General features: G+C 43.1%; 80 protein-coding genes and 1 pseudogene. 34 read left to right on the top strand and 47 right to left on the bottom strand.

All coding sequences use genetic code 11. The annotated features are described in order from the left end of the window. Nucleotides 1-521: 521 nt before the first annotated feature. The 4 genes from FTT75_RS04060 to ftsY all read right to left on the bottom strand — a co-directional run bounded on the left by FTT75_RS04060 (nt 522) and on the right by ftsY (nt 4,130). Nucleotides 522-1,175, bottom strand: coding sequence for a DUF2057 domain-containing protein (locus FTT75_RS04060; protein WP_074383185.1), 654 nt, complete (start codon nt 1,173-1,175; stop codon nt 522-524). Between the two features lie 200 nt (nt 1,176-1,375). Beyond that, nucleotides 1,376-1,969, bottom strand: a complete 594-nt coding sequence (locus FTT75_RS04055; RefSeq protein WP_005097059.1) for a nitroreductase family protein — start codon at nt 1,967-1,969, stop codon at nt 1,376-1,378. A gap of 191 nt (nt 1,970-2,160) precedes the next feature. Then, nucleotides 2,161-2,850 (bottom strand): nitroreductase family protein, encoded by a 690-nt coding sequence (locus FTT75_RS04050; protein WP_005097060.1) that lies wholly within the window; start codon nt 2,848-2,850, stop codon nt 2,161-2,163. Between the two features lie 173 nt (nt 2,851-3,023). Then, nucleotides 3,024-4,130, bottom strand: a complete 1,107-nt coding sequence (gene ftsY / locus FTT75_RS04045) for a signal recognition particle-docking protein FtsY (protein ID WP_180185930.1) — start codon at nt 4,128-4,130, stop codon at nt 3,024-3,026. 179 nt (nt 4,131-4,309) lie between these two features. Between ftsY and FTT75_RS04040 the strand changes: the two genes are divergently transcribed. After that, nucleotides 4,310-5,704 carry a pitrilysin family protein gene (locus tag FTT75_RS04040; RefSeq protein ID WP_180076432.1) on the top strand — a complete coding sequence of 465 codons (1,395 nt, stop codon included), beginning with the start codon at nt 4,310-4,312 and terminating at the stop codon, nt 5,702-5,704. Between the two features lie 11 nt (nt 5,705-5,715). Next, complete coding sequence (locus FTT75_RS04035; protein WP_180185929.1) at nt 5,716-7,293, top strand: pitrilysin family protein; 1,578 nt, start codon at nt 5,716-5,718, stop codon at nt 7,291-7,293. Here the strand turns inward: FTT75_RS04035 and FTT75_RS04030 are convergent. Both FTT75_RS04030 and FTT75_RS04025 read right to left on the bottom strand, forming a co-directional pair. After that, nucleotides 7,217-7,540, bottom strand: coding sequence for a hypothetical protein (locus FTT75_RS04030; RefSeq protein WP_005170656.1), 324 nt, complete (start codon nt 7,538-7,540; stop codon nt 7,217-7,219). The genes FTT75_RS04035 and FTT75_RS04030 overlap by 77 nt on opposite strands. 97 nt (nt 7,541-7,637) lie before the next feature. Next, nucleotides 7,638-7,997 (bottom strand): hypothetical protein, encoded by a 360-nt coding sequence (locus tag FTT75_RS04025; protein ID WP_035337940.1) that lies wholly within the window; start codon nt 7,995-7,997, stop codon nt 7,638-7,640. 224 nt (nt 7,998-8,221) lie between these two features. On the opposite strand from FTT75_RS04025, the gene FTT75_RS04020 reads away from it, so the two are divergent. From FTT75_RS04020 to FTT75_RS04010, 3 genes are all read left to right on the top strand, one after another. Then, the gene (locus tag FTT75_RS04020; protein WP_005097069.1) at nt 8,222-8,455 is read left to right on the top strand and encodes a hypothetical protein; all 234 of its coding nucleotides are present in this window, start codon (nt 8,222-8,224) and stop codon (nt 8,453-8,455) included. A gap of 151 nt (nt 8,456-8,606) precedes the next feature. Next, a complete protein-coding gene (locus FTT75_RS04015) occupies nt 8,607-8,987 on the top strand; it encodes a DUF2750 domain-containing protein (protein WP_005170652.1) in 381 nt (126 codons plus the stop codon). Nucleotides 8,988-9,091: 104 nt separating this feature from the next. Continuing rightward, nucleotides 9,092-9,523, top strand: coding sequence for a CBS domain-containing protein (locus tag FTT75_RS04010; RefSeq protein WP_005170650.1), 432 nt, complete (start codon nt 9,092-9,094; stop codon nt 9,521-9,523). A 126-nt stretch (nt 9,524-9,649) separates the two neighbouring features. Here the strand turns inward: FTT75_RS04010 and trpB are convergent, their stop codons facing one another. The 9 genes from trpB to FTT75_RS03965 all read right to left on the bottom strand — a co-directional run bounded on the left by trpB (nt 9,650) and on the right by FTT75_RS03965 (nt 17,353). Then, entirely contained in the window at nt 9,650-10,858 is a 1,209-nt protein-coding gene (gene trpB, locus FTT75_RS04005) for a tryptophan synthase subunit beta (protein ID WP_005170649.1), read from the bottom strand. A gap of 103 nt (nt 10,859-10,961) precedes the next feature. Further along, the gene (locus tag FTT75_RS04000) at nt 10,962-12,149 is read right to left on the bottom strand and encodes a VWA domain-containing protein (protein WP_100357027.1); all 1,188 of its coding nucleotides are present in this window, start codon (nt 12,147-12,149) and stop codon (nt 10,962-10,964) included. 13 nt (nt 12,150-12,162) lie between these two features. Next, nucleotides 12,163-13,014, bottom strand: a complete 852-nt coding sequence (locus FTT75_RS03995; protein WP_005170644.1) for a MoxR family ATPase — start codon at nt 13,012-13,014, stop codon at nt 12,163-12,165. A 21-nt stretch (nt 13,015-13,035) separates the two neighbouring features. Then, on the bottom strand, nt 13,036-13,419 hold the full coding sequence (locus FTT75_RS03990; RefSeq protein ID WP_005170643.1) for a hypothetical protein: 384 nt from the start codon (nt 13,417-13,419) through the stop codon (nt 13,036-13,038). A gap of 21 nt (nt 13,420-13,440) precedes the next feature. Further along, nucleotides 13,441-13,746, bottom strand: a complete 306-nt coding sequence (locus FTT75_RS03985; protein WP_005097076.1) for a YcgL domain-containing protein — start codon at nt 13,744-13,746, stop codon at nt 13,441-13,443. 130 nt (nt 13,747-13,876) lie between these two features. Further along, nucleotides 13,877-15,019 (bottom strand): HRDC domain-containing protein, encoded by a 1,143-nt coding sequence (locus FTT75_RS03980; RefSeq protein WP_180076435.1) that lies wholly within the window; start codon nt 15,017-15,019, stop codon nt 13,877-13,879. A gap of 178 nt (nt 15,020-15,197) precedes the next feature. After that, nucleotides 15,198-15,794, bottom strand: a complete 597-nt coding sequence (gene recR, locus FTT75_RS03975) for a recombination mediator RecR (RefSeq protein ID WP_004278698.1) — start codon at nt 15,792-15,794, stop codon at nt 15,198-15,200. A 13-nt stretch (nt 15,795-15,807) separates the two neighbouring features. Beyond that, entirely contained in the window at nt 15,808-16,137 is a 330-nt protein-coding gene (locus tag FTT75_RS03970) for a YbaB/EbfC family nucleoid-associated protein (RefSeq protein ID WP_004731251.1), read from the bottom strand. A gap of 28 nt (nt 16,138-16,165) precedes the next feature. Beyond that, a complete protein-coding gene (locus tag FTT75_RS03965) occupies nt 16,166-17,353 on the bottom strand; it encodes an O-succinylhomoserine sulfhydrylase (protein ID WP_100355326.1) in 1,188 nt (395 codons plus the stop codon). Between the two features lie 142 nt (nt 17,354-17,495). Between FTT75_RS03965 and FTT75_RS03960 the strand changes: the two genes are divergently transcribed. The 10 genes from FTT75_RS03960 (at nt 17,496) to FTT75_RS03915 (ending at nt 25,525) form a co-directional block, all read left to right on the top strand. Next, complete coding sequence (locus FTT75_RS03960) at nt 17,496-18,593, top strand: alpha/beta fold hydrolase (protein ID WP_180185928.1); 1,098 nt, start codon at nt 17,496-17,498, stop codon at nt 18,591-18,593. A 62-nt stretch (nt 18,594-18,655) separates the two neighbouring features. Further along, nucleotides 18,656-19,528 (top strand): NAD(P)-dependent oxidoreductase, encoded by an 873-nt coding sequence (locus FTT75_RS03955; RefSeq protein ID WP_100329572.1) that lies wholly within the window; start codon nt 18,656-18,658, stop codon nt 19,526-19,528. A gap of 86 nt (nt 19,529-19,614) precedes the next feature. Next, nucleotides 19,615-19,884: a YARHG domain-containing protein gene (locus tag FTT75_RS03950; protein WP_005170626.1), complete on the top strand. Its 270-nt coding sequence runs from the start codon at nt 19,615-19,617 to the stop codon at nt 19,882-19,884. 31 nt (nt 19,885-19,915) lie between these two features. Beyond that, complete coding sequence (locus tag FTT75_RS03945; RefSeq protein ID WP_005170623.1) at nt 19,916-20,329, top strand: HIT family protein; 414 nt, start codon at nt 19,916-19,918, stop codon at nt 20,327-20,329. A 304-nt stretch (nt 20,330-20,633) separates the two neighbouring features. Continuing rightward, a complete protein-coding gene (locus FTT75_RS03940) occupies nt 20,634-21,731 on the top strand; it encodes a porin (protein ID WP_180185927.1) in 1,098 nt (365 codons plus the stop codon). Nucleotides 21,732-22,175: 444 nt separating this feature from the next. Then, nucleotides 22,176-22,367: a cytochrome oxidase putative small subunit CydP gene (cydP, locus tag FTT75_RS03935; protein ID WP_004645265.1), complete on the top strand. Its 192-nt coding sequence runs from the start codon at nt 22,176-22,178 to the stop codon at nt 22,365-22,367. Beyond that, a complete protein-coding gene (locus tag FTT75_RS03930) occupies nt 22,367-23,950 on the top strand; it encodes a cytochrome ubiquinol oxidase subunit I (RefSeq protein ID WP_074383198.1) in 1,584 nt (527 codons plus the stop codon). Before cydP ends, FTT75_RS03930 begins: the two co-directional genes overlap by 1 nt. Continuing rightward, a complete protein-coding gene (gene cydB / locus FTT75_RS03925; RefSeq protein ID WP_074383199.1) occupies nt 23,947-25,092 on the top strand; it encodes a cytochrome d ubiquinol oxidase subunit II in 1,146 nt (381 codons plus the stop codon). The genes FTT75_RS03930 and cydB overlap by 4 nt, the downstream gene beginning before the upstream one ends. Nucleotides 25,093-25,117: 25 nt before the next feature. Continuing rightward, nucleotides 25,118-25,219: a cytochrome bd-I oxidase subunit CydX gene (gene cydX, locus FTT75_RS03920; protein ID WP_004278713.1), complete on the top strand. Its 102-nt coding sequence runs from the start codon at nt 25,118-25,120 to the stop codon at nt 25,217-25,219. A gap of 3 nt (nt 25,220-25,222) precedes the next feature. Continuing rightward, on the top strand, nt 25,223-25,525 hold the full coding sequence (locus FTT75_RS03915; protein WP_180185926.1) for a cyd operon YbgE family protein: 303 nt from the start codon (nt 25,223-25,225) through the stop codon (nt 25,523-25,525). Between the two features lie 198 nt (nt 25,526-25,723). Here the strand turns inward: FTT75_RS03915 and rodA are convergent, their stop codons facing one another. The 6 genes from rodA to FTT75_RS03885 form a co-directional block, all read right to left on the bottom strand. Then, nucleotides 25,724-26,863: a rod shape-determining protein RodA gene (gene rodA / locus FTT75_RS03910; RefSeq protein WP_180185925.1), complete on the bottom strand. Its 1,140-nt coding sequence runs from the start codon at nt 26,861-26,863 to the stop codon at nt 25,724-25,726. A gap of 111 nt (nt 26,864-26,974) precedes the next feature. Beyond that, nucleotides 26,975-27,688 (bottom strand): 2-C-methyl-D-erythritol 4-phosphate cytidylyltransferase, encoded by a 714-nt coding sequence (gene ispD, locus FTT75_RS03905; RefSeq protein ID WP_180185924.1) that lies wholly within the window; start codon nt 27,686-27,688, stop codon nt 26,975-26,977. Continuing rightward, nucleotides 27,657-28,049 carry a septum formation initiator family protein gene (locus tag FTT75_RS03900; RefSeq protein WP_005097092.1) on the bottom strand — a complete coding sequence of 131 codons (393 nt, stop codon included), beginning with the start codon at nt 28,047-28,049 and terminating at the stop codon, nt 27,657-27,659. Before FTT75_RS03900 ends, ispD begins: the two co-directional genes overlap by 32 nt. Before the next feature lie 7 nt (nt 28,050-28,056). Then, nucleotides 28,057-29,346, bottom strand: coding sequence for a phosphopyruvate hydratase (eno, locus tag FTT75_RS03895; RefSeq protein ID WP_005097093.1), 1,290 nt, complete (start codon nt 29,344-29,346; stop codon nt 28,057-28,059). Nucleotides 29,347-29,405: 59 nt separating this feature from the next. Further along, nucleotides 29,406-30,263: a 3-deoxy-8-phosphooctulonate synthase gene (gene kdsA, locus FTT75_RS03890; RefSeq protein ID WP_005106657.1), complete on the bottom strand. Its 858-nt coding sequence runs from the start codon at nt 30,261-30,263 to the stop codon at nt 29,406-29,408. 31 nt (nt 30,264-30,294) lie between these two features. Then, the gene (locus FTT75_RS03885; RefSeq protein WP_005097095.1) at nt 30,295-31,935 is read right to left on the bottom strand and encodes a CTP synthase; all 1,641 of its coding nucleotides are present in this window, start codon (nt 31,933-31,935) and stop codon (nt 30,295-30,297) included. Nucleotides 31,936-32,161: 226 nt separating this feature from the next. Between FTT75_RS03885 and FTT75_RS03880 the strand changes: the two genes are divergently transcribed. Beyond that, nucleotides 32,162-32,596, top strand: a complete 435-nt coding sequence (locus FTT75_RS03880; RefSeq protein WP_005097096.1) for a hypothetical protein — start codon at nt 32,162-32,164, stop codon at nt 32,594-32,596. A gap of 56 nt (nt 32,597-32,652) precedes the next feature. Here the strand turns inward: FTT75_RS03880 and FTT75_RS03875 are convergent, their stop codons facing one another. The 3 genes from FTT75_RS03875 to FTT75_RS03865 form a co-directional block, all read right to left on the bottom strand. Further along, nucleotides 32,653-33,765, bottom strand: coding sequence for a YheT family hydrolase (locus tag FTT75_RS03875; protein WP_005097097.1), 1,113 nt, complete (start codon nt 33,763-33,765; stop codon nt 32,653-32,655). A 69-nt stretch (nt 33,766-33,834) separates the two neighbouring features. After that, nucleotides 33,835-34,245 carry a nuclear transport factor 2 family protein gene (locus tag FTT75_RS03870; protein WP_005097098.1) on the bottom strand — a complete coding sequence of 137 codons (411 nt, stop codon included), beginning with the start codon at nt 34,243-34,245 and terminating at the stop codon, nt 33,835-33,837. 146 nt (nt 34,246-34,391) lie between these two features. After that, nucleotides 34,392-36,416, bottom strand: coding sequence for an NADPH-dependent 2,4-dienoyl-CoA reductase (locus FTT75_RS03865; RefSeq protein WP_005097099.1), 2,025 nt, complete (start codon nt 36,414-36,416; stop codon nt 34,392-34,394). Nucleotides 36,417-36,580: 164 nt separating this feature from the next. Here FTT75_RS03865 and FTT75_RS03860 point away from each other — a divergent pair, with 164 nt between their 5' ends. The 3 genes from FTT75_RS03860 to FTT75_RS03850 are packed head-to-tail and all read left to right on the top strand — an operon-like array spanning nt 36,581 to nt 38,797. Further along, nucleotides 36,581-37,117: a PadR family transcriptional regulator gene (locus FTT75_RS03860; protein WP_005097101.1), complete on the top strand. Its 537-nt coding sequence runs from the start codon at nt 36,581-36,583 to the stop codon at nt 37,115-37,117. A 30-nt stretch (nt 37,118-37,147) separates the two neighbouring features. Further along, nucleotides 37,148-38,080: an alpha/beta fold hydrolase gene (locus FTT75_RS03855; RefSeq protein ID WP_180040127.1), complete on the top strand. Its 933-nt coding sequence runs from the start codon at nt 37,148-37,150 to the stop codon at nt 38,078-38,080. Nucleotides 38,081-38,098: 18 nt separating this feature from the next. Next, entirely contained in the window at nt 38,099-38,797 is a 699-nt protein-coding gene (locus tag FTT75_RS03850) for an NAD-dependent deacylase (RefSeq protein ID WP_180185923.1), read from the top strand. A gap of 159 nt (nt 38,798-38,956) precedes the next feature. Here the strand turns inward: FTT75_RS03850 and FTT75_RS03845 are convergent, their stop codons facing one another. Continuing rightward, nucleotides 38,957-39,865, bottom strand: a complete 909-nt coding sequence (locus tag FTT75_RS03845) for a polysaccharide deacetylase family protein (protein ID WP_180185922.1) — start codon at nt 39,863-39,865, stop codon at nt 38,957-38,959. 312 nt (nt 39,866-40,177) lie between these two features. On the opposite strand from FTT75_RS03845, the gene FTT75_RS03840 reads away from it, so the two are divergent. Then, nucleotides 40,178-41,077, top strand: a complete 900-nt coding sequence (locus tag FTT75_RS03840; protein WP_005097107.1) for a LysR substrate-binding domain-containing protein — start codon at nt 40,178-40,180, stop codon at nt 41,075-41,077. Nucleotides 41,078-41,309: 232 nt separating this feature from the next. Here the strand turns inward: FTT75_RS03840 and map are convergent, their stop codons facing one another. Then, the gene (gene map / locus FTT75_RS03835) at nt 41,310-42,104 is read right to left on the bottom strand and encodes a type I methionyl aminopeptidase (RefSeq protein WP_074383204.1); all 795 of its coding nucleotides are present in this window, start codon (nt 42,102-42,104) and stop codon (nt 41,310-41,312) included. A gap of 350 nt (nt 42,105-42,454) precedes the next feature. Here map and brnQ point away from each other — a divergent pair, with 350 nt between their 5' ends. Next, nucleotides 42,455-43,741: a branched-chain amino acid transport system II carrier protein gene (brnQ, locus tag FTT75_RS03830; protein WP_180185921.1), complete on the top strand. Its 1,287-nt coding sequence runs from the start codon at nt 42,455-42,457 to the stop codon at nt 43,739-43,741. 583 nt (nt 43,742-44,324) lie between these two features. Next, on the top strand, nt 44,325-44,543 hold the full coding sequence (locus tag FTT75_RS03825) for a hypothetical protein (protein ID WP_005097112.1): 219 nt from the start codon (nt 44,325-44,327) through the stop codon (nt 44,541-44,543). Between the two features lie 82 nt (nt 44,544-44,625). Here FTT75_RS03825 and FTT75_RS03820 read toward each other — a convergent pair whose 3' ends face one another. Continuing rightward, nucleotides 44,626-45,084 (bottom strand): hypothetical protein, encoded by a 459-nt coding sequence (locus tag FTT75_RS03820; RefSeq protein WP_005097113.1) that lies wholly within the window; start codon nt 45,082-45,084, stop codon nt 44,626-44,628. Nucleotides 45,085-45,201: 117 nt separating this feature from the next. Here FTT75_RS03820 and FTT75_RS03815 point away from each other — a divergent pair, with 117 nt between their 5' ends. Then, nucleotides 45,202-46,065 (top strand): alpha/beta fold hydrolase, encoded by an 864-nt coding sequence (locus FTT75_RS03815; protein WP_100355333.1) that lies wholly within the window; start codon nt 45,202-45,204, stop codon nt 46,063-46,065. Between the two features lie 152 nt (nt 46,066-46,217). On the opposite strand, the gene gltS is transcribed toward FTT75_RS03815, so the two are convergent. The 6 genes from gltS to FTT75_RS03785 form a co-directional block, all read right to left on the bottom strand. Then, on the bottom strand, nt 46,218-47,441 hold the full coding sequence (gene gltS, locus FTT75_RS03810; RefSeq protein WP_005097189.1) for a sodium/glutamate symporter: 1,224 nt from the start codon (nt 47,439-47,441) through the stop codon (nt 46,218-46,220). A 124-nt stretch (nt 47,442-47,565) separates the two neighbouring features. Then, nucleotides 47,566-47,787, bottom strand: a complete 222-nt coding sequence (locus tag FTT75_RS03805; RefSeq protein WP_074383208.1) for a hypothetical protein — start codon at nt 47,785-47,787, stop codon at nt 47,566-47,568. 462 nt (nt 47,788-48,249) lie between these two features. Then, entirely contained in the window at nt 48,250-50,889 is a 2,640-nt protein-coding gene (locus tag FTT75_RS03800; RefSeq protein WP_074383209.1) for a bifunctional aconitate hydratase 2/2-methylisocitrate dehydratase, read from the bottom strand. 297 nt (nt 50,890-51,186) lie between these two features. Then, nucleotides 51,187-51,456 (bottom strand): hypothetical protein, encoded by a 270-nt coding sequence (locus FTT75_RS03795; protein WP_005097192.1) that lies wholly within the window; start codon nt 51,454-51,456, stop codon nt 51,187-51,189. A 217-nt stretch (nt 51,457-51,673) separates the two neighbouring features. Further along, nucleotides 51,674-52,033 (bottom strand): hypothetical protein, encoded by a 360-nt coding sequence (locus tag FTT75_RS03790; protein ID WP_005097193.1) that lies wholly within the window; start codon nt 52,031-52,033, stop codon nt 51,674-51,676. Nucleotides 52,034-52,147: 114 nt separating this feature from the next. After that, a complete protein-coding gene (locus FTT75_RS03785; protein ID WP_005170565.1) occupies nt 52,148-52,582 on the bottom strand; it encodes an I78 family peptidase inhibitor in 435 nt (144 codons plus the stop codon). Nucleotides 52,583-52,932: 350 nt separating this feature from the next. Here FTT75_RS03785 and xseA point away from each other — a divergent pair, with 350 nt between their 5' ends. Continuing rightward, nucleotides 52,933-54,204, top strand: coding sequence for an exodeoxyribonuclease VII large subunit (xseA, locus tag FTT75_RS03780; protein WP_180185920.1), 1,272 nt, complete (start codon nt 52,933-52,935; stop codon nt 54,202-54,204). Continuing rightward, nucleotides 54,194-54,388, top strand: coding sequence for an exodeoxyribonuclease VII small subunit (gene xseB / locus FTT75_RS03775; RefSeq protein ID WP_005170556.1), 195 nt, complete (start codon nt 54,194-54,196; stop codon nt 54,386-54,388). The genes xseA and xseB overlap by 11 nt, the downstream gene beginning before the upstream one ends. A gap of 88 nt (nt 54,389-54,476) precedes the next feature. Here xseB and FTT75_RS03770 read toward each other — a convergent pair whose 3' ends face one another. The 4 genes from FTT75_RS03770 to FTT75_RS03755 all read right to left on the bottom strand — a co-directional run bounded on the left by FTT75_RS03770 (nt 54,477) and on the right by FTT75_RS03755 (nt 62,846). Next, nucleotides 54,477-54,680, bottom strand: coding sequence for a hypothetical protein (locus FTT75_RS03770; RefSeq protein WP_005097198.1), 204 nt, complete (start codon nt 54,678-54,680; stop codon nt 54,477-54,479). Between the two features lie 313 nt (nt 54,681-54,993). Further along, a complete protein-coding gene (locus tag FTT75_RS03765; RefSeq protein ID WP_005097200.1) occupies nt 54,994-55,194 on the bottom strand; it encodes a hypothetical protein in 201 nt (66 codons plus the stop codon). Between the two features lie 335 nt (nt 55,195-55,529). Continuing rightward, nucleotides 55,530-60,053 carry a translocation/assembly module TamB domain-containing protein gene (locus FTT75_RS03760; protein ID WP_180185919.1) on the bottom strand — a complete coding sequence of 1,508 codons (4,524 nt, stop codon included), beginning with the start codon at nt 60,051-60,053 and terminating at the stop codon, nt 55,530-55,532. A gap of 36 nt (nt 60,054-60,089) precedes the next feature. Beyond that, nucleotides 60,090-62,846, bottom strand: coding sequence for an autotransporter assembly complex family protein (locus FTT75_RS03755; protein ID WP_180185918.1), 2,757 nt, complete (start codon nt 62,844-62,846; stop codon nt 60,090-60,092). A 174-nt stretch (nt 62,847-63,020) separates the two neighbouring features. Between FTT75_RS03755 and FTT75_RS03750 the strand changes: the two genes are divergently transcribed. Then, nucleotides 63,021-64,340 carry an MFS transporter gene (locus FTT75_RS03750; protein WP_180040138.1) on the top strand — a complete coding sequence of 440 codons (1,320 nt, stop codon included), beginning with the start codon at nt 63,021-63,023 and terminating at the stop codon, nt 64,338-64,340. Between the two features lie 3 nt (nt 64,341-64,343). After that, on the top strand, nt 64,344-64,979 hold the full coding sequence (gene coq7 / locus FTT75_RS03745) for a 2-polyprenyl-3-methyl-6-methoxy-1,4-benzoquinone monooxygenase (RefSeq protein WP_100355338.1): 636 nt from the start codon (nt 64,344-64,346) through the stop codon (nt 64,977-64,979). Between the two features lie 142 nt (nt 64,980-65,121). On the opposite strand, the gene FTT75_RS03740 is transcribed toward coq7, so the two are convergent. After that, on the bottom strand, nt 65,122-65,823 hold the full coding sequence (locus FTT75_RS03740; RefSeq protein WP_180185917.1) for a DUF1003 domain-containing protein: 702 nt from the start codon (nt 65,821-65,823) through the stop codon (nt 65,122-65,124). Between the two features lie 277 nt (nt 65,824-66,100). Between FTT75_RS03740 and FTT75_RS03735 the strand changes: the two genes are divergently transcribed. Beyond that, nucleotides 66,101-66,802 carry a VIT family protein gene (locus FTT75_RS03735; protein WP_005097209.1) on the top strand — a complete coding sequence of 234 codons (702 nt, stop codon included), beginning with the start codon at nt 66,101-66,103 and terminating at the stop codon, nt 66,800-66,802. Nucleotides 66,803-67,406: 604 nt separating this feature from the next. Here FTT75_RS03735 and FTT75_RS03730 read toward each other — a convergent pair. The 4 genes from FTT75_RS03730 to FTT75_RS03715 all read right to left on the bottom strand — a co-directional run bounded on the left by FTT75_RS03730 (nt 67,407) and on the right by FTT75_RS03715 (nt 70,438). Then, nucleotides 67,407-67,844: a 2-amino-4-hydroxy-6-hydroxymethyldihydropteridine diphosphokinase gene (locus FTT75_RS03730; RefSeq protein WP_005263244.1), complete on the bottom strand. Its 438-nt coding sequence runs from the start codon at nt 67,842-67,844 to the stop codon at nt 67,407-67,409. Beyond that, nucleotides 67,801-68,181, bottom strand: coding sequence for a dihydroneopterin aldolase (gene folB / locus FTT75_RS03725; RefSeq protein WP_034439422.1), 381 nt, complete (start codon nt 68,179-68,181; stop codon nt 67,801-67,803). Before folB ends, FTT75_RS03730 begins: the two co-directional genes overlap by 44 nt. A 129-nt stretch (nt 68,182-68,310) precedes the next feature. Further along, on the bottom strand, nt 68,311-69,609 hold the full coding sequence (locus FTT75_RS03720) for an AarF/ABC1/UbiB kinase family protein (protein WP_005097212.1): 1,299 nt from the start codon (nt 69,607-69,609) through the stop codon (nt 68,311-68,313). A gap of 58 nt (nt 69,610-69,667) precedes the next feature. Continuing rightward, nucleotides 69,668-70,438: a HesA/MoeB/ThiF family protein gene (locus FTT75_RS03715; protein ID WP_034608477.1), complete on the bottom strand. Its 771-nt coding sequence runs from the start codon at nt 70,436-70,438 to the stop codon at nt 69,668-69,670. Nucleotides 70,439-70,919: 481 nt separating this feature from the next. Here FTT75_RS03715 and FTT75_RS03710 point away from each other — a divergent pair. Beyond that, a pseudogene (locus tag FTT75_RS03710) lies at nt 70,920-71,448 on the top strand (pyridoxamine 5'-phosphate oxidase family protein). 255 nt (nt 71,449-71,703) lie between these two features. Here FTT75_RS03710 and FTT75_RS03705 read toward each other — a convergent pair. From FTT75_RS03705 to FTT75_RS03695, 3 genes are all read right to left on the bottom strand, one after another. Then, nucleotides 71,704-73,350 (bottom strand): AMP-binding protein, encoded by a 1,647-nt coding sequence (locus tag FTT75_RS03705; protein ID WP_180185916.1) that lies wholly within the window; start codon nt 73,348-73,350, stop codon nt 71,704-71,706. Nucleotides 73,351-73,617: 267 nt separating this feature from the next. Continuing rightward, nucleotides 73,618-74,754, bottom strand: coding sequence for an acyl-CoA dehydrogenase family protein (locus FTT75_RS03700; protein WP_100355343.1), 1,137 nt, complete (start codon nt 74,752-74,754; stop codon nt 73,618-73,620). 247 nt (nt 74,755-75,001) lie between these two features. Next, nucleotides 75,002-75,772: a 3-hydroxyacyl-CoA dehydrogenase gene (locus tag FTT75_RS03695; protein ID WP_005097220.1), complete on the bottom strand. Its 771-nt coding sequence runs from the start codon at nt 75,770-75,772 to the stop codon at nt 75,002-75,004. A gap of 137 nt (nt 75,773-75,909) precedes the next feature. Here FTT75_RS03695 and FTT75_RS03690 point away from each other — a divergent pair, with 137 nt between their 5' ends. Then, a complete protein-coding gene (locus tag FTT75_RS03690) occupies nt 75,910-76,932 on the top strand; it encodes an AraC family transcriptional regulator (protein ID WP_180001141.1) in 1,023 nt (340 codons plus the stop codon). Between the two features lie 227 nt (nt 76,933-77,159). Then, the gene (locus FTT75_RS03685) at nt 77,160-77,513 is read left to right on the top strand and encodes a hypothetical protein (RefSeq protein WP_005170516.1); all 354 of its coding nucleotides are present in this window, start codon (nt 77,160-77,162) and stop codon (nt 77,511-77,513) included. Between the two features lie 172 nt (nt 77,514-77,685). Here FTT75_RS03685 and prmC read toward each other — a convergent pair whose 3' ends face one another. Both prmC and prfA read right to left on the bottom strand, forming a co-directional pair. Then, nucleotides 77,686-78,504 (bottom strand): peptide chain release factor N(5)-glutamine methyltransferase, encoded by an 819-nt coding sequence (prmC, locus tag FTT75_RS03680; protein WP_180185915.1) that lies wholly within the window; start codon nt 78,502-78,504, stop codon nt 77,686-77,688. Then, complete coding sequence (gene prfA, locus FTT75_RS03675) at nt 78,504-79,592, bottom strand: peptide chain release factor 1 (RefSeq protein ID WP_005097224.1); 1,089 nt, start codon at nt 79,590-79,592, stop codon at nt 78,504-78,506. Before prfA ends, prmC begins: the two co-directional genes overlap by 1 nt. Before the next feature lie 346 nt (nt 79,593-79,938). Here prfA and FTT75_RS03670 point away from each other — a divergent pair, with 346 nt between their 5' ends. The 3 genes from FTT75_RS03670 to FTT75_RS03660 all read left to right on the top strand — a co-directional run bounded on the left by FTT75_RS03670 (nt 79,939) and on the right by FTT75_RS03660 (nt 82,216). Further along, nucleotides 79,939-80,370, top strand: coding sequence for a glycine zipper 2TM domain-containing protein (locus tag FTT75_RS03670; RefSeq protein WP_005097225.1), 432 nt, complete (start codon nt 79,939-79,941; stop codon nt 80,368-80,370). Nucleotides 80,371-80,603: 233 nt separating this feature from the next. Continuing rightward, the gene (locus FTT75_RS03665) at nt 80,604-81,056 is read left to right on the top strand and encodes a hypothetical protein (RefSeq protein WP_005097226.1); all 453 of its coding nucleotides are present in this window, start codon (nt 80,604-80,606) and stop codon (nt 81,054-81,056) included. 155 nt (nt 81,057-81,211) lie between these two features. Further along, nucleotides 81,212-82,216, top strand: coding sequence for an LLM class flavin-dependent oxidoreductase (locus FTT75_RS03660; RefSeq protein WP_159138315.1), 1,005 nt, complete (start codon nt 81,212-81,214; stop codon nt 82,214-82,216). The last annotated feature ends 65 nt before the right edge of the window (nt 82,217-82,281 follow it).

Raw genomic sequence — 82,281 nt, 5'->3', positions numbered from 1 at the left:
CCTGCCGCCAGCGTTCAATCTGAGCCATGATCAAACTCTTCAGTTTAAAATCAGTAGTGCCTAAAGGACACCAATCTTGGCTCATCAATTTTCTGACAAATATTTCTCAAATAAACTTCGAGTCATTTCTACCATCAATCAATGAAAATAATTTCGATTGATCAACCAGTAAAAATCCACACAAGTTGTTCTTCATAATCTCTTAATGATCTTCTTGCTCTTCGTCAGAAACAAGCTACCAGGCAACTCACACAACAACCTAACTTAATCAGCTAAGTTCGTTTTGCTGTATCGCCTTGATGCAGCGTATTCTATACACTTTAGAAACAAGCGCAAGGGCTTTTCTCAAAAAGATTCAAAAAAGTGACTTGTACGTTTATTTTTTAATCTAAAATGTTATTTTTAGCCTTTTCTGAGAGATTTTCCAGATTTTTTGCATTAAAAGTATAACCAAATATAAATCTCTGCACTCTACCTATTAAAAAAGCATCAATACCATTTGATCCTTCATACTTTATCTTTTAATTCGTCTGTTCAGCCAACCAAGTCATAAATTTTTGACGTTCAGCTTTGGAGGCCTTTTGCCATAATTGAATGAGTTGTTGATCATTCTGCCCGACGAATTGAGTTTGAGGAGTGGCGACCGTAGCTACACTAGCTGCCTGAGCATATACAGGTGCTGGTTGATTAAGTGATGTTGCTGACTTGCTACTCATCTCGACTGTTTTGGTCAATACATTATTTGCAAACCATGTTCTCGCTGCATCTTTAGCGCCCGCTTGCTGAACAAGCAGCTGATTTTTTGCATCATATAAGCCAATGATGGGCTGATCCTGGTACTTTTTAGCTTCGTCAAAATTCTGAGGTGCATTAATTAACGCTAAACGATAGGTTTCACCATCTTTAAGCTCTGGAGTTTTTACAGTAAGCACTCCCGACTTTAAAATGTCATGTGAATTATCAGAGTGCTGAAAAAACTCATTATAGCGGACGCTGATATTATTCATTCCAGCATCCAGTTTATAAGTTGAATTAGAACGTAATAGACTTGATTTTATTTCCTGATTATTTACCGCAACGATCTTAATTTCTTCAGGTACTGTAATAGTCACCGCTGAAAAAACCGAGGTACTAAACAACAGTGCCGCTACAGTTGCCGCAATACGAAAATCCATATCATCTACTCATTTCAAGTTAATTATTAAAGTTGAGCTGCACTATGCCGCGTCGAAATGACAATTTTATGACAAAAACTTCTCTTATTTCACCTGAACTTTTAGCATTTATTTGACTGGCAATTTTAAATTATCTGCTATTTAGCCAGTACAAATAAAAAAAGAAGCACAAAAGCACTTCTTTTTAGCTGAAACCCGATTTATGCAAAGGTTTTAAAACGCTCCGCATCATCCATAAAGGTTTTTTCGCCCGCAGGTGCTTCAATAGAACCAAAAACTAATTGTGCGCGAAGCTTCCAGTGCGATGGGACTTCAAAAGTTTGTGCAACTTCTTCATCAATAATTGGATTGTAATGCTGCAACGAGGCACCGATATTTTTCTCTGCCAAAGCTGTCCAGGTTGCAAACTGCGCAATGGCTGAAGAATGCTCTGACCAGACCGGGAAGTTATCGGCATAGAGTGCAAACTGTTCTTGCATCGATTTCACCACATTCTGGTCTTCATAAAACAATGCGGTGCCATAACCTGCTGCAAAACCATTAATTTTATTATTGGTTGCTTCAAATGCATCTGTCGAAACAAGATCACGCAAGGTTTCACGCACAATATGCCAGAAAGTATCATGTGATTGACCAAATAAAATTACCACACGAGAAGTTTGCGAGTTAAAAGATGATGGGCTGTGTTTAACTGCATCTTTAATGAGATTTTCAATTTCAGCCTGCTCCAGGCTCACATTTTTCCCAATGGTATAAATGCTTCGGCGCTGTTTGATTTGATCTAAAAATGCCATAAATTCACCTCTATGTATTTTGATTATTAAAAACTGATAAAGTCATACTACGTGTTTTGAGCACTTAAAACAGGTGCATTCCCATAACAATGTGTTTTATTTATAGAACAATCAGACTTAGATCTGAATAGAATATTTGTATTAGATTTCATTCGCAGCATCCATGCTGCTATACCGTCCTTCATCGGTTTTTAACCCAATACTTTAAAAAAGTGCTGATCTTGCTGTTCTAATTTTTCTTTTGCTGCCTGCTCAATCGAGCCAAAGCAAAGTTGGGCACGTAACAACCAGCTCTTTTCAATGTCAAAATGCTCGGCGACTAAAGTGTCGATCTGCGGATTATAATGCTGTAAAGATGCACCTAAACCCGAATCTGCCAGTGCAGTCCATACGGCAAATTGCGCCATTCCTGATGTCTGTTCAGACCAGATCGGGAAATCTTCTGCATTGAGCGGCATTTTCTTTTGTAGTTGCTGAATCACGGCTTGATCTTCGTAAAATAAAATCGTGCCATATGCCGCGGCACACTGATTTAACTTGATCTCTGCACCTTCGTAAATATGTGTGGGCACATGCTGGCGTTGAACCTGTTTGACAAGTTCCCAAAACTTATAATGAGAATCCGCAAATAACACTACAATCCGCGTACTTTGGGAATTATAGGCTGAAGGACAACTGCGAACTGCTGCCTGAAGCATTTCACTCAGATACGCCTGACTATAATGTACCCGCTTGCCAAGTTCATAAATACTACGGCGCTTTTTCAACTGATCAACAAAAGTCAGTTTCAAATCATCATCAGGTTTGTTTTTTTTCGAAAATTTAAAGTCCTTGGTTATATCACTTGTTAATACCTGACCAATTTTATTTAGCAATGCCATTTCTTCCCCCCACAAAACCCAGCTAAAACAGCTCGAATAATCCCATACAAGTATAATGGCTTTATTACGGTAGATAGATCTGGTTCATATTTTCTAGCTGATTTTTAAAGCATTCAAACCCCTCAAAAACAACAAACTCCGCACTTAGCGGAGTTTGTGTGAATTATCACGCATTATTTATTTTCAGTTTCAAACAATGCAGCAACAAAAGATTTGGCAGAGAAAGGACGCAAGTCATCAATTTTCTCACCCACACCAATAAAGCGAATCGGCACATGAGTACGACTGGCAATATTAAACAGCACACCACCTTTAGCAGTCCCATCGAGCTTGGTAATGGTCAAACCGGTTAGGCCTACCGCCTCATCAAACATTTCGACCTGGTTAATGGCATTCTGACCTGTTCCGGCATCGACAACCAACATCACTTCATGTGGTGCAGTTGCATCAATTTTCTGCATGACACGTTTTACTTTGGTCAACTCTTGCATCAAATGACCTTTGTTATGCAAACGACCAGCTGTATCAGCAATTAATACATCTACGCCTTTGGCACGCGCACTTTCAAAAGCATCGAAAATCACTGAAGCCGAGTCTGCACCATTGCCTTGAGCCACGACCGCAATATTATTACGCTCACCCCAGATCTGTAGCTGCTCCGTTGCAGCTGCACGGAAAGTATCACCTGCCGCCAGCATGACAGTCTTGCCTTCACCTTGCAGACGTTTGGCCAGTTTGCCAATCGTGGTGGTTTTACCTACACCATTTACACCGACCACTAAAATCACATAAGGCGATTTATTCGGATCAATGTGTAGCGATTTTACCCGGGGTGCCAATAAAGCCACCAGTTCTTCCTGAAGCGCCTTATACAGTGAATGCGAGTAGATCAAGTCACCACGTTCGGTACGCTCAGTCAGGTTAGCAATGATGGTCTTGGTGGCTTCCACACCAATATCGGCCACCAGCAGCTGCTCTTCGACTTCTTCTAATAATTCATCATCAATTTCTTTACCACCGATCAGGATATTGACCATCCCATCGGCAAGGTTTTTACGGGTTTTGGTTAAACCCTCTTTCATACGGCTAAAGAAGCCACCTTTCGCCGCAGAATCTTCATTTTCAGTTTCTGTTACGACAGGTGCAGAAACTACAGCTGCTTCGCTTGGCGTTTCTACGATAGGCACATTGACCGCAGGTAAGCTCGGTAATGTGACATCATCATCTCCGATATCAGCATCAATCAAAAATTTGTTTTGCCCATTAGATTGCTGTTGCATGCCGAATCCTTGAAAAGCATTGCGTTAAAAACCCAGATTCTACCATAACTTGCCTGCTTTGCAGCTAGCAATGCAAATGCTGGACAAACATACCAAAAAGCTACAGCTCTTGGTTGCTTTCATCTCCGCATTTATTAAAAATAACCCTAAATACAAATGCCTATTTTTTGGGAGATCTAGTGTCCGCTACCTTTTTGACTGTCTCCTCTTTTTCCAGAATGATTAAACAAACGCTTTATCCACTTGGTGTCCTATTGCTGGGATTAAGTATTAATCAGGCCCAAGCCCAGACTCGTAGTGAATTATCACGCACCACTTTTGAAACCACTTTAAGTAATGGATTAAAAGTCATTATTCGGGAAGACCATCGTGCGCCCATGGTGATGACCCAGATCTGGTACAAAGTCGGCAGCAGTGATGAATCTGGCAATATTCTGGGGGTCTCGCATGCACTTGAACACATGATGTTCAAAGGTACGCATAAAGTTCCAAATGACGAATTTACCCGTCTGAGCCGGATTTATGGCGGTAGCATCAATGCCGCCACCTTTACCAATTACACCAATTATTATCAGCTCTATCCTAAGGCCTATTTCCCTATGGCACTGGAACTTGAATCTGACCGCATGAGCAATTTATTACTGCGGCAGCAGGACTTTGCGCCAGAAATTAAAGTGGTGATGGAAGAACGGCGCCAGCGTACCGATGACAACCCGCGCGCTCAGGCCTTTGAACGCTTTAAATGGATCAGTTATCCGACCAGCCATTATCGCCAACCGGTGATTGGACATATGAAAACCCTGAACAATATTCAGTTAAATGATATCAAAAAATGGTATCGGGACTGGTATAGCCCCAATAATGCCATTCTGGTAATTGTTGGAAATGTGGAATCGGAAGCGGCTTTAGCGCAAGTGCAAAAATATTTTGGAGATATTCCCGCGCGTCCAACACCGCCACGTAATGATGTGCTGGAGTTTGAACGCTTAGGCTATCGGCATATGGAAATTAACAGTAATGTTCAGGTGCCCAATCTGTACATGACCTGGAATGTGAAATCCCTCGGCACTGCCAAAAACCCCCAAGATGCGTATGCCTTGACCATTATTCGTAGCCTTTTGGACAGCGGCATTTCTTCACGCCTGCAAGACCGTCTGGTGCGTGATCGTAAAATTCTGACCTCTGTCAGCGCTTCTTATGATCCTTATAATCGTGGTGACAGCCTGTTTGGCATTTCTGCCTTACCTGCGCCAGGCGTATCTTTGCAAGAGTCACAACAAGCGATTCAGGATGAAGTGGATTTACTCAAAACCACCGCCATGACCCAACAGGAAGTAGATCGTATCAGCACCCGCTTTATCTCCAGTTTGATTTATAGTCAGGATGATATTGCCGGCCAGGCCAAAATGATTGGCAATCTGGAAGTCAATGGACTGAGTTATCGGCTGATGGATGAACTACCCAAGCATTTTGAAAGTGTCAGCGTTCAGGATATCCAGCGTGTCGCCAATGCCTATTTCGTCCGAGACAATCTCAGCACACTTTATCTCTCACCTGAACAAAAAGCCCAATAATGGGGATTGCAATGCGTCATCATCTTCGCCCTTTTTTACTTATTTTTATTTTAAGTTTTGCTTCTGCTGTTCATGCAGAAAATTATCTGGACCCTCAACCCGATCAAAACGATAATCCGAGTCAGTTACAGTCTATCCCTCTGTTGCAAAGCCTGAAAAATCTCAATCCGCAGCGTGAATTTCAGGCACCGTATATTCACGACCTGAACAATCGCTATCAGGTACGTACGCTATTTGTTGAAACCCAAGATCTTCCAATGGTGGATATCCAGCTGACCTTTAATGCCGGCTCGGCGCGTGATCAAGAAATTACTAAAGGACTCTATGGCCTGTCCAGCATGGCAGCCAGGCTGATGCGTGAAGGCACAGACAGATATAGTGCGAATCAGGTGGCGGCAATTTTTGACCAAGCCGGCGCACAATTTAGCGTACAGGCCTATCGAGACATGTTTGTGGTTCGGCTGCGTACGCTTTCAGATCCAAATAAATTGGAACCGGCACTCGGAATGATGATGGAAGTTCTAAAGAATGCGTCATTTAAACCCGCCAGTATTAATCTGGCTTTAAGCAATACCCAAGTGGGACAAAAGCAATTACAGGAAAATCCAAGCCGGCTGATGGATATTCGTTTTTATCGTACTCTATATGGTCAGCATCCTTATGCAGAACCAATCAGTGGCACCCAAGGCAGTACCAAGAAAATTAATGCCGAATTATTAAAACAATTCCGTGATCAGTTTCTGGTGGCGCAAAATATGAATATTGCTATTACCGGTAAACTCAGCCCCAAACAGGCGCTGGAACTGTCAGAACGGATTGCCGGCAATTTAACTCAAGGTCAAAAAGCAGCTGCATTACCACAGCCTGAAATTAAATCTGGTTTTGAAGTGGTGCATTTACCCTATAACTCGTCTCAGGCGCATATCACTTTTGGACATATAGGGCCATCACGCTTTACTGAAGACCGACTGGCCCTAGAAGTCGCCAACCGCATGTTTGGCGGGAGTGGATTTAATGCGGTACTCATGCAGGAACTGCGGGTCAAACGTGGTTTTAGCTACGGCGCTTATAGCTCATTCAGCTTTAGTCAGGCACCCGGAGTATTCAGCTTTAAATATTCTACACGGCAGGATCAGCTACTAGAGAGTATTCAGGTTGCACATCAGGCATTTATCAATTTTGTCAGCCAACCGATTGACACTCAACGTCTGGAAGAAACCAAAGCAGGCATGCTGCGCGCCTTCCCTAACAATTACAGCAGCAATGCCACCATTAATGCCCAGTTAGGCAATATGGGCTTTTATAGGGAGCAAAATGATTATTTATCCAGTTATCCGAAACGTCTGGCCAGAATTAGCGCAAAGGATGTGCAAAATGCAATACGCAAACATTTACATCCAGACCGCCTAACGCTTGTCGTGGTCAATAAAGAACTGGATAAAGATGCCTTGAAAATGCGCTTGGAGCAGAATTTAATGGATGCCAATTTCAATTTGCCAGCAAACCCTGTGCCTAAGGCATCTCCACCGAGAGCGGTGGCAGCTGACGCGCCCGCAGAGACTCCTGCTGATAGGCCTGCATCAATTTAAGATACTGCCCACGACGGATGTGCTGCTGCTCTAACAGAGCCAGTGCCAGATCCTGAGTTTGGGGCAAATTTTGCTGTTCAGAAAGTTGCCGAATCTGGGTGATTTGAGAGATGTTAAGCGGACGATAGAGAGCCAATGCGGCTAAAAATAAAATTACCACAACCATAAAAATGACAACAATATTATAAATCTGTTCCAGCTTGATTCTGCTGAACCATTGAATTAACTTTTCTGTATCTATAGACATACACTACCTCAAGTTAAAGGTAGTGTATGGTTAGGTTTATATAAGTTCAAGTCAGTAGCGCCATATTTAGCAGGGCTAAAACCCACGACTCTGCGGATTAGCTCATCATTCTGCTCAGAATAGTTGAATACAGCACCAATGCTACAATCACCAATACCAGTGCAACAGCAAATTTACTTAACCCCGCTTCTGCTTCAGGGGGATGCAGGCGATCTTCATCTGCAATTCGAACCAACTCGCCATTATAGAGTTTATAGAACTGCTCACGCTGATTGACATCCAGAGCACGGGTAAAGTCATACACCTCTTTACGTTGTGCCAGCCCATAATTACCCAGATGCGTATATTTACTAAATATAGCGTCATCCAGTTTTTTGCGATGCAAATGTGCAAGTTCCAGGATTTGCCCAGCAGTTGGTGGCATATCAAAGTTCACACCATCTAAAGTTCTTGTCATCATGGCTTTCTCCTTATTGTTTGATCTCTATTTACAATTTATCTTAATAATATTTATAAGTGTGTATAGTTTAGTCATGTAAACTATAACTAAAGTAAACGAATAAAATCGAATAGTTGACTTTTCCATTATTTTGTAATATTAGTTTAACAATACTAAGTTATATTTGTATTTAGACTGATTAGTCTGTCCTGTAATCATAATTAAAATTAAGGAGTTTTTATATGATACAACAACTCTCTCAACACGATCTGGAACATCTGTATGCAGATGCCGTGAATACCATCCAATCCCAAATGAACTTTGTGGATGCGGTAAAACAGCTTGAAGATGCAGCTCGTGCAGGTCATGGTAAAGCGGCGCTTTTTTTAGCAGAACTTTATTATCAAGGCTTCCGTGTAGAACGGGATTCACTCAAAGCGCAGTACTGGCAAAACATGGCCACCCTGCAAGCATGATGAAACGTCACCTAGGTGGCGTTTTTTTCCGCTCTTTTTTCGATAAATAGCAATAAATACATATTCTCTTACGAAATCTTGCAAAGCTGAAACAGTAATTTCATACAAAGTTCCTAGAATAGAGCCAGACACTTAATTGCACTTTATTCTAATGAAACCACGAAAAATTATTCAAATTGATCCGATCTGTAAAGAGTCTCTTTTCAAGATCACCATGCTGAAATCCCTAAGGAATTGTGGCGAGCTATGGGGCGCATATCATCAAGGCTGGGCCATGATGCGCGATCAGGAAGACTGTATTTTTCCCTTTTGGCTGAATCCACTGGATGCCAAAAACTACGCCAAGCAGCATTGGCCGGATTATATCCCGCGTAAAATCAACTCTGAAGATTTTGAAAATGCATTATTGCCGACCCTGTCACGACTGAATGTTACGCCAGCCCTGTGTAATACCAATGGCACCAGACTCAAACTGACTGCTGCACAAATGCGTCATCTATTTTTTTCTGAACAAAGACTGCACATTGCTTAAATAACATGTTATTTATAAAGACTAAAACCTAAACACTTAGAGATGTTCAGGTTGAATGCATACTCTAGGATTAATAATAAATTGACCAGTAAGGATGATTAAGCATGACCAATGTGGCACAGGTGCTCAATGAAAAAATGCATCAAGCTATTTATACCATCCGTCCAGATTCTACAGTTCTAGAAGCCATCACCTTGATGGCCGACAAAGGAATCGGGGCGCTTGTGGTAACCCATGAAGACAATGTAGTCGGTATTCTGTCAGAGCGAGATTACACCCGTAAAATTGCCCTGATGCAAAGAACCTCATTCGACACCACGGTTAACGAGATCATGACCTCTAAAGTGATTACCGTAACCACATCTACCACCGTAGAAGACTGTTTATCGCTGATGACTGAACGTCACCTGCGGCACTTACCAGTAGTGGAGAATGAAAAACTGATCGGTTTGATTTCAATCGGAGATCTGGTCAAGGCAGCAATGGATGATCAACGCAAACTCATTGAACAGCTGCAGCAGTATATTTCAGGTTAAAAGCATCTCTGGCTTTCTCTCCAATATTTGAAGCGCATTTAAATAACTGAAGATCAAGCTTCGATTGAATGTATAAAAAATCCCGGTATATAACCGGGATTTTTTATACTCGTGTTTTGGATAAAATCAGTTTAGACCTAATTTTTCTGCCACATAATCCGAGTCTTTATCACCACGACCAGAAAGATTGACCACGATCTTGACTTCTTTTGGCAATTTGCCTGCTTCACGAATTGCCCAGGCCACTGCATGTGAACTTTCTAAAGCCGGCACAATACCTTCTACACGCGACAAGGTCATGAAAGCATCCAGACATTCCTGATCGGTGGCGGTGGTGTACTCGACCCGGCCCAAATCCTTAAGCAGACTATGTTGCGGCCCCACACCAGGATAATCCAGGCCAGAAGCAATCGAATGTACCGGTAAAGGTTCACCCTGCTCATCTTCCAGCACATAGCAGGCCATACCATGCAATTGACTTGGTTTACCCAGTGTTAAGGTCGCCGAATGCATATCGGTGTCCAGGCCATGACCTCCCGGCTCTACGCCCACCAGCTTTACTTCCGGTTCATTTAAAAACGCGGTAAATGCACCCACTGCATTGGAACCACCGCCAACACAGGCCACCACATAGTCCGGGTTTGCACCAAAACGGTCATTACTTTGCACTTTGATTTCATCACCGATAATGGACTGGAAATCACGTACCATCATTGGAAATGGATGCGGCCCCACCACCGAACCAATGGCATAGATATAATTTTTCGGGTCTTTCAAGTATTCTTCAAATGCACTATCAACTGCATCTTTCAGGGTTGCTGTACCACGCGTCACAGAGATCAGGCGCGCACCCAGAATCTTCATTTTTACGACGTTTGGATGCTCTTTTTCAATATCCACCTGACCCATGTGAATTTCACATGGAATCCCAACCAAGGCACAGGCAGTTGCCAATGCGACGCCGTGCTGACCCGCACCAGTTTCTGCAATGACTTTGGTCTTGCCCATGTATTTGGCCAGCAAAGCCTCACCCAGACAATGATTGATCTTGTGTGCACCTGTATGATTTAAATCTTCACGTTTCAGATAAATCTGTGCACCGCCTAACTGATCTGACAGACGCTTGGCATGAAATAAAGGACTTGGACGACCCACATAGTTGGCAAACAGGTCTTTAAGCTCGTTCTGGAATTCTGGAGTATGGCGGATTTCCTGATAAGCGACATTGATATCGTCCATCGCCTGTTTTAGATCGGGCGGAATAAACTGACCGCCATATTGACCAAAAAAGCCGTCCTCATTGGGTAAAGCAATACCATTAATTTGATGAGCCATAATAATTCCTGAACTTTGGAATGTACAACAAATGACTTTATCCTAAAATAATGTGGTTAACCCACTCATAATTATAGATAAAGCCACTAACAGAAAAATAAAATTAACGCGCGAGATATTTGGTCATATCTTCAATGCCTTTCAAAGTCATTGGAAACATATGATCTTCAAAGATTTGCTTAATTAAACCAATGCTATGCGTGTAATGCCAATAGTTTTCTTCTTCGGGATTCAGCCATGCGGTTTTATCAAAATGCTGTCGCAGACGCTGTAGCCAGACCTGTCCTGCTTCATCATTCATATATTCAACCGAGCCGCCGACCGAGGTGATTTCATAAGGCGCCATACTGGCATCACCGACCACAATTACCCGATAATCGCGACCATAGGTATTGAGTAAATCCCAGGTATTCATGCGTGAACTGGAACGACGGATATTGTCTTTCCAGACATAGTCATACAGGCAGTTATGGAAATAAAAATAATCCAGGGTTTTAAATTCGGTTTTGGCTGCGCTAAACAGTTTTTCACACTGGGCAATATGTGAGTCCATGGAACCGCCGACATCAAACAGCATCAGCACCTTAATGCGGTTACGGCGCTCAGGCACCAGCTGTACGTCTAAAATACCCTGCTTGGCGGTTTCACGAATCGTGCCATCGATATCCAGCTCTTCGGCTGCACCCTGACGCGCGAATTTACGCAAACGGCGCAGTGCCATTTGCATCTGACGACTTCCCAGAATCTGCTCATCATCGAGGTTGCGATATTGACGCTGCTCCCAGACTTTCACCGCAGAGCGTTTCCGTCCCGGCCCACCAATACGCACCCCTTCCGGATGATCGCCATAGGCACCGAAAGGCGAAGTGCCGCCGGTACCAATCATCTTGTTGCCACCCTGATGTTTTTTATGCTGTTCGCGCAAGCGCTCTTCCAGCATTTTCATCAGCTCTTCTAATGATCCGGCTTTTTTCAGCTCTTCGCGCTGTTCAGGAGTCAAATGCTTTTCAAGCAGTTCAAGATCGAACCAGTCTTTGGGCAGCTTATGCACCTGATTCAGCAGTTCATCCAGATCAAAGGTCGCGATACCATCAAAATAGTCTTTCATGGCGCGATCGAATTTGTCGAAATAGCGCTCATCCTTAACCATTACAGTTTTGGCCAGCTGATAGAACTCATCCTGATCGGCAAAGACCAGTCCAGCCGCAACCGCCTGATTCAAATCGATCAGCTCACGGGTTGAGACCGGTACGCCGTATTTGCGTAAGGTATAAAACAGTCGCACAAACATGCGTGTTTCTCCCTTAACGACGTGACATAAAGGCTAGACGTTCAAGCAACTGTACATCTTGCTCATTTTTGATCAAGGCGCCGTACAAGGGTGGAATCGCTTTGGATTTATCAGTATTGCGCAAAATATCTTCCGGCATGTCGTCAGCCATGAGCAGGCTGAGCCAGTCAATCAGCTCAGATGTTGATGGTGGTTTTTTCACACCCGGAATCTGGCGCAATTTAAAGAAAACCTGCAAGGCTTCATTGACCAATGTGGCAGAGATATTCTCGAAATGTACATCGATGATTTCGCGCATGGTCGCTTCATCCGGAAATTCGATATAGTGGAAGAAACAACGGCGCAGGAATGCATCGGGCAATTCTTTTTCATTATTTGAGGTAATGATGACGATTGGACGCTGGGTTGCGGTAATGGTTTCCCCGGTCTCGTACACATAGAACGACATTTTATCGAGTTCATGTAGCAAGTCATTCGGAAACTCGATGTCTGCCTTATCAATTTCATCAATCAGCAAGACACAACGTTCTTCGCTGGTAAATGCTTCCCACAGTTTACCCGGCTTGATGTAGTTCTTGATGTCATAGACACGGTCATCACCAAGCTGACTATCACGCAGGCGCGACACCGCATCGTATTCATACAGGCCTTGCTGTGCCTTGGTGGTGGACTTGATATGCCAGGTGATCAGTCTTAGGCCCAGACTTTCTGCTACCTGCTCAGCCAATAAAGTTTTCCCTGTACCAGGCTCACCTTTGACCAATAACGGCTTTTGTAAACTACGGGCAGCTTTAACCGCCAACTTTAAACTGTCAGTCGCAATGTACTGAGCTGTACCTGAAAATTGTTGATGATCAGCAGACATGATTTAACCTTATTTTTTTACTTACAACGGTGAACTTTTCTTGTGAACACGAAGATTGCCCTTGTTCGACACATAGGTCGACCAGCAATAGCCAATCACAGATCCAATCCCAATGACAAATAAAATAAGTGACGCATTAATCCAAATCAGAGCTTGCTCTTTGGTCAACACACCAAACAGCAAGCCAAAGATTGCAGGTGCGATAGAGGCATTCGGCCCCTCGGATACCGTCGGTGTCAATAGAATGGCAAAGCCTAAAATCCACAAAAAACCACCCAGTGGCTTAGGCAGGCGCCTGGTTACGCCATACCAGCACCATAAAGCAATCAGGCTGCCCAGCAGATAAACCGCAACAGCAATGCTCTGTTCAGGAATTGAGTCTAAGACAGCAACATAACCATTCATTTCACAACTCCTGAATTAACATTAAGCGCCACGCAATCCTTCTGGAGCGACTGCATTCGGATCAATCAAGCCTTCTGGCGGCATTTGCAAAAAGAAACCACGTGTAGCAATAGAATCCATCACATGCAATACATTGGCACGTGCCAGTTTACGCGATTCGCTCAGTTCAAGATGCATGACAAAAGTCGCACGTCCAAATGCGGCTTGTACGGGCTCAGACAATACGCTGAGTGGCTCGAATGTTTCAGCTTCGCTTTCATCCGCAGGACGCGCCACATACAGATACATTTCACTTTTTTTGCTGGATTTGTAGATAGACACTTGCATGTTTCAAACGACTTTTCTGGAAAAACATCCGCAAGGATACATCAAAAAAAAGACAGAAACATTAGCCACGTCTCATGCATCAGTCGTGATTTTGTATAATTGCTCTATCTTTAACCAATCCTGCAAGCGATCACTCGCTGACTTTCATCTGGGTCGATAAATAAGATTCATCCTGATGCAGCACCTGAATCAGTGGCTGGGTTAACAGTTCATAGCGCCAGCCCAGCAGATAATCCGGCAGATCCTGCTCATCCTTATGAAAGACCACATGCTGATACAAGGCATTCAGCCATTTTTTACGCATCAGCACTTCTTTTGGAATTGAGGTTTCATCGACTACATTTTGAATGATGTTATCGATCTTTTCGCCGATATCTTTGGAGGAATGACGGATTGGACGCGCCAGACGTAACGGCCAGCTTTCCGGTTCCGGCAAGAATTTCAGCAGATCCAGAATGGTTTTACCATGTTCACGAACCACATTTGAACGGATATCTTTGACTTGACTCAGCTGGAAGTTATTGCGCGGGAACTTCTCGACCAGATCAATCATACTGACATTCTTTAAGATAAAACTACGTGGCTGATTCAGTGCTTTGGCAATCTGATCGCGCCAGACCATCAATTGCTGTAATTGCATCAGCTGACGGCGTGAATGCCGGTAATTGCCGACATCCTGATATAACAAGGCTGTTGGTGTATCTTCGCCAATTTCCTGGGTCAGGAAACGACAGTCTTGCAGAGCGAAATCGAGCAGGTATTTCGTATCCAGATCCTGCTTGATCTTCTCGGACAGTTGCACCAGATAATGCACATCATTGGCCGCATAAAGTAACTGTTCTGAGCTTAATGGACGTGCCAGCCAGTTCGAACGGGTCTGGTCTTTTTCGATATCCACTTCCAGCATCTGCTTCAACGCATTCTGATAACTAACTTGCAGACCATGCCCCAGGAAAGACATGCCCACCTGGGTATCAAACACATTGGTCAGCGATTTCTTTTGGGTATAGTGATAAAGCAGATCTATATCTTCGCTACAAGCATGAAAAATATTCTGCTGGGCGTTAAAAACTTTATTGAAGAACTCAGTCAGATCCAGGGTGGTTCCATCCAGCAAATAGACCTTGTTGTCTACATTGATCTGAAACACACCCAGTTTCGGCCACAAAGTATCGACCTTGATAAATTCGGTATCCAGCCCGTAAACAGAACTCTGATCCATCAGGTTCAGCACAGGGTATAAATCGTTTTGATGTTGAATAAATTGAAACATAAAGACTGAGTCTAAAATTAGATTCTCGATAGATCCATATTAACTGATCTATAGAATTTTTGTATAAAAAATAACGCTAATTCTGCTCTATCTAGCAAAAATACCCCTTATTTATTAGGCTCTGGATTTTAAATAATATCTTTTTTATATTAAAACTAACAAGATTTTTAAGTCTATCTTACTTCATGCGCATCCGGTTATGTACGGCCTGACTCAAGGTATGACTATCGACATATTCCAGTTCACCACCCTGTGGTACACCTTGGGCAATTCGAGTCATCTGGATCGGCAAATGCTTGCTGGCTTCCACCAGATAATGTGCCGTGGCCTGACCTTCTACCGTCGCATTAGTAGCGAGAATGACTTCCTTCACCTGACCATTGGCCAAACGGTGCAACAAATACGGAATGCCAATTTCTTCAGGACCAATCCCATCGAGCGGTGACAAATGCCCGCCCAGTACATGGTATTTCCCTCTAAAGCTGCCACTTTGCTCAATCGCCATAACATCTGCAGGTGATTCCACCACACAGAGCAATTCATCATCACGATCTAGCGACGTACAGATATTGCACACTTCATCTTCAGTCAATGAATGACAGACTGAGCATTCATGAATGTAGTTGGTCGCCTCAGTCAACGCATGCGCCAGACCAATTGCACCTTCACGATTTTTCATGATCATATGCAATGCCATACGTTGAGCCGATTTCGGCCCAACGCTTGGCAAAATGCGTAATGCTTGAACCAGTTGATCAAAACGATCACTAAACATTGCGCATTCTTCCTTAGAACATACCTGCCAGACCCGGTGGTAAACCCATACCCGAGTTTGCTGCTTTCATTCTTTCATCAGAGACCAATTCTGCCTGACGTGCTGCATCATTCATTGCAGCTGCAATCAGGTCTTCAATCATGTCTGGATCATCCTGAAGTAATTCAGGGTTGATTTCGATACGCTTCACTACATTGCGGCAAGTCATAGTGACTTTGACCAAACCACCGCCCGCTTCGGCATGCACTTCAGTTTGTGCCAGCTCTTCTTTGGCTTTTTTTACATTGTTTTCAACTTCTTTTTGCATGCGCTGAGCTTGCTGCATCAACATATTAATGTTCATAAATATCTCCGAACATAAATTTATAAAATTAGATAAGATCTAAACCACGAGTAATATCACGAATAATATCACCAATCTCTTCTAAACCAACAGAAACACGAATTAAACCTTCGCGAATACCTGCTGCTTCTTTGGCTTCAGGCGATAATTTACCGTGTGTAGTGGTTGCCGGATGGGTAATGGTTGATTTCGCATCCCCCAGGTTACCGGTGATCGAGATAAACCGGGTATTGTCAATGACTGTCCAAGCGGCTTCACGACCGCCTTTCACCTCAAAAGACACAATGCCACCAAAACCCGTCTGCTGTTTCACTGCCAGCGCATGACCGATATGCGCAGGCAGACCGGCATAATAAACCTTCTCTACCTTTGGATGCTGATCCAGAAATTCAGCCAGTTGCTGCGCACTTGCTGAATGCTCACGCATACGTAAACGTAACGTTTCCAAGCCTTTCAGGAATACCCATGCATTAAACGGACTCATTGAAGGACCTGTGGTACGCACATAACCAAAGATTTCTTCCAGCAGTTTATGGTTTCCAACCACAGCTCCACCTAAGGCACGGCCCTGACCATCCAGATATTTAGTCGCAGAATACACCACCAGGTCTGCACCAAATTTGAGGGGTTGTTGTAACACTGGTGTACAGAAGCTATTGTCGATTGCCAGTAAAGCATCATTGGCATGGGCAATATCAGCCAATGCCTGAATGTCAGCCACTTCTGCAAGCGGGTTTGATGGAGATTCAACAAACAGTAATTTGGTTTCAGGCTGGATGGCATTTTTCCATGCATCAAGATCGGTCAAATCTACAAAATCGACACTAACCCCAAATTTTGCGACATATTTTTCAAATAGCGAAACAGTCGAACCAAAGACTGCACGTGAGCAGATGACGTGATCACCTGCTTTCAAAAAAGCCATGGTCACTGCCATAATGGCAGCCATACCTGAACTGGTAGCAACGGCGCGCTCTGCACCTTCGAGTGCCGCCAGACGTTTTTCAAACATGGCAACGGTTGGGTTGGTAAAGCGAGAATAGATATTGCCCGGTTCCTGACCTGAAAATTTCGCAGCAGCTTCGGCGGCATTTTCATAAACAAATGACGATGTTAGAAAAATGGGTTCAGCATGCTCACCCTCAAAGCTACGGGTATGACCTATACGGATGGCTAAAGTTTCTAATTGATATGAAATATCGTCTTGCTGGCTCATCGCTCTACCTCAGCCCTAAGGCTGCCTTTTGTAAAAAATTGCCAACATTTTGAGCGCCTATGCTATTTCAGGTCAAGGCATAATAAGCAATTATTGCTTAGACTTCGATCAATCCTTCCCCGGATACGGATATTTTATTTACATGATTCAGTTAAAACAAAACTTTCAGCGCCAGCAAAAAAAATTGAAACATTTCAGTGCCCGGATGTTTAATGCCTCCTCTCTGATTCTGTCGCAAAAAACGCCTTTTGAATATATTGCCAGCACCGAGTTTTGCAAGATTCGCTATTACGCCTCACCCGATAAGAAATACAAGGAGCCATTGGTATTTGTCGCCCCTCTCGCCATCAATATGGATATCTATGATCTGTATCCCTATCGTTCGCTGGTCAAGCATTTTCAGCATAGCGGTTTTGATGTCTATCTGGTGGAATGGAAACGTTTTAACTTTAGACATCGTCATTTAAACTTTTTGTCTTTTATTGATGCAGCCATTCCTCAATCTATTGAAACCATCTGCAAGCATTCGGACAGTCAGTTCATTTCCCTACACGGCTGGAGTATGGCTGGGGTATTTGTCACGCTTTATACCGCCTTGCATTCGCCTGAACATGTCAAAAATTTGATGGTCGTTGGCAGCCCCATCGACAGTTATGCATCAGGACGGGTCGGCAAACTGTTTTCGACCACCAATAAACTGATTTCTAAAAATAAAAATCTGCAACAGGCCATTCATCAGGGTCATATTCCAAAGCAATATATTCATACGCCCGGCATTGTAAATGCCTTGGGCTTTAAGTTACTGGATCCGATCGGCTGGCTGAAAAGCCAGAAGCAGTTTTTGCTGAATCTGGATCATGTCGAAAATGTCTATGAACATGCCACCATGGGAAATTTTCTGAATAAGATGATTGATTATCCGGGCGGGATTAATCAGGACATGGTCTTACATCTGTGGCTGCAAAATCCTTTAAAACAAGGTTCAATCACCTTAAATGGTCGTACTGTTGACCTTAAGAATATCAGCTGCTCGCTGTTGGTCGGTGCCGGCCAAACCGATCAGATTGTCACAGAACAGTCAGCTAAGCCTTTGATAGAATTGACAAGTAGCCAGGATAAGACGTTTACTCTGATTCCGGGTGGTCATCTGGGCCTGATGTCCAACCAGAAAACAGCCAATACGTTCTGGCCCAAAATGATGACCTGGCTGGCGCAGCGCTCTACACGTCTTGATGCTTAGCGCATCTGCGTCAGCATCGCCAAAAAACATTAAAATTTATTTACATATTCAGAGGATACAGCATGATTCAGTCAGTAGCATTTATCGGCTTAGGTGCCATGGGTTATCGTATGGCAGCACATTTACCCAAGCAGTTTGATACCGTCTATGTCTGGAACCGCAATTTTGACAAAGCAGAGCAACATGCTGCTGAATATGGCACCCAAGCCGTTACGCTAGAACAGGCCGTTCAGGCAGATATTATCTTTTCATGTTTGCCGACCAGTGCCGATGTAGCACAACTTCTGGAAAATTTGTCGCTTAAATCCGGCTCAGTCTGGGTCGACTGTACTAGTGGTGTACCGGATTCCGCGCAAAAACTGGCAGCACAACTGGCTGAACGTGGGGCGATCTTTCTGGATGCACCGGTCAGCGGTCAAACCATTGGCGCTGAAAATGGCACCTTGACAGTGATGGTAGGCGGCGATGTCCAAGGTTTTGAAAAAGCCCTTCCTGCGATGCAGGCTTTTGGCACACTGATTAAGCATGTCGGTGAATCTGGCGCAGGTTTTGCAGTGAAAGCTGTGAATAATATGTTAATGGCTGTAAACCTGTGTGCGGTCGCAGAAGGCTTTACTACGCTGAAAGCACATGGAGTCAACCTGAATGAAGCACTGGATTGTATTAATGCTTCAAGTGGTAAAAGCATGGTGACCGAAACCGTATTGCCGCAGCGTATTTTAAATCGCAGTTTTCCTGTAACCTTTGCCCTGCCACTCTTAGCCAAAGATACCGGCATCGCAATCGATCTGGCGCGTGAGGCTAAACTGTCTGCGCCTGTGCTATCATTAACCCAGAATCTAATTCAGGCGGCCAGTGATCTATCGGATAAAAACAGTGATTTTTCCAGTGCCGTGAAAATGTATGAATCATGGAGTAATATTACCATCGAGTAATATCTCGCCATTGAATAATGATAACAAAACCTCATATTGTGACTAGTAGGCAGGCACATATAGTGGATAACCCAGAGGAAACTCGCATGAAGAAATTTTCTGTTGCAGCATTAATTGGCTTAGCAACTTTGTTCGGGGCTTCAACATCGGTTCTTGCATCTGAACAGGAATGCAAAAAATTGAAAAATGATCATGACGTGATTTATGCGTCTAAAGGATTCTGTTTTAAAGATCCAGAAGCAAAAGCGAAGTTCGGCAATGACAATTGCTATACAACCAAGCCAAAATTCTCGGAAAAAGAGCAACAGCGTCTTGACGTGATCAAAGATCGTCAGAAAGAATTGAACTGTAAATAATTCAATTCAATAACGCTCAAGGAATGTACTTATGACTTATGATGATCAGAATATTTTTGCACGAATTCTACGCGGTGAACTTCCTGCGATTAAAGTGTATGAAGATGACCAGGTTCTTGCATTTATGGACATCATGCCGCAAGCAGATGGTCATACTCTGGTCGTTCCGAAAGCACCAGCCATCACTTTACTAGATCTAGATCCTGAAGCTGCGGCCTATACGATTCAAATTGTACAGAAGGTTGCGAAAGCAATTGAAAAAGGTTTGGGCGTTGACGGCATTGTCCTGATGCAATTATCAGGTGCTGCTGCTGGCCAGACTGTACCGCATATTCATTTTCATCTAGTGCCGACTTCTCTGCACAACTTGGGTAAACATGCTGCCCAGATGGGTGATCAGGAAAAAATTAAAGCGCTGGCTGAAAAAATCAAAGCTGCACTTTAAGTTTAACTGAATAAAAAAAATGGAGCTTCGGCTCCATTTTTTTATTCTACTTAAAGCATAAAACTTTAGAAAAAAAAGCGAATCATTAAGATAATAGCAACCAAATTATCTTTAAATACAAAAAAATGAATGTGTAATATTACAAAACTTACAAAATACAACATTTAACAGATTTGAAATATTTCCTTAATCTTACTGTCTTATTTGTAATCGATACTTGGCACCAATAGAGCGGTACATGTTTTAACACATGACTGAAACTTGTTTTAAGACGATGAATAAAAAGTCTTTATTGGAGCAACACATGAAAAAAACGTTATCTGCATTAGCAATTGGGGCAACAATTTTAACACCAGTCATGGCAGCTGCTGCTGACGTTAAAATTTATGGTCGTGCACACGTTTCTTTAGATTATCTTGATGATGGCAAAGATTATAATGAAGTCGCTCTATCTTCAAACTCCTCCCGTCTGGGCTTTAAAGTTGATCATCAAATTAATGAAGATCTAAATGTATTCGCGCAGATTGAACAACAGGTCAACTTTTCAAGTGGCTCAGACGACAGTGAAGATTCTGTAGACTTTGCAACACGTGATACTTTTCTTGGGGTGAAAGGCAACTTTGGTCAGGTTAAAGTCGGGCGTTTTGACAGTCCATTTAAAGCCGCACGTGGCCCGGCAAACTTCTTTGGTGACCAGGTGGGTGACATTCGTACATTAACACGTGCTTACAATCACCGCTTTGATGAACGTAACCCGAATACGATTGAATATAAAACACCTAAATTTGCTGGCGGCTTCACTGCAACCGCAGCTTTATCGTTACATGATGGCACAATGATTGATACTCGCCCACCTGTTAATGATGAAGATCAAACAAAGGTTAATGAAAAGTCTCAAGCCTATGACTTGGGTTTAAATTATAATGCGGGTCACTGGAATGTCGCGGCTGCTTATGAGCATTATGCAGAAGATGTGAGTCGCGGTGAACGAGATGGTATCCGTTTAGCAGCAGCTTATAAGTTAACACCTGAACTTAATGTGGGCGCACTTTACCAGTTTACCGCACTCGATAATGGCAGTGGCACCAATGCAGATGCCAATGTTTTCGGTGTAGGCGCGGAATATAAGCTGACCGATAAAAATACCTTACGCGGTCACGTGTTCCACCGTGACATCGATACAACTGATGCTAACTCTACCCTGCTTGCACTGGGCTTAGAGCATCGCCTGGATAAACAGTTCCGTGTTTATGGCAACCTGGCAGCTATGCTCAATGACGATAATGCCGACCTGACACCATGGTCACAAGCCCGTAGTAACAAGGCAGGTTCAGCCCAAGGTGTAAAGGCAACTGGTGAAACTGTAATGGGCTTATCTGTAGGTATGCGTTACGACTTCTAAGCTTTACCCTCCTCCAAAAGCTTAAAAAGAACATGCTTCATGCATGTTCTTTTTTTTTGCGTGTTTTTATTGAAAAAATAGTAAAAAGATTGCGATACAAAGCTACAACCCCCTTCTAACAACAGGCTTACACAGTTTGACTGATTTATCCTTATATTTTAAAACCAAGCATTTCTATCAGATTAAAAAATATAAAACCACACAAATCAGAATAAAAATAATTTACATTTAAATAGATAAATATAACTGTTTTAGTCGGATTTAAAATCTGAAAATTTACAAAAAATAATAAAAAATATTTAGAATATTTTTTGTTTAATTCAATTATATTTCATTTATTTTCAATATCTTATAAATATATTCTTATTTAAACTGTATCGTCTATTTATTTTTTAGTTACAATAGATTAATAATATACAACAAGTCACAGACAGGCTTAGTCGAATGAGCTTAGTTCCCAAAAATCTAAACCAGAGAGTAGTTAGAGAAATAACTGCCATTTTAATTATCAAAGTTATTTTACTGATGATCATTAAAAACATCTGGTTTGATGCACCTACGATTCCTAAAAATTTTGACAACCAAGTCGCCGAGCGTATCGCCGGCAATCCTTCCCAAATCCAGGAGACACGTTGATGATTTCTGAAAGCGTGGTCGATCTCTCGCGGTTCCAGTTCGCTATGACCGCGATGTATCACTTTATTTTTGTTCCGCTGACTTTAGGTCTGGCTTTTCTGCTTGCCATCATGGAAACCACCTATGTGATTTCCGGCAAAGAAATCTACAAAGACATGACCAAATTCTGGGGAAAACTGTTTGGTATTAACTTTGCCTTAGGGGTAACCACAGGTCTGACCATGGAGTTCCAGTTCGGAACTAACTGGGCTTATTACTCGCACTATGTCGGTGATATTTTTGGTGCACCACTGGCAATTGAAGGTTTAATGGCCTTCTTCCTTGAATCGACCTTTATTGGCTTGTTCTTCTTTGGCTGGGATCGCCTGTCCAAAGTGCAACATCTGGCAGTTACCTGGCTGGTAGCTTTAGGTTCGAACATGTCTGCGCTGTGGATTCTGATCGCCAATGGCTGGATGCAAAACCCGGTTGGTTCTGTATTCAACTACGAAACCATGCGTATGGAAATGGTGGACTTTGCCGCACTGATCTTTAACCCGGTTGCTCAGGTAAAATTCGTACATACAGTGTCTGCAGGTTATGTCACAGGTGCTATTTTTGTACTGGCCATTTCAAGTTATTACATGCTGAAAAAACGTGACTTGCCGTTTGCACGCCGTTCTTTTGCCATTGCAGCCATCTTCGGGCTTGCGTCTACACTTTCAGTGATTTTACTGGGTGATGAATCAGGTTATGAGCTGGGCGATGTCCAAAAAACCAAACTTGCGGCGATTGAAGCAGAATGGGATACGCATCCTGCACCAGCAGCATTCACCTTATTTGGGATTCCAAATGCAGAAACCCAAACCACTGACTATGCGATCAAGATTCCTTATGTGATGGGTCTGATTGCAACCCGCTCCACCACTGAACAAGTGACTGGAATTAAAGATCTGATTGCTCAGCACGAACAGCGGATCCGTAACGGTATGGTGGCGTATGAACAGTTAGAGCTGCTCCGTGCAGGAGATAAATCACCTGAGCTTAAAGCGGCTTTTGATGAATCACAAAAAGACCTCGGTTATGGCTTGCTGCTGAAAAAATACACACCAAATGTTGTTGATGCCTCTGATGAGCAAATCAAAGCAGCGGCTAAAGACACTATTCCACACGTACCAAGTCTGTTCTGGGCCTTCCGTGCCATGGTCGGTTCTGGCTTCTTGATGCTGCTTCTCTTTGTTCTGGCTACCTTTGCGGTTGCGAAACGCAATGCTGAAAACAAACCTTGGTTATTAAAATTTGCCTTATTTGCACTGCCTTTACCTTGGGTGGCTGCACAAACTGGCTGGTATGTAGCAGAAGTCGGTCGTCAGCCTTGGACGATTGGTGAAGTCTTACCAACTCATCTTTCAGCCTCCAGCTTAAGTACTGGCGATGTATGGGGTTCAATCCTGGCATTGGCAGCCTTCTACACGGTGTTATTGATTATCGAGATGTATCTGATGATCAAATTCTCACGCCTTGGTCCAAGTTCCCTGCATACCGGTAAATACCACTTTGAAAAGCTTGCAGCAGAAAAGGCAAATGGGGAGACTCAAGCATGATCGAATATGAATTACTCAAAATAATTTGGTGGGTGCTGGTCGGCGTATTGCTGATTGGCTTCGCCCTCACCGATGGCTTCGATATGGGCTCTATGGCGATCATGCCATTTGTGGGCAAAAATGATAACGAGCGCCGTGCTGCAATCAATACCATTGCCCCGCATTGGGATGGTAACCAGGTCTGGTTCATTACTGCCGGGGGGGCTTTATTTGCTGCCTGGCCAATGGTTTATGCAACAGCCTTCTCTGGCATGTACTGGGCATTATTACTGGTACTGTTTGCCTTATTCTTACGTCCGGTCGGCTTCGATTACCGCTCTAAACTGGAAAATACCAAATGGCGTACTTCCTGGGACTGGGGCTTGGCGATTGGTGGTGCAGTTCCGGCATTAGTCTTTGGTGTAGCGTTTGGTAATATGTTCCTCGGTGTGCCTTTTACCCTGGATGAAACCGTACGTTCTACCTACACAGGAAGTTTCTTTGCCCTGCTGAATCCATTTGCGATTGTGTGTGGTCTGGTCAGTTTATCGATGTTATGCGCACATGGTGGTGCATGGCTGATGCTGCGTACTGATGGCGACCTGCGTCAACGTTCTGCCAAAGCGACACAAATCATGGGTCTGGTCTACTTGGCGACTTTCCTTGCTGCGGGTGCATGGTTGTATTTTGGAAACATCCAGGGTTATAGCCTGGTGATGCCTTTTGACACCAATGGTGTTGCCAACCCATTAGCAAAAGAAGTACTGACCAATGCCAATCCGGGCTGGATGAACAACTATTCAACTTATCCAATTACAATGGCAGCTCCAATTGCCGGCATTCTAGGGGGATTAATCATTGTACTGGCTGCAGGTAAAAACAAGGCTGGCTTGAGCTTCCTGGGTTCTTCTCTGGCAGTCGTCGGTGCAATCTTGACTGCCGGTTTTGCCCTGTTCCCGTTCCTGATGCCATCCAGCTTAAATCCGACTGTCAGTCTGACGATGTGGGATGCGGTATCCAGTAAAAACACCTTAACTGTCATGACAGTTGCAGCTTGTATTTTTGTTCCATTGATCCTGATCTATACCACTTGGTGTTATTACAAGATGTGGGGCGTGATTACCAACAAACATATTGAAGACAATTCACACAGCCTGTATTAAGGCTGTGCACTAAGGAGACAAAATTATGTGGTATTTTGCCTGGATTCTGGGTGTACTGATGGCGTGTTTTGCCAGTGTGATTGCTGCAATTTATATGGAACAACACCAAGACCTGGATGAGGAATAAAATATGACCGAAGCTGCGCTTGAGAAAACCGTTGTAGACAAGAAACCAAACAAATTTGCGATGATGATTTCCTGCATGCTGGCTTTTCCTCTCGCCGCAGTGTTATTGGTTCATCCCTCTGCAATGCTGGATGCCAACGGTGAATATAGCCATAGTGCCATGATGTATATCATGATTGGTATTTCTGGAGGCTTTGTACATGGTGTCGGTTTCGTACCTCGCCACTGGTTCTGGAAATGGCTATTTAGTCCATTTTTGGCTTGGCCTTTGATGATCTGGGGCTATTACACCTGGTTTTTCAGTTAAGTTTTAAGACGAAAGAAGCCCTCGATTGAGGGCTTCTTTATATCGTTTATCCATTTCTGCTTTTTGTTGTACGCTTATATCACTCTGCATTTGGAAGCAATTTCCACATTGAGCATGAATGTAATGAAGATACTTTTCTTTACCCGCATGTCTTAACAATATTTGTAAAACCGGAACACATCCGACTTTTAGAATAATTTATCGATGGGTATGAATCGACATCACAATTCCCATACCTGCGAGCATAGAAATCACCGCCGTTCCGCCATAACTCATGAGCGGCAATGGGTCTCCAGTCACCGGCAAGATACCACTCACCATGCCCGAGTTTAAAAATACAAAGAAGAAAAAGGTCAGTCCAATAGCTCCGGCATATAAACGTCCAAAATTATGAAAACTGTTTAAGCCAATCATCAAACAACGAATAATAATGGCAGTAAATAAACTGAACAGCAGAAAAACACCAATAAAACCGAATTCTTCGGCATAGGTCGACATAATAAAGTCGGTATGATGCTCGGGCAGATAACCCAAATGCGATTGTGTCCCTTCAGTATAACCTTTGCCTGTGGAACCACCTGAACCAATGGCGATTTTGGACTGAATGATATTCCAGCCTGCACCCAATGCATCCGACTCCGGATCAAACATCGTGGTAATACGTTTCTTTTGATACTCTTGTAGTACGAACATCCATAAAACTGGTGCTGCCACAGCCAGTGCTGCTGCCGCACCAATAATCAGACGCCACGACATCCCGCTTAAAAACAAGACAAAAACACCCGGAATCACCAAACCAATATTCAAGTCAGGTTGGAGTGCAACCAAAACAAATGGTATAGCCAGTAAAATTAATGCACCGACAATATGTACAAATTTGGGAGGAAATGGCTTACGTGCAAAATACCAGGCCATCATCAAAGGCATGGCAAATTTCATCACCTCACTCGGTTGCATACTCCCAATACCAGGCAAAGTAATCCAACGCGTTGCACCCAGGCGTTTTTCACCAATCACAAACACCAAGAGCAGCATGAATATGCCAAAGGCATACAGGTAGGGACTGATCGCCTGATAGACTTTCGGTGGAATCTGCGCACAGATAAACAGCAGCACAAAACCAATCCCGAAACTGATTGCCTGACGAACAACCATCCCGGAGTCTTCAGAGGTCGCGCTATACACCACCATCAAACCCAGGATTGCATTGAGAACCAGAAAGCACAACAACCAGGGATCAAGGTGCAACTTGGTCCACCGGGAGGAATCTTGCGGGTTAATACTACGTCCATCACGCAAAGAATGACGTAAAAACCGATACTGCTGTGAAGGTATCATTGGCCAAAAGGTGAAAAAGAATGATGGCAAAATTATAAGTGAAAGCTATAGGGAATAGATCGCTATAGCCAGATTTATTCTGCTTTTATTCAAATTTTATCGAATATATTTTTAAGCCTGAGCTTGTAAAATCAGCTTGGCCAGTTCCAGATCATCTGGATAGGTAATTTTAATATTATCGGAACGTCCTTGCACCACACTCACCTGCTCACCGATATGTTCCAGTGCGCTGGCTTCATCGGTAATGTTAGCACCATCCTGCAAAGCCTGTTCAATCGCCCGTTTTAATGTGCCCAGCTTGGCCATTTGCGGCGTTTGTGCCTGCCAGAGCATGGAGCGATCCACCGTTTCCTCAATATCAGAACCGGTGACTACACGCTTAAGTGTATCTCGTACCGGAATCGCCAGAATCGCAGCCCGATCCTGTGCAATTGCCGTATTGACCAACTGTTGAAGACAATCCAGACTGACACAAGGGCGTGCCGCATCATGCACCATGACCCAGTCATCTTCAGAGGCCATTGCAGATAAATAATTTAATGCATTCAGCACCGAATTCACTCGCTCTGCGCCGCCCAAACAAAAATGTGCTTTTTCCAGATTGGAAAATGGCAGCATTTTTGCGACATTGTCCTGTGTACCAATCGCTAATACATAACCAGTCAAAGGCAATTGATTCAGACGTGCAACGGTATGTTCAAGAACAGTTCGTTGTTGAAGCGTCTGATATTGCTTGAGTTCTGTTTTAGAAAAACGGCTACCTGAACCTGCAGCAGGAAGAATGACCCATAATTTACGGGGTATTTGTTGGCTCAGGTGACTCATTGGTTCGCAGATCTACTTTAGAATTTGGATTAAGATAGATGGGTTTATATTGAGTACTGATCGTGCTCATTTGAATAAAAGTTTCACGTGGCTTAATCAGGCCAAGATCTAAACGCGCATGTTCTTCGATGGCTTCAATACCATTCTTTAAATCGTAGACTTCTGCCGCCAGAACGCGATTACGTTCTTTCAGCTCATCATTCAATTCCATTTGCTGCTGGATTTTCTGGGTCAGCTGCTGATGATCATGATAACCACCTTCACCAAACCAGTATAAATATTGAAACCCTGCGATCAAAATGATCGCAAGGCCCAACAGTACTTTACTCGCAGTCGAGTCGAATACATTTAACATTGACATAAGTCGCTTAGTTCAAACCTTTAAACTCAGCTTTACCGCGATATGCAGCATTAGTCAATTCTTCAATACGAAGTAACTGATTATATTTCGCTACACGGTCAGAACGGCAAAGTGAACCGGTTTTGATTTGACCTGCTGCTGTACCTACTGCAAGATCCGCAATGGTTGAATCTTCAGTTTCACCTGAACGGTGTGAAATCACAGTAGAGTAACCATTTTCTTTGGCAAGATAGATCGCATCTAAAGTTTCAGTCAAGGTACCGATCTGGTTATATTTGATCAGGATCGAGTTACCTACTTTTTCGTTGATACCACGTTGCAGGATTTTAGGATTCGTTACGAACAGGTCATCACCTACCAACTGGATCTTGTCGCCAAGAATCGAAGTCAGGTAAGACCAGCCTTCCCAATCCGACTCATCCAAACCATCTTCAATTGAAATAATTGGGTATTGGTTTACAAGGCCAGCCAAATAGTCAGAGAACTGGTTGCTGGTGAACGCTTTGTTGCCTTCGCCCGCAAGAATGTACTGACCATTTTTGTAGAATTCTGAAGATGCACAATCCAGCGCCAGCATAATGTCAGAACCTGCTTTGTAGCCAGTTTGACCAATTGCTTCAAGAATAACCGTGATTGCTTCTTCGTTAGAACGAAGGTTTGGTGCGAAACCACCTTCATCACCCACAGCAGTGTTTAAACCTTTTTTGTTTAAAACTGATTTTAAAGAATGGAAGATTTCAGCGCCAGCGCGTAAAGCTTCAGAGAATGAAGTGAAGCCCACTGGCTCAATCATGAATTCTTGAATATCAACGTTATTGTCTGCATGTGAACCACCATTGATGATGTTCATCATTGGTACAGGCATGGTCAAAATCGAGTTGTTGCGAAGGTCTGCAATATATTGAAAAAGAGGAATTTTCTTTTCATCAGCAGCAGCGCGTGCAGCAGCCAAAGATACAGCTAAAGTTGCGTTTGCACCCAGTTTTTCTTTGTTTTCAGTACCGTCTAAAGCAATCATCGTGTTATCGATGTCTTTTTGTTCGAATACAGATTTACCAAGCAAAGCATCACGGATTAAGGTGTTTACATTATTTACCGCAGTTTTAACACCTTTACCTAAGTAACGTGCTTTATCGCCATCACGAAGTTCTAAAGCTTCACGAGAACCAGTTGAAGCACCAGATGGTGCACATGCACGGCCAACTACGCCAGATGCTAAGATTACGTCTGCTTCGATGGTAGGGTTACCACGAGAGTCCAAAATTTCACGTGCACGAATGTCAACGATTTGGCTCATGAACTATTCCTCAGTTGATTAATATGAGCTGCCTTTAGGGCAGCGCAAGAGTGATAAACTCAGTGTGTATCTAACTTTTCGAAACCTTTGACCAAGGTATCCAATTCTTTTAGCTGTGCCAAGAAAGGCTCAAGTTGAGACATGCGCAATGCACATGGGCCATCACACTTGGCTTTCTCTGGATCAGGATGTGCTTCCAGGAACAAACCTGCAAGACCGGTTGCCATACCTGCACGCGCCAATGTGGTAATCTGGGCGCGGCGTCCGCCAGCAGAATCGGCACGGCCACCTGGAGTTTGCAAGGCATGCGTCACATCAAAGAACACAGGCACATTCATTTCTTTCATGATATCGAAGCCCAGCATGTCTACAACCAGATTGTTATAGCCAAATGCTGAACCACGCTCACAAATGATCAGTTTGTCATTTCCTGCTTCCAGACACTTATGCAAAATATGACGCATTTCGTGTGGTGCAAGGAATTGTGCTTTTTTGATGTTGATGATGGCATCGGTTTTTGCCATGGCTTCCACCAGATCCGTCTGACGACTCAAGAAAGCCGGCAGCTGGATAATGTCCGCCACTTCTGCAACAGGCGCCGCCTGGTACGGCTCGTGTACATCAGTGATGATTGGCACATTAAAATGTTTTTTAATGTCAGCTAACCACTCGAGACCTTTGTCGAGGCCTGGGCCACGGAACGAGTTCAAGCTTGAACGGTTGGCTTTATCAAAGCTGGCCTTGAACACATAGGGAATACCCAAACGTGTACAAATATCGACATAAGTCTCAGCGATCTCAAAAGCCAAGTCTTTAGATTCAAGTACATTCATTCCGCCGAATAATACAAATGGCAAATGATTTGCCATTTGTATATCACCCAAACGTACAATTTCTTGTGGTTTTAATTGCGACATTTAAACTTCCTAGTTGTGTCCTACACACCGATTATTGAGTTTTTTGGTACTGCTTTTTCGCAGCATCAATGAAACCGGCAAATAATGGATGACCTTCACGTGGTGAGCTGGTAAATTCCGGGTGGAATTGTACCGCAATAAACCAAGGATGTTGAGGAATTTCAACTGTTTCTACCAGATGCTGTACCGGTGAATAACCAGAAATCTTCATGCCTTTTTCTTCAAGCAATGGGATATAACGGTTGTTCATTTCGTAACGGTGACGGTGACGCTCAATGATTTCTTCAGAACCATAGATTTCAGCTGTTTTTGTGCCTGCAACCAGTTCAGATTTTTGAGCCCCTAGACGCATGGTGCCACCCAAATCAGAGTCAGCAGAACGTTGCTGAACTTCACCGCGCTCATCTAACCATTCAGTGATCAAGCCAATCAATGGAGATTTGGTCGAACGGTTAAATTCAGTCGACGTTGCATCGCTAATGCCCACAACATTACGTGCATATTCGATTACAGCCAACTGCATACCTAAGCAAATACCAAGGAAAGGTACACCGTTTTCACGTGCGAATTGAATCGCCTGCATTTTGCCTTCAGTACCACGTTCACCAAAACCACCTGGAACCAGAATCGCATCGGCATCTTTCAATACTTCGTTCACGTCCTGGCTTTCAAGTTCTTCTGCATTGACATAGTCAATTTGGACTTTAACGCGGTTTTTCACCCCGGCATGTAAAAGTGCTTCGTTCACAGATTTATACGCATCTGGAAGTTCTACATATTTACCGACCATCGCTACACGAACGGTGTATTCTGGGTTCAATAATGCTTCTACCACGTTATCCCAATCGGTTAAATCCGCTTCAGGAAGGTCGTTATAACCAAAACGTTCGCAGATTAAATCATCAACATTCTGTTCGTAGAATGTACGTGGAATCTGATAGATCGAACGTGCATCTTTACATACCACAACGGCACGTGCTTCAACGTTGGTAAATAATGCAATTTTACGGATAGTATCTGCATCTACATCGTACTCGGTACGGCAGATGAGAATGTCTGGCTGAATACCAATCGACAGAAGTTCTTTAACAGAGTGCTGTGTTGGTTTGGTTTTTAATTCTGCTGCAGACTTAATGTATGGGAGTAACGTTAAGTGCATTAACATGGTACGTTTATGACCAAGTTCAACCATTAGCTGACGTACAGATTCCATGAATGGGAGAGATTCAATGTCACCTACTGTACCGCCGATCTCTACAATCGCAACATCATAGCCTTCGCCTGCACGCAGGACACGCTCTTTGATATTGTCAGTAATGTGTGGAATAACTTGCACAGTACCACCCAGATAGTCACCACGGCGTTCTTTGTTCAGAACATCTTGGTAAACACGACCTGATGTGAAGTTATTCAGTTTGGTCATTTTCGCACGACGCAAGAAACGTTCGTAGTAACCCAAATCTAAGTCTGTTTCAGCACCGTCTTCTGTAACAAAAACTTCACCATGTTGGAATGGGCTCATCGTCCCTGGATCGACATTAATGTATGGATCCATTTTTACCATGGTCACTTTTAAACCACGAGCTTCTAAAAGTGCAGCAACAGAAGCAGCTGAAATACCTTTACCTAGTGATGAAACTACACCACCAGTAACGAAAATAAAATGGGTCATTGGGTTTCTCGTACAATCGAGCCTAAATCGGCCTGCAATGTTGCGCAATTTTACTTTACCTTGTACCTAGAAAGCAAAGTCAATCCGCATCAATTCAAAGAACAATAAACAATTGACTATTCTAACAGCAATTCCAATAAAAAATTACTGTAAGTTCATATGATTTCTATCTTGTAATTTGCTGCTATAATAGTGTAATCCCCTCCACACTTTTCTGTTTGATGCAATGATGATGAAGAAATTTTTACTCTGTACCGTAATCCTGACTGGCCTGAGCTTGACTGCGTGTGTAAAAAAAGAAGCACCTAAAGAAGAAGAACAAGTTGAGGTTAATCCAGCACCTGAAGTTGTAACGCCTGAACCAGCACAATTTGAACCGCTTGAGCCGGTAGAAGAAGCGGTAATTGAAGAAGTTCCAGAGACAACTGTAGAAATTCAACGTGAACAGACAGCTAACACGACGACTGAAATTCGTCGTGAAGTGAAGAAGCCTGAACCTGTTGAAGCTACACCAGCTCCAACAAGAACGCCGTCAGAAAACAATCCAGCTCCAGAGCCTTCAAAACCTGCAGCAACGCCTAAATCAAACTCTGATTCAAACAAATCTGAAGAAGACGCTGTAGCTGATGCCATTGCAGCAGCGATGCCAGCGCTTGATTAATCAAGAGAATTCATCAAAAAAACCCAGCTTTTGCTGGGTTTTTTTATTACTCTTTTTTAAGCAGATGTCGGTGCAGAATTACGAGACAAGTGCATCAAATAGTCTGCCATTAATCGCGTAGCCCACGATTCTGTTTGCATCAGACCTTGATAAAATCCGCAATGACTGCCTTTTTTGGTGGTAATCACCATGATATTCGACATTGCCCGAATTTTTTCTTTATAAGGTTCCAGATTCTGGATATGACACACCGGATCATCTTCCGCATTTAAAATCATTAATGGAACTTTAATGTTTTCAAATACATAAATTGGATTCGTGGCCTTACTATAACTCTCATAGTCTGAAAAACCGGCCAGTTGATAATAACGCTGTTCAAACTCCGATAAGTCTTTTACCTCCAGCAATTGCTTCCAGGAAGGATAAATTTGCCAGGTTTCCTGATAAGGATGAATAAAGCGTTTGATTAGTTTTTTGGCCATGACTTTGCTATAAAACGGATGTACATGGGCAAATCCGGTTTCGGTGTTATAGCCTGGACATAAGGCAAAAGCCGCTTTTAACGGTGTTTGTGATCCCTCTTCTCCGAGATAACGCACCAGCAAGCCTGTACCCGCAGAAGATCCGACCCCATACAGCTCAGACTGAGGAAATCTATCCTGTATATACAGCAGTTGTTCACGTAGATCTTGGGTCGAGCCGAACAGGTTCATTTTAGCTACAGGCATGGGCAGGTCTGCATGCCCACGGCGCAAACACAAGGCCACTCGCCAACCGGTATGTTTATGCAGATCCTGTACCAGTTCACGCATCGACTCTGGAGAGCCGGTGATGGTATGTAATAAGACAATGGTCGGTGTATTTGCTGGCAAATCCAGCCCATACCAGGCAATACCGGTAATCCCGCCATCCGACATTTTTAGCTGTTCAAGTACATCATATTTAAGTTTAATCGTATGTTTTTTAATAAGATCCAAATATAGAATATGTGCGTGTGCATTGGCTAACCACGGCGTAGGACGATATTTTTGTTGCAGCTGCGGTAAGCGTTCAATGAGTCCTGAAAAAACACCATTTGGATGGTAATACAGGGTCGGTTCATCTGCGCCACTGAAGCGATCCAGATATTCACTGGACAGCTGACCCAATTTTTTAAGCAACATTTTCATCTGTCATCCTCTCTAGTTCGACTAGCTGTGATTTACAAACTTCATGCCGACTTGAATCAATAATTCGAATTAAGTTTTAACTTGGAATGACTGCATCCGTTGGCCCATTTGTACCGCTAAGGCTTCAAGTCCAGACTTAGGCCTGATCATCACTTCAAAATCAATGATCTGACCTTCTTCATTAAACTGAATCATGTCAACTCCCTTGAGTTTTTTATCGCTTACCTGAGCAGAAAACTCAAGTACGACATTGTTACCATCTTCACTTATAAATTCACGGTGATAAGTGAAGTTTTCAAAGACTTGGATCACATTGCTCAGAATAAAAAAGACCACCTGTTTGCCAGGATAAGGATGAAAAGCCACAGGGGAGCGAAATACAACATCCTCAGCAAGTAACTCATTCAAGATTGACATATCGCGGGTTGCTAACATCTCGTGCCAACGATCAATGGATTTTTTTGTAGTTTCGATGCTCATTTGAGGTTCCTTTTTTGTTTTGATATTTTAAATACAGAGCGCTCCCCCTTTATTAAAGGTGAGAAGTACTGCTTCACAAGGGAGATTCTTTCTTATAAATCCTCTCCTTTAATAAAGGAGAGGAAAAAAAGCAGGTTTTAATATTTTTAGATCACCGCTGCCAATTCAGCCCCCTGACGAATGGCACGTTTAGCATCTAACTCACCCGCTTCTTTGGCGCCACCAATCAGGTGTACACTTTTACCAGCAGATTTTAACTCATCAAACATGGCGGTATAAGATTCCTGACCAGCACAAATAATGACATTATCCACTTCCAACACCATTTGCTTATCATTGACGGTGATATGCAAGCCCTGATCATCAATCCTGTCATAGCTGGCACCCGCAATCATTTTCACGTCACGATGTTTAAGCCCTGTGCGGTGAATCCAGCCCGTGGTTTTACCCAGACTAGAACCCACAGAAGCAGCTTTTCGTTGCAATAAATAAATTTCACGGGATGATTTTTCCAGAACGGGAGTTTTTAAACCACCGACCTGATCATATTTGGTATCGATGCCCCATTCATCATAGAATTTTTCTGGATTGATACTGCCACTTTCCCCTTCATGGCTCAGAAGTTCCGCGGTATCAAAACCAATACCCCCCGCACCAATAATCGCCACACGCTGTCCCACAGCTTTACGCTCTTTTAACACCTCGAGATAAGATAAGACTTTTGGATGATCAATCCCCGGAATATCCAGTTGACGCGGGGTTACCCCTGTTGCCACGACAATCTCATCAAATGCTGACGCTTCAAGTTCTGCAAAACTGGCAGTATGATTTAACTTTAACTTGATGCGTGGCTGCAACTCGATTTGACGTTTAAAGTAGCGCAAGGTTTCATAAAATTCTTCCTTGCCCGGAATGGTTTTGGCAATATTAAATTGTCCCCCAATCTGTGCAGCCGCATCAAATACCGTGACCTGATGACCACGATTCGCTGCATAGACTGCAAAACTTAAACCGGCAGGACCTGCCCCAATCACGGCAATATTTTTCGCTTCGCCAACGTCTTTGAAGATGAGTTCGGTTTCATAACAGGCCCGTGGATTGACCAGACAGGTGGCAATTTTCATCGAGAAAATATGATCCAGACAGGCCTGATTACAACCGATACACGTATTGATCTCATCGCTACGACCCTGTTCAGCTTTAAGCACAAACTCAGAGTCAGCCAGCATTGGACGCGCCATGGAAATCATATCGGCATCACCAGAAGCCAGTACATACTCAGCCATCTCAGGTGTATTGATGCGGTTAGAAGTAATGAGAGGAACTTTTACCAGACCTTTGAGCTTGCGGGTAACCCAGGTAAAGGCTGCACGAGGAACCTTGGTGGCAATTGTCGGAATACGTGCTTCATGCCAGCCGATGCCGGTATTGATAATCGTGGCACCGGCTTTTTCAATGGCTTTAGCCAGTTGTACCACTTCATCTAAAGTTGAGCCACCTTCCACCAGATCCAGCATAGACAGACGATAGATAATAATAAAGTTTTCACCGACCATTTCACGGGTACGGCGCACGATCTCGATCGGGAAACGAATGCGGTTTTCATAGCTGCCGCCCCATTCATCATCACGATGATTGGTTCGCGCTGCAATAAACTCGTTAATCAAATAACCTTCCGACCCCATAATTTCTACGCCATCATAACCGGCATACTGTGCCAGCTTGGCACAATTGGCGAAGTCATCAATAGTTTGCTGAACCTCAGCTGAACTCAAAGCATGCGGCTTGACCGGGTTAATGGGTGCCTGAATCGGAGAGGGTGCAACATTTTCTGCCTGATAGGAATAACGGCCCGTGTGCAAAATTTGCAGGGCAATTTTCCCGCCTGCATCATGCACCGCTTGGGTAATCACTTTATGCTTTTCAGCTTCTTCGACACTGTCAAGCTTGGAGCCGCCCTGAAACGTCACCCCATGATCATTGGGTGAAATACCACCCGTCACGATTAAGGCCACGCCACCTTTGGCACGCTCTGCATAAAAAGCTGCCATCCGCTCATATCCGCCGGGTGCTTCTTCAAGCCCCACGTGCATTGACCCCATCAGCACCCGGTTTTTGAGTGTGGTAAACCCTAAATCAAGCGGGGCAAGTAAATTCGGATATTTAGACATTTCAACTCCTTAGCGTGCTGATGTGCTGGCTATTTTTATTCAGCTGATCAGATATTGCATTTATCGATCAGAATTATGCAACTTGTTGCACTAATATATAAATCAGAATTGATTTTTATGCAACATGTTGCATAATAATCCCGAGTCATTTTTTTGAGACGTTTATGTCTTTATCGCATGTGCTACTGACCAGCCTGATTGAAAAACCCAGTACCGGAATAGAACTGGCGCGGCGCTTTGACCGCTCAATGGGATTCTTCTGGAATGCGACCCACCAGCAAATCTATCGAGAGCTAAATGCCATGTCAAAACAGGGTTGGATTTCAACACTCGAAGAAGAAGATGCACATTCACGTAAAAAAACCTATCAGGTTGAACTGCCCGGTCGTGAAGAATTGGCTCACTGGATGATACAGCAAAGCCCACCGGCACAGTTGCGCGAAGAATTGATGGTACGCTTACGTGCTGAAGCGCAGCTTGGTGGCAACAACACATTAGCGGAACTGGAACGGCATTTAGTCCTGCACAAAGAAAAACTCAACACCTATCAGCAAATTTTTGCCAAAGACTTTGCCCAAGCTAATGAAAATGATCGCACCCTGTATATTCATAAAATGATTTTACAACTCGGCATTGATCAAGAACTTGGCTGGATTCACTGGCTGGAAACCGTTATTCCGCGACTCAAACAGTTTAAATAAACGATCGGGATAAAAATAAGGAGAATATTCATGCCCTTTTATCGCATGCCAGACGGCGAACAGCTGTTTGTACGTGAATACGGTCAGGGTCAACCGGTTTTAGTGTTGTCTGGTCTGGGCATGTTGAGCTGGCAATGGGCGGCCTTTTTATATCCGCATAAAAACAGGTTTCGTTTTATTATTCCAGAATGGCGTGGTTTCGGTGCATCCAAAGACTGTAAAATTCCAGCAAATCTGGATGCAATTAACTGTCATTGGCAGGATGTGCGCTCAGTGGTAGATCAGCTCAAGTTCGATCGAGTCATAGTCATTGCCTACTCTATGGGGGCAACCACACTTATGCATGGTCTGCACTCTGATCATTTCGCTAAACGGATCACGGCTTATTTGCATATTGATCAGACACCCAAAATACCGGTAGATGATACTTGGGCTTTTGGTCTGTTTGGACCAAAACATGACGAATTTAGGGAGATTTTGCAGCAACTGTCTGTTCTCCTCGCTGCACATCCGCAAATTCAATTTATTCGCGATCTAGATCAAACAGTACGCCAACAGATTGGCGCATTATGGCTGCGCTTTATCCAGCTGCAAAACAGTCATCCCTATAGTCTTAAAGCATTTGAGTTTTTACTGCATCAACCTCGCTTTCAAAGTTTATTACTGCCATCCAGCCGTGTGGACTACATGGCCTGGTATATCAACAATTATCTGTATCATCGAGAAGATTACCGTGAAGCATTAACCAAACTTCAATGTCCGGTGACTTTCTTTAGCGGCGCGCAATCCCGGCTCTATCCTTTTGAAGGACAGCGCCTGATTGCAGAAAGCCTGCCTCAAGCCAAACAGGTGATTTTTAAAAAATCCGGTCATACGCCCTTGCTGACTGAACCGCTAAAATTTTCCAGAGAACTCGGTGTCTTCTTGAAAGAGAATTCACAATCGAGTACTTCGGCAGTTTAAATATTCAGGAGAAAAATAATGAAAAAACTGGTGGTCTTTTCAGGTGCGGGTATGAGCGCAGAAAGTGGCATCAATACCTTCCGTGACAGCGATGGTCTTTGGGAACAGTATCGGATTGAAGATGTCGCCACTCCGCAGGCCTGGGCCAGAGATCCGCAACTGGTACAGCGCTTTTACAATGCACGCCGAAAAAATATTCTGGAGGCAGAGCCAAATACTGCACATCTGCTGATTGCGCAACTGCAACAAGATTATGATGTGCATGTCATTACCCAGAATATCGATGATCTGCATGAACGTGCCGGCAGCAGCAAAGTGATTCATCTTCATGGCAATATCCGACTGGCCAAAACCTCAGGTCCAGATGCACAAAGTACGACCGAATTCTATCCGGTTGAAGAAACTGATTTAGATTTAAACAAGCACTTTTGCACAGCAGGTTATCCACTGCGTCCACACGTGGTCTGGTTTGGCGAAGCCGTTCCTGCCTATGCAGAAGCCCAAAATTGTGTACAAGATGCCGATATTTTTGTGGTGATTGGCACCAGTCTGCAAGTTTATCCAGTGGCGGGATTGATTCATGACATTCCGGTATCTTGCCAGGCCTATTATATTGACCCCAAAGCAGACCAACAACAATTGCCGGTACAATTTCACAAGATCACCCAAACGGCCACTCACGGTATGCAACAGTTGATCCAGCTCCTAGAAAAATAATTTCATCACAAGACATATGCTGTGTCATGTTCAATGATGATTATTCAGGTATTTAGAAAACGTAGCGACACTTAATCATATTGGTTACAGCCTAAATACATCTAACTCTTACTGTCTATAGCATACACCTCGTGATTTTCTAAAGTGAAATAACCGTATCTAAGGCGCCACACTTAAACCAAATTTCTTCAAATTTGGATATTCATATGGGGCATCTTCAGCTGGATAACGTAATGACTCGAGCCCATAAATTTGTGCAATATTCCATAAAATACTTTCACCCGCAGGTAGAGTTTGTGGCTGAATTTTATAAATTGAATCCTGATAAGCGCTATCACTATCAACAAATTTCCAGCCCTGTTGCTTAAACGAGTCAATAATGTCTTCTAGCCAAGCCGCATTAATGGCTCTTACATGAAGTAAAAGCACATGCTTGGGTGAACGTCCTAATGTTTGTTGTGCTAAATTATCGTAATACTGTGCTCGATCAAGCAAATGAAACAGATAAGCTTGTTTTAATTTATTCAGGCTTTCTTGATCTTGTGCTTGCTGATACTGCAAAAACAGTTGATTGTAATACCAATCACTCGCATCGATGCTAACAGCTCCCGATTGATAATGATGGGTTATCAGCCATTGTCGTACTCCTTCCCTTTTTTCTAGCGTATTTCCCTCTTTAAGAAATGGAAATCGGTAACGTGGTACAAATCCGGGTAATGTAGAAAATATTTGATGTCCTTGCTCTATGTCTTTTAAATAATTTTTCAAGCTAATCTCATCTTTATTTAGGTTAAGATGTAAATTTCCATGATTGCCTATTCGATGCCCCTGTTTCCCCCATTCTGAAATCATCTGCAACCCTTTTTCTGTGCCAATTTTACTGACGCTTGGATAGACAATAGCCAAAATTCGCTTTTGTTTTAGGGTATTTAGAATGTCATTATTGATATGACAAGCATCTGGGTTATTGGCTGGGTCTAGTCCATCATCGAAACTGAGGGCGATCTGTTGAGCAAAAGCCACATGAGAAACACAGAGACATAGGCTTAAGACAATTTTTTTAATCATAAATGAGTGCTAGAGCTTAGAAAATAAATACCTTTTAACCTAGCATAATTATTCAAACTGATTGAACTTTACATCGACGGCTAATACGAAATTTATTTATTATCTAAGCTTATATATTGAATGGCAATTTTTTTAATGAATCACCACTTAGCTGTGGTGTAATGAGATTCCAGACATTATAAATGAGCGCCTATGTATCACATTATCGAGTGTGTTGGCTTTTAAATTTTAGTAACTTCAATATTTTTTTAATTGACAGAACGTAACAATCAATTTTTAATCAGCAGATTGTTGCATAAATGGAATTTTGGAATGCTGACTGATCTTGATGATTTTTACTGCTTTGCACAGGTGGTGGAACATGGCGGCTTTAGCGCAGCCGAACGTGCAACAGACATCCCTAAATCCAAGCTTAGCCGTCGTGTCCATAACTTGGAAGAACGTCTAGGTGTCCGCCTGATTCAACGCAGCTCGCGTCATTTTGCGGTCACCGATATTGGCATGAACGTTTACCGCCATGCACAAGTCATGTTAAATGCAGCACAGGCAGCACATGATCTGGTCGATCATCTTAGTACCGAACCGCGTGGTACGATTAAAGTCAGTTTGCCGGTTTTAATTGCCCAGAATGAAATCGCCAAAATCCTGCCAAACTTCCTCAAGCAATATCCAGAAATTAAAGTTCAGATGATGATCACCAATCGCCGGGTCGATATCATTAATGAAGGCTGTGATCTGGCACTGCGGGTACGCTCCAATCTGGATGACGATCCGAATCTGGTCATCCGTCAGTTTGAAAAAATTGAACAGCATCTGTTTGCAAGTCAAGGTTATCTCAATCAGTTTGGTGAGCTAAAAACCCCCGAGCAACTGGCTGAACATAAGATTCTGACTATGGCAGAAGATCATACCGAACAATTTCTGACCTTACAAAACGAGCAGCAAGAACAAAAGAAAATTCGGGTCAGTCCAACTGTATTGGGTTCAGACCTCAATATGTTGGCGCAACTTGCGGCTTCAAGCTGCGGGGTGACCTTATTGCCAGATAACGTGGTAGAGCAGTATGTGGCACGTGGCGAACTGGTACGGGTTTTACCTGACTGGAAAGCACCGCATGGTATTTTTCATGCGGTTTATCCCTCACGTCGCGGTCTGCTGCCTGCAGTCCGGGTATTTATTGACTATCTGGTCGCAGAATTAAACCATAGCTAATAAAAATATGGACAAAAAAATAGCTCATTCTTGGGGAAAAATGAGCTAGAGAAACAGGTCACTACAGCACAGTGAATAAAAAAGGAAACTTTGTAACTGACTCTCAGTCTAACCAGACTTCTATTTTCAGACCATTGTTTTGCTGTAGTGTTTTGTATATTTTTGTCAGCAAAAACGATGAACTTGTAAATTTGGCAAGTCAAAAGTTTTTAACAGAAATCCCGTCAAAATTTTAAATTTCCGGATAATCACCCGTGCCTTCAGGCCATGGAGAGAGTAATTCAAATCCGGTTTCGGTCACATAAACCATATGTTCCCATTGTGCAGACCACGATTTATCCGTGGTAACCACAGTCCAGCCATCTTTTAGTTCTTTGACACGAGCTTTACCCATATTTACCATCGGCTCAATGGTAAAGACCATACCCGGCACCAGCTTGATGCCTTGACCCGGCTGTCCATAATGCAGAATATTCGGTTGTTCGTGATAAACCTTGCCGATGCCATGACCGCAATACTCACGCACAATCGAATAGCCTTCACGCTGTGCAACGGTTTGAATTGCATAACCAATATCGCCTAAGGTAGCTCCCGGCTTCACTGCATGAATCCCGGCCAGCATCGCTGCATAGGTGGTATTGACCAGACGTCTGGCTTCTGGAGATGGCGTTCCCACATAATACATCCGGCTGGTATCACCGAAATAACCATCTTTGATGATCGCCACATCAATATTGATAATATCACCATCCTGCAACACGGTTTTTGAGGATGGAATACCGTGACAGACTACTTCATTCGGCGAAATGCAGGTGGTCTTGGTATAACCATAATAGCCAATATTGGCCGGTGTTACTTTTAGAGTATTGATAATAAAATCATGACAGAGATCATCCAGATATTCGGTCGTGACACCTGGCTTGACATGCTCCCCGATCATCGCTAAAACTTCTGCGGCCAAACGCCCAGATATCCGCAATTTTTCTACATCTTGCTCAGTTTTAAGACTAATCGCTGGAGCTCGCATATATCTATCCTCACTATGAATATCTGAATTATAGTCCCTTTTTTGTTACATATGTCACAGTTAGTGGATTTCATCACCGCAATTTTTCTGGAAATCAGAATTTCAACTGTTGCTTATTCATACAAACAATAATCTGAGAATTTTAAAGAAAATTCAGATCAATCCATACAGTGGGCTTAGATCATCTATTTTTTAGCTGATTATCAATCAGATATTTCTACCAAAATTTGAATGAATGGTTATCTGAGCAGCAAAATCAATAGATTCAAGGTCTGCAGCCTTAAAATAAACTCCAAAAAGCTGGACATATACACTAAAATCGCTTTCTTTTGGTCGATTGATCTCCCTTTATGACAAGTCTGCGTACCCGGGATATTGTCGCCCTAGGTTTTATGACCTTTGCACTGTTTATTGGTGCGGGCAACATTATCTTCCCTCCGATTGTGGCTCAACAAGCCGGTGAACATGTATGGCTCGCTGCTTTAGGTTTCCTTATTACTGCAGTCGGCTTACCTGTAATCACCATTATTGCGTTGTCGCGTGTTGAAGGTTCTATTCAGGCACTCAGTTCCCCACTTGGTAAAGCAGCCAGTATTTTACTGACTGTGGTGTGTTACTTAGCTGTTGGCCCTTTATTTGCGACACCACGTACCGCAACCGTTTCCTATGAGATCGGTTTTTCATCTTACTTTGGCAATGAATCTGGCAGCCTGCTCATTTACAGCATCATCTATTTTGCTGTAGTGACCATCGTGTCTTTATATCCGAACAAGATTCTGGATACCGTCGGCTATTTCCTGTCGCCACTTAAAATTATTTCTTTGATCATTTTGGGTGTAGCAGCCGTAATGATTCCTGCCAGCAATCCACCGGCAGCGATCAATAATTACGTTACCAGTCCGGTGACTGAAGGCATCGTCAATGGTTATTTGACCATGGACACTTTAGGTGCTTTGGTTTTCGGGATCGTGATTGTAAAAGCGATTACTTCACGTGGTGTAACCGATAAAAAACTGATTACCAAATATGCGGTGAATGCCGGCATTATTTCCGGTATTGGTTTAACACTGGTGTATTTAAGTCTGTTTAAACTCGGACTCGGTAGCCACGAAATTGCACCGAATGCAGCCAATGGTGCCATTATCCTGCATGCCTATGTACAACATGCCTTTGGTGATATGGGTGCTTATTTCCTGTCTGGCATGATTTTTATTGCCTGTATGGTGACTGCGATTGGCCTGACCTGCGCCTGTGCCGAATATTTCTCCAGTTTGACTAAAATTCCATACAAGATTTTTGTATTTATTCTGGTCGGTTTCTCACTGATTATTTCAAATCTGGGTTTAACCAAACTGATTGCCGTTTCGGTGCCCGTATTGAGCGCGATTTATCCACCTGCAATTAATGTGATTTTATTGAGCTTCTGCGCTAGCTTCTTCAAAAAACTGTCTCATGTGATTGCACCAGTGACGCTAGTGGCCTTTATCTTCGGTATTTTTGATGGAATAAAAGTTGCTGGTTTTGAATTGCCTGCCGTACTACAAAATTTGCCGCTCTCAGAACAGAATCTGGCCTGGTTTATTCCATCCATGATTGTATTGCTAATTGCAGCTGTGATTGACCGTATTAGAAACTAATCTTTCTAGGCTGTCTGATAAAGATCGTATTTTTACCCAAAATCTGGTTTTAGCGTGATCAATAATTGTCAGGTTTTACCCAAACGGACTTTTATTGTTTCTTACAGACAATATCAAATCATCCTGTGTGTCTATTTACTCGTGCTTTTTCCAGAAAGTGTGATTCATAATTAGGCTCGAATGATCCTATTTTTAATATAAATATAAATAATTTTTTGAATTTTAGCTTTTAGATACATGTTGTTGCTGACTTAAACCATCTTGCCCTCTGACTTATACACAGTCTTACATTCTATTGATTAACACTACATATCTTTGGCGTAGAATTTGCATTTTCTATCTGCTCACATCAAACAATTGCTAGCTATTGTTTTCATGACGATATGGAGGTGTAATCTGAATATATAATGCTTTACTAATCAATTGATTATGTATTTTTACGACTAAAGAAGGCCATTTTGACCCTGAAAGTGCAGCCCGATGGTTGCAAAGGCTGATATTAAACAGTACAACTGTATGTTCAATTCTGACTAACTTAATCTGCTTTAGTCTTCAATAACATAAATAAATGGGAGGGATGGAGATGTTATCATTACATTTCAACAAGCAAGTCTTCATTGACGCTCTTAAAGCCAACGACACCAATCTGGTGACATTTATATGCACTACTTTTGCACTTATGCTGACTTTAACCGTCCATTGCTTAATTCAAGGTAATTTAAAACTTGAATACTTTGGTTATGCGCTGATCGTCTCAGCTGCTTTCTTCCTATGGGCTGCCATAGACCAGAAATACCGATAATCAAATTTTAAATTAGCCCAGATGGATGATGTGGCCAGTCATCCATCTGGTAAAAAAACCAAAATATTACTTTTAAGAATAATTAAAATAGCCCACCAAATGCGCCATAGAGTAAAATCCCCGTTCCTCCAAGTTCTGCAATAATTAATCCCAGCATTGCCAAGCTCATCAGACTGCCAGGTAGATGAAACCGACCCAGTTGATGCGGTTGCTTAAACTGATTGGTGGTATCTTGCAGGAAACCATGCAGCATATAAGCTGCAATCGAAAAACTAAAAAATACGATATTCACCAGTACGCAGATCAAATTCATGGCACTGGATAAATCGGAATAATATGCCAGAACTGCCAGAATTAGCGTCGCTGGTGCATATAGCAGACTGCTACGATGGGCAATATCGACATAATAATGTGCGCGTGACTGTGGTGATTGACGGATCTGCCAATACTTCCAGACCCCGGTAAACATCCCAATCCACAAGAATATTCCACTAAAAATAATGGCGATTTTAACGGCCAGTGCAAGTTCCATTGATAGCATAAGCTCATTCCATATCTATTATTTTACTGACTTTTAAGTCATGCTTTGCGCAAGCATCCCTTCAAAAACTGTATAAAGTTAAAGCTTCATCAGGAAGCTAAAATCATAGTGTATCGTATGTCTGAATTTGAAACATTGACTCTACAGTGCCAGGATGGCTATCACTTAAGTGCACGCTTTTATGCGGCTTCTTCAGAATCTGAAAAACGTCCGGTATTGGTCTGTCCTGCCACAGGTATTACCCAACAGTTTTATCATCATTTCTGCATCTGGTTGCAAGCTCAGGGCTATGCGGTACTGGTCTTTGACTTTCGGGGAATTGGTGAGTCACTCGCAGGCCCTTTAAAACAGTCCAAAGCGAGCATTGTGCAATGGGGTCAACTGGATATTCCCGCCGCGATTGATGCTTTATTAGCACGTACTCATGCAGAAAAAGTGATTTTGCTGGGGCATAGTGCTGGTGGTCAGCTTCTGGGGATCGTACCAAATTATGACAAAGTTGCAAAAGTGGTGGCTGTTGCTGGCTCAACCGGACATGTCAAAGGACTTAAAGGTAAAACCAAACTGCTGGCGCCGGTCATGTTCAATCTCATTTTCCCACTGGCCCGTATGAGCAAAGGATATGCTCCGACTCAAGCCATTGGCATGGGCGAAAATCTGCCTAAAGATGTGGCGCGTGAATGGGCACAGTTCTGTAGCAAACCGGGCTATGTCATGAATGCAATGGGTAAAACCCTATTACCACGCTCAGATTTTCATGCTCAAATCACCTGCCCGATTATTTCGATCTGGTCATCGGATGATGAAATTGCAACAGAAGCAAATGTAAAAGATTTACTGCGTTTATACCCCAATGCAGATACTCAGATGATTGAGCTTCAACCTAAAAGATATGCGCATAAAGCCATTGGCCATATGCTGATGTTTAAAAAATCACATCAAAACTTATGGCCGGTGATTGAACAACAATTGACGGTTTAAATCAGATTTAGATGGTTATTTGCAAGCTGCTATGTTCTAATACACGCAGTTTGAGATGAGCCTCTTACAGTATATGGGCTTGACCTATATACGACTAGCCCCTAACCATGGGGCTTTTTATTGCATGTATGATTTTAAAAACGTATTAACATTTAGCCGAAAAATGCAATGATGCTTTGGATCACCACAGCATTCACAATATCAATAAAAAATGCACCACACAGCGGTACAATTAAAAAAGCTTTATGTGATGGACCATAGCTATTGGTCACCGCCTGAATATTGGCAATCGCTGTCGGTGTTGCCCCCATACCAAAACCACAATGCCCTGCCACTAATACTGCTGCATCGTAATTTTTGCCCATGATTCTAAAGGTCACAATTGCGGTAAATAAAATCAATACCGCTGTCTGCGCCAATAAAATGGTAATGAGCGGACCTGCCAAATCGGCCAGTAACCAGAGTTGCAGTGATAGTAAAGCCATAGATAAATACAGGGATAAAGACGCATTGCCAAATACATCGATTGCACGGTCGAAGATATCGACTTTCAGCACATGCTCCAAGACATTACGCACAATCACACCTGTGCCTAAAGCCCATACAAAAGTGGGCAATTCAAACCATCTTCCCTGGCTGAAGTCTGTCATCTGATTGGCGACAAAAATACACAGGGCAAACATCCCCAAAGTCGACACGGCATTACTGGATGTAATCAATCGGGTTTTCTTTGGATACTCAAAGGGTGCGGTGTTAATGTGCGATTCGAGCTGCTGTTCATTAGTCTCTTGCGCTACTGTTTCAGCCAGTTGGTTGCGTTTAATCAGGAACTTGGCAACTGGACCGCCCACAAGTCCACCAATAATCAAGCCAAAGGTAGCACTTGCCATACCAAGGACAACTGCTCCCTGGATCGCATATTGAGTTTCCAGAACCTCGCCCCAGGCACCGGCGGTACCATGACCACCCGTTAAGGTGACGGAACCGACAATCAAGCCAATCAGTGGATCAAGTCCAAGCGCTGTGGCTAAACTCATACCGACAGCATTTTGCACGACTACAAATAAAATGACACAGACCAAGAAGGTCAGGAGCGATTTTCCACCTTCTTTCAGTTTCAAAAAGTCTGCACTTAAGCCAACAGAAGTAAAGAACATCAGCATCAGGATGGTTTGAATTTGTGCGTCAAATGTGGCACTGATATTAAACAATTTATAGAGAATAAAGGCCGTAATCGCTGCGACTAAACCACCGATTACAGGTTCAGGTAAGTTATAGTTCCTAAAGAAGCTAATTTTACTAACAAGATACCGCCCAATAAAAAGAAAAAAAACAGCAATTACTAGAGTGCCAAAGGCATCTATTTCATAAGTCATAACATTCCCTATTGGCTTTGTTTTCATACAGTTTTGGGAAAGAGAGATGAAAAATCAATCATAGAAATGTAATGCAAGTTATTGTTTCTAATAATTGTTTAATTTATAGCCCGAATAGACGCAATTAACGTGATGGAATATCATAAACCCAGTTGCGCGCTTGCTGATCTGTGGTTGTCTCACACACATAGTAATCGTGATTCCACGCGTCTTGATGGAAGATTTCTTTCTTCGCATAAATGACTTTCTTTGAGTTTTCGACACACTCAAAGTTGTCACCTTGGTCTTTGACTTGAGTTCCATTAAGAAAACCGCCAATACAGAGGAATCGGGATTGTTTAGGCATGTTTTAGGTCAACTTGCTAAATCATTTTTCAATGTGGGGATTAAACGATTTATTGGATAAAGTGTAAAGCATTACCAATAAAAGTTTTTCAATATTGGACATACTCAAAAATTTAATTCTGAAGTTGTGAAAAGATACAGAATTTCATGCTGCAAAATTTAAATTAGATGTCAACTCCCACCCTTTCTGTGTCAATTCAAATATTTCCCCCTTATTACCAATATCACGTATTAATTTTTTATTTATTAATGACTCTAAGGCCTCATCATATTTAAAAAATTCTCTATTATTTTCCATACCTAATTTTTGAGTTCTAATTTTAATTTCTTATTTTCATAAAAAAAATAAGGGCTGAAAAATCAGCCCTTATTTTATACCGCTTATTACTTAATTAACAAAGCAAATCATAGATTTGCTCTTGCGCTAGGGAAAAGCCTTTCGGCTTTTCTTAATCCTAGCTCATTAAGTCAATTGAGCAGCAGCAATTTTCTTCGTATCAACATTCGCAGCAGCGTTAGTATATTCGCTCATCTTGTCGAAGCTTAAGTATTGATAGATGTCAGCTGACATACTATCAATTTGAGCTGCATATTGTTGGTATTCTTCTGGAGTTGGTAATTTACCCAATACAGCAGCAACAGATGCAAGTTCAGCAGAAGCCAAGTAAACGTTAGCCCCCTGACCTAAACGGTTCGGGAAGTTACGTGTAGACGTCGATACACAAGTTGTGTTCGGAGCTACACGTGCCTGGTTACCCATACATAATGAACAACCTGGCATTTCAGTACGCGCACCAGCTTTACCATAAATATTATAGAAACCTTCTTCCATCAACTGATGTTCGTCCATACGCGTTGGCGGAGCAATCCACAAACGAGTTGACAATGCACCACCTGGAACTTTCTCTAACAATTTACCAGTCGCACGGAAGTGACCAATGTTTGTCATACAAGAACCAACGAATACTTCGTCAATTTTCACGCCTTGAACGTCAGAAAGAAGTTTTGCATCATCTGGATCGTTCGGGCAGCAAAGAACAGGTTCTTTAATGTCAGCTAGATCGATTTCATACACTTTCGTGTATTCAGCATCCGCATCCGCTTTAAGCAGTGATGGATTCGCTAACCATTTTTCCATGTTCTCAACACGACGAGCCATTGTACGCGCATCGCCATAACCTTCAGAAATCATCCACTTAAGCATAGTGATGTTTGAACGAAGGTATTCAGCAACTTTCTCTTCAGAAAGCGTGATCGAACAACCAGCAGCTGAACGTTCAGCAGAAGCATCAGACAATTCGAATGCTTGCTCAACAGTCAGGTCAGTTTCCATTTCTGTCAAATCGATCTCAAGGATACGACCAGAGAAGATGTTTTTCTTACCTTTCTTCTCTACAGTTAAGTCACCCGCTTGAATTGCGTAGTAAGGAATTGCATGTACCAGGTCACGTAGTGTGATACCAGGCTGCATTTTACCTTTGAACTTCACAAGTACAGATTCAGGCATATCAAGTGGCATAACACCAGTTGCTGCAGCAAAAGCTACCAGACCAGAACCCGCCGGGAACGAAATACCGATTGGGAAACGAGTATGCGAGTCACCACCAGTACCCACAGTATCCGGAAGAAGCATACGGTTTAACCAAGAGTGGATAATACCGTCACCTGGACGTAAAGACACACCACCACGGTTCATGATGAAATCAGGAAGCGAGTGTTGCATTTGAACGTCAACTGGCTTTGGATACGCAGCGGTATGACAGAAAGACTGCATAACAAGGTCAGCAGAGAAACCTAGGCAAGCCAAGTCTTTCAATTCGTCACGCGTCATTGGACCAGTGGTATCTTGCGAACCAACAGTGGTCATCTTAGGTTCACAGTAAGTACCTGGAAGTACGCCTTGACCTTCAGGAAGACCACAAGCGCGACCAACCATTTTCTGTGCTTGAGTGAAGCCTTTGCCAGTTGCAGCAGGTTGAACCGGAGTACGGAACAACGTAGATACTGGAAGACCTAAAGCTTCACGTGCTTTAGTGGTCAAACCACGACCAACGATCAGGTTAATACGACCGCCAGCACGAACTTCGTCTAGAAGTACAGGTGTTTTAAGATCAGCTTCAGCAATTACAGCACCGTCTTTAGATGCAGAAACTTTCGCAGCAGCATGATCGATTTTAAGAACGATTTCATCGCCCATGTTCATGTTGCCAACATCGATCTCGATCGGTAATGCACCCGCATCTTCCATCGTGTTGAAGAAAATTGGCGCAATTTTAGAACCTAGGCAGTAACCACCGTCTTTTTTGTTCGGGATATGAGCAATGTCATCACCAAAGAACCAAAGCACAGAGTTGGTTGCAGATTTACGAGATGAACCTGTACCAACAACGTCACCTACGTAAGCAACTTGGTTGCCTTTCGCGATCAATTCTTTGATTTGGTTTAATGGACCAACTTCACCAGGAACTTCCGGGTTGATTCCGTCACGTACGTTTTTCAACATTGCATTTGCGTGCAATGGAATGTCCGGGCGGCTCCAAGCATCTTGTGCAGGTGACAAGTCATCAGTGTTGGTTTCGCCAGTGACTTTGAAAACTGTCAGTTTGATTTCTTCAGGAACGTCTGGACGTGAAGTAAACCATTCAGCATCAGCCCAAGACTGCATAACAGCTTGTGCATTTGCATTACCCGCTTTTGCTTTATCAGCGACATCGTGGAATGCATCAAATACAAGAAGCGTTTTCTTAAGCGCTTCAGCAGCAAGCTCAGAAAGTTCAGCGTTGTCTAAAAGTTCAACTAAAGGCGCTACGTTATAACCACCAAGCATAGTACCTAGCAAGTAAACCGCACGTTCTTTAGAAATAAGTGGAGAGGTTGCTTCGCCTTTTGCCAATGCAGCCAAGAACGCAGCTTTTACATATGCAGCTTGGTCAACACCTGCTGGTACACGGTTTTCAAGCAAATCTACCAAGTATGCTTCTTCACCAGCTGGCGGGTTAACTAGTAGTTCAACTAATGCAGCGGTTTGGGCATCGTCAAGGGGCTTCGGTGGGACTCCGAGTGCGGCACGTTCTTCAACGTGTTGGCGGTAAGCTTCTAGCACAGTGTTATTCCTCTTTTTTAAAAAATTACTTATGAATTCCTGCTTATTCCAAGCTTCACAAATAATATGGACTCCGAAATTTTACTAAATTTCCAGTTAAAAGTTAATGCAACTCAAGTGTTTCTTTGTGATGCTCGTTATTTTATAACTAAATGATGCTCTTAATGATTATTCAATAATCACTTTTAGATCAGATCTCAAGAAACAAGCCTATGAGCAGGCCCTTTTAACTGAATTTAATGCATAAAAAAGGCAACCATGATGTTGCCTGATTTGAAGTTAAAAAGATACTCCACCTTAGTGTACAGTGGTCGAGTTTAAATATTGCTGATATGAATCCCGGCAGCCTTTGAATTTCACCACGCATTCATCTTCACACATCGTGCTGTGATTATTGCTGGCAAATGAAATATCCACCTGATACAGCTTTTTTTCTTGTTCTAGCACCTTCTTTAAAAATACTTTGTCGCCTACGCTCAGGACATAGCGACTACCAGCAATAATGACTACACCATGTTCATCTTCTAAGAGCAGATCAGAATGATGTAAATATCTGACGACTTGCATATTGTGTTACTCCTCGGGTAATTGGAGTTAAATTCATTATTCAATATAAAGATAAGTATTTCTATATTTTAGATTTAGAAATTGTCACAAAGTGTACATTTCGCTTAGGCTATTTTTATTATTCATTAGATGTTTTTTTGTCTTTTATTCGGGTTGATAGTTTTTTTTAAAGAGATGCTGCATTATGCCCGATTCAGCCATTAAAAAAAACCGTTCCCTAGAACGGTTTGTAATCTGGTAATTCATCATGCGGCGTGGCAATACATTTTTCAGTAAACTCAGCGCGGACTTTTTCACGGGCTGCTTTTACATCTGCCTTAATCTCTTCGGCTGGAAGTGCGTAGACTTCATCAATAATGTTCAGAATAAAACCTTTGGTGGTTTCATCATCGATCTTGAGGGCATGCTCGATTGCTTTCTCTTTCTCAATCGCATTCTGACGATCCAGCATAATGGTTCGCGCGGCATTTCCCACACTTCGACAATAACCTTGCCACTGCTCTTCAGGGGTTAAGGGTTTCTTCTCGGCACAACCGGCCAGAGCCAGCATAAACGATAAAGCCAATAACTTTTTCATGAGTTTCTCCTTCCGAGGGGCAATATAAAAGATCGGGGAAGATTTGTCATTTAAAATGCCAGTATGACTCTAAATTTAAAAAAGCCCATCAATGGGCTTTTGTTTTTTAAATGATTAACCGCATGAAGCCTGAAGAATTTTTTTGCTGGCAGGATCTACAGTTACTGTCACACGCTCTTCACGATAATCCATGGTGACTGCTTGGCCCGGCTCGACCATACGTACAATCTGCGCCTGGGTTTTCTGTTTGATTTGCGCTTCAGTCAGGTTGGACTGACCAACCAATGTCATCGCCTGATCGGCAATACATTTAGGCTGGTTCATATGCAGCAACTCCCATTCTTCTACCACCTGTCCATTCTTTAAATGACAATATCCAACCTGGCCATTACTTTCATTACGTATTTCAAGCTTGCCACCCTGATTGACACAATAAGTGCTCGCCGGATTTGGCATACCTATTTTAGGCGCTTCCGTTTCTGATTGTGGTGTAGTGGTACAGGCGCTTAAAGCAACCGCCAGCAAACCGAACAGCATTGTTTTTTTCATGAGCGTGTATTCTTCTTCAATAATTCTGCACTAATTTAGCATATTTCCATACCTTTTCTAGGCACAAGTCTGTGTACATTGTTAATCAAACACCTTCAATAAAGTTTAAGAATAAAAGTATTGCTAAATTCAGTATTGCTATCTTGCCAACTATTTGATTGCTGAAGCTAGAGATGCGTGGAATCTGTTTAAATTGAGACGAATACTAATTTAGCGTTCTCAATTAAGTGATTCTTCATTCCATTATCAACACAATGTCATTACATAAAGTTTAAATAACTGCATTTTTAGATTTGTGATCTTTGCCAGATTGATTTACTATTTGATTGAATTTTAAACTTTCTACTGGCATGACAGACGATCTCCAACTCTCCCTCAAGGAATATCTTGCGACAGTTCAGGAAGTGGTCAAACTCACTTTCGATACGCCGGTATGGGTCAAAGCTGAGATTCGTAACCTTAGTATCAAAGCAGGTCATTATTATCTGGAACTGGCAGAAAAAGAGGCTGATAGCGATCAGGTCATTGCCAGTTGCCGAGCCACCATCTGGAAATTTAGCGCCCAGAAAATTGTCACTCAATTTGAACGTGAAAGCGGGATTGAATTAAGTCGTGATCTCAAAGTTCTGATTAAAGTCAAAGCCAATTTTGATCCACAATATGGTTTTTCTTTAAATATCGTCGAGATTGACTCGGGTTATACCTTGGGTGATATTGCCCGGCGTTATCAGCAGATTATTGACAGGCTAAGCGCTGAAGGGCTGATTCAGCGTAATAGAAACCTGCCCAGCCCTTTTGATTTGAACCGAATTTTAGTGATTGCTCCCGAAAACGCAGCAGGTCTCGGAGATTTCAGAAAAGATGCCGATGCACTACATCGTGCGCAAGTTTGCAAGTTTATCTATCACACTGCGACTTTTCAGGGAAATTCTGCCCCGCAAAGCATTATGCAGAGTCTGGCACAAGCTCTGAAACAATGGGCGAAAACCTATGACACTGCGCCAGATTTAATCGTCATTATTCGGGGTGGCGGAGCAGTCAATGATCTGGCTTATTTAAATGATTATGATCTGGCTGCCCTGCTCTGTAAACGCTCGGTTCCGATTTGGGTGGGCATCGGACATGAAAAAGACCACACCATTCTGGATGAGATTGCGCATCGCTCCTTTGATACTCCGAGTAAAGTCATCGCCGGAATTCGTAATCATATAGTCGAACTCACACAAGATGTCTTGAATTATTTACAGCGGATTCAGCGTTTATCTCAACAGCAAATTCAGGCCTACCAAAATCAGAATGATCAATTCTTAAAACTCATTCAAAGTCTGGCCAACAGCCAAATTATGGATGCCCTGCAACGTCTGCAACAGATCAAGGCCAATACCTCCAGTCTGGCTCAGCAACATACCCAACTAATCAATCAGCAGCTAGATGCCCTGATGCGGGAAACGCTATTGCAAAACCCACGACATGTTTTATCGAAAGGTTATGCCATCGTACGTCAGCAAGAACATGTGGTGGGTTCTATCAACCAGATTCAGCCCAGCGATCCGGTTCAGGTAGAACTGCAGGATGGCATTTTTTCAGCACAACTTATACAGGTACTTCCCCATGACTCATGATACTTTAAGCTTCCAGCAAGGCTATGACATCTTGAAAAAGAATGCGGAATTGCTCGAATCTCAGCAAGAACCGGACATTGATAATCTGATGAAAATCGTGGAAGAATCCATGAGCGCCTATAAAGCCTGCAAGGCACGTGTTGAAGCGGTGCAAAGTGCGCTAAATGACACATTTAAAGATTAGTGATTGAATGACTCTAGTTGAGTAGCTCAGGCTATTTAAGCATCTTTATATCATAAAAAACCCTCAAAAAATGAGGGCTTTTTTCAATTTAATTTACGCTATGAATATCCAGTTCCTCATTACTTGCCAATACGACAGAGGCTAAAATTGGCACCCCCAGAATAAAGGGTACAGCGAAGATCCATAAAACCACAGTCACTTCTGGATCAAAGAAAAATTGAATCGAAAGCGCAGTCAAAATAAGTACAGCGAATAGAATCATTGCAAAACGGATTATAAATTTAGTTGCCATGCGAACATACTCTGATGAGTGAAATTGTACTTTCAATATACACCTAATTTTATTAAGGCTTTATTGATTTTCAATTTATTATGATCTGATTTGATTGATTTTTTATATTTTAGCGCTGATTTATTGCTTCATTCATTTTTCTTAAGGATGTAACAGAAACATAATTTCAGCCATATTTCACAACTTTTTTGCAGCCCATTGCGCTTAAATTCTGATATTCATTGCTTCTACAGGTGTATACCCAAAGCACTGTACTTCATGACAAAGAAAATCACGAACATAAAAAGCCCAATATTGAATTGGACTTTTTTCTTTACTCTTCAACTTCTATGGGATTACCATCTTCAGGGCGAATATGCCGCGTGCCATCATCTGCAGGATCAACACTTGAACCATCTTTGGTAATCGTGTTGTACAGCTCATCCTCTTTCTTATCATCGATAAACTCTTCATCTTCGAAATCTTGAGGCTCATTGTCATCATCGAAGTTTAACGGCTTTTCTTCATCTATCATGGCGATCCATCACTTCTATAACCCAGAAAATATCATGCTCAAACATTTGATCGTTTCATTCAAGGGTCAAGCATGATCATTTGTGTAACCGGGTCTATATTGCGGTTTTCAAGCCAGATACATATCAATAGATACTAGCGTTCTTTGATAAGTCATTTTTTAATCATTATAAATAAAATACCCTCATCCTCTTGCGAAGCAGTGCTTCTCATCCCAGAAGGATGAGGGTATTTTCAGCATCTATTTAAATATGAATAAATTGAACATTTTTTGATCAATTAAAGATATCTAATGAAATCTAGCAATCATTTAAAAATATTTATCTGTCCTTATGATTAGAAACGCCAGTTATAGAACAAGTCAATTGCACGTTCTAAGGACTGACTCGCTTCCAAGTAAAGACGCTGATTCACCTGATAACGTAAAGTCAGCTTGTTCACCGGGGTAAACACCCCAACACCATAACGAAGATATAAATCAGGGGTAATATAGCCGGTCACCGACACCTGGGTATCATCCCCTGTTCCTTGTGCATCTAGTGCCAAACCACTCAAGCCAAACGTCCGTCCAATCTGGTTGGTGAGCGCGCGGGTTCCACCCAGGCCCAGACTGATACCTGCTGCGGCAATGGTATTATTCACATCAGATCTGAATCCTTCAGCCTGACTTAAACCGGATGCACCTTCGTTGATACGACCAGTAATCAAGGCATTTAAAGCTTCCTGCTCTGACAAGCCAGCATCATTATAAATCTGAATATTTGGACTTGAAGCAGTGCCCGTCACCCGTACCCCGACCGTACTTCCCTGAACCGACTTATTGGCATCAACATCCAGCGTCGGATTGGTCAACTCACCATTAAAACGGGCAATGGCACGGTTCAGATCCAGACTCTGACCATAAGCTTCGATTTTCACCCGCTGTGATACCCCGATCGCACCATTGGCACGCATCGCAGTTTCCAGACCCCGCTGTGACAGATTGACCCGGCCCAATAGCGGAATACGGCTATCAAAGCCCTGGAATATCACTTGATTACCCAGAGAAACCGCCACATCAGCCCGAATATCCCAAGGACGGGCAGATTTGAGAATAGCCAGCTGGTCATCACCTTCACGCACCACACGTACATCTGAAGAAAGTCCAACCACAGGTTCTGAGGCTTCAGGCATAGAAATTAGTGCACGTGGCACATCAACCGTACCACTTAGACTCAGCTTTTTATTGAATGGATACATGTCCAAGGTTAAATCGGGCGTAACCACGGCAGTAATTAAAGGTGCCTGACGAATCAGCAGATTTTCACCTTGCAGTTTTAACTGTACTCGCGGATCACCTTTCCAGTCGACTGAACCGGTCAATTTACCCACGCCACGACCACTGTTAAATGCACCATTAATACTGGCAGAATTCTGACGTATCGATGAATACAACTGCACATTGGTCAGATTCACCGGCAAGGAGATCATGCTGATCGAAGCATCTTTGACTCGAACCTCACCTTCCAGCAAAGGATCAGTTAAGGTTCCACTCACTTTTCCGGCATAGGACAAGGTGCCATCCAGATTACGGATGTCCTGAATAAAGGGTTTAAAGACTTTAAGCTGCACCTGATTAAAGGCAATTTCGCCACGCATCGGTTTACTGTCCCGATATGGATCAATAATGACATTGGCATACCCTGTCCCGATATCCGGAGTTTTTACATCCAGTCGAACTTGCAAGCCTTCTGCGACACTTTTTGCCACCAGACCCACTTCATCATATTTTAGGGTAGAACCTAAATAATCCGGGTCTTCCGAAGATAAGCCGACCACACCACTTCGGGTGACCAAACGCGCATCAATTTTTGGTTTAGCACCTTGCGCCCAGGCTGCCTTGGCATAACCATTCACTTTACCGGTCAATGCCAGTCCTTCAGGCAGGAATGCACTGAAATCATCCAGATCCAGGTTTTGGGTCACAAAGGATACGCTGCCACGGGTTTTATTGACCCGAATCGGTTGATCAAAACACAACTGGCTTTGCTGACTCATCCAGCAATGTGTACCGACAAACAGATCAGACTGGGCCGCATTATAAATCACTGCCGCATTTTGACGCTGTACCAAATGAGCACGCAAAGAGTCAAAATCACCTTTTTGAATCTGACCCAGCCAGTTATTTTGTGCATTAAAGCCACCGGCCAGCTGCACAAAGAATTTTGACAGTTTATTTTCTGCCTGAACTTTAAGGATATGCGCCGCACGAGTACCGGCAAGTGATATTTCCCCGCGTACAATTTCCCGTGAACCGCTACGCAAGCGATCCATTGTGGCAGTTAATAAGGTTGCTGTGGTCTGCGAGGTCGGCAACTGTCCGCGGACACGAATTTTTTGCACACTCATCAGGTTTTTAAAGGCAAAATTATCAATCGAAAGATTTGCCGAAGCCTGCAAACGTGGCTGCGCCTGCATATTGATATAGCCCTGCGCACGACCTCTTAAGCCCGGATATAACTCATACAATGCTGGTGCGTTGACTTTGAGTTGCAGATTCTGCGCATTGCCAGTGGCCTGAATCTGGTTGCTGGCATAAGACAGGAACAGGTTATTGGCTTCAAACTGCTCTGGAACAAAACCACGCTGATTTGAATTAATAATGACTGATAAATTACCTGTGCCTCGTACCGGCTTGTTATTTAACATACCGGCCAGATTCAAACGCTGGATCTGAATGCGTTTTAAGGCATCTGACCAAACCCCTTGGGTTTTTACATTGCCCGACAACTCGCCTTTCAGGTTGGCATTAAAATATTGCGGCTTAAAGCGGATTAATGAAGCGTTAATATCCCAGTCAATACCATTTGCCAGATTCACCAGACCATTGGCATTAATCTTGCCAGCGATACCATCATGACGCAATTCATTGACTCTCAATACTTCTGGTGTACCTGAAACACGCAGTTTCAGGATTCCCTGACTGGCTTGCAACTGACTGGCATTTAAAGCCCCATCATAATTGACTGCATAGCCTCTAAAACCACCGCCGGCTTTTTCATTATGGAATAATAAAGCAATGGTACTGTTACCGGTCAGACGTACTGTTTCGTTCTGTTCTGCCAGGCGCCCAGTCAGGTCTACATTAGACAGTTTAATAATCTGCTGATTGGGTTGTGCATAGCCATTGGCCTTGATCTGGCCATTTAAACGGTCTATCGGTGAAGCCGCAGCCAGACTTCGGGTATTTAAGTCCTTGGCGTTTAATAATGCAGTCCATTTCAACTGGCGTTTTTCTTGTGGCAGTTCAATTCGCGCATGACCGCTTAAGCTACCTGCCTGTGCATTGGCGCTATAATTGAAGCTCGGCACATTTAGAATATTATTTTTCAGATCCAGTTTGGCCTGATACATGCCTGCCGGCAGAAGACCTTGTTCGTGCTGTTCGACTTTGGTTGCCACATGAATATTCTGCTGGCCTTCGACCAGTGCCAGTTTCACATCGCCAGACTGACTGCTGAGCCAGCCGACATAGGGTACGGCGCGGTCGATATTTTGCCAGGCAACATCCAGAAGAATCGGTTGTGCTTTATTGTCTTTAACCGGATTCTGATCCAGTTTGATATTCCAAGTTTCATAACGGTCAAAATCTACCAGCGCCGTCAGATGCAGGCCATTTTCCAGATTGCCTTTTGAGGCAATATTGCCATCCAGGCTAGGTGGTAAAAAGTCTTGTACGACTTGCGGGATACGTTCATGCTTAGGATCAATTCCGTTTAATCGTCCGTTCAGATCCCAGCTTACCTGTTCGTTCCAGCCCACTGTCCCGGCAAGGCTAACCGCACCTTTCATCAGCTGGCCATTCAGATCGGTAATATTGAGCTGATTGACCAGATCGGTATACATCACCGCGTTATACTGGCCTTGTGGAATATTTTCACCGATCAGGTCGGTACGGACGTTCAAGTCCAGACGATCGATATCTCCATTGAACTCGGCAATCCCGTCTTTCGTAAACAGTTTCTGCTCAGTCAGAATCGGCCAGTTATAATCCTTAAATTTTAACTCGCCACGCATCGGCACCTGGGGCCGCATTGGATGTACGATGGCCCAACCGGTTAATAAATCGGGTGTATTGGTCGCTACGCCTGCCTGAATCGTATCCAGCGTGCCACGCGCCCGAACCTGAATATCATGAATATTCAAGCTGTCTCTTAAAGAAGGCAGATTGACGATTGCGCGGGCATCCAGTGGATATTTGCCTTCAAACTGCATTTTACCCGTCGCTTCACGCACCGAGAGATAACCCATATCCATGCGGGAATCTTCAAAGTTTAATTCGGTACCAGACCAGAGCGCATCATTTAATTCGATATTATAAAAATCAACTGCCGTGGTTTGGGTTTTAATCACCAGATGATCAAGGAGCAGATGATCGACGCGCAGCACAAAAGGCAAACGGATGGCATTGAACTTGAAAGGTTCGCTGCTAGACGGAGTTTTATTAATAATTTGCAGGTTACGGACATCTGCTTCATTCAGATGAATTTCTTTTTTGATGATCGCCCGCCAGCCCAGTTTTACATCAGCACGATCAATTTTGACATCGACCGGTTTCAGGCTGACCAGCACATTTTTAAGAATAATTCCACGCCATAAATTTCCGCCTTCATATTCATAATGAATAATTTGCTGGCGTTGTAATACCTGATCTAGCAGGAACTTACTGCCCTGATTGGTCGAAAACAGCAGCGCCAGCACAGAGAGCAGGAAAATGAGTGAGAAAAGTACCGACAACAGGATACTTCTCAATATACGGCGCTTTTTCGGCACAACGCTATCTTGTGGTTGTTGTTCTGGCTGTGGTTGGTTCTCGACCATGATCTACTCAAATAACTATTTTTAAAAAATGATGTTTTATAACTGCGAACCAATAAAGAAATGCAGACGAATTGGGTGATTGTCATCAGACAATCCAGTCGCCACATCGATACGAATCGGTCCAATCGGTGAGGCCCAACGTATCCCCACACCCGCACCATATTCGGTCGGATTACTGAACTCTTTATTATAAGCATTTCCGGCATCTGCAAAAACCGCAGCACGCCAGCCTTCCCTAAACTGATAGTTATACTCTAAGGAAGCAACCCCTAAGGCCTGACCACCGACTTTAAAGCCTTCAATTTCCGGAGAAAGACTCTTGTAATCAAAACCACGAATGCTCTGGTCACCACCGGTGAAATATCTCAGGTTATACGGCACTTTGGCAAAATCTTCAGTGAAGATATAACCGGCATCGGCACGTCCAACAAACTGATGATCTGCATTTTCACCCAATGAATAGATAAAACGCCAGCCTGCATTTACAATCGCCATATCTGCATCAGACAATAACGCCTCACTACCCAGCTCGACTTTGTAGGTCTGTTTGAAACCCTTGGTCGGATTGACCCGACGATCGGTATCGGTACGTGAAACTTCATAACCGACCAGTAACGACTGCTGTTCATCTTCGGTATTAAAGCGAAACGCTTCCGGAATCTGGTTAAAATCAACAGAACCATTCTGCTTCAAGCGATCCAGACGGTAACGCGCTCCAAAAGTACGCTGCCAGTTACCCAGCGGGTTTTTAATAATCCGGTCTACACCCAGCACTGCCGATTCAATTTGCAGACCTTCACCTTGAGCCACGCCATCACGTTCTTCGCGCTCATAACCACCGACAATACTGACATAATCATTCAGCGGATGGTGATAAGGAATGTTATAACGACCATCGATGGACTGCCGGATACCGGACAACTCGAGGTTGGCATCAAAAGAATGTCCGCGCTTATTTACAATGGCGCGGCGGTACTGACCACGTAGACGGATATTGGTATCTGTTCCATAACCCAGACCCAGTTCAGCACTGTTTAAACGGTCTGCATTTAAAGTCACAATCACTGGAACTTTCTTCTCTTCCCGCGCTTGTGCCTTTAAACGCTCCTGCTCATTTTCTTTGGTCTGCTGCTCGACCCGCAAGCTTCTTAAATTTGGATTTTCCTGATCGCGGCTACCGGCAAACTGGTCTTCATCGACGACATTTTGAGTGACTTCTTTAGCAGATGCCACTGAGCGATCAGGCTGTGTCGCAGTCGCCTGATCTTCAGAAAGTTTCTGTTCTTCTATCAGGCTTTGAATATCCGGTGCCAGCTCCAGCTCCCTGTCAACCGGATCAGGGCGAATTGCGTCCACCAGGGTATAGTTAAAATAGCGCGAGTTGGTCAGGTTATTGGCCAGGCTATTCACTCGCCAGAAGGTATAGTCTGCACCATCTTTCCAGGTGACCAGACTTTCGAGTACATCACGATCCAGCGGAAATTCCTTTTCAGGATCACTCATTCTAAACTCGACATTGCCCAGCTTGTAACGCTCGCCTGTCTCGAAACGTAGATTTACATCGGCCGTATTTTGTGGCTGTGCAATCTTGACATCATGCAAGCGCCAGTATGAATCAAAATAACCGTTGTTATTGGCGGCAGTATTAATCCGTTGTTTGGTCTGTTCATAATTGCCGTGATTGAAAATATCGCCCTCTTCCTGCTCAGGCAAAAGACTGATGACCTGGAATTGCGGCTGTTCCGCACCCGCTCCGCTAAATTCCAGATTTTGTGTAGTGATCAGCACAGGTTCATTCGGGGTGACAAAAACCCGAACGCGACTATCAGAGATTTTTTCAAACCTGAACTGGGCATTGTAATAACCGACTGCCTGTGCCGCCTGTCGGGACAAGGTTCGCAGTTGTGGCAAAGCGGAATTAAAGTCGCCAAAAGACTCCTGGGTAAAACTGGACAGTTTGGCTTTGATATTATTTCTTAAATTCAGATAGCCTTCAGGCTCAGCTCTACGATTCAGCATACCATTGCTTTGCGCAATACCTTCGCCGTTCATAATCACCACATCCGCACTAATTCGCGGAACTCTCGCGGTCATGATCTGACGTGGCGGACGGATTTTATAAAATAGTCGTTTAAAAATATTGGGACGTTTCTCATCTTCAGCAACAAGTGGCCCCGTTACTTCTGGCAAAGTCATGCCAGCTTCATTATTTTGTACAATAATCTGGCTGTCTGCCTGAATCGATTGCATCAACTGGTCGACATTTACAGGTGCCTGATTGATTTCAAGTAACTCTTGCTGACTGATATCTGCTACGACTGTTTCAACGGTCTGGGTATTGCGATAATTTTGTGCTTCCTGCTTGGCTTGCTCGGCCTCACGATAAATTTCATTCGCCATGTTCTGGTCAATGGACTGGATCGGCAGCTCTTCCAGATCATCGAACTGGATCGGTGTAAATACGTCCAGACCGGAGCCTGCATTTTGCTGTTGCTCCAGCATCAACATGCTGTCGACAGATGCTTCCGGCTGTATCGCTTCTTCAATTTTTTCGGTGGCTTCATTTTCAGATGTGACCAGTCCCTGTCGCATCGCTTCTTTGGACAGTTCATCTACCATTTCTGCCTGAGAAATGGCCACAGGTGTTTCAGGCTGTTCGGTTTGTGCCATGCTCTGATGGGATAACATCATAAAAAAAATGCTCATACACAGCTGTGCCCCACTCTGAAGTGGTATAAGCGACCCCATACTGCGATGAAGCATCGTTTTTTTAAATTTTTTCTTTGCAGGCATGGCAAACTCGAAACGAATACATTCTTTAATTGATTATTTGACCGAAAAATATAAGCTAAAGAGCTTAATTGATTGGTTTTTACCTTTACATGGCTGAAAGTATCTTACATGATTTTTCTCAATGTTTACGCATAACTGACATTTCTTAATAAAACTTAATGTAGCACGCTCTATATGAACAAAAATGAACATTTGTTAGCTTCTCGGCGCTTTTTACCGATGTTTCTGACGCAGTTTTTTGGTGCATTAAACGATAATGTATTTAAACAAGCGTTACTCCTGGTCATCACCTACGGCTGGATTCAGCAACAATCGGCCAGCATCAGCACCTTGAATAATCTGGCTGCTTTGCTGTTTATCCTGCCTTATTTTATTTTTTCAGCCACCGCCGGACAAATTGCCGATAAATACGAACGTTCACAGCTGATTCGCTATTTAAAGATTCTGGAAATTGTGATTATGTTGTTGGGAACGGTGGGTTTCCTGCTTGGCAATCTCTGGATTCTGTTATTTGCCTTGTTCCTGATGGGAACCCAGTCCACCTTCTTTGGCCCAATCAAATATGCCATTTTACCGGAAGTGCTAAAACCCAATGAGCTGATGTCTGGCAATGCCCTGTTTCAGTCCGGAACATCGCTGGCAATTTTATTCGGTATGATTCTGGGTGGTGCGGTCATTGCTGCATCTTCTGGTAATCTGATCTGGATCAGTTTAACAGTCGTTGTGATCGCCCTGATTGGTTATGGATCGAGTCGTTATATTCTCAAACAGAATATCCCTGCGCCAGAACTGCAAATTGACTGGAATTTTTTCCGTACCAGCTTGCAAACATTAAAATATGCCCAGGGTTTGCCATTAGTCTTTACCATTTTATTGGGCAACTCATGGTACTGGTTTTACGGCGCAACCTATCTGACTCAAATCCCTCAACTGACCTTGCAAAATCTGCATGCCTCTGAAAATGTTGCCAGCCTGCTCTTAACTTTCTTTTCTGTCGGAATCGGGCTAGGTTCATATTTATGCCGTAAAATTGGCGGCAGCAAGGTCAATATCAAGATGGTGCCTTTTGGCGCAATCGGTCTGGTGATCTTTGCCCTATATCTGGCCGCGAGTCTGGCCTTTGTTCCAGCACGTACCGGTGAATTAATCGGTCTGGCTGATGTGTTTCAGCAAGGCTGGAGTTATTACCATGTGATGCTGGCAGTGACCTTACTCGGGATTAGTGGCGGTTTTTATATCGTACCGCTTTATGCCATGATGCAGGCGCATTCTCCCCGCTCACATCGTGCGCGTGTGGTTGCAGCAAATAACATTCTGAATGCCGTTTTCATGGTATCTTCTGCTATATTTTCGATTATTATTTTAAGTGTTTTAGAGCTTGATCTTAAAATACTTTTTTGTATTACCGCAGTGTTAAGCGGCCTGTTTACCCTATGGCTGCTTTTCCGACTCAAACCCATGATCAAAACCGCGAAAACACCCTTGGAGGATTAATTCATGCGTCAATATACAGGTGTCGACAAGCTGATTCATTCTTTTGATCAGGCATTACGCAGTCTCGTCCCGGGCACGACATCGGCACAACGTGAAAATCCAGCCCAACCGGTAGAAACACAATTGACGGTGAGCGATGCCCGTCATGTGGCAGGTTTGATGCGGGTCAATCATAGTGGTGAAGTGTGTGCACAGGCGCTCTATCATGGTCAGGCCATGACGGCAAAACTTCCGAATGTGCGTCGTGAAATGGAACAGGCGGCAGTTGAAGAACAGGATCATCTGGCCTGGTGTGAAGACCGCTTGAAAGAACTGGATAGCCATACCAGTCTGCTCAATCCGGTCTGGTACGGCCTGTCCTTTGGTATGGGCGCGCTGGCCGGAATTGCCGGTGATAAATACAGTCTGGGTTTTGTCGCAGAAACTGAACGTCAGGTGAGCATGCATTTGCAGCATCATATCAGTCAGTTGCCGCCGCAAGATGAGCGTTCTCGGCGCATTCTGGAACAGATGAATGAAGATGAGCTGCATCATCGGGATACAGCGTTGAAGGCAGGCGGTGTAGATCTGCCTGCTCCGGTCAAAATCACCATGACAGCTATTTCCAAACTCATGACCAAGACCAGTTATTTTATTTAAAAAGATCGATCCGATCTCAGCCCACGCATTGTGGGCTTTTTAATGTGTCTCAAATTTTGATCTAAATTTATTCGCTAAAGATATGCGATCATCCTTTATTTACAATCCATATAAAATATGAGAAATACCACAGCTTTTCATTTCAATACTTCTTGCTCATTTCCGAGAGTAAATTCAGCTGGATTTCCTGTATTTGCGCCAGCCTTTCCCATTGATGCATTAATAGATGATCGAGTTTTTCATGTAAATGCTGGATTTCCAGTTCGGCTTTTAAATTGATCTGATAATCATTTTGAGAACGTAGATGGTCTTTTGCCTCTTGTCTATTCTGACTCATCATAATGACCGGTGCCTGAATTGCCGCGAGACAGGACAGAATTAAATTTAACAGGATAAAGGGATAAGGATCGGCAGGTTGAGTTACCAAAACAACCGTATTAATCGTAATCCACAGACCCAGAAAAATTGCAAAGCAAATTAAGAATGTCCAGCTTCCACCAAAAGTTGCAACTTTATCGGCCAGCCTTTCACCCAAGGTCCACTTTTGCTCTAATTCCGTTTCCACATTTTTGGTGATCAGTTCATGCTGATGCATGCTATGAATCACTTCGACCTCAAGATCTGTGACCTCACCCTTTTCCAAACTTAATAATGAATGTACATACTGCATGCGATAGCGGGTTAGATCTGTCTGACAAATATAATCTTGCGGCGTCCAGACTGGAATATCCTTGCCAATCTCTTCAGTAATGACTTTTCTGACCGTTCCCATCGGAGTAAGATCTTTCAGAAGAAAGTGCTTGCCGCACACCAAACATTTATGGCTCTCATTTTTTTCTTTCATGATAATTCTCTTTTTAAACCAGCTCACTCAGCTATAATTTTTATATAATTGTTTTTATTAAATAAGTTTGATCCCTTGGATATCAATTATATATCAAGTCCGTCTGGTCTTTTGAATAAATGAATTTCACCTCGGTTTTATTTTGGATTGATAAAATACTTAACCAAGCGCACTATGATCTGATCATTCAAGGTAATTTTCAGATCGATTCAATCCTACTATCTATACATGACTTAAATTTACTATAATCATAATGATAATAAAAAAGGGCTTCATTGTGCGCCATTCATACCATCTTGAAAAACATTATATCGAACGTGCGGGCTGGCTTCGTGCAGCTGTACTGGGGGCAAATGACGGGATTATTTCGGTCACCAGTCTGGTGGTGGGTATCGCAGCCAGTGGAGCATCCACTGAAATTTTATTGGTGACCTGTGTTGCCGGATTGATTTCTGGCGCCGCATCAATGGCGGCCGGTGAATATATTTCAGTAAAATCCCAGCAAGATATTGAAACCAATGATCTACTCATGGAAGAGCGCGAACTGCAACGCCATCCCACCCATGAATTAAATGAACTCAAAACGATTTATATACAACGAGGTCTGGAACCCGCTTTGGCACAACAGGTCGCTGAACAGCTGACCGACCATAATGCCTTGGATGCCCATGCCCGGGATGAAATTGGTATTTCAGCACATACCTCGGCTCAGCCCTTTCTCGCTGCATTTTCTTCGGCTATGGCATTTACGGTAGGTTCATTATTTCCTTTAATTTCAATCATGATTCTACCGGAACACTATCTGGATAAAGGCGTCATGCTGATTGGCGTTTTAAGTTTGGGGATGATGGGTGCACTGGCGAGCTATGCCGGTGGAGTAAGTGTCTGGAGAGGTGCAGTCCGGGTGATGCTCTGGGGAATTATCGCCATGTTATTCAGTGCGTGGATCGGATCATTATTTAATGTGTCTGTTGCCTAAATATGGGTTTATTTTTTAGTTAAATACAGAATAGGATTGAGCGGTTCTTCTATTAACATCACTGAAAAATGTTTTTTCGAAAAACTAACGGCTCTAACAAAACTTGAGTTTAATTAATATATGTTCGGTCTTAATTTAGATGCTTAAAACCTAAGATCTATGCCTGAGAGGTATTGTTATGGAAACTACGATCATTCTTGCCATCTTGGCGATCATTATCGTATTGCTGATCATTTTTTATAACAAGAAAAAGTGAAATAGCGATGATTCATTTCTTGCTACTTTGAGGTTTTTTATCGAGCTTAAAATAAATTCCAGAGCTTTAAATCAATCAAATATTAATTCCCTGTCGGAAAACCATGAAATCCCCATTGGATCACATAAAGGATCCCAAGGATTAAAATCACCGAAACCACAATTTCCAATATTTTCATTTTTAAATGATTCCTAAACTCTGCCTGAGCTATCTTATCTGAATTTTTCTTTTCATATAAAAACAAAAAACTGCATCATAAAAAAGCCTGATCTTGTTTGATCAGGCTGGTTAATTATTCTTATATTCTTACTGGATAAATTGTATTAGCAGAAAATTAGGTGATTCGATTTAAATCAGCTGTTCAACTGTTGGAAAGCTATGTGATCCGTGCTCGAACATTGCATCCTTCCAGATATCAAACATCGGCACTTTCACATCCAGAGCCAAAGGTAATTTTTTTTCATTAAACTGCATATGTTGAAAATCTGATCCCCAGGCAATCAGATCCACATCTAAGCTAATCTGATGCGATGGGCGTACTCGGCCTGATGCCTGTTCCAGTTGTTTGAGCAGCTCAATCAGCACATCACTGGACAGCGAACTTCGCAATAAACATGCTGCATTCCAGTAATCGGCGCCTATGCCATCGCGGCAAGGAATCCTATAAACAGGAGAAAACTGTACTTCTCCCCATTCGGAAATACGTTGCTGTGCAGCTTGAAAATGTTGCTGAGGATGACAATTACTCGCTAATGCTAGGGCGAAAATCGTTTCGGTGGCGTTCAAGACGTATCCCTACAGAATTGGCTTGCGCGATAATGGCAGGCTTACGGATCGTAATATTAATCGATTCAATTGCTGTAAAGGTAGTAAAAAGTGCATTCAACACCAACTTTGCTGCATGTTCAATCAATTCAGGCTTGGCCTCTTGAATGACTTTGCTGGAAATCTCACAAATTTCTGCATAATTCAGCGTATCTGCAAGTGCATCTGAATTTGATGCCTGTTCTAAATCGGTTTGAATGGTCAAATCCAGCATTAGAGGCTGAATAATTTGACGCTCCCAGTTAAAGCAGCCCACGACTGTCTCAACCTTTAAACCTTCAATAATAATGGCGTCCATTGGATTGCTCGAGAATTTAATACTGACCACATCCCTCTCAAGCTCCTCTTTAAAGGGAGGAGCTTTTAAAGTCCCCCTTTAAAAAAGGGGGATTTAGGGGGATTTTTCCAAGTCTAGATGGGTTTAAGATTAATGCTTTAACAGTAAATTCGGATCAATGTCCTGAATCATTTGCAAACGCTGATCGGCATAGATATCGGTATATGGTGCCAAAATTCGCATAAAACGGTCGAAATACAGCATTTGCTTAAACAGCAAAGCAAAGTCGCGCGGGAAGCGGATGCCGTGACGTTCACCCACAGCCACCATATCCATCATGATATCGTTCAGATCAGCCGGATTTGATGTTAACAGCTCCTGAGGGTCTGCCATCAATACGCCACTGAATAAACGCTCAAGATCCGCTGCCAGAACTTTGGTATCAATCTGCACAGCAGTCATACCCATTTTCAGCATGTTCTGTGCCATCAACTCATAATTGGTATGTTGCAATGAATCCATAAATGCCATACATGCCGTCCATACCTCAGGTTTGAGCTGGCCAACAATGCCAAAATCGATAAAACCGACACGGCCATCTTCGAGCAGCATCAGGTTGCCTGCATGCAGATCGGCATGGAAACTGTTACACATCATCAGGCTGCCAAACCAGGTGTTCATTGCGGTAATGAGTACTTGAGATGGATCTTTGGATACTTTTTTGACCACTTCAAAATCGGTCAATGGCACACCATACAAGCGTTGCATGGTCAGCACACGACGGGTCGAATACTGATGATAAACCTTAGGTGCAGTCGCTGCCTTATTATTGGTGATATTCAGATAATTGACAAAATCATCCAGATTCTGGGCTTCTTCGATAAAATCAACTTCACGTACCATCCGGGTTTTGATTTCATCAACAATATCGGCCAGCGAAGCGAATTTGACTTTGGGCACGGCTTTTTCCAGCACTTTGGTCGCCCAGTGCAGTACATTTAAATCGGTGTATAAAATAGTTTCCACACCCGGTTTTTGTACCTTAATCACGACATCTTCGCCAGACACCAGCTTGGCCGCATGCACCTGTGCAATAGACGCAGAGGCCAATGGCGTTTCATCAATCGAGGCAAAGATCTCATCCAGATTACGCCCTTCAAATTCAGAGGCCAACACTTGCTGGATATAACTGAACGGCAAGCGTGGAGTCTGATCCAGACAGCCCTGAAATTCTTCTACATATTCACGCGGAAATAGAGACGGCGTACTGGCAATAAACTGCCCCAGCTTGATATAAGTTGAACCCAGAGATTCAAAAGTCTCCCGCATGAGTTTGGCATTGCTTGGCTTTTCAGTAGCATATTTAAAGCCCGCCTTTGCCGCAACGACCGCTGTTTCTCCCATGCGGGCAACTGAACGTATTCCATCTAACCAGATATTGTTTTTCATAATGTCTTAGGAAAAATTAATTACATGCAGTGTAGCAAAAAAATATTAATTTGCAGGCTTATCTTGCCTGACAGATCGGACAATCTGTATCTTTTTCGAAAGCGAGAATCCGCTGCTTAAAACTCAATCCATCCCATAACAGCAGTTTTTGTCTGAGTGGCATCAATCCCAAACCCAGATATAACAAGGCATGATGGGCTTGCAAGCTGGCCATCACGTTAGGCGTGGTCGCCAGTACTCCGGAATCTGCACAGCGCAGACTTTCATCGGCCTGATTCTCGGGTGGGAATAGGCAGGCATAGCAGGCCGAATCCCCTTCGAGCATAAAAAGTTGCCCTTGCAGGCCAATCGCCGAGGCACTCAACAAAGGTACATTCAGTTCTACACAGCGCTGATTAACCAGATAACGTGTCGCAAACTGGTCGCAACCATCCAGCACCAAGTCCTGATGCCGAATCACACTGACTGCATTTTCAGCCGTTAAGGCCTGATTAATATATTCAACCTGTACGTTTGGATTAATTTGGCCCAGTCGTTTCGCCAGAATTTCTGCTTTGTAAAGTCCAAGATCCTGCGGTGTAAATGCAAGTTGTCGCTGTAAATTGCTCATCTCGATCGTATCTGGATCGATTAGGGTAATTTTTCCTACACCGGCACGTGCCAAAAGCTCTGCCAGTGCACAGCCAATTCCACCACAACCAACAATGCAGACATTAGAAAATTTTAACCGTTCTTGAGCATCAATATCCCAGTCATCTAAGAGAATCTGACGGCTATACAGATGCAATTCAGCATCGGTGAGTTCGAATTCTGGGGATATGGCATCCATATTAAATGTAGACAACGTCTTTCCTTGTTTCGAAAATTTTTAACAATGATCGCAAAATTGGCTTTACTGATGTTTCTAAAGGCTAAAAATTTTTGGAAGATCAATCTCACAGTCAATTCACAGCACATCAATAAATGGTTTGGCCATCGCTGAGCCAAATAGCATATCAGCTAAACGCTCGGTATCAAGCTGCAGCCACTAGGGCTTGGCATGATTTTTTTGAATCACCTCAATTAAACAGTTCCGGCAAATGGCTCTCCAGTTTATAAAAGGCGTCAGACCTGCTGTTATTAAAATCTTTGCTATTAAATTACCCTGTACATTGAGTTGTCTTGTTTAGCGATTCTGTAGCCTCTGCCTGCATTTGAGTATAAAAATGTATGAGTTCAGTGAGACCTCAGGCATCTGTCTCTAAATATGATTAATCTGAAAATACCAAGCAATCTTTTCAAGTTTTCATAAAATCGTATGGAGAACATACATGACCGAGCATAACAATACTCAACATGATAATCGTGAAAAATTATGGGAATTGATCAAGGATGTCCTACACCATGATCAGCCATTTAACTGACACCCATGAAATCCATTCCCAGCCAATGACCATGCTGAACTCCGAACAGATGAATGAACGTCAAAATTTATATTTCATCCTGCGTAATACCAATGATCTGGTCAAAGCAGCAGAAACAGGCCGTGGTCAAATTGGATTGTCTTTTGCAAAACCATCAGATGGTATTTATGTGTCAATCAGTGCCCATGCCCAGATTAGTACCGATCGTATTCTGATTGAACAGTTGTGGAATCCATGGGCAGAAAACTGGTTTGAAGGCAAGGATGATCCGACTGTACGGGTATTGATTGCTGAAGCAGTCAGCGCAGAATATTGGAATGTAACAGACAACAAAGTCACCCAGCTTTTTAAAGCCTTAAAAGGCGGCGTTACCGGTGAAGCGGGCGAACCGCATGCAGAGCATCAAAAAGTGAATTTACAAGGCAATATCTGGTGAGTAACGAGATTTAGCCTCTTTATATTAAGAGGCTAAATTTTTGATATATTTAATTTTAAATACTAATGTAATTTTACTGTAATGACATAAAAAATTATAACTTTTGCTTGCCTTAATCTGCTCTCTTAAAAATATAAGCTTGAGAAAATCAGCTTAATATCTGACTAAAATTTAACTAGAAAATGATTATTCCTCAAATACCAAAGGCTGCCATGGTAGCCTTTGAGCATTCAATCAAAAAATTAATTTGAAAAATTAACTGACTCGCTTCATCTCTTGAAGTTTGGCAACTTCCTGCTGTTTGAGTAAATTACGCTGAATCTTGCCACTCGATGTTTTAGGCAAAGATGTCACAAACTCAATTTCTTTCGGATAGGCATGTTTGGACAATCTTGAACGTACATAACTTTGCAGTTTTAACATTAAATCCTCAGTAGCCGGATAAGCCGATTTAAGCACCACAAAGGCTTTCACAATTTCTGTCCGTTCTGGATCTGGTTTACCGACGACTGCAGATTCAAGCACTTCTTCACATTCCAGCAAGGTACTTTCCACATCAAAAGGCCCTACACGATAGCCCGAAGTTGTAATGACATCGTCCGCACGCCCAATAAAATCAATACCGCCATATTCATTCAGTTTTACAGTGTCACCGGTTAAATAATACTGCCCGACAAAAGACTTTCGATTATGACCGGCATAGCCTTTAAACCATATCAAGGGTGAAGCCGAACAGTCAATTGCCAAGATTCCAATCCCGCCTTTTTCGACTTCCTGATGTTCTGCGTTCAATACCGCAAAGCGATGCCCCGGAATCGCAAATCCAGCTGAACCCACTTTTTTATGATGCTCCAAGCCATGATGATTGGCGATCACCATACCGAGTTCAGTCTGTCCATATTGATCATAAATATTCACATTTAAATCATGATTGAACCACTGGATCACTTCAGGCGTAAGCGGTTCACCTGCACTACTGACCACACGCAAATGCGAACTGATGCCTGCATCAAATTTTTCTTTAAAGCCAAAGAACATCCGGAATGCAGTTGGCGAGCCAGTCAGGTTACTGACTTTATATTTCTCAATGATATGTACAGCATTATCGACGCTAAATCCACGTTCATCCATAATGATGCTATGACCTAAACTGAGCGGGCCCGCAATGCCATAATATAGTCCATAGGCCCAACCTGGGTCGGCCAGATTCCAGAAGGAATCTTCTTCTCGCAGATCTACGGCGTGCAGCATATAGCCTTTAAAGGCCAACAACGCTTTTAAAGGTACAGGAACCGATTTTGCCAAGCCTGTGGTGCCTGAAGTAAACATCATCAGAAAAATATCATTAAATTGGCCACTCACTGGCTCAAACTCTTCTGACTGCTGCTTTAACTCGGTCCAAAAGTCAGCATCCGGATAATGATCTGCCACTGCCTGATGTACGGTCAGAATATTTGGAATATTCAGATCATGCAGTTTCAAGCGCTGCTCTTGATCGGTGACAATCAGTTGAGTAGCGGCTGTACTCATACGATGCTCAATTGCTTTACTTTCAAAGGCAGTGAACAAAGGCTGATAGATAGCACCGATCCGCCAGGTGGCCAAAATAGTAATTAAGAGTGCAGGTGTTCTTGGCAGTAGTCCAGCTATACAATCTCCTGCTTTTAAACCCAGAGAATGCATATAATTGGCCAGCTGTCCTGAAGCAGTTGCCAATTGTTCAAATGTCCACTGCTCTGTTTGACCATTTTTGCCTTCCCAGATCAGTGCGGTTCGGTTTTGGCCAAGGTAACGTCCACAACATTCAGTATAGGCATTGATGGACTCTGCATTTCCAGCCAGATGTTCCTGAACCATATTTTCAAAATTGAAATCAACATATGCTTGTTCTAGTGTCTTCATGACGACAACCTCTATCCTGTTGTATTTTTCAGGCGACCTTGCCTGAGTGTGTCCACTTATCGTTGTTGTTCCTGCTGATTCCATCAGCATAGTTTCTTCACATCTAATTCATGCCTGATGACTAAGACATGAATCATGCTGCTTTATTTATCTTCTGCGTACTGTCTGTCTTTAGCTAATCAGGGTTGCTTGATCCTGGCAATTTCCATATCCATCAACCGAAATGCCAGATTTGAATATCGACCAAAATCTATTTTTTAATCAAAATCAACGTTGACAGACTTCACGCGCAATCACCAAACGTTGAATATCCGATGCACCTTCATAAATTTGGCTCACGCGCACATCACGGTAAATACGCTCTACTGGAAAATCAGAGACATAACCGTAGCCACCATGAATCTGAATCGCATCGGAACAGACCCGTTCTGCAATGGTTGATGCAAACAGTTTTGCCATTGAGGCTTCTTTTAAGCAGGCTAAACCAGCATCTTTTAAAGTTGCCGCATGCAAGGTCAGCTGACGTGCCGCTTCAATTTGTGTCGCCATATCTGCCAGCCTGAAAGCCACTGCCTGATGCTGCACAATTTCTACACCAAAGGCTTTACGTTCATTGGCATATTCCACCGCTGCATCCAGCGCAGCCCGAGCCATCCCGACTGATTGTGCTGCAATACCAATACGACCAGATTCAAGATTGGACAAGGCAATTTTGTAGCCTTCACCTTCCTGACCCAGCAGGTTTTCCACCGGAATCCGGCAGTTATCCAGAACAATCGTCGCGGTATCGGAACAATGCTGACCCATTTTCTCCTCTAGGCGTGACACGATATAACCCGGTGCATCGGTCGGTACCAGAAAACATGAAATGCCTTTTTTCCCTGCCAATTTATCTGTCACAGCAAAGACTAATGCGATCTGTGCATGTTTGCCCGTGGTAATAAACTGCTTGGTGCCATTAAGTACCCATTCATCGCCATCACGTTCGGCCCTACATTCTAAAGAACTGGCATCTGAACCGGCCTGAGGTTCTGTCAAGCAGAAACAACCCAGCCATTCACCGGTGGCCAGTTTAGTTAAATACTGCTGTTTCTGTGCTTCGGTGCCATAACGCTGGGTAATCCCACAAGGCAAAGAATTCTGCACACTAATAATAGTCGAAATTGCCCCATCTCCTGCGGCAATTTCCTCAAGTGCCAAAACCAGAGAAACATAATCCAGACCTGCACCGCCCCATTCTTCAGCAACGGTCATACCCAGTGCGCCAAGCTCACCCAGTTCTTTGAGTTCTTGTGCAGGAAATTGTGCTGTTTTATCGCGTAAGGCCGCTGTTGGTTTCAGTTTCTGCTGCGAATAATTGCGCATCATGTCCTGAATCATTTTTTGTTCATCATTTAAAATCATTGAACTTCCCTTTCTATATCTATTTTATTTACTTCAAGCTTTTTACTATTGAGATCGTTGGAACGTCAGTTAAGGCGGCATGGATGTCGCCTGCGAAACTGAGATACAGGGATGTATCTTCAGTTTCGCAAAGGATTTTTGTTTCTTTTGATCCTTCAAAAGAAAATGCATGCTTAAACAAAGTCATTTAAATTCAATGAGAAACTGGCAGCTGTGCAAATCATCATGTCCTATATAAATCGAAGACTTATTTAGGCTGCATGCGAATCGCGCCATCCAGACGAATCACTTCACCATTTAAATAGCTATTTTCAAAAATATGCCCCACCAGCTGGGCAAATTCCTGAGGTTTAGCCAAACGTGATGGGAATGGCACCATTTGTCCCAAAGCATCCTGAACATTTTGCGGCATACCTTTTAGCATCGGGGTTTCCATAATGCCCGGGGCGATGGTCATCACTCGAATGGCTTCACGTGCCAGTTCACGAGCCAAAGGTAAAGTCATCGCCACCACTGCACCTTTGGAAGCAGCATAAGCGGTCTGGCCAATTTGACCATCATAAGCGGCGACCGAAGCGGTATTTACAATCACGCCACGCTCTTCTTCACCAGATTGCAGTTCATATTTTGCAATTAACGCCGCTGCATGACGTAGCATATTAAATGTGCCATTCACGTTAATATTCAGCACTTTTTGGAACATCGCCAATTCATGAATACCGTTACGCCCCAGCACTTTGGCAGAAGGTGCAATACCTGCGCAGTTGATCAAACCATTCAGTTGAGCATACGCATTTTCGACATGTGCAAAGAACGTTTCTACGGCCTGCTCATCGGTGACATCTAGCTGTACAAATTCAGCCTGCTCACCCAGTTGTTGCTGTAATGCCTCACCCTGCTCTTGATTCATATCGACCAGAATCACTTTGGCACCGTGTGCAACCAGATGCGTGGCTGTCGCTGCACCCAAACCCGATGCTCCCCCGGTAATCACAACGACTTTTCCCTGAATTTTCATATTTCTTCCCTGATAATTTTCTATTTGAGATACGACTTAATATGCAGAGTAAACAGAGTTTTTATTCTGTACAATTTCCAAATATTGCATCTTGCCTGAGGTATTTGGACAATAAAAATGAGGATGTCACACTGAACATGCATAAGCCTGCACTGGAATATAGCAAAGGGACTATTTCGATCGACTTGGTCAAGGAAGCCTTGCTCGATGCCAAACGATTAGAATTTGATATCTCTACTATTCTGAAAAAAGCCAATATTCCAGCCGAAGTACTCAATGCACCTCAAGCGCGCGTGTCGGTAAGCCAGTTTGCCCAATTATGGACAGTGCTTGCAGACAGCATGAATGACGAATTTTTTGGCATGGACAGTCATGCCATGCGCCGTGGCAGCTTTAAATTGCTTTCAAAAATGCTTATGCAGGCAGATACACTGGAAAAGGCGCTACAACACATTTTGCAATTTCTCAACTTGATTCTGGACGATCTGCAAAGCACGCTTCTCGTTGAGGAACACTATGCCTATATCGTGATTTATGATTTAAAATCTACAAAACGCATGTTTAGTTATGCGACCTATCTGATGCTGATTCATACCTTGATCTGCTGGTTAAGTGGACAACGGATTTTGCTGAATCAGATTCAATTAAAATGTCCTGCACCACTCGATGATTTTGATTATAAAGTCCGTTTTTGTGAACAGATTGAATATCAGGCCAATGAAAACTATGTGCAGTTTGATGCAAGCTATCTGCAACTGCCGATTAAGCAGGATGCTCAATCCTGGTATCAGTTTATTCAACAAACGCCTCACAATTTATTGGTGCGTTTTAAAAATCCTTATGCACTCAGCACCCAGATTCGCAGACAGCTTCTGCAAGTTTCACCGTCAGAATGGCTAGAACTGAATGATCTTGCCTCAAAAATGAATATGTCCGAGGCGACCATGCAACGGCGTTTAAAAAGCGAAGGGGTCAGCTACCAGCAATTAAAAAATGAAATACGCAGGGATACCGCAATCGAATTATTGACGCGTACTGAGCAAAGCTTGCAAGACATCAGTGACCAGCTCAACTTCCAGGAATCCAGCGCCTTTCATCGTGCCTTTAAGAAATGGACTGGAGTCAGTCCGGGAGCTTATCGTCAAAATAATATTAGATAATTTATATAAATTGATACTTAAAAAATATTAATAAAATTTTATTGAAACTTAAGTTCATATTTTTACTGTGATTATAAATTTCAAGCCCTGCAGCATATATTAGCAGGACTACACAGTCATCCAGAAAGCTTTGCAATTCGCCTGAGAATAGATTATTTTTCACTCACTTTATAGCACTTTGCTATTGGCTGTACTCCCAAATTTTCTCCTAAGTTGAAGGTATTTTCATGTTAAAGATGACTGATGTTCTTGAACAGAATCTTGTTCAAAACTTCGCCAATGCTTTAGTTCATTCAGCTGATCAAATCTCTGAACAGCTTAATCAAGCTATTTTAAGTGCCTCTGACTCAGCGCTTAAAGATGTTGTGGTTCAGTTCTTTAACCGTGTTGATGCAACTGAAACTGCGGCAGCCTTAGAAATTCCGGCAGATCGCATTGTCGCCCTGCAACAAGGTATTGCGCTCAAAGATGAACAATACTTGGCAGATACCGTGAAAGTTGTAGCGCTTTGTCTGGCAATGGAAACCGGTGGCTTAGATCAAGTCGAAGTCTATGACTGCCTGCAAGACTATCCGATGTAATTCTTTTAAAGAATTTAACAAAAGTGATGCTCTGGCATCACTTTTTTCTTTATAGGATAGTAATAGAATGTCATTAAAAATACTGGATATTTCAGATGTTAATCTAAGAATTTAAAAAACCAAAAAAAAAGCGACCAAATCGGTCGCTCTTTTCATAAAGAAGGATTAAAAATTAATGCGGCCACTGACCCAAAGTCACCCGATCATTACCGCCATAATCTTTTACGGTACGGACCTTTTTATAACCGGCCTGCTTAAATAGATGCTGCACGGCATCAGCCTGATCATAACCATGCTCAAGCACCACCCAGCCATTGACGGTTAAATGCTTTTTGGCCTGAATAATAATGTCTTCCAAATCAGCCAAGCCCTTTTTCTGAGCAACCAAGGCACGTTCCGGCTCAGTTGCCAAATGCTGCATATGTGCATCGTTCGCATCGATATACGGCGGATTTGAAGCAATCACATCAAAAAACTGACGGCCAAATGGCTTTAACCAGGAACCCAGCAAGAACTCAACATTTTCAATGTCATGCTGTTCTGCATTGTATTTCGCCACTTCCAGCGTAGGTGCATAAATATCTGAGGCAACCACTTTCCAGTCTGGACGTTCCGATGCAAGCGATAAGGCAATTGCGCCTGTACCTGTACCCAAGTCTGCCACACGGGCATCTTCAGGCAGATCCAACTTTAATACGGTTTCAACCAGCACTTCAGTATCCGGACGTGGCACCAAAGTATCTCTGGTGACTTTCAGGTCCAAAGTCCAGAATGGCTGTGAACCGGTGACATAAGCCAAAGGCTCACCGGCAGCAATCCGCGCCAGACCATCCTTATAAGCCTGTTCCTGCTCCGGGCTTAATTCCTGGTCTTTTTTCATCAGCAGATCAAATGAATCAATCTTGGTGATGTGTTCCAGCAACCAGGCATTTTCCTGACGCTCATAACTTTCAGCTTCACCGCGTAAAGCCAGCGCTTGTAAAATATTCATTATCCACCATTCTGCTGTGCAAGCATGGCCAACTGATCGGCCTGATATTCGCGATGCAGGCTGTCCAGCAATTCGGTCAAATCACCTTCCATGACCGCATCCAGCTTGTATAAAGTCAGGTTAATGCGGTGGTCGGTCATACGACCTTGAGGGTAATTATAGGTACGAATACGTTCTGAACGATCCCCTGAACCAACCAGATCACGACGCATTTCAGAGGTTGCAGCATCGGCAGCAGCCCGTTTGGCATTTTCTAAACGAGACACCAAAAGTGCCATCGCTTTGGCTTTGTTTTTGTGTTGCGAACGTTCATCCTGACACTCCACTACCGTGCCTGTCGGTAAATGGGTAATACGTACCGCAGAATCAGTTTTGTTAATATGCTGACCACCAGCACCTGAGGCACGGTAAGTATCAATCCGCAAATCCGAGGAATTGATTTCTACCGAAGTATCGACATCGACTTCCGGTAAGATCGCAACGGTACAAGCAGACGTATGTACACGACCTTGCGATTCGGTTGCCGGCACACGTTGTACACGATGCGCACCACTCTCAAACTTTAAGCGACCATATACACCGTCACCATTGATCAGGCAAATCACTTCTTTATAACCGCCGTGTTCACCTTCATTTTCTGACAGGATTTCAATACGCCAGCCTTGATTTTCTGCGTATTTACTATACATGCGATACAGATCACCCGAGAAAATCGCTGCTTCATCGCCGCCGGTTCCGGCACGAATTTCCAGATAAGCAGAGTTGGCATCATTTGGATCTTTTGGAATCATCAGAATATTCAGGTCTGATTCAAGCGCTTCAATCAAAGCTTTATTTTCTTTGATTTCCTCTTGTGCCATTTCCTTAAAGTCCGGGTCCGACAACATGGCCTGAGCTGTTTCAATATCTTCTTCAGCCTGTCTGTACTTGCTCCAAACGCTGGTGATTTCTGTCAGGTCATTATGCTCACGCGACAGCTGACGAAAACGTTTATTGTCTGAAATTACTTCTATATCAGCCAATAATGCTGTCAGCTCTTCGTGGCGGTCAGAGAGTTGGTCTAATCGTAAACGTAACGATTCTTTCATTTTTTAAAAAATCTCAAAACATAGGCTGCAACTAAAAACCGATTTAGCACAGCGAAATCAAAAAATTGCGCCTAGTTTAACGATTCTGGCTTCTAATGAACATCATTATTGAGTAAGTCCACGCCGCTATCATTCTCTCTCGGCAGCATTTGTTAACAAATAAGATTAAAAATAGTGGAATTGCCTTTTTTATAATCGATCTTATGCTTATTTCTTGCAGATTTTACAATTCATCAAATAAAGCAGTAAATTATGGAGAAACATCTTCATATTATTCTGGGCATGATTTGTTACATTTTCCACATCGAAATAAATACAGTCCTGTTAATGGACACGGAGTGATGACATGAAACTCAACGCACTTTTAATGAGTACAGTTTTAGCTGCTGGTTCAATGATGGCGGTAAATGCACATGCAGACAGTACAGCACGTGTTGCAGCAGCAAGTGCCTTAGGTAGTGTTGCAGGTACAGCCCTAGGTAAAAACATGGGCGGCAATACTGGCGCTACACTTGGCGCAGCCTTAGGTGGTGCAGGCGGCGCAGCAGTGGCAAGTAGCAAAAAGAACCGTACTGAATCTGCAATCGGTGGTGCTTTGGGTGGCGGTGCAGGTTATACCGTAGGTAAAAACATGGGCGGCAGCAATGGCGGTTATATCGGTTCAGCCTTAGGTGCTGCCGGTGGTGCTGCATTAGGTAACAAGATTTCCAAAGACAAAACTGCAGAAAAAGCCAAATCACGCCACTACAAGAAAAAACGTCATTACCGTTATAACTGATCAATGCGTTAGACCTCAGACATTCGTCATTAAGAGCACCTTCGGGTGCTTTTTTTATGCTTTTCAAACACAGTCAAATTCATGTAATACATAAAATTATTCACTCAAAATCATGAATAAATTAAGGAGATAAAAATCACAATTCGTCAACACGGCCTTCATGCTGTTTGACGCTTGCTAGATTAAATTGATCTTATCAACAAATACAGCTAGATATACGAAAAGGTGTACTCATGAACTATAAATCTCTAATGATCGCTGTTGTAGCAACCTCAGCCATGGGTATGACAGCAGCCAATGCCGGTAATACCACCAATACAGCTTTAGCTTCAGCACTTGGTGGTGTGGTTGGTGCAGCCGTGGGTAATAAAATGGGTGGTACAACCGGTGCAACCATCGGTTCTGCGATTGGTGGTGGTGCTGGTGCAGCTGTTGCGGCAAACAAACGTGACCGTAATGGTGCGATTATCGGTGGTGCCCTCGGTGGTGGTGCGGGTTATGCAGTCGGCCGAAACATGGCGGGTACCAATGGCGGTTATATCGGTGCAGCACTAGGTTCTGCGGGTGGTTCAGCACTGGGTAAAAAAGTCAGTGAGGATCGCCGTTATGATGACCGCTATGACCGTCGCTACAGTTCAAAAAACTACCGCACGAATGACTATCGTTACAACAACCGTCGTCGTTAAGGCTGCACTCTCTAAGCTTCCCTCCTTAAATAAGCATCTTCGGATGCTTATTTTTTTGCCTGTTATTTTCGTTTACACTTATATCGATTTTTTTCGATATACAAATACAATGCAAAGTCGTATGCTTTTAGTCATGTCTATTTAAGAGTAATACGATGCGTACACTTAACGATACCCGGTTCTCTATCCTCGAACTGGTTCCTGTTCGTGACGATAAGACTATTCAATTCGCGCTGAACCACGCGCTGGAGCTTGCCCAGGCAGCAGAACAACTGGGTTATAGCCGAATGTGGCTGGCAGAACATCACAATATGGATGGCATTGCCAGTTCAGCCACAGCCGTTCTTTTAGGCTATTTACTGGCGAACACCAAAAGCTTAACTTTAGGCTCAGGCGGGATTATGCTCCCGAATCATGCGCCGCTGGTGGTGGCTGAGCAATTCGGAACTTTAGCGACCTTATATCCAGATCGTGTTGAACTCGGTCTGGGCCGTGCTCCTGGAACTGACCAGATGACCATGCGTGCCCTGCGCCGTGGCCGTCAGGAAACTGAAGATCAGTTCCCGCAAGATATTCTGGAAATTTTGCAATATTTTAAAGATCCAGAGCCGAATCAGCGTATTGTTGCGACTCCCGGTCAAAGCACGCATGTTCCGGTCTGGCTACTCGGATCGAGTCTGTTCAGTGCACAACTTGCAGCAAAACTGGGCCTGCCTTATTCTTTTGCTTCACATTTTGCCCCGCGTATGCTCGGTCAGGCGATTCAGCTGTATCGTGAAAACTTCGAGCCTTCCGAATACTTGGATCGACCTTATGTTTCAATGGGTGTACCGACCTGTGTGGCAGATAGCGATGAAGAAGCAGAATACCTCGCGACCAGTGCCTATCAGCGGGTTTTGTCATTGATTCGTGGTCAGACCTTAAAACTGAAAGCGCCGATAGATTCAATGGACGGTCTATGGTCACCTGCCGAGAAAATGTCGGTTGATAATTTCTTTGCCATGGCACAGGTCGGCTCCAAAGAAACTGTGAAAGCTGGGCTGGAATCGCTTTTGGCCAGATATGATGTCGATGAGTTTATCTTCACTTGTGACATCTATGACACTGACAAGCGTCTGCATAACTTTGAGCTGTTGATGCAGCTTAAAAACGGGCAATAAATGAAAGCGACATCTACCTATTCTCAGCAATGGGTAGATGTTGTATAACTTTCAAATAAAATAGC

The sequence above is a fragment of the Acinetobacter sp. YH01008 genome, assembly GCF_013420435.1.
Taxonomy (GTDB): Bacteria; Pseudomonadota; Gammaproteobacteria; order Pseudomonadales; family Moraxellaceae; genus Acinetobacter; species Acinetobacter pseudolwoffii.
This window is presented reverse-complemented; position numbering and strand designations above follow the sequence as displayed.

What these genes read in the sequence shown, in the direction of transcription:
- ispD (WP_180185924.1), bottom strand. Translation starts at nt 27,688, where the DNA reads ATGAGTCACCTGAGCCAACAAATACCCCGTAAATTATGGGTCATTCTT.
- trpB (WP_005170649.1), bottom strand. Translation starts at nt 10,858, where the DNA reads ATGGCTCATCAAATTAATGGTATTGCTTTACCCAATGAGGACGGCTTT.
- FTT75_RS03720 (WP_005097212.1), bottom strand. Translation starts at nt 69,609, where the DNA reads ATGAAAAACAATATCTGGTTAGATGGAATACGTTCAGTTGCCCGCATG.
- FTT75_RS03950 (WP_005170626.1), top strand. Translation starts at nt 19,615, where the DNA reads ATGAAGAAATTTTCTGTTGCAGCATTAATTGGCTTAGCAACTTTGTTC.
- xseA (WP_180185920.1), top strand. Translation starts at nt 52,933, where the DNA reads ATGACAGACGATCTCCAACTCTCCCTCAAGGAATATCTTGCGACAGTT.
- FTT75_RS03815 (WP_100355333.1), top strand. Translation starts at nt 45,202, where the DNA reads ATGTCTGAATTTGAAACATTGACTCTACAGTGCCAGGATGGCTATCAC.
- FTT75_RS03820 (WP_005097113.1), bottom strand. Translation starts at nt 45,084, where the DNA reads ATGCTATCAATGGAACTTGCACTGGCCGTTAAAATCGCCATTATTTTT.
- FTT75_RS03715 (WP_034608477.1), bottom strand. Translation starts at nt 70,438, where the DNA reads ATGGATGCCATATCCCCAGAATTCGAACTCACCGATGCTGAATTGCAT.
- gltS (WP_005097189.1), bottom strand. Translation starts at nt 47,441, where the DNA reads ATGACTTATGAAATAGATGCCTTTGGCACTCTAGTAATTGCTGTTTTT.
- FTT75_RS04050 (WP_005097060.1), bottom strand. Translation starts at nt 2,850, where the DNA reads ATGGCATTGCTAAATAAAATTGGTCAGGTATTAACAAGTGATATAACC.
- ftsY (WP_180185930.1), bottom strand. Translation starts at nt 4,130, where the DNA reads ATGCAACAGCAATCTAATGGGCAAAACAAATTTTTGATTGATGCTGAT.
- FTT75_RS04020 (WP_005097069.1), top strand. Translation starts at nt 8,222, where the DNA reads ATGATACAACAACTCTCTCAACACGATCTGGAACATCTGTATGCAGAT.
- FTT75_RS03970 (WP_004731251.1), bottom strand. Translation starts at nt 16,137, where the DNA reads ATGAACATTAATATGTTGATGCAGCAAGCTCAGCGCATGCAAAAAGAA.
- FTT75_RS04030 (WP_005170656.1), bottom strand. Translation starts at nt 7,540, where the DNA reads ATGTCTATAGATACAGAAAAGTTAATTCAATGGTTCAGCAGAATCAAG.
- folB (WP_034439422.1), bottom strand. Translation starts at nt 68,181, where the DNA reads ATGGACGCCATTATTATTGAAGGTTTAAAGGTTGAGACAGTCGTGGGC.
- FTT75_RS03785 (WP_005170565.1), bottom strand. Translation starts at nt 52,582, where the DNA reads ATGAAAAAAACAATGCTGTTCGGTTTGCTGGCGGTTGCTTTAAGCGCC.
- FTT75_RS03695 (WP_005097220.1), bottom strand. Translation starts at nt 75,772, where the DNA reads ATGAAAATTCAGGGAAAAGTCGTTGTGATTACCGGGGGAGCATCGGGT.
- FTT75_RS03845 (WP_180185922.1), bottom strand. Translation starts at nt 39,865, where the DNA reads ATGATTAAAAAAATTGTCTTAAGCCTATGTCTCTGTGTTTCTCATGTG.
- prmC (WP_180185915.1), bottom strand. Translation starts at nt 78,504, where the DNA reads ATGAATATTTTACAAGCGCTGGCTTTACGCGGTGAAGCTGAAAGTTAT.
- rodA (WP_180185925.1), bottom strand. Translation starts at nt 26,863, where the DNA reads ATGATACCTTCACAGCAGTATCGGTTTTTACGTCATTCTTTGCGTGAT.
- prfA (WP_005097224.1), bottom strand. Translation starts at nt 79,592, where the DNA reads ATGAAAGAATCGTTACGTTTACGATTAGACCAACTCTCTGACCGCCAC.
- FTT75_RS04055 (WP_005097059.1), bottom strand. Translation starts at nt 1,969, where the DNA reads ATGGCATTTTTAGATCAAATCAAACAGCGCCGAAGCATTTATACCATT.
- FTT75_RS03840 (WP_005097107.1), top strand. Translation starts at nt 40,178, where the DNA reads ATGCTGACTGATCTTGATGATTTTTACTGCTTTGCACAGGTGGTGGAA.
- FTT75_RS03705 (WP_180185916.1), bottom strand. Translation starts at nt 73,350, where the DNA reads ATGAAGACACTAGAACAAGCATATGTTGATTTCAATTTTGAAAATATG.
- FTT75_RS03850 (WP_180185923.1), top strand. Translation starts at nt 38,099, where the DNA reads ATGAAAAAACTGGTGGTCTTTTCAGGTGCGGGTATGAGCGCAGAAAGT.
- FTT75_RS04060 (WP_074383185.1), bottom strand. Translation starts at nt 1,175, where the DNA reads ATGGATTTTCGTATTGCGGCAACTGTAGCGGCACTGTTGTTTAGTACC.
- FTT75_RS04025 (WP_035337940.1), bottom strand. Translation starts at nt 7,997, where the DNA reads ATGACAAGAACTTTAGATGGTGTGAACTTTGATATGCCACCAACTGCT.
- FTT75_RS04015 (WP_005170652.1), top strand. Translation starts at nt 8,607, where the DNA reads ATGAAACCACGAAAAATTATTCAAATTGATCCGATCTGTAAAGAGTCT.
- FTT75_RS04010 (WP_005170650.1), top strand. Translation starts at nt 9,092, where the DNA reads ATGACCAATGTGGCACAGGTGCTCAATGAAAAAATGCATCAAGCTATT.
- FTT75_RS04035 (WP_180185929.1), top strand. Translation starts at nt 5,716, where the DNA reads ATGCGTCATCATCTTCGCCCTTTTTTACTTATTTTTATTTTAAGTTTT.
- FTT75_RS03870 (WP_005097098.1), bottom strand. Translation starts at nt 34,245, where the DNA reads ATGAGCATCGAAACTACAAAAAAATCCATTGATCGTTGGCACGAGATG.
- eno (WP_005097093.1), bottom strand. Translation starts at nt 29,346, where the DNA reads ATGAGCCAAATCGTTGACATTCGTGCACGTGAAATTTTGGACTCTCGT.
- FTT75_RS03825 (WP_005097112.1), top strand. Translation starts at nt 44,325, where the DNA reads ATGTTATCATTACATTTCAACAAGCAAGTCTTCATTGACGCTCTTAAA.
- FTT75_RS03750 (WP_180040138.1), top strand. Translation starts at nt 63,021, where the DNA reads ATGAACAAAAATGAACATTTGTTAGCTTCTCGGCGCTTTTTACCGATG.
- kdsA (WP_005106657.1), bottom strand. Translation starts at nt 30,263, where the DNA reads ATGTCGCAATTAAAACCACAAGAAATTGTACGTTTGGGTGATATACAA.
- FTT75_RS03995 (WP_005170644.1), bottom strand. Translation starts at nt 13,014, where the DNA reads ATGTCTGCTGATCATCAACAATTTTCAGGTACAGCTCAGTACATTGCG.
- cydB (WP_074383199.1), top strand. Translation starts at nt 23,947, where the DNA reads ATGATCGAATATGAATTACTCAAAATAATTTGGTGGGTGCTGGTCGGC.
- coq7 (WP_100355338.1), top strand. Translation starts at nt 64,344, where the DNA reads ATGCGTCAATATACAGGTGTCGACAAGCTGATTCATTCTTTTGATCAG.
- FTT75_RS03755 (WP_180185918.1), bottom strand. Translation starts at nt 62,846, where the DNA reads ATGCCTGCAAAGAAAAAATTTAAAAAAACGATGCTTCATCGCAGTATG.
- FTT75_RS03955 (WP_100329572.1), top strand. Translation starts at nt 18,656, where the DNA reads ATGATTCAGTCAGTAGCATTTATCGGCTTAGGTGCCATGGGTTATCGT.
- FTT75_RS03965 (WP_100355326.1), bottom strand. Translation starts at nt 17,353, where the DNA reads ATGAGCCAGCAAGACGATATTTCATATCAATTAGAAACTTTAGCCATC.
- map (WP_074383204.1), bottom strand. Translation starts at nt 42,104, where the DNA reads ATGCGAGCTCCAGCGATTAGTCTTAAAACTGAGCAAGATGTAGAAAAA.
- FTT75_RS03915 (WP_180185926.1), top strand. Translation starts at nt 25,223, where the DNA reads ATGACCGAAGCTGCGCTTGAGAAAACCGTTGTAGACAAGAAACCAAAC.
- FTT75_RS03900 (WP_005097092.1), bottom strand. Translation starts at nt 28,049, where the DNA reads ATGTCAATGTTAAATGTATTCGACTCGACTGCGAGTAAAGTACTGTTG.
- FTT75_RS03865 (WP_005097099.1), bottom strand. Translation starts at nt 36,416, where the DNA reads ATGTCTAAATATCCGAATTTACTTGCCCCGCTTGATTTAGGGTTTACC.
- FTT75_RS03740 (WP_180185917.1), bottom strand. Translation starts at nt 65,823, where the DNA reads ATGAAAGAAAAAAATGAGAGCCATAAATGTTTGGTGTGCGGCAAGCAC.
- FTT75_RS03660 (WP_159138315.1), top strand. Translation starts at nt 81,212, where the DNA reads ATGCGTACACTTAACGATACCCGGTTCTCTATCCTCGAACTGGTTCCT.
- FTT75_RS03795 (WP_005097192.1), bottom strand. Translation starts at nt 51,456, where the DNA reads ATGCAAGTCGTCAGATATTTACATCATTCTGATCTGCTCTTAGAAGAT.
- FTT75_RS03805 (WP_074383208.1), bottom strand. Translation starts at nt 47,787, where the DNA reads ATGCCTAAACAATCCCGATTCCTCTGTATTGGCGGTTTTCTTAATGGA.
- FTT75_RS03855 (WP_180040127.1), top strand. Translation starts at nt 37,148, where the DNA reads ATGCCCTTTTATCGCATGCCAGACGGCGAACAGCTGTTTGTACGTGAA.
- FTT75_RS03860 (WP_005097101.1), top strand. Translation starts at nt 36,581, where the DNA reads ATGTCTTTATCGCATGTGCTACTGACCAGCCTGATTGAAAAACCCAGT.
- FTT75_RS03945 (WP_005170623.1), top strand. Translation starts at nt 19,916, where the DNA reads ATGACTTATGATGATCAGAATATTTTTGCACGAATTCTACGCGGTGAA.
- FTT75_RS03875 (WP_005097097.1), bottom strand. Translation starts at nt 33,765, where the DNA reads ATGAAAATGTTGCTTAAAAAATTGGGTCAGCTGTCCAGTGAATATCTG.
- FTT75_RS03940 (WP_180185927.1), top strand. Translation starts at nt 20,634, where the DNA reads ATGAAAAAAACGTTATCTGCATTAGCAATTGGGGCAACAATTTTAACA.
- FTT75_RS03770 (WP_005097198.1), bottom strand. Translation starts at nt 54,680, where the DNA reads ATGGCAACTAAATTTATAATCCGTTTTGCAATGATTCTATTCGCTGTA.
- FTT75_RS03765 (WP_005097200.1), bottom strand. Translation starts at nt 55,194, where the DNA reads ATGATAGATGAAGAAAAGCCGTTAAACTTCGATGATGACAATGAGCCT.
- xseB (WP_005170556.1), top strand. Translation starts at nt 54,194, where the DNA reads ATGACTCATGATACTTTAAGCTTCCAGCAAGGCTATGACATCTTGAAA.
- brnQ (WP_180185921.1), top strand. Translation starts at nt 42,455, where the DNA reads ATGACAAGTCTGCGTACCCGGGATATTGTCGCCCTAGGTTTTATGACC.
- FTT75_RS03700 (WP_100355343.1), bottom strand. Translation starts at nt 74,754, where the DNA reads ATGATTTTAAATGATGAACAAAAAATGATTCAGGACATGATGCGCAAT.
- FTT75_RS03690 (WP_180001141.1), top strand. Translation starts at nt 75,910, where the DNA reads ATGCATAAGCCTGCACTGGAATATAGCAAAGGGACTATTTCGATCGAC.
- cydP (WP_004645265.1), top strand. Translation starts at nt 22,176, where the DNA reads ATGAGCTTAGTTCCCAAAAATCTAAACCAGAGAGTAGTTAGAGAAATA.
- FTT75_RS03980 (WP_180076435.1), bottom strand. Translation starts at nt 15,019, where the DNA reads ATGTTTCAATTTATTCAACATCAAAACGATTTATACCCTGTGCTGAAC.
- FTT75_RS03930 (WP_074383198.1), top strand. Translation starts at nt 22,367, where the DNA reads ATGATTTCTGAAAGCGTGGTCGATCTCTCGCGGTTCCAGTTCGCTATG.
- FTT75_RS03985 (WP_005097076.1), bottom strand. Translation starts at nt 13,746, where the DNA reads ATGCAAGTGTCTATCTACAAATCCAGCAAAAAAAGTGAAATGTATCTG.
- FTT75_RS03885 (WP_005097095.1), bottom strand. Translation starts at nt 31,935, where the DNA reads ATGACCCATTTTATTTTCGTTACTGGTGGTGTAGTTTCATCACTAGGT.
- FTT75_RS03760 (WP_180185919.1), bottom strand. Translation starts at nt 60,053, where the DNA reads ATGGTCGAGAACCAACCACAGCCAGAACAACAACCACAAGATAGCGTT.
- FTT75_RS03960 (WP_180185928.1), top strand. Translation starts at nt 17,496, where the DNA reads ATGATTCAGTTAAAACAAAACTTTCAGCGCCAGCAAAAAAAATTGAAA.
- FTT75_RS03670 (WP_005097225.1), top strand. Translation starts at nt 79,939, where the DNA reads ATGAAACTCAACGCACTTTTAATGAGTACAGTTTTAGCTGCTGGTTCA.
- FTT75_RS03685 (WP_005170516.1), top strand. Translation starts at nt 77,160, where the DNA reads ATGTTAAAGATGACTGATGTTCTTGAACAGAATCTTGTTCAAAACTTC.
- FTT75_RS03990 (WP_005170643.1), bottom strand. Translation starts at nt 13,419, where the DNA reads ATGAATGGTTATGTTGCTGTCTTAGACTCAATTCCTGAACAGAGCATT.
- FTT75_RS03880 (WP_005097096.1), top strand. Translation starts at nt 32,162, where the DNA reads ATGATGATGAAGAAATTTTTACTCTGTACCGTAATCCTGACTGGCCTG.
- recR (WP_004278698.1), bottom strand. Translation starts at nt 15,794, where the DNA reads ATGTTTAGTGATCGTTTTGATCAACTGGTTCAAGCATTACGCATTTTG.
- FTT75_RS03790 (WP_005097193.1), bottom strand. Translation starts at nt 52,033, where the DNA reads ATGAAAAAGTTATTGGCTTTATCGTTTATGCTGGCTCTGGCCGGTTGT.
- FTT75_RS04000 (WP_100357027.1), bottom strand. Translation starts at nt 12,149, where the DNA reads ATGTTTGTGCGACTGTTTTATACCTTACGCAAATACGGCGTACCGGTC.
- cydX (WP_004278713.1), top strand. Translation starts at nt 25,118, where the DNA reads ATGTGGTATTTTGCCTGGATTCTGGGTGTACTGATGGCGTGTTTTGCC.
- FTT75_RS03665 (WP_005097226.1), top strand. Translation starts at nt 80,604, where the DNA reads ATGAACTATAAATCTCTAATGATCGCTGTTGTAGCAACCTCAGCCATG.